We start from the raw sequence: 115,343 nt of genomic DNA, 5'->3' as shown, positions 1-115,343 counted from the left end.
TGCCCGTAGAGGTATACACAATTCTTCCGGTGCCAATGAGGTTGATGCTGGCAGAAGTTGGCACCATGGTAAATGTTCCGGAGATCGTCAATACCACACCGTTGTCAACTTCCAGCGTACCGGTCGACAACACAAGATTGTCAAGTTCCTGGCTGGTGCTTACTTTAAGTTTTCCTCCTATGATATGTACGTCTGCTGTTACCGGCAGTGTATTACCGCCTGTCTTGTTCAATTGTAATGTGCCGTTCTTTACCTGAGTATAACCGGTGTAAGTGCAGGGTCCGGTAAGGGTCAATGTACCTGTGCCGGTTTTTACCAGGCTGCCCGTACCCGCTATATAACCAGTTGAAGTACCCGTTCCATTACCAAAAATGGTATTGACATTCTGGTTTACGGTTAACACAGTCCCTGATAAATTCACAACCTGTGACTGGCCTGAGTTATTTGTCCACGTAGTGCTGAGTGCGGCGACCGTTTGCGCCGTGTTCAACAGGTTAACAGTTGTGTTCCTGCCGTCTAACTGGTACATATGAAGAGGCCCTGTTCCAAGGTTCGACCCTGCATTTACAGTAAGTGTTCCATTTCTTACACGTGTTGTATCCTGGTAAGTATTATAGTTACCTGAAATATTCTGGGTATTAAGAACGATTATACCCGGCCCGGTTTTTTCAAGCCCGCCGGTACCACTTAACCTTCCACTTAAGATAAAGCTGGTAGTTGTATTTGTAGTACCAACCTGGGAACCGATAGAAGCGAGCTTTGAATTGTAAACGGGAGTTAGTACAATGTCAGAAGGAAGTGTGGTGATTCCGGCAGAGCCCGAGAAGTTAAAGAGATCGAGCGCTGCAGGAAAAGCCTGGTTGGCAGGCCCCAGTCCATACAGGTTAATAACGGATGGAGAATACGTAATGTTTACATTACTATTGCTGGTTAACTGAAGGCACAGCTTACTGAAATTATTTACCGTAACACTGCCTCTTGTCAGGCAGGTAGAAGTATTGGTTACCAGCCAGCCGGCATTTGTACCGGCAGCATCACCAAGTATCCAGTTACCTGTCATTGTACTACCACTTGCATTGAGGCAAAGTGCAGCCCCGTCGTAATTTGTATTGCCCCCTCCCAGTATCGTCATGCTGTAACCATTGTCATTGATAGTACCGGTGGCCACAGAAACACCTGTAAAGTAATGACCGTATCCACCGAGATTTATATTGATCATATCGCCGTTACTTGTAGCCCAGTTTCCCGTGCTGTAGCCAACAAATGTTGTATTACCCGTTAGCGTAGCGGACCCAAAAGCAATCATATTCTGACTTAACGCGTTAGCACCCAGCAGCCCCGTAACACTCGTAGAGGTGCCGCGGTTTACGGTAAGTTGCCCGCTTACCGATAACGGTACATAAGTTCCGGCAACTGCACTTGCACTATTCGTAGAAGGAATTACATTCATCCACGAAAAAGAGGGCGTCTGGTATAAACTGATCGTACTGGCACCACTGGCAGTAAAAGAAGGCATTTGTCTCAGCGAGCCGGCGCCGCCGCTGGACGCGGCGATAGTAAATATAGAGTTGTCAATTTCGATAGGGTTGTTTTGCAGGAAATTTGTTGGCTGCGATGTTGCGCCAGTTTTTCTTCCGATCGTCAATTCGCCTGCGTTACCAAAAATATTGCCCCCGAAACCTGTGCCAAATGGCGCGCCCAGTTGCAACTCCCCGTTGCCCAGCTTAGTCAGGCCATTGTTCCCGTAGATGAGGGGGTTTGTATTTGTTGTACCACCAAGGTAACTGGTTCCGGTATTTACAGTTACTTCTGCCGGAGAGGTCAGTGTAATGCCGTTTAAAGAACTACTTGCATCAATACGATAATTGTTTACTGTTGATATCAGGCGCCTTGCATTTACAAGGGCAGTTACATTTACCTGTCCGGCTGTTCCTTCAAACTGACCATAACCGGAATTGATCCATACGCTGTTTTGATACGCCGGTGTGGTTGGTCCGCCGCCGGTATTTTGTCCCCAGTTAACAAGCGTGCCGTTCCAGCTTGCAGGAGATGTTGTACTGCTCCAGTAAACGTCCAGTTTTGCTACAATGGTTTGGCCCGGTGCAGCAGGGGCACCCAGGGGATCTGCACCCGAAACGGTTACAGGGCCCGTACTTGAAAAACTAAAGTTCGCCCTTGGCGTAGTGGTTATGTTTACAGTTCTGCCCGCTGTAGCCGTTCCTGCCACATCAGCCACGAGCAGCAGAAAATTATTGGTTCCTGCAGCTATGGGCGTAAAGCCGCCACTGTACGTTAGTGTATTTGCAGACGATGTACCGGAGATGGTCACAGTGCCAACAAGTGTGGCTCCTGTAAGGCTGTTACCAGTATTCTGATAGAGGTTGAAGATAGAGATGTCGTTGCTACCCTGGAATGTTCCAGCAGTAGTGAAGGTAACACCCGTTGGTAAAATAGGGGCATTTGCCGCGGCCAGCCTCAATGAGGCAATCAGGTTATTCTGGCTACCCGTAAGTATAGAACCTGCTACCGGGTGCACGGTTGTTATTGCCACCTGTGGGTCTATTATTGTGAAGAGATTACCCTGTGTGGCAGGGTTAGTCCCTGTCTTTTGCACACCCCCACCGCCAAAACCTGTAAAACCAAGGTTTGAGAGTGATGTGGAGGTTAATCTTACCTGGTGCGTCAACGCGGAAGCGCCAGTACCAACATCGGTGGTTATTATCAGGTAGCTGGTACCTGCACTCGGTATACTTAAAAAGCCCGAATTGAATGTAATAGTACCTCCGGAAGCGGGCGCCGTTGCAGTACCTACCAGCGTTGCGCCGGTCAACGTTACAGCCGTATTCTGGTATAATTTAAAATTTACCAGGTCTCCCGCCACATAACTGCCTGCTGTAGTAAATGTTGCACTGGTTGGCGTAACAGAAACAGCATTTATCACATCTAGCTGGTAACTCGCAATAATATTGTTTATTGAACCCAATGAAATATTTGCAGCAGGAGGCTGACTTGCAGTAATCGCCACGGAAGGACCGTAAATCGTTTTTGTATTACCTGCTGCAACCGGGTTTGTTGCACCGGTCACAGCAACCGTACCACCTGGTACGCTGGTGAATGAAAAATTTGCCAGGCTGTTAGCTGCAATGTTCACATTGTCGCCGTTGATGCTCGTCAGGGCTATATCTGCCGTAATGATAAAATAAGTGGTACTTCCGGCGGCCAGGGTAAAAAACCCGGTATTAAAGGTTAACGTTTGCGGGTTGCCCGATGCCGTTGCAACACCGATAAGCGTAGGGCTTGCAAAGTTATTTGCATTGTTCATATACAACCTGAATGTGGTTATATCTGTTGTTGGAATATATGTGCCTGCCGTGGTAAACGTAAACGAAGTTGGATTTACATCCGCATTGGCCACGGTAACCTGGTACGATGCAAGCATATTGTTTGCAGTGTTTTGCAAAACTGTTCCCGCGGCGGGGTGTGCGGCGTTAATGGTAACAACAGGGCCAACTATTGTCTGGGTATTGCCTGCCGGCACAGGATTGGTTCCCGTCTTTCCAACACCTGCACCACCTGCAGTTGTAAAAGAAAAATTGTTGAGGTTGGTGGCAGCTATATTTACGGTATTGCCATTGGTGCCTGTCAAAGGCACATCGGCAGTCAATATAAAATAAGTGGTCGTTCCATCAGTGATGCTGCTGAATCCGGTATTAAATGTAAGTGTCTGCGGTCTCGTGCCGCCGGCTATATTGCCAATCAGTGTTGCGCCTGTAAGGCTGTTGGTTGAATTTTGGTAAAGGCTGTAGCCTGAGACATCGGCAGCATTGGCATATGTACCGGCTGTAGTAAAGGTAAATGCTGTAGGTGTAACGTCTCCGTTTGATGCTGTAACCTGGTACGCAGCTATTGGGTTGACGTTGCTGTTTTGGTTAATCGTTCCTGCCGCCGGGTGTACTGCTGCAATAGCGGCCTGCGCACCAATGATGGTATGTGTGTTGGTAACTAATGCCGGACTATTATCACCGGTTCTTAATACTGCACCGGTGAACTGAAAATTTGTTAATGCCGTTGATGTTAGCGACACTGTTTTCCCTGCCTGTGCAGAGAGCGGTACATCTGTCGCTACAAGAAAATAGGCGGTGCTGTTTGCAGCAAGTGCAGAAAATCCTGTATTGAAATTAAGCAGCCCGCCGGTGGCAGGTGCAGCCAATGTGGCAACCAATGTAGCGCCACTGAGGCTATTCGTCGTGTTCTGGTATAGTTTGAAGTTCGTAATATCAGTTGCTGCCGTATATGTGCCTGCGGTGTTAAACCTGAAAGCCGAAGGTGTTAGCGCTGTACTCCCCGTTACTACCTGGTAGGCGCCTATCAGATTATCAGTGGTATTTTGGGTTAAGTTAGATGCCGCCGGGTGCATGCCTGTTGTATTGATCGTAACTGGCGGAGGCGGCGTCCACGTAAATGTAAGGCCGGATGCAGGCATAAGCGTGTTCCTTGTTCTGCAGGTGGCATTATTGGCTGCCCCGGCTGTGGTGGCAGCCCAGTTGGTAGTGGTTGAGCGGTTATTAAAATCAGCATTGGTTGCGCCCCGGAGACCTACCTGCACATCTTCGTTTGTAGCGCTGGTCGCGGTACACGTGCCATATCTTACTTCAGCAACGTTGCTGGTTTCATAAAGCCTTACCTGGAAGTTTAATACATCTCCTGTATAATTGAATCTTCTTGCATTATTCCATTGTACGATGAAAATTCTATTTGGTGCGGTTCCGGATGTGGTGTAACTAATACGCGTATTGGTTGCACTGCTATACAGGTCGAAACCAAAAGCAGCTATTGCTCCCTCATAAGTTGTCGTTGCAGACACAGGCACATATTGTGTCGGGTTGCCACCTGTGCTAACAGGCACAGTACCACCCAGCATTACATAGCCGTTAGACTGAACGTTGCAGGTAGTGTAGTTGATGCCATTGAAATTGAACGTAAAGCCCAGTGGAATATTGAGGTAGTTGTTATCATCCCATCCGCCGGTACCTAAGTTTGTACCGGTAATAGGTGCATATGTACTTGTACTCTGGGTGAATGCATAGCCCGAAACCTGTGCAAACAGGGTTGTATTGGCTATAGTCAAAAGCACGGCAAACAAAGTTGCCCTGAGGGTATACTTGAAGGTCATAAGGGGTACGGTTTTGATTGCCGGGCTGGTTCTCCCGGTATATATACGGATTAAATCTGGCGATGAAATTAACTGATAATTAATATGTACTTACATAACACAGATTAAGAAAAAATGAAAATTGTTGGTACCGGCAAAATATTTTCATGGCATCTTCGTTGCGTCGCAATCCGTTTATCAGCAGTATTTCATGGCATCTGTGGCTCATAACCTGGTTTTCGAAAGCGCATCGTTGGCTGCGCAAAGATTTGCAGACGAAAGGATTGCGACGCAACGATGCTGCCACCTGTACTGCCGCCGGTATCCAAAAATTTCACTTAAGCTAACATAGCCTGCGCTCTTTCTATTACTAAACCCACTACTTTTGAAACATTATGATCGCTTTTGTAAGAGGGAGCTTTGCAAAGAAAAGCCCGGCGCAGGTTATTGTTGATGTAAATGGCGTGGGCTACGAATTACAGATAAGCCTGAATACTTATTCTTCTATCAGCACGAAAGAAGAAGGCCAGTTACTCACCTACCTGCACATTACCGAAAACGGGCAAACATTGTTTGGTTTTTATACGCAGGAAGAGAAGGATCTTTTTCTTCAACTCATCAGCGTTTCCGGCGTTGGTGCCACCACTGCAAGAATGATGCTGAGCGGTTTGCGGCCCGATGAAGTGATTAAAGCAATTGTGCAGGGCAATACCAGACAACTGGAGAGCGTTAAAGGAATCGGGAAAAAAACCGCTGAAAGACTTATCGTTGAGCTGAAGGATAAAATGGGTAAAATATCTTTTGAAAATACCGCCTCTCCCACTCAGTCTTTTGATGCTCCCGGTAAAGATGCAATCAATGCTTTGGTAGGTCTTGGAATAGCTAAACCTGTGGCTGAACAGGCAGTAAAAAAAGTTTCAGATTCTGCTAAAGAAGCACTTTCTTTGGAAGATATTATTAAACAAGCTTTAAAAAATCTTTAGACCTATAAGAGAAACTTCTACCTAACCAAGGCTACTGAAAAATTGACTCGTCATTTCCTGATTTTTTCGCGTATTACTGTAGCTGTTTTACTTGTTGCAACTGGCATTCCTGTGTTTGCACAAAAAACAGACTCGCTGCGTTTTCCATTGAAAGACCGGCGTGGTGACAGATTTACGTGGCGTTATAACAACCCTTTTGACATAAAAGACACCTCATTTGTAAAGCAGGAAATTGAGTATGACCCCACCACAAAACAATACTACATTGTAGAGAAGATAGGCAATACCGTTTACAGGAAATCTACGCTTTCGTTTGATGAGTTTATGAGACTGCAATCCCAGATCTCGGAGAACGATTATTTTTCTGAACGTTCCAAAACACTGTTTGATCTCAACCGTCGTGTGCAAAGACCCAGGCCAAGGGTGTATAACCAGTTATTCGACAGAATTTTTGGTGTGGGCCCGCAGGGTTTGAAGGTGGACATTAAACCGGAAGGTAATGTTGATCTTATTGCGGGCTACCAGGGCCAGAATATAAAAAACCCAACACTGCCGGAAGCGGCCAGGAAAACGGGTGGGTTTGATTTCAACATGAATGCCAATGTAAACATTAATGCGAACATTGGAGATAAGCTTAAACTACCCATTAGTTATAATACGCTTGCCAACTTTGATTTCGAAAACCAGCTTAAGCTCGATTATAAAGGCAAGGATGATGAAATCATCAAATCCGTGGAAGCAGGTAATATTTCATTTCAGTCTAAAGGAAGCCTGATGGCCAGTGTGCAGAGCCTGTTTGGTGTAAAGACCCAATTGCAGTTTGGTAAACTGTTCATTACTACGGCACTGGCCAACCAGCGTTCTCAACGCCAGTCGCTTACACTGCAGGGCGGTGGTCTTAACCAGGTGATCAACAAAAAGCTGGATGATTACGATGAGAACAAGCACTTCCTGATGGCGCAGTATTTCAGGAACAATTACGAAAAGGCAATGAAGAACCTGCCTTATGTAAGCAGCCAGACACAAATTCTGAGACTGGAGGTTTGGGTAACCAACCGTAATGGTGCCACCACCAATACAAGGAACATTGTAGGTTTTATGGACCTTGCAGAAAATGACCCATACAATTCCAATATCAATTCTTTGAGTTCAAACCCGTTGCCATCCAATGGTTCAAACGACCTTTACCAGAAGCTGAGCAGTAATGATGCAAACCGTAACCCGGCTTTCATTAACACTTCATTGCTTGGTTTAGGTTTAACGCCGGTAAATGATTTTGAAAAAACATTTGCCAGGAAGCTTGACCCTTCGGAATACTACTTTAACCCACAGGTTGGTTTTCTTTCCCTCAACCAGCAGTTACAACCAGACGAAGTATTGGCTATTGCTTACCAGTACACATATAACGGGCAGGTGTTTCAGGTAGGTGAATTTTCACAGGATGTAAACGTTGACTCTACTCAGGGCGTACAAAAGGTATTGTTCCTCAAATTATTAAAAGCCACATCGCAACGGCCAACACTGCCACTCTGGAACCTGATGATGAAAAACATTTACTCATTGGATGTAACAGGTTTACAGAGAGATGGCTTTAACATCAACGTGCTATACCAGGAACCAAGCGGTGGTTTAAAAAGATACCTGCCTGTTACCGATGAAGCTTATTCCGGTAAACCTTTGTTGAGCATATTAAACCTTGACAGGTTAAACAATCGTAACGACCCGTTACCGGATGGCCAGTTTGATTATGTGGATAGTTTTACAGTTTTATCACAACAGGGCAAGATAATTTTTCCTGTACTGGAACCTTTTGGCAATTACCTGGATTCAACAGCTTTCAGCGGTCAGCCACAGGATATCAAAAATCAATACCTGTTTCCGCAATTATACGATTCGATTAAAGCAATTGCCCAGACATATGCAAACCTTGACCGCTTTTATGTACAGGGAACCATTAAGGGTAGCTCTACAACAGATATCTATCTTGGCGGTTTTAATATACCACCCGGGTCAGTGTCGGTAACTGCCGGCGGACAAATATTGCAGGAAAATGTAGACTACATCATTGACTACAACCTGGGTACACTCAAAGTTATTAACCAGGCAATTCTTAACTCTGGTGTACCGGTTAATGTGCAGTATGAGAACAATGCCACATTTGGTATACAACAACGAAGTTTTTTTGGTTTGAGGTTGGATTACCTGGTAAATAAAAAGTTGTCTCTCGGTGCAACGATGCAACGCCTTACCGAAAGGCCATTCTTTACCAAAGTAAATTACGGCGAAGATCCTATTCAAAACAGGATGTATGGGGTAGACTTCAATTACAACTCGGAGTTACCCGGCCTTACACGGTTATTAAACAAATTGCCTTTCTACGATTCAAAAACGGTAAGTACCATCAATGCTTACGGTGAAGCAGCGGTATTAAAACCTGGTCACCCGAGCCAGATTGGTAAAGGAGAAAGTGGTTTGATTTACCTGGACGATTTTGAGGGTACCACCAGTAGTATTGATCTGCGTTTCCCTTTTGTAGCCTGGACACTTGCCTCTACACCGCAGGGCACAACTTTCCCCGAGGCCACGCTTACGAACAATCTCGATTATGGAAAGAACAGGGCGAAAATTGCCTGGTACAACATAGAACCAACATTGCAGGACAAAAACAGCCCAAACAATCCTTTACGTGGCAATCTTGCAGGTCTTAGTGACCCCAGGGTAAGGGCAGTTTACACCAATGAATTATTTCCGCAGCGCACAACGAATATTACCGACGTACTAAATGCAACCTTTGATCTTGCTTATTACCCTACAGAGGCAGGCCCTTATAACTTTACGTCTTCAGGAGCAGACATGGATGAAAGAGGAAAATTCAGGTTTCCAAAGCAAAAATGGGGCGGCATCATGCGCAACATAGACCAGACAGATTTTGAAACAAGCAACATTGAATTTATTGAATTCTGGGTGCAGGATCCGTTTATCAAAAGCCCGGTAAGTACAGGAGGCAAACTGATCCTGAATCTTGGCAATATCAGTGAAGATGTTTTAAAAGACGGTCTGCGTTTTTACGAAAATGGTTTGAACACACCAACTCAACCTGCTGCCGTAGACGATAACAACAGTGTTTGGGGTCGCGTGCCTGTAAACCCCATACAGATAACACAGGCTTTTAGCAATGACCCGGCAGACCGCCCTTACCAGGACGTAGGTTTCGATGGCAATGATGATGACTCTGAAAGGCTGAAACAGGCGCCTTATCTTGCCAACCTCGCTTCCACTTTTGGAACAGGATCTGCGGTATACCAGAGTGCACAACAGGACCCATCGCACGATAACTATAAATGGTACCGGGATGCCAGCTATGATGCGTCAGGTACAGGTATTCTGGGCAGGTACAAGAATCACAATAACCCGCAGGGCAACTCCCCTATTGCCACGGGCACTTCACAGTTTTCACCGGCTGTGACACTTTATCCTGATAACGAAGACCTGAACCGGGATAATACCTTGAACGAAACAGAAGAATACTACGAGTACGAGATAGACCTGAAGCCTGGTATGGATGTAAACAATACACCCTACATTACTGATAAAAGAACGGTTACTGCAAAACTTGCAGACGGTACATCAGTAAATGAGAACTGGTTTCTTTTCAGGATACCGATCAAAAACTATTCGGGCAAAGTAGGCCAGATACCGGATTTCAAATCGATCAGGTTTGTGCGTATGTTTATGACAGATTTTGAAGATTCAATTGTTATGCGTTTTGCCAGTCTTGATCTTGTTCGTAACCAATGGAGAACTTTTACGTACGAACTGGACACAACCGGCTCTTACACGCCACTGCCGGCCAACAGTTCTACCAAGATCAATGTGCTGGCCGTTAACGTTGAAGAAAATAGCAGCCGCCAGCCTATACCCTATAAAATTCCGCCGGGTATTGAGCGGGTACAGTTGTTGGGTAACAATGGCGTAAACCTGCTGCAGAATGAACAATCCATGAGCCTTAAACTGACCAATGTAACCAAAGGTGAATCGAGGGCTGTATTCAAAACACTGAATCTTGATCTTAGGCAATATGGCCAGTTATCCATGTTCCTTCACAGCGAATCTGTGATCGGTCAGCGCAATCTTAATACCGGCGACTTTGTTGCAGTAATAAGGCTCGGCCAGGATTTCCTGAATAATTACTACGAAATACGCATTCCTTTAAAAGCAACCGATTTTGGTGCGAGCCTGGCAGACCAGATATGGCCAGTTGAAAACAACCTGGACATCGCTTTAAATGAACTGATACAACTTAAGCAGCGTAGAAATGCAGCACAGCAATCTCTTGGCACTATTTACAGGGAGCAATTGGGTACGCAGACCATTTCTGTTCTTGGTAATCCTAATTTGGCAGAAGTACAGGGAATCCTTGTTGGTGTTGAAAACGCCACCAATGAAACCCTCAGCACCGAGGTATGGGTCAATGAGCTGCGTCTTTCCAAAATTGATGAGAATGGTGGCTGGGCCGCTTTGGGTCGTGCTGATATACAACTGGCAGATCTTGGTACATTATCTGTTTCTGCAAATACGTATACCCAGGGTTTTGGCACCATCGAACAACGTGCCAATGAGCGTGCAAGGGATAACATGGTGCAATATGATGTGGCACTTACGGTTGATGCCGGTAAACTGCTGCCGAGAAATTCGGGCATAACCATTCCTGTATATGCAAGTGTAAATAAAACAATTCTTACACCAGAGTACGATCCATACGATAAAGATGTAAAATACAAATACAAGCTTGCCAATGCAGGTGATAAGAAAGACTCCATCAAAAATGTTGCACTGGATGAAACAACCATCAAAACATTGAACTTTACCAATGTGAGGTTTGGCCAAAACGTACAGAAACAAAGACTATGGAACCTGAAAAATTTTGATTTCAGTTACTCCTACACGCACTTTGAACAAACAAACCCGCTGATACTCCTTAACAGCATCAACAAACACAGGGTTGGCGTAGGATACACTTTTACGGGAACAGCAAAATACAGGGAACCATTTAAAAAATGGATCAAAAACAAAAGCCCATGGCTGGCATTGATCAGGGATTTTAATGTTAACCCCGTTCCCTCACTGCTTAGTTTCCGGACAGATGTAAACCGCCAGTTTGGTAAATACACGCCGCGTATCGTAAACACTTTCGACAGCAAGGTTGAACGTGTAGATACCACATACGATAAGTATTTCACCTTCGACCGCTATTACAACCTTCGCTGGGATTTTACACGAAGCCTCAATTTCGACTTCAGCGCCACCAACTACGCAAGGGTTGATGAACCTTATGGTTTATTGAATACGAAATTCAAAAAAGACTCTGTAAGAACGAATTTCTTTAAAGGTGGAAGAAGCACGGTTTACCAGCAAAGAGCTGTATTCAGCTACAATGCGCCACTGGCCAAACTACCCGCAACCGACTGGATCAATATGCGCTACAGCTACACCACTACCTATAACTGGGCTGCAGCAAGTTTGCTGGCACGCAATCTTGGTAACGTTATTGAAAACAGCCAGCAAAATTCTTTAACAGGTGAATTTGATTTCACGCGTTTATACAGCAAATCCCGCTGGCTCGATAAAATGACCCAGCCAAATGAGCAGCCTGATGACAATGCGGGCAATGGTGATTCAACCATCAACATTAAAACAAGAGAAGAAGTTATCAAAGACCTCAAAGGCAAAGCAAAGAAAACAGCATTACGTAAATGGCGCGCAGATAAAAGGGCAAAACGAAAACTCGACAGAAAGAATAAAGTGGTAAGCGGCCCGTCTGGTGTTGCCAAAACTGCAGTCGGTATAGTTACAATGGTAAAACGTGCATCAGTCAACTACAGTGCAAACTTTAACAGCCGCGTACCGGGTTATACAGACAGCACCAAAATCCTCGGCCAAAACTGGAAATCTATGCAACCCGGTCTTGACTATGTGTTTGGCAGGCAGCCAGACTCGGCATGGCTCAACGATAAAGCAAGAAGGGGTTTAATAACACGGGACAGCACGTTCAACCTTTTGTATGCGCAGGATTATGAGCAGCGTATAAGCCTTACCGCCCAGCTGGAACCATTCAGGGAATTTGTAATAGACATAAACCTCGATAAAACATTTACCAAAAGTTATACAGAATTATTTAAAGACACCAGCGGAAGCGGTGATAAATTCCGTCACCTAAGTCCATTGGCCAGTGGCGGCTTCAGTGTGTCTTACATCAGCTTCCAAACGTTGTTCCAGAAGTATAAACCAACAGAGGTTTCGCAAACGTTCAACAAGTTCCAGGACAACAGGATCGTTATTGCAAACAGGCTTGCCAGGTCTAATCCTTACTACACAGGCGGCACAACTGATGATGGTTTCCCCGAAGGTTACGGCCGGTATGCACAGGATGTATTGATACCAGCATTCCTTGCTGCCTATACCAATAAAGACCCCAATACCGTTGGCCTTATCAAACAGTCTAATCCCAATGTGCAGTCCAACCCGTTCAGCGGCATTAAACCATTGCCTAACTGGCGCGTAACCTATACCGGGCTTACAAAAATTCCTGCTATTGCAAGCGTGTTTAGTAATATTTCTATAACACATGCCTACAACTCAACACTTAGTATGAATTCTTTTACAAGCGCACTGCTGTACAATGATCCTTTCAATGTTGGCGCGCCGCAGTTTAAAGATCCCACGTCAGGTTATTATGTGCCTTTCTACCTGGTACCAAACCTTAGCATACAGGAGCAGTTTGCACCATTAATCGGTTTTGATTTTACAACGGTTAACCAGACAAGTTTCAGGTTCGATTATAAAAAAAGCCGGCAGTTAAGTTTAAGCCTTATTGATTACCAGCTTGCAGAAGTAAGAAGTACCGAATGGACGTTTGGCGGAAGCGTAAGAACCAAAAATGTGAAGCTCCCGATCAAACTGCCTTTCATGAAGCAGACAGACCAGGGCAATGATCTCAACATCAACGTTGATCTTTCCATGCGCGATGATATACAAAGTAACAGCCGCCTCGACCAGGCCAATGCTTATAGTACCGGCGGGCAAAAAGTAATTACCATACAGCCATCTATAGACTACGTGATCAGCAATCGTATCAACATCAAATTCTATTTCGACCAGCAGCGTATATCGCCATATATTTCAACTTCTGCACCAACTGTAAATACACGGGCTGGTTTGCAGATAAGAATTTCACTGGCACCAAACCCGCAACAGTAGCAATGTTGTAATAATTGTGTAGCCGGCTGCAGAATAACTATTAAGCTATTGTTGCGTCGCACTCTTGTACTGCAACAAATAATGCAACAAAAAACCTCAAAGCTGCGCTTTGAGGTTTTTTACACTTTACATGAACAACGATCAATACCTACATTTGTAAACGCCACATGAATTTATACAGCTTAAGATATAACTACAGTAAAACAGGCAAACCTTCGCGCTTGCCCCATAATGTTATTGCAGCACAAGAGTGCGACGCAACAGGCGATGCCATAACATACTATTGCCGGGCTCACAAAAAAATAACCGCCATCATCATTTTGTTATGCATACATATGGCCCTTCAAGCACAGCATAAATTCACGATCAGTTTTCACAACGTGGCAGGTAAACAACCACTGAATGTTGACAGCCTTTACACAAACCATTTTGGAGAAACGCTGCAGGTAAGAAACTTCAAATATTATATCTCCAACATTACCCTGACAGATGCAGACGGAAAAAAAGAAACGTTTAAAGATCAGTACTTCCTCATTAGCGAAAACGATACCGCGTCAGGAAACATTTCACTTATAACAACGCTTTCCGGCATTGCAACAGTTGAATTTCTGCTGGGTGTAGACAGTGTAAAAAACACAAGTGGCGTACAGACAGGTGTTTTAGATCCGGCAAAAGGCATGTACTGGACCTGGAACAGCGGCTATGTAATGGCCAAACTGGAAGGCAGGTCTGCCGCCGCAAAAACGCCTGCACATGCATACAGCTATCATGTTGGCGGCTACAGGCAGGGCGAAGACGTTACAAGAAAAATTATACTTCCTGCAAATGCCGGCGGGTATAACACGCTGACTGTTTATGCAGATATTTTAAAATGGTTTTTTGGTGTACATGATATTAAGTTATCTGACAAAGCCTTTTGTCATGAACCAGGCGCAATGGCCATGCAGCTGGCAGATAATTATGCAAACATGTTTACCACAATATTGCCTGAATGAAATTAAGCGCCACTATATGTGTTATTGTTGCGCTGCTTTTTACCGCAGCAGGTTGGGTAAGTGTTGAGCCTTATAACACACATCCGCTGCAGTTTACAGTTCCGGAGGGGTGGCCGCAGCCGGTGTACGATTTTAAAAGCAATCCGCTTACAGAAGAGGGTTTTCAGCTCGGCAGAAAATTGTTTTATGATGGTCGTTTAAGTAAGGATGGTAATTTTCCATGCGCCAGTTGCCACCAGCAGTTTGCCGCTTTTGCAACGTATGATCACAGTTTAAGCCATGGCCATAACAACCATTTTTCGCAGCGCAATGCAACACCGCTTTTCAACCTAGCCTGGCAAAAAGATTTTATGTGGGATGGCGGTATCAACCACCTGGATCTTCAACCACTTGCCCCGCTGACTGACAGCAATGAAATGGCAGAAGACATTGAAAATGTTTTACAGAAAATAAAAGCAGATACCGCCTACAGGCGCATGTTTAAAGCAGCATTTGGAGATGGAACAATCAATACGCAACGTATGACCAAAGCGCTGAGCCAGTTTGTGTTAATGATGGTAAGCAGCAACAGCAAATACGACCGGGTAATGCGTGGGGAAGACAGCTTTAACCTGTCGCAAAAATTAGGTTACGCCATGTTTAAAAGTAAATGCGCCGGCTGTCATACAGAACCTTTCTTCACCGATTTTAGCTACAGGAACATCGGGCTTCCGGCAGATGAATACCTGAATGATAATGGCAGAATGCGTATAACCCGCAAAGCGGCAGACTCTTTAAAATTCAAAGTACCATCATTGCGCAACGTGCAGGTTACTTTTCCTTACACGCATGATGGCAGGTTTTATTCGCTTATTGAAGTATTTAATTTTTACAGGCATGATATGGTGAAAGGACCAACAACCGATTCATTACTGGTGCATGGCATGCCACTTTCCAATTACGAGATCGGCCAGCTTACCGCTTTTCTTTATACACTCACAGATTCAACGTTGTTAACAGATAAACGCTTTGCTCCTCCTGGTTTTGAAAACAGGATGCCTGCAGCCGTTCCCGACATACATAAATTCTAACCTTTGTACGTAAACAGTGAATTTGCCTGTGCAGTACAGGTTATAACAAGATCATTGATGCAAACGTGTTGCGGTAAGGTTGCGCAATAATAACAGGTATCTGCAATATCGGCTGCATGCAATGGTTTGTAGCCTTCATAAACGGCTTTTGCTTTTGCCTCGTCTCCCTTGAAACGTACTACAGAAAATGCTGTTTCCACAGCCCCGGGATGAATGGCGGTTACTTTTATTTTATGCTGCAACAAATCTATACGCTGGGCTTTGCTGATGGCTTCTACGGCAGACTTTGTAGCACAATACACATTGCCATTCGGGTACACTTCTTTGGCTGCGGTAGAACCAATATTAATGATATGCCCTTGTTTACGTGCTATCATAAATGGCAATACCGCCTTTGAAACATAGAGCAGTCCTTTCACATTGGTATCAATCATGGTTTCCCAGTCGGCCAGGTCTGCCATTTCAAAACTGTCGCGGCCAAGCGCCAGACCGGCATTGTTGACTACTACATCAATGTGCTGCCATTGCTCGGGTAGATTTGTGATTTGCGCAAAGACTGCCTCTTTCTGCTGTACGTCAAAAACCAGTGGCAAAACATTCACTGCATGCTGTTCCCGCAGCGCTGCAGCTATTTCGTTCAACCGGCCTGCACGCCTGCCTGTGATTATACAATGCCAGCCGTTTGCAGCAAATTTTTCTGCTATGGCCTTACCAAAACCTGACGTTGCACCGGTAACAAGTATTATCCTGCTCATACTGTAAAGATAAAACAGCCGTTGATTGCGAGGGGCTATACAACCGTGTTTTGTTAAAGTTGTGTTTTGAGAAAAACAACAGTACAGCGTTATTGTAATATTTTTTGCGCCCGGGCTACATATAGTGCGTAAAAAAATGGCTGGTAATTTGTAACAAAAGAATATCAACATTTCACATGAGCAATCAGAAAACATCGCTTTTATTTTGCATTGTGATGGACATTGTGGGTTATGCCACGTATGCCATTCCTGGTTTGGGTGAGTTTGGTGACATTATTTGGGCGCCGGTTTCCGGGCTGATCTTCTTTAAAACTTTTGGCGGCTGGAAAGGTGCGTTTGGTGGTATTTTCAACTTTGCAGAAGAGTTGTTGCCAGGTACTGATTTTATTCCAAGTTTTACCATTATGTGGTTGTTCCAGTATGCTGCGGGCAGGAAAACAAAGGTTGATATTACCGCTGCACGTTAATCCAGGCTGTGACAGCAGCATGGCAGGTGAAGTAACTAATTAAAGCAGCTGGTGGAAAGCGCACGCTGCAGCTGCCATAAAAAGGGAACGTTGAAACGAGCGTGGCAACAGGCGATGCCATAAAAAACAACAGCCGGTAACAAAATTACCGGCTGTTTTATGTTTATTCATTTTGGTCGTACTCAGAGAAAATCCTGGTTAATGGTATTTGCGCTACCGGCGAAACGATGAGCGGGAATTTTTCGACGGTTACAAAACTCGGGTCAAGTCCAAAACCACGTTCTTCGCTCAGGCTCACTTCTTTCAGCCAGAAGTGAAGTTTCATTACCACGCGCTCAAAGAAAGGCAGCTCATTATCGTTTGACAGGTATTTTTCCATCACAATAAACTGGAAGTCGCCCACCACGTTGTTTTTCTCAAGGCTTTCGTAGCGGCTGGTAATATTAACCTCGTTGTTATTTACCAGTTCTTCCACCACTTTGCGGAACATGAGGTTTATACGCTGCTGTACCCGGAAGCCCAGGCGAAATTCTACACGAATGATGTCATTGGGTATAATGTGGTCAACAATATATTCGCAGGTATATGGGTCATCGAGCGTATCTACATGTACAAACCAATAAATATCTGCACGCTTGGGCTTTTTATTCAATATAGAATAAATGATCTTGTGCTCAATCTCTTTGGGGTTGTTGGCGCTTGTCATGTACACCAGGTGCGTGGCATACTTGGTAACGGTCTTATCGTTACTCAGCTCCTGTATCATAGGCAGGTAATGCTCCAGCCGCACAAATTCCACGTAGCGGTTTTTAATGCGGCGGCTCCTGTACCAAACATACATTACGGCAAAAAGAGCGCCGCCCACAATGAGCGTAACAAAACCACCATGCGGGAACTTCTCAAGATTAGCAATGAGAAATGCAATCTCGATTGTAAGGTAAACCAGCAAATAGAGGTAGATCCACGCAGCATAGGTGCGCTTACCCACCAGGTAATTGGCAAACAAAATGGAAGTACTTATCATACACATCGTGATGGCCAGGCCGTAAGCTGCAGCCATATGTGTGGAATTTTTAAAATAGATGCTTATACCACAGCAGCCCAGGAAGAGCATCAGGTTTATGCCGCCAATAAATAACTGGCCACGTGCTTCGGTGGGGTACTTGATCTTCATTTTAGGCCAGAGGTTCAACCTAATGCTTTCACTTATCAGCGTAAACGAACCGCTGATCAATGCCTGGCTGGCAATAATGGCAGCGGTAGTGGCAATTACAATTCCTATAAGCCTGAACCAGTCGGGCATAATGCTGAATAGTACTTTAAAGGTTTCGCTGTCAATAGCGTTCCCTTCGAAGTGCGCCAGCAGGAATGCGCCCTGGCCAAGGTAGTTTACAATCAGGCACGCTTTTACAAATATCCATGAGTAACGGATGTTGCCGCGGCCACAATGGCCCAGGTCTGAATACAACGCTTCGGCACCCGTGGTACAGAGAAAGACGGACCCCAGGATCCAGAAACCTTTGGGATAAGTAGCCAGCAATTCAATGGCATAATGCGGGCTAAATGCACGAAACACATGCAGGTCGTCCATTAAATGCGCACTGCCCAGCACAGCAAGCATGGCAAACCATACAAACATAATAGGGCCGAATAGCGTGCCGATTGAAGCGGTTCCAAACTGCTGCAGGAAAAACAATACGGCAAGAATAGAGCATACAATTACAACAATTTGGGTTTCCGAGATGTTCCGGAAGAACGGCACGCCTTCAATCTGCCGCAAGCCTTCAATGGCAGAAGTAACAGATATAGGCGGTGTAATCATACCATCGGCCAGCAATGCCGCACCACCAATCATGGCGGGTAGCACCAGCCATTTCTTTTGCCGCCTTACCAGTGCATATAAAGAGAAGATACCACCTTCACCCCTGTTATCGGCCTTCAGCGTAAGAATAACATATTTGACGGTGGTTTGCAGTGTAAGTGTCCATATAATACACGACAAGCTGCCAATAACCAGGTCCTCCGTAATCACTTTTCCTTTGATAATCTCATCAAATACGTAAAGCGGGGAGGTTCCAATATCGCCGTAAATAATTCCAAGTGCTACTAAAATTCCGGCTGCTGTAACTTTGTTTAAATGCTTGCCCACAGAGTATATTTTGTTCAGGAAAAACTTACAGTGTACAGTAAAAAGATTTGATGTTTGTGTACCCGGCAGCGCCACCTCTGGCATCGCCTGTTGCGTCGCACTCTTGTACTGTTGATTTTTCATGGCGGCCGTGCACGACCATGCACAGCCATTACCACCCCATTCAACTGTAAAAGATCTGTAAGTATTGTTCAAATCCTTAGCAAATGTATAGTGATTTTATTTTTAAAAATAAAATGCCATAGCAGTTACAACACTCTTTTTCAAAAACTGTTAATTTACAGTTTCAATTCAAAACAGCCACCGGCTTATACTTACATTTGTTTGTCTAAACTCATTAATCTATGCTCAGAAATCGTGTGTTGATATTTTTGCTTGCCGTTTTTTCAACCTCAGCCATACATGCACAAAGAATATTTTATTCAGAACCCGATAGAAATGATCAGAAGTCATTGAATTTTGACATCGTAGGCAAGATCAATGATCATTATCTTATTTTCAAAAATTACCGGTCGAGCAATTACGTATCTGTGTATGATAATGAAATGAAGCTGGTAGAAAACGTGACACTCGATTTTGTTCCAGACAAAACACTTGGTACAGACCTTATTACTTATAAAGATCATTTTTATCTTTTTTACCAGTTCCAGCGCCGCAATGTTGCTTACATGATGGCCGCAAAGATCGATGGCAATGGTAAAATAGTAGGTGAGCCTTATGAACTGGATACAACGACCGTAAATTCTTATTCAAACAACAGGATTTATAATGTCATCAACAGCGAAGACAAACAAAAGATCATGCTGTTCAAGATCAACAGCAAAAACAACGACAGGTATGCCCTTACATCTGTGCTGCTTGATAACGAACTAAAAAAAATCAACCGTTCACGGGTATATGTAGACATGCCGGATCGCTCAGATTTTTTATCAGAATTTACACTTGGCAACGATGCGTCGATGCTCTTTCTGCGGGCGGCCGGCACATCAGACAATGATAATCTTACACAGCTTACTTTACTCAGCAAACAGGCGGCAGAAGACAGTGTTTACAGCTACCCGCTCGATATAAAAGATATGTATCTCGATGACGTTAAGATAAAAGCCGACAACGTGAACGGCCGTTACCTTATTACCTCATTTTATTCCAAAACAAAACGTGGCAATATTGATGGCCTGTTTTGCGCACTCTGGAATAAGGCCGATCAATCTTTGGTATACAGCAGCAACACTACCTTTTCGGAAGAAATTCGCAACAGTGCAAAATCTGAAGGAAACCCGAAATACGCCTTCAATGACTTTTACATACAAAACATACTGGTGAAAAAAGATGGCGGTTTTGTAATTGCCTCTGAGTCTTTATACAGCAGTTCCAGAGGCTCTAACTATAACCGCTGGGATTACCTGTACGGCTCTCCGTTTATGAGGCCTTATAACTATTATTACAGTTCGCCTTTTTATGGCGGTTATTATTATCCATGGTCGCGCTTTGGCAACAGTGGTTTCCAGGTGAACAGGTATTATGCAGATAATATTGCCATCATTTCTTTCGATTCGTCTGCGAAAATGCAGTGGACAAACGTTATCCATAAATCCCAGTACGATGATTATACCGACAACTTTCTTGGCTACGGCACCTTAAACACCGGCGGAAGGTTTCATTTTCTTTTTAACCAGCTTGAAAAGAGAACACAGCTACTAACAGATCAAAGCCTTTCGCCAGACGGGGAAATCAACCGCAGCCCCACTTTGCGTAACCTTAGCAAGGAATACCAGTTTATGCCAAAGTTTGCAAAACAGGTAAGTGGCTACGAATTAGTTGTTCCTTGCCAATACAGGAACTACATTTGTTTTGCAAAAGTTGAATATTAAGCGCAAAACAAGTGGTATCAATATTTAAAGAAAAATCAGCGTCGGCAGTTTTTAGTCTTACCGTAGTAAGTATTGGCACAAGACTTTTCTTTTTACAACAACCCCCGGTAATAAACAGCTCATCGGATGATGGGCTTATTTATTGGGTATTAAGCAGGCTTACATTTATGCCGGCTGTTGCCATTGCACTGTTGTACCACGCAATTATCATATTACAGGCGTTGCGGCTCAATTATGCGCTTAACGACCTTAGAATGTACCCGCGGCAGGGTTATACCACTGCGCTGGCATATGTGCTGCTTACGGCGCTGGTACCGGTATGGAACAACCTGTCTGCTGCACTGGTCATCAATTCTATGGTTATATGGCTCCTTTTCAGGATCATGAAGCTTTATAACAGTTCATCGCCGCGTTCACTTGTATATAACATTGGCATGATAGCGGGTTGCACCGTGTTGTTGTATTTTCCATCGCTGCCTGTTGTACTGGTTTCTTTTATAGCCCTGGCGGTTTTCCGGCCGTTCAGGTTTAATGAATGGCTTATACTGCTACTGGGTATTCTTACACCATTCTACTTTCTTGGCGGTTACCTGTTTTGGAACGACAGACTGGAGACAGTGCTGCAACAGCTCCATATTTTTGACCTGCAGATCATACGGCCACCAAATCTGGCTATGAACATGCTTACTTTTTCGCTGGCGGGGCTGGGTATTGTAAGCGGTATCTACCTGTGGCAGGCCAACAGTGGCAGAATGGTAATACAGGTTAGAAAAAACTGGATCATCTTATTCTTCATGGTTATATTGTTTATACCAGGTGTGTATTTTATGAAAAATGCATGGCCAAACGCATTACTGCTGTGTGTGCCCGCCGCTGCTGCTTTTATAGCAAACACATGGCAATACCCAAAGAAAGTTTTTGTACCCGCGCTTTTATTCTGGGCATTTGTGGCCATGATCATCGTTAACAACTGGATTGTGACTAATTTTTAGTTCTTTTTAGCGGTTGAGGCTCTACCTTTGCGCTTTATTTTTTTTGTTGCAATCAGCGTACGCTGATACACCCGGAACTGTAGAAGCATGCACAGGCGTACAAGTGAGTGACACAACCAAAGCTTAATAGTAGCACTACCGTTAAGTTCATCTATAAAATTTAACCTCAATATACACGCATGAAATTTGGAATCGTTGTTTTTCCCGGCTCTAACTGCGACCGCGATATGCAGGATGCATTGCAACACGACATGAATAAAGAAGTACTGATGCTCTGGCATAAAGACAAAGACCTGAGCATGTTTTCTACAGATGATTGCATCGTTTTGCCGGGTGGTTTTTCTTACGGCGATTACCTGCGTTGCGGCGCTATTGCACGCTTTAGCCCTATGATGCAAAGCGTGATTGATTTTGCCAACAAAGGCGGCAAAGTACTGGGCGTGTGTAACGGTTTCCAGATTCTTTGCGAAAGTCATTTACTGCCTGGTGTATTACTGCCTAATGCACAGCAGAAGTTTGTTTGCAAAAACAGTTTTATCATCAACGACCAGCAGGGAAAGGCGCTCAAAATTCCGGTGGCGCATGGAGATGGCCGTTATTTTGCCGGCGAGCAGGTACTGAACGAGCTGGAAGCCAATAACCAGGTGCTTTTTAAATATTGCGATGAGAATGGCAAGATTGATCCTTTGTACAATGTAAATGGCGCCATCCGCAACATTGCCGGTATAAAAAACAGCGGGGGCAACGTTTTTGGTATGATGCCACACCCCGAAAGGGCATCCAACGATCAGCTCGGTAACAAAGACGGCCTGGAAGTGTTCCGCTTTTTGGGTTTGAATTAACAATAGCTGGTGCAAGTATTGAACAACGGGTTACGTATATATGTTTTTATTATGAACCCGGCTTTTGCAGCAACGATGGAGCACCGGTTGCGTCGCACTCCTGTACTGCATAACATGTGGCAGCACGCCGGGTACAGGCAGCGCAGTTATTGCACAAACATTACTTTTTAAATCATGAAAAGACTATTACTCTTTATTACTTTATTCAGCATTTCAGCAGTTGGTTTTAGCCAGTTCAAAGACCCGGTAAAATGGACATTTGCTGCCAAAAAAATTGCTGATAAGGTATACGAGGTTACTTATACAGCCGTGGTTGAAAAACCATGGCACATATATTCGCAAACAACGCCAAAAGGTGGCCCTGTACCCACCAAGTTTTCTTATAAAACAAACCCTTTATTAACTATAAAAGGCATACCAAAAGAAACCGGTAACCTGCAAAAAAAGCATGAAGAGGTTTTTGGTGTAGATGTACAGTATTTTGATAATAAAGTAACGTTTACACAAATAGTGAACGTCAAATCTTCTGTAAAGACGAATGTTTCCGGCACCATAGAATACATGGTGTGTAACGACAGTGAATGTCTTCCGCCAAAGAAAGTTTCATTTGATCTTCCGCTTCAATAATAATCCTGTTGCATGAAAAAAGTTTTGCTTTCTGTCGTAGTGTTATTGACAGCCGTTGTTGCGTTTGCCCAAACTGACAGCTTGCTGAAGTGGCAGATTGCTATAAAACATATCAGCGACAGTACATACGAAATTACAGCCATTGCAAAGGCACCTGAAGGCTGGAGCGTATATGCTATTAACCCATCTGTTGCCGGCCTTGAAGAAGCAATCACGGTCACTTATGATTACGAGAATGCTGCTAATACAGCCTCGATTAATGCAGCGGGAAAAACACAATCCATTACAGACCCCACTTTTGACAATAAACCGGTAGACGTGTATAACGAAACCGTAAACATTACACAACGTTTTGCCATTAGCGGCACCATACCTGCTGAAATAAAAGGCAGGATCGTAGCTTACCTGGGAAGGCCCGGTGAATTTCAAACGGCCGAGCAGGGCTTTACGCTGCCACTCGAAGGCGGAAAGCGTGCCGATGCAAACGCAAACCGGATTTTAATTACCAATGCAGATACAGCCAACCCGCTGAGCAATTGTGGCGAAGCAAAGAAAGACGAAAGTGGAAGCTTACTTACCGTTTTTTTCCTGGGCCTTGCAGGCGGGCTTATCGCTTTGCTTACGCCATGTGTGTTCCCGATGATACCTGTTACGGTGTCATTCTTCACCAAGAGATCGGGCAGCAGGAAACAGGCTGTTAAAAACGGGGTATTGTATGGCTTATTTATTTTTTTGATTTATACACTGGCAAGTATTCCTTTTCACATATTGGGTAATGTGCAACCGGAGATATTCAACAACATATCTACCAATGTGTGGCTGAATGTTGTATTCTTCGTGATCTTTATCTTTTTCGCTATTTCCTTTTTTGGCTTTTTTGAAATTACACTGCCAAGCAGTATTGCCGGCAAGGCAGATGCCAAAGGAAGCCTGGGAAGTATTGGCGGTATATTTTTTATGGCGCTAACGCTGGCCATTGTTTCCTTCTCCTGTACGGGCCCTATTCTTGGCTCTTTACTGGTGGGTTCTTTAAGTGGTGGCGCGTGGGAGCTTACCGCCGGTCTTGCAGGGTTTGGTCTGGCATTGGCATTACCCTTTGCATTGTTTGCTATCTTCCCGCATTGGCTGCAATCGTTGCCAAAGTCGGGCGGCTGGCTTGATACGGTAAAGAAAGTGCTGGCTTTTGCAGAACTAGGCCTGGCCCTGAAATTTTTATCAAATGCAGATCTTGTTATGCATTGGGAGCTTTTGAAAAGGGAAGTATTCATCGGGCTTTGGATCATTATCAGTTTATGTTTAACGCTCTATCTTTTTGGCGTAATACGATTGCCGCATGACTATAAGGGCATGAAAATAGGCAAGGGCAGGAAAGTGGCAGGCGTTGTAGCGATGCTGTTTACGTTGTATCTTATACCAGGTGTTACCTCTTCGGAATATGCAAATCTTAAATTGCTGAGTGGTTTTCCGCCACCATTCTCTTACAGCGTTTATGGCAGGGAAAATGTACACAACAAAGGCCTTGAGGCAACAGTGGTAAATGATTACGGAAAGGCGTTGCAGCTATCCAAAGAACAAGATAAACCCATTATGATTGATTTTACAGGCTGGGCCTGTGTCAACTGCCGGAAAATGGAAGAAAATGTTTGGACCGACCCTGCAGTAAAACAGTATATTGAAAAGAACTTTATCCTTGTTTCATTATATGTAGATGACAGGGCGAAACTGCCCGTTGAACAAAGATTTACTTATACAACCAAAACAGGTTTTGCGAAAGAGATAGAAACGATTGGCGATAAATGGGCAACATTTCAGCAGGAAAATTTTGTGCAGGCTTCGCAACCTCTGTATGTATTGCTTAATGGTAAAGAGCAGGTTTTGAACATGCCTGTAGGTTATACACCCGATGCCGAGGAATACCTTGCATGGCTGAAATGTGGTAAAGAGACATTTGATAAAAACAGGTAGGCCCGGAGCTTACCTGGAACAGGCGGGGAAACAGTATGCTGGAACTGCAGTTGAAGAAAGGACAGAATGATGCAGTGAGTGACACAACAGGCGATGAGGAAAGTGATACTGCCCGCTACATAATTTGTTTTTTTGACAATGCCATTGCTGCAAAGCCGTGGTATTTTTTATGTGCAGCTCATCGTTCTGTATAATGTGCATGATCCGGTGCATCCTGCACAAGATCGTACTCATTTTGCAGCGCATACTTACCAAAAATGAACAGGCCGCCGGAAATGATTGGCAACAGTATAAAGACGATGATGATACCGAATACAAGGTCTTCCTGTTTGCCTGAAGTAAGTTTGGGATAACCGAATTCTGTAAATCCGAAGTAAGCGATGGCCGCGGCCATGGCTATCCAAAGAATGCCAAGGTATTTTTTGATGTTGTTCATGAACGTATAAATTTTGCGAGTTATTTGAGTTGATGCAGCCCTAACATTAATCATCTATTCTTTTGTCTTTCGGGTTAATATAGATCAACCCGATTATAAGGCAGACTGCGGCTACACCTATCGGATACCACAAGCCTTCGAGATACCACTGACCATCTCCTGCTGTTTTGGCGCTTGTTGCCAGATAAGTAGCTACAGCGGGCAGCAATCCACCAAATACGCCATTGCCGATATGATAAGGCAGAGACATGGACGTATACCGGATTTTGGTCGGAAACATTTCAACAAGGAAAGCTGCAATAGGGCCATAAACCATTGTAACAAACAACACCTGCACAAATACCAGCCATATAAGAGACCACTTGTCTTTATTTGTTATGGTAAGCGTGACGGCGGAGGAAATTTTCTGTTTTCCGTCTACCATTTCAGCAACACCATTTTTGTAAGGGATTGTTTTTATTTCAGTGTAGATGGTACCATCTGTAAAAGTTTTTTTGGTGGTATATACAGAATCGAAATCTTTATCAGCACGTTGCATCAAAACTCCGGTTGTGGTTGTTGAAGCAACAACTTCCTGCTTGTTTTTAGCGTTGGTTACCTGGAACATTTTTTCGTACAAAGGGCGATAAGAAACGATTGCGACAAGCATACCCGCCATCATAATCCATTTGCGCCCTATCTTATCGCTCAGCCACCCGAACACAAGGAAAAAAGGTGTACCCATTATCAGCGCGATAAACATGAGACTGTCAACCTGCACCTTATCTATGTTCATTGTTTTTTCAAGGAAGCTCATAGCATAAAACTGGCCGGTGTACCAGATTACACCCTGCCCCATAACGGCACCAAATAATGCCAGCAATACAAATTTGAAGTTGTATTTATTACCAAAACTTTCTTTTAGAGGATTAACCGAAGTTTTGCCCGCAGCCTTGGCTTTTGCAAAGATGGGCGACTCTTCCATGTTCTTACGAATAAGGTAAGACACCAATACCATGAGAATGGACACCCAGAATGGAACACGCCAACCCCAGCTATCGAAAGCCTCCTTGCTCAAAGTGCTTCTGGTAACCATGATCACGAGTAAAGAGACAAACAGGCCTATGGTGGCGGTTGTTTGAATCCAGGAGGTCATAAACCCACGTTTGTCAGCAGGTGCATGTTCTGCAACGTACGTTGCTGCGCCGCCATATTCGCCACCCAAAGCAAGTCCCTGTAGCAAACGCAGGAGAAGTATGAGCACGGGCGCCATAAAGCCTATCGTTTCGTAAGATGGTATACAGCCAATGAGAAATGTAGCACCGCCCATGAGCAATAATGTGACCATGAAAGTGTATTTGCGGCCAATAAGATCTCCAAGGCGGCCAAAAAAAAGTGCACCAAAAGGTCTTACTACAAAGCCTGCAGCAAACGTTGCCAGCGTGGAAAGAAATGCAGCTGTAGGATTACCGGAGGGGAAAAATTTCGTGGAAATAATTGTTGCCAGGCTTCCAAAAATGTAAAAGTCGTACCACTCTATCATAGTTCCAACCGATGACGCACCAATGATGGTAACCATCGGGCTTTTCTTATGCTGCATGTTGTTGTGTTTGGTTGATCGTTATATGGCAATGAGGATCGCTTTAAAGATATTGATGTTTGTGTTTAAAACATCATAACCGGTCAATTATCTGCCGTGTTGCTGTTATCATTAAACGATGGTGTTTATATGTAACGATATGCGGGCTATACCACTATTGCAACAACTATTTAAGGTAAAAAAGTGAAGTAAGATGACCAGGCGGAGAATCAGCAGCGCAAAATAAAAGGTGAAGGATTACTGACCCTTCACCTCTACTACGGGAAATATCACCCGCTTGATAATTGCTGCTTTCGCAACAGTTCTTTGATATATGAAAGGTAGAGATTAAACCTGAAAACAAAAAGATTTCTACCTTAAAATTTCAACTGTTTATTTGGCTAAATATGCATTTTATCTTTCTTGGCCAATAGCTCTTCTACCGTTTCCTGGTACATTTCGTCAGGTACGCAGCAATCGACCGGGCATACAGATGCACATTGTGGCTCTTCGTGAAATCCCTGGCACTCCGTGCATTTATTTGGAACAATATAATAAGTATCTACGCTAATGGGCGCGAAGCGCTCATCTGCGTCTACCACGGCACCGTCCATAAGTGTAAAAGATCCTTTTATGGTTGTTCCGTCAGCAATTGCCCATTCTACGCCTCCTTCATAAATGGCATTATTAGGACATTCGGGTTCGCAGGCGCCACAGTTAATACATTCATCTGTTATTTTTATAGCCATGGTATAGTTAATTTTGAAGTTTATAATATAGACCAAAGATAATTAAGCAGTTTAAATAATTCATATGCAGCTTAAACAAAGAATTGATTTAATGGTTCGTCTGGGCGAATATATGGAAAATGAAAGTTCGGAATTTGCGGCGGTAAAAGAAAAAGCTTTCAGGGAAAATGCATGGTTTACGACACCCTTTATCAATATTGCCATCAACAATATTGTAACCAACTACCTGTCTGGAACATTGCTGGAAAAATGGGTTGACCTATACCAAGTTGCCGGCGAAAATACAAACCCTAAGACTGTTGGCATCGTAATGGCAGGTAACATACCGCTGGTTGGTTTTCATGATATGCTGTGTGTATTTATTACCGGCAACAGGGCTCTAATAAAAGCGTCATCCAAAGACAATGTGCTTATCCATCATATCGTGGCTAAGTTATGTGAATGGAACAACGCCGCAGCTGGCCTCCTTGTATTTGCAGAAACACTGAAAAACTGCGATGCCTATATTGCAACAGGCAGTAATAATTCAGGAAGATACTTTGAGTACTATTTTGGTAAATATCCTTCCATTATCAGGAGAAATAAAACATCGGTGGCCATACTGGATGGTACAGAAACAACCGGACAACTGGAAAGCCTGGCCGATGACATGCAGCTATTTTTCGGCCTTGGTTGCCGGAATGTTACCAAACTTTTTGTGCCTGAAAATTATGACTTCATTCCATTGTTGCAGGCCGCGAAGAAATACGAGACCATACTCGATTTTCATAAGTATAAACACAATTATGATTACCAGCTGGCGCTGCAGATCATGAATAACAAGTTCTATATGACAGGCGGCTCACTCATTTTTGTAGAAAATGAGTCAATTTTTGCGCCTGTGAGCCAGGTAAATTATACTCACTATAAGGAAAAAGTCTCGCTGGAAACGTTGACAATACACCCCGACATACAATGCATCGTCGGTAATAATTTTACCCCTTTCGGCAATGCCCAGTCTCCGGCCCTTAATGATTATGCAGATGGTATTGACACAATGCAATTCCTTACCCGTTTATAGGTCTTTGCGGTTTTATTATCGTAGCTTTAAAGTAAATAACGGCTGCCAAAAAATTAGCGTTGCATTTGTCTTTTTGAAAGAATGACAGAACTACGAGAACTTTCGTCAATTTTATGTTAAAAGGAAATGATTAACAACTGACGATTAAACAGCTTTGTTACTTTGTTATCACAACAGGAATAATATTTGACACATAACGATTAAACAAAAAATTTCTAATGACAATGAAACTCAAAAACATTTTACTGGTGGTTGCCGTTAGCGCAACAACAGCTATTTTGAGTGTTTGGGGCTATGCGAAATACATGGAAAATAATAGCTCTTATGGATTACAACAGCAGGATAACGGTAAACTCCCCGTTAACTATGCAGGCTTCTTTGACAAGGACAATGTACCCGCTGGACCGGTTGATTTTACCGCGGCTTCCACCGCTGCTACACCGGCTGTAGTTCATATAAAAACACGTACCAAAGAAAAACAGGTTACCAACAATAACAGGCGCAGAAGTCCTTTTGGAGATCTGTTTGGAGATGATGATCCTTTTTCAGATTTTTTTGGCGGGCCACGTAGTATGGTCATCCCGGAACAACGCGCAAGTGGCAGTGGTGTAGTAGTGAGCGGCGATGGCTACATCGTTACCAATAACCACGTGGTAGAAGGTGCAGATGAAATTACCGTAACTACTACCAACCGTAAAACATACAAAGCCACCGTAGTAGGCACAGATCCCAACAGCGACCTTGCGGTAATAAAAGTGGAAAGTTCCAATCTTCCTTACATGGTATGGGGCAACAGCGACGATGTAAAACTTGGTCAGTGGGTTTTGGCGGTAGGTTACCCTTTAAATCTTGATGTAACCGTAACCGCAGGTATTGTTAGTGCCAAGTCTCGCTCCATTGGTATCAATAAAGGCGACAGACCTATTGAATCTTTTATCCAGACTGATGCCGCGGTAAACCCCGGAAACAGTGGTGGAGCACTCATCAATACCAACGGCGAATTAATTGGCATCAACTCAGCCATAGCTTCTCCAACGGGTTCCTATGCCGGCTATTCCTACGCAATACCGGTAAACATCGTAAAGAAAATTGTTGGAGACCTTATGAAATTCGGAGCTGTACAACGTGCGTATATTGGTATTTCTTATCCACCAGATGATGTGCCGGAAGAAAAGAAAAAAGAATTGGGCATCAAAGATGGTGAAGGCGTATTCGTAAGTGGTGTGGCCGATGATGGTGCAGCAAAACAGGCCGGCATACAAAAAGGCGATTTCATTACAAAAATCAATGGCAGTATTGTAAATAGCGGGCCGGAATTACAGGAACAGGTTGCACGTTACAAACCCGGCGATAAGATTACCGTAAGCTATGTTAGAAACGGGAAAGAAAATACTGCTACAATCACGCTTAAAAATAAGTCTGGCAATTATGAAGCTGTAAAACAGGAATCAGTGTTAGACGACTTCGGAGGAGCAGAACTGGCAACTGTTGATAAAGCCACCGCACAGAAGAATGACATCAGTGGCGGTGTATTGGTAAAGAAACTGGGCACGGGTATTTTGAAAAATACACGTATGCAGGAAGGCTTTGTGATAACAAGCGTTGACGGGCAGGAAGTAAAAACTGTAGAAGATCTGAAAGCACTTCTTGGCAAAGCACAAGGAGGAACTGTCAGACTGGAAGGTATTTATCCTGGTTATGAAGGCACCTATGGCTACCCGCTCAATTTGAGCAGCAGCGACCAGAAGTAAACAATCATACAATTGATGTATAATAAAGAGCCCCGCATTCGCGGGGTTTTTTATTATATGAATACAGCTATTGGTTAGCCGGCTGTATTACTACTATTAAGCATCGTTGTGTCACTCACTGCAACGGCAACAATACTGGTCAGCAAGAGTGCTGTCGTGTTACGTTACAAACAAGCAGGCGCACTTATGACTGCAATTCAATTTTAAGTGATTGGCTTTAGCTTAAAACCTTATAAAAGAAAGATGCTACCTATTAAGAAATTATATAAGCACTGTTACATTAACGATACATTTACAAAGTCGTTTGCGTCACATGCATAATTTCATTACCTTTGCAGCGCAAATCAGGGAAATGATCATCTTCAACTGATATTTGTCACCACATAGCCAACAGCCCTAACGATCTTACTGCTAACCACAGTGCCTGCCACGAAGAATTTTTACGATTAAAATTAGAATTATGAACAGTAATGTGAACAATTCCATTGTGGTAATGGAAGCAGATGAATTAATGACACTGGTTACAGAAGTGAAAGAAACAGTTGCTACAAACATCAGGCAATTCAGTGCAGCAGATCTTTGGAACATCCAGAGAAACATGAAAACTGCACAAAGGGGTTCAAGAAGAAAAGAGATCAACGCATAATACACCCTTATGTAACCCTAACAGCCGGTTATAAGTAACCGCTTAATTCATTCAAAAAGACCTTCCGCAGGAAGGTCTTTTGTTTTTATTGTGCAACTGTTATCTTCGAAATATGAAATGCAGTATAAAACACTTAACACCAGCACTTATCGCTGCCTTTTTTCTTGCCTTCCTGGGTGCATGCAACAGTGGTAACTCCACAGAACATACAAATAAGCGTGATACTGTTCCGGCATTAACAGAAAAAGATATAACCATTCCCGGTAATTTCAGCAGCCAGAAAACCCTGAAATTTAAAAGTAGCCTTGTAGATTCCTTCCTTGTAAAATTTCCGTTGCTAAAGGTTTACAAAAAAGATATTGATACTTTTTACAACAAAAGAAATTTTGCATTTGCGTGGTATGACAATAATGGTCTTATTGAACAGGCCGGGAACCTTTATAACCGTATGCAGAATATTAATGAAGATGGCTTAAATGATAGCATACCATATAAACAGGCGTTCACTGAGCTGATGAAAAATAATGCGCTGGATAGTTTAAGCACTGCAAATGAATACACTGAATTGATGCTTACGGCACAGTATTTTATTTATGCGCGCAATGTATGGAGTGGTCTGGATGAAAAACAGATGAAAGAACTTGACTGGTTTTTACCACGCAAAAAAGTCTCGTACGAACAACTGCTTGATTCCCTTATATCGGGTAAAAAGATATTGGACACCGCGCCGGTATACCGCCAATATGCATTATTGAAACAACAATTGAAAAAGTACAGAGACATAGAAAAAAGCGGTGGCCTGCCGTCCATAAAAGCAGACCAGAAAACATATAAAACGGGCGATTCTTCTGCAACAGTAGCAGCTATAAGAAAGTTGCTTTTTATGACCGGGGATATGGCTGCTGATAATGGAAATGCATTATTCGATTCTACGCTGGAAACCGGTGTAAAAAACTTCCAGCAACGTTACGGCGAAAAACAGGATGGCGTTATTGGACCAGCCGTTTTAAAACAAATGCAAACACCGGCCGGTGCTATCATAGAACAGATTATCGTTAACATGGAGCGTAGCCGCTGGGTGCCTGTAGAATCTCAAACAAACTATATAGTGGTAAACATTCCTGATTACAAATTGTACGTTTACGAAAACGATACAGTAGCATGGAGCATGAATGTAGTGGTAGGGCAGCCCGCACATAAAACTGTTGTTTTCAACGGCAACATAAAATACATTGTGTTTAGTCCATACTGGAATGTACCTTCCGGCATATTGAAGAAGGAAGTGCTGCCTGGTATAAAACGCAATCCATCTTACCTGGCCAAACATAATATGGAGTGGAACAATGGTGCTGTAAGGCAAAGACCGGGGCCGAGCAATTCGCTGGGCCTTGTTAAATTCCTGTTTCCGAACAGCTATGATATTTACCTGCACGACACTCCTTCCAAATCTTTGTTTGGTGAGAATGACCGGGCATTCAGCCATGGATGTATCAGGCTTAGCCAGCCACAAAAAATGGCAGAATACCTTTTAAGACACGATTCTTCCTGGACGCAACAAAAAATTGTGTCTGCCATGAACAGCGGCAAAGAGCAATACGTAACACTGAAAGAAACGGTTCCGGTATTCATCGCATACTTTACCTCCTGGGTTGATAAAGATGGTAAACTTAATATCAGGAAAGATGTTTACGGCAGGGATAAACGTCTTGCAGAAATGCTGCTGGCAAAGAAATAAGCGCAAAATTTTATTGTTGGCAAGCCATTCTCCAGTATATTCATAACCCGCAAAAAATTTGCATTGCTGCTGTAAGATACATGTGCGTTATAAATACATTTTATATTTCCACATTACTTGCTGAAGGTTATTGCAGAAAGTGCATCGTTGCTGCCACATGCTATACCGTACAAGAGTGCGACGCAACGGAAGCTCAGCAGTAACCGTGCAGCCGGGTTCATAAAAATAATATACTGTTATGCCAACAAATATTCGCTGGGGTATACTGGGCGCCGGCAAAATAGCCAGGAAATTTGCCGCTGATCTTCGTTTGGTGAAAGATGCAGAACTTGTAGCAATTGCATCACGGAGCATCGATAATGCACGTGCATTTGCAAAAGATTATCCTGCCAGGCATTTACATGACAGCTACGAAGCTTTGGTAACAAATGATGAAGTAGATATTATTTACGTTGCCACCACGCATAATTTTCATAAAGAACACACCATACTTTGCCTGCAACATGGCAAACCTGTTTTATGCGAAAAACCTTTTGCCATAAATGCTGCCGAAGCTGCAGAAATGATTGCACTGGCAAAAGAAAAACAAGTGTTTTTGATGGAAGCATTGTGGACTAAATTTCTGCCTCACTTTATAAAGGTGAAAGAAATGGTCTCTGCAGGAAAGATCGGCGAGATTAAAAGTGTGTTGGCAAGGTTTGGTTTTAAACCGACAGAACCGATAGCGCCGCGCATTTTTGATCCGGTACTTGCCGGCGGAACACTGCTGGATATTGGTATTTACAATGTATTTATGGCATTAAGTATTTTAGGAAAACCTGATAACATAGATGCTGTAATGAACCCGGCGCTTACAGGTATAGATGAGCAATGCGCTATTACTTTCCGATATAATAGTGGTGCCATGGCACAGTTGTTTTCAAGCTTTGCTTCCAATATTGCCACAGAGTGCGATATACATGGCACCAATGGCAGGTTTAAACTGGCGCATCGTTTTTACGCGCCGGACACAACAATTGAGCACTACCCGGGATGGATAGACAGCAAAGAAATTATACCTGTGGAGAAAGAAGCAGGCTGGGGTTACCAATATGAAATAAGGCATGCCAGCGAATGCATCAGGAAAGGCCTGAAAGAAAGTAACGTTATGACGTTTGCTGACACTATGCAACTGATGGAAACCCTCGACGAAATACGAGCGAAAGCCGGGATTGTTTATGATGCAGATAAAAGTGTATAACGCTAAGCCAGCTCAATTACTGTTATCTCAGGCATAATACCAACCCTTCCCGGGTAACCTATAAAACCATAACCACGATTAACATACAGCATCTGCTGACCTTCTTTATAAAGGCCGGCCCACTGCTTATAAAACCATTGTACCGGGCTCCATTTAAAATAAGGATTTTCGAGGCCAAACTGCATACCGTGTGTGTGACCACTGAGCATCAGGTTAATGTCAGGGTATTTTGTTCTTACTTCTGCATCCCAGTGAGAAGGATCGTGGCTCATTAAAATTTTGAATGGATATTTTTCTGTGCCCGCATAAGCTGCTGCCATTTTACCATATTTGGGAAATCTTCCAAACGCACTCCAGTTTTCTATGCCAAGCAATGCAACGGATGCACCGTCTTTCTCCAGCACCACATGTTCGTTCATGAGCAATCGCCAACCAAGTTCACCATGAATTTGCTTGAGTCTTTCGAGGTTTGCAGCTTTTGCTGCCTCACTTGGCCATGCAACGTAATCTCCGTAATCATGGTTACCCAGTGTACTGTATACACCGAGTGGCGCCGAAAATTTGTTGAATACATCCATGTACTCATCCATTTCGTCTGAACGGTCATTTACCAGGTCTCCTGTAAAAAGTATGAGATCAGGTTTTTGTTCCATAATTTTTTCCACGCCTTTCTTTACTGCTTCTTTATCGGTAAAACTACCGCTGTGTATGTCGCTTACCTGTATAATACGCAAGCCCCTGAATGCTGACGGCAGGTTGGCAAACGTGAGTTTAAGCCTGCGCACATTATAATTGTACTTGTTGGAAAAACCATACAGCAAAGTAGTAAACAGGCCACCGCCTACGGCAATACCAGCCCACGTAAGGAATGCAGACCTGCTGATGCTGTTTTTCTGCTGCACAAAATCAGCGCCGCTTTTAGGAAATATCTTTGCCATCAGCCACACTGCACCGCGCCGCAAATCATCTACCAGGAAGAAAGTACTGGCAAGCACTTTTGCAAAGAACAAACCAACGAGCATAGCAAATACATAGTTTCTCAGAATGACGTTTGTTTGAAAAGCCTGCACATATGGAAACAACAGAATAGTAATAACACCCGCTGCAGAAATAACCCAATAAATGGTATGTATGATCACTCTGGCTTTCTCGCTGCTATTTTGTGTTACTGTTCTTATGGCCATGAAAACATACAGGTCAATCAGCAACATTACAACGATAACGATCCACCAGCCGCTGGTACTGCGCATAATAAAAACTTTTTACCAAGTTAGTAGAAATAAGCAAAGTATTCTTACACAAACAAAAACGAAACCGAAATGTTTTCCTTATACGTTATTGAAGGCAGGGCATATACGTATGAGCCCGGCAACAGTATTTCATGGTATCGCCTGTTGCGTCGCACTCTTGTACAGTTGAAGCTATATTGGGCAAACGCGGAGTGAGGCGTTTAAAAGATAACAAAAGAGATAAATTTAACTTTACCAGGTACTTTACTTACCCAATTCCCTGTACAAATCAATGATCTCATTTACCTGTTTGGTCAGCGAATAATTTTTAATTACAAAATCCCTCGAACGGTCGCTTTCCACAAAATACTGATCAGGGTTTTGCGTATATGCCACAATTTTATCAGCAATTGCATCGGGGTTAAAATCATCGAACTTATACCCGATGCCTGTAAAATCAAGCTGCTTAATACCACCAACATTACTTATTACCGGCACACAACCACAACTCATTGCCTCAAGCAATGCAAGGGGGAGGCCTTCAAAATCACTGGTAAGCAGGAATATGTCTATGCGTTTATACGCTGCATAGGTATCGGTTAGCATACCCGGCAATTCTATAACGCCTTCGACATTGAGCTCTTTGATGCGCTGCCTCAACAGCTCATCACTTGGGCCATCTCCTACCATCAGGAATTTGATAGCCGGATTTTTTTTGTGTACCGCAGCAGCAACTTCTGCCCAGCGGTCTACACGTTTCTGCGGCCTGAACCTTGCTACCAATCCTATAGTCAACGTTTGTGCAGGGCTTAGCTGTTGCCTGTGTGTGCAATGAAATTTATTGGTATCAATACCATTGAGAATAGTAACGGGGTGGTTGGTTTTGAAGAACCAGCCCTTTTGTATTTTACGGATCACCTCTCCTACTTCGTGCGATACATAAATGACACTATCAAAAAAGCCATACGTCCAGCCGCTGAGGTAATAATTGTATTTACTGTAAAAGTTTACCAGGTTATGCTCGCTATAGATATATTTTGTTTTTTTGCCGGTAAAGAGTTTGGCTACAACGCCCATCCAGCCTGCAACAGGCAGGTGCATGTGTACAATATCGTAATTGCCTTTTTTGATGTCTTTAAGAAAACGCAGGTACTCAAAGAAGAACTTCCAGGTGGTAATTTTATAGAAATAAAACTTATTGATATTTGGCATTACATCATCTTTCAACCCCAGTTTTTTATGATCGAGCACAAAAAGGTCTGATGTAATTTGTTCTTTGAACTCAGGCTGGGCAAAGAATTCACGCAACAAAACTTCTGCACCACCATAGCTGAATACGCGTATTACGTGTGCAACTTTTATCTTTGGTACAAGACCACTGTTTACTGAAGGTGATTGAAAAAAGTTATTGATAAAGTTCAATCGCATTGCTGATGAAGGTTGTGTATGTGTTGAATAGAATTGTTGTTGTACAAGAGTGCGACGCAACGACAGCTTAATAGTAGTAATGTAGCATGGCTCATAATATTGCTTTTGCTTACCGCCTGCTATGCATACTCACCCACAATTTCCATAATTTGTTGCTTTGTCTCTTCTGTGAAGGTTGTCTTCTTCGATGTTCTTGAATTGCGGTTGCTTACAACCATTTCCGTCATATAATTATCTACATATTTTGATTGTGGCAACTGCATATGATGCATTACCTGCTGAATGAATGCCCTGGGGTCTTTTACAAAATCTTCGTAGCGTGTTTCCAGTACATTCAACCCAAGTTTGTTGATCTCGTATTGTGTTGTTTCCATCAGTTTACGATATTGAAACGCCGTGATCAGCGGTGCATCACCTTTCAGCTTTTCTGCAGCCGCTTCCTCTTCTTTGGAGTAGGCGCCAATCCACCAGAGTTTGTCAATACCCATGCGCTGCCAGAAACCAACTTCGAGCCATGAACGCACTGTGGCTATCGGCTCTCTTGCAATACTTACCACAATCAAATCCGGAAAAATGCTGGTGAGATATTCTAACCTTGCAGGCCCGGTAAACTTCATGATCAATCTTTTACGGCCCTGGTATTTTACCTGCTTTGCAAGAAATGAACGGATGTGATGTATTTCTTCAGGCGTAGCTTTTTCATTGAGCAAAAAACCTCGTGAAAAATCGATGCGCTGGCCTGTAACGCTCTCCCAGAAAGCATAACGCTCTATCGGGTTAAAGATGAGCAGTTTTAAAAAAGATCCGAATTGCTGCCGTGTATTTTTACTTACACCAACAAATTTCCAGTACTTCACCAGCCGCCACATTTTATTATCCCAAAAACGACGCAGGTAATTGATCCAGGTAGATTTGGTAAGAATTTCTTGGTAGTTGCTGTGCCATGCAAGATCTTCATGCTGAAAAATGATCTCAGATAAAATAGTGGTGCCACTGCGGCCACTGCCGAAGATCAAAATTGGCCGTTCCAGCAGTTCTTCATACTTTATTTGTTTATCATTCATAAGCGTTTTTTTGTGTACCCGGCAGTTGGGTTATTAATGAAGCTTCTCTTGCGTCGCACTCTTCCACTGTAACAATACTACTCAGCAAACGCGAAGATGGAAGCGTATAAAAAAAGGCTGCAAAGCTTTACTCACTCATCAGCCGTTTACGATCTCGAGTATCTTACGTTTTGTGTCTTCGTCTATTGCGGTTTTATCAGATTTTGCAGAACGGTTGTTCCTGTTTTGCACAGAGATTTTACTCATAAATGCGTTTACTCTTTTAGATTCAGGCAAACCGAGGTGTTGCATCATGTTTGCAATGAACCCACTGGCATCTTTTACAAAATCTTCGTAGCGTGCTGTATAAACATCTGCACCCAGCTTGGCCGTTTCCAAAGCCGTTGTTTCCATTAACTTTTTATACTGGAAGGCCACAAACAGTGCAGGGTTTTTAGCTAACTCTTTCGCCTTTACTTTTTCTTCTTCTGTATATGCACCATCCCACCATAGTTGTTCCGTCATTTGATTGCTCCAGTGTATCTCCAGCCAGGAGCGTACTGTAGCCACAGGCTCCCTGGTGATCTGCACAAACTGCGCATCAGGAAAAACACTGAGCAGGTATTCCATACGTGCCGGGCCTGTAAGTTTAAATGCCAGTCTTTTGCGGTGTTGGTATTTCACCATTTTCGCAAAATGCATACGCATGTGCGCACGTTCGGCTTCGGTGGCGCGTTCGTTGAGTAAAAAACCTCGTGAAAAATCAATGCGGGGGCCGGTAATACTCTCCCAGAAATCGTAGCGCTCTATAGGCCTGAACAATACCTGGTTGACAAGTGATTTGTTATTCTGCGTGTTCATGCCCGTAATGTTCCATAAGCCATTATCGAATGCACGGCGCAGGTAATTAATGGCTGCAGACTTTGGCAACAGCTCCTGCCAGTTACTATGCCAGGCCAGGTCTTCGTGATGCAAAATAATGTCTGATATTACGGTAGTACCGGAACGGCCGGTACCAAATATGATAACAGGCTTTTCCAGCAGCTTTTCGTTTTTCGATAGGAAATCACTCATAAGCAGGATTAATATTGATTAAGCTGGGTGTATGGCAATTGCAGGATCTTTTAACGGATCTGGCAGGCCATGTACTAAATATTTTTTTCGTTTACTAAATGCGTCTTCTATCGGTTTCCGGTACACAACATATGTTGCAAAAACCAGCGTTGAATAATACCACAGTGTAGATTCCCATATACGGCTTACAAACAGACCCGCAAAGATGGATATAAAATAAGCGATACCGGGTGCGGCCAATATGATATCATTATACTTTGCTGCGAACATAAAGTTTCTGTAACTGTGCCATAGAATGACACCTACGTAAATCAGGAAAAATATTTCACCCAGCAGCCCATACTCTACCGCAAACTCAAGGAAGGTATTGTGCATAACGTGCGGGTCTACCTCCTTTGCATATTGGAATGTTGCCCATAAAGACGCAGTTTCATCTCCACCAACACCAAATACAGGGTTGCGGGACACAGCCTGGTAACCTGCCTTCCAATAAGCGATACGCTCACCACCATCCTCTTCTTCTGTCTGATAAATAAAACGCTCGATAGTGGGCGAATCTTTAAATATGTAACCGCAGGCACCGGCTACCACAACGGCTGCCGCAACGATTAATACCTTGGCACCCCACCGCAAATTCCACAAGGCAATAAACCCGCCCAGGCAACCGAGAATAACAAAGTTGAGCAACCCGTTTCTTGAGGCGATATTCATGATTACAAACAACAGACAACCCAGGCCTGCAAGGTTTACAAAGCGTTTGAACAAAGTTGACTTAGGTTCGAATATGCCTATATACAACATAACACCTAATGCATTCATGTTTGAGGAAAAGTCTCCGTGGTGCGCATCGCCAAAGTGAAGCGTATCGAACTTTTCTGTTACGGCACCAAACAACAGCATATCAACTAACACCAGTGCTATAAGATACGCCGCCATGTCTTTTACAAGTGTAAGCCCGCGGTAAAGTAATTCTTTATCGCTGTTGATAAGCACTTTCAGGTACATGAAAAAGAAGATGAGCTTGATGATCTTCATAAACATTTTTACGTAGATGAAGATGCCCAGTTTCATGTATAACGCCTGGGAAACATAACGCTTGATCTCGGGATGTGCGCCCCAGGTGATCATGCCTGAAATGACGAATACACCGAAGAAAACGTATAAAAGCGACAGCTTAAATGGTACTTTTATTTTATTGCGGGTAATGATATCGTACAAAAAGAATGGCAGCGCCACAGCAATGGCATAGGTCTCTGCTTTTGATGAAGCATCATCTGAAACGAATGAACCTTCGATACAGGCAATAAAAATAAACACCGGTACAACATATGCCCTGTCCAGGAAAATAAGTGGTGCAGCTACTGCAATAAGATAGATGGGATCATCCATCATCATAGACACCGAGCAAGAAGCAAGTATGGCAAAATTGGCTATCCAATACCACGCATCTTTCAATTTTAAAGTCATTGCCATAAAAGAATTTTTTCGATAATCTTTATGCAGTTTTACTGCTTACGGTTGTTTAAGTTGCACTATCGCTATACGCTTCAATCTTCGCTTTTGCTGCCTGGTGTTTCAACAGTACAAGTGTGCGACGCAACCAAAGCTTCATAGATGTGCTGCAGCCGGGCTCACAAAAATACTGATTGTCTAATTTAACCAGCCGGCATAATTGGTTTGCTGTAACGCCTTTTCGAGTTCTTCGTAATTCTCTATACCTGCGCGCCAGTCTTTTGCGCCTACCTTTTGCAAGGCCGGCGGAATAGCGATCATATCTACCTGCAGGAAACCAAAAGTTTGCTGCAGTATATTGTTCCAGTTTGCAAAATCTTCATAATAAAGTACCAGCCGGTTCATACCTTCTGTTTGCTGAAGCAGCTTTTTATTGGCTTCTTCCAGTGTACGAAGCCATGCCGTAAATTCCGCTACCGGTATTTGTAATTTTTGCTTTTGGGTGGTAGTGCTATCAGAGTGATACACTTTTGTTTCCCTGCCCCGGTAACGCGAAAGTGCTGTTTCGAAAATATTTTTGCGCACCAGCACGATTATTTTTACATCATTGTTTTTTATGTATTGCCAGATAGCCGGATTTGATTTAACCTGCGACTGCATGAGCTTAAACCCCCTGGCGGTTTCTGCGGCTTCTGTTGCAGTATAAAAAGCATCGAGGTGCTTTTTTATTTTGTTCTGCATACCAATATTGTTCAGCGCTTTATTCACTTTCATGAGCATACCGCGGGCTGTTCCTTTACCCAGGTAATTTTTGAAAGGAAAATGCCACTCTGGATGGTGTATTTCGTTGTTGGTATGAAAAATTTCACCGGCTACAAAAACCTGCGGATGTTCATCGAGTGTCTTGGTTAACACCGTTGAACCGCTTCGCTGCGTGGTGAATATGATAAAATTGGTCATGCGATGTATGTTTGTTTAATCGAGAAAATGTGCATAGTTGTTTTGTTGCAGCCATGTTTTCATTTCATCATAATTCTCGATCATATCTTCCAGTTTATCGGGGTTTAGCTTCTTTGATACCGGCGCAATTTTGTTGTCAGGAACATTGATAAAATTCAGCACCTTATTCATTGTTGCGTCCCAGTTATCAAATTCTTCGTAGGTTATTTTTAAGCGGTCCATTGAAGCAGTTACCTGCTCCAGTTGCTTATTGAAAGTGTCGATCTCGGCCATTTTTTTGCCGAGGGTGGTAAGATCAACTTTAAACTTAGGCAGCTTCTCTGTGCCTGCACCACTGTTGTGGTAAACACCTGTATGTCTTGCCCTGAGGTCAGACAAAGTATTCTTTAACAAGTTTTCGCGCAGCAAAAGGATAACTTTTACATTATTGTTCTTTAAATAACCGGTAATGCCCGGCAGGTAAGCCGTTTGAAAATGCATGAGTTTAAACCCTTTTGCCTTCTCTCCTCTTGCAGCGGTAAAAAACCTGTTGAGAAAAGATTGCAGGTTCATCCACATATTAGGGAAATTGAGCAGGTAGATTGCTTTTTTGGGCAAGGGAAGTTTCCAGAATTTAAAACTGCATTCGCCATGGAACTGTGTACCACTCAACAGGAATATTTCTCCTGCACAAAAAATATCAGGGTGTGTATCCAGCGACTTAACCAATAAAGTTGAGCCGGTGCGCGGCGTGGTAAAAACAATAAATTTCGTCATGCAGGAATATTAATCGTTCAATGGTTCTGTAACGGTTGGAATATTGTTTTCGTTTTCTATTTGCTGCTGTTCTCTCATGCGTTTCTTTTTGCCACCGCCACCTTTGCCACCTTTCTTCACCATTTTAACCATCTCTTTTTGCATATCAGCTACATCCTGGCCAAGTAAAGTGGGTTTTTTCAGGAAAACAAACAGCACAAATGCACCCAACACGCAGGTAACAATTATAAATGACAGCACCTGTTCTTTTAAAACGTAATCGAGGCCATAATAAACGGCATATGCAGGCAAAACAAAAACCACAGACAGCCATAACCCGTTTTTAAAAGGATGCAAAATCATTTTCTGCCAGCCTTCAGGAAATACCCTCTTTTTGATCGTGATCAACATTGCCACATAATTAAAGACTGCCGCCAGTGTAACTGCTGTAGATATGCCGGTGAGACCGTTTTTGTCAAACAACCAACCTATATATATACCTACACACAATACAATGGTATATTGAAATTTTCTGCCTGCATTTCTGAAGACCAGCTGCTTTGCTCGCATAAGTGCATCTGCTACTTTTGTGGTAATCCTGAAAGGAAGCGAAATGAACAATATCTGCATTGGCACAATTGCATTTAACCATTTGTGCCCGAGTAAGATTAAGACAATAGGTTTACAGAAGACTACACCAAATACGCTGATGGGTACAAGCAAAGAATTGGAGAAAGACATACCACGCAAAAAGAACACATAGAGCTTATCCATTTCGTCCTGCATCTTGGCCATAAATGGCATCATGATTTTCTGAATCATGTCGCCAATATAACGTACCGGTAAATTGGTATACCTGTAAGAGCGTTCAAAGGCGCCCAGTAATGCAATGCTTACCAGTTTACCAATCTCGAGCATAATACCAAAACCGCTTACAAAATTGTTTAAACGAATCAACGTTAAACCCGCACCATAGCCGGCAAGGTCTTTCCAGTGGCGCAGTGAGGCGCCGAGTTTTAAAGGTATTGGCTCAATGATCCATACCATGATCAGCCTTGCAGCATTGTAAAAGAGAATAGACCACACAAGCGACCAAACACCATAGCCATACATGGCCAGTGCAACACCTAATATGTTAGAAGCAAATAAGCTTAAACTATCACTGTAGAAAACCTGTTTAAAATTGAAGTTCTTCTGCATCAGGTTGTAAGAAGATGAGCCAAGAGATAACAGGATGAAACTAAGACCCAATACCCGCAGAATCGTTACCAGTTCGGGCTTATCGTAAAAGGTGGATATCCACGGAGCGGTAAAATACAGTATAACATAAAGCAAACCAGATACCACGAGGCTGAAATACAACGCAGCATTTTTATGCTGGGGTTCCACCTCTTTTCTTTGCAGCAATGCATCGCCCATACCGGCTTCAGAAAAGAAGCTGGCAAAGTTTACAAAAGCATTGGTAATGGCCATTAAACCAAACTCCACATCGCTTACATAGCGGGCCAGTATTGCATTTGCACCGATTTGAGACACCAGTACAACAACAGTATTCAGCACCTGCCATATACCTGTTTTTACGAGCTTTTGTTTATTCACTCCCATAAGATTGTTCAGTGGTTATTAAGCTTTACAGCTTACAAAACAAAGTTGCCCTTTCGGGCAAGCTTATAATAAATTTATGTACCCGGCAGTTGTACTGCTATTAAGCTTTTGTTGCGTCGCACACTTCAACTGTTGAAGCATTGCTGTGCGCTGGCAGCGTAAAGACTTTCTACCTGCTGCACATGCAGTATCGTTGCTGCCACCTGTTATAGCGTACAAGTGAGTGACACAACCGGTGCTGACAGGTGTTATACTGCCTGTTTCCAAAAAACTAAAATGCATAAACTCCCTGTAAAATGCGCTGCATATCTGTTGCCTGTGGGTCTTCGCCGGTTTTTTCGTCGTTCTTGTTCTGGTTATAGATTTTTATTCCCTGCAAATATGTATCTACCAGCGATGATTTTTTTAGATCTGCAAAAGCTATAATGCTATGGATTGTTGCTGCAGGTTGTGCCACAAAATCTTCATAACGTACGGTCAGGCACTTTACTTTGTGCTCTTCTATTTCTTTTTCTGTTGTTTCCTGTAGTTTGCGGTATTGCATAGCTGCCAGCAGTTCCGGCTTATCAGCATTCTTTTCTGCCCATTCCAGTTCCTGTGGTGTGTAAGCGCCGGTCCACCACAACTGGTGTTTTCCTTTGTCCTGCCAAAACTCTACGTTTAGCCACGAATTAATGGTTGCAATAGGCTCTCTTACAATATTGATAAAAACAGCATCGGGAAAAACAGTTTTAAGATAACCTATTCTAGCCGGGCCTGTTATTTTAAATGCCAGTCTTTTTTTAGACTGGTACCGTACTATTTTATTGAATGCCTTGTGAATTCTTTTCAGGTCGTCTGCTGATGGTTTCTGGTGAAGCAGAAAGCCTCGTGAAAAATCTACATCCGGCCCGGTTAAGTATTCCCAAAACCTGTAGGCTTCTGCAGGTTTAAACAGAATCTTATTAAGTTTAGAAACCTTGTTTAACTGCGGTTTCTGGCCCTGCAGACGCCACAATTTATTTTCAAAAGCCAGGCGAAAAAGGTTAATGCCTGGTTTTGCCGGGAACATTTCCTGGTAATTAGACGGCCAGGCCAAATCTTCGTGCCGGAAGAGTATTTCGGAAATAATGGTTGTACCAGACCGACCTGAACCGATTACAATGACTGGCCTGGATATACTGTTTTTCATAAATGGAATTTTATTTTGAGCATTGATTACTAGACTGGGCAACAACCATTTATTCCTTATAATTTATGCTTCTGTATCAGGAAATATCTTCTTATAGAAAGGCCTCTTGTCTTTGGCATCATCCTGTGTATAATAACCATGATCTTCATCGAACCTGAAACCTAAACCATAACCCTGGTTATAACCCGGAACAGGTTTAACGTCATTCAGAATTACATACATGTTTTTAAGCTTCCTGTTGTGTTTAAGATCTTCAATAACATCTACGTGTTTTTTGTAAGTGTATTTCTGCCTTACCACGTAAAGGGTAATGTCAGCATACACGCCGATAACCTGCGCGTCTGTTACTATAGCAGCCGGTGGTGTGTCTACCACAATGTAGTCGAATTTGTTCCGCATGTCTTCAAACAGCACTTTCATACGGTCATTCAACAATGCTTCTGATGGATTAGACTCTAACGTGCCCGACATCAGAATCCAGAGATTTTCATTGATGCCAGACGGAACAATTGCTTCATTCAGTGAGCCATTTTCTTCCAGGTATTCTGCAATACCATGTTTGGAATCATCGAGGTTTAACACTGTGCCTAACTGAGACTTACGCAATTCAAAATCTGCGAGTAATACTTTTTTACCGGCAAGCGCCAGGGTTACCGCTGTGTTGAGTGTAACAAAAGATTTACCTTCTCCACTCACAGTGGATGTAAGCATTACTACTTTACCACCGGGTTTGCCGTTTGATATCTCTGCCACTTTAGACAAGAGACTTGTACGCAAGGTGCGGAACTGCTCTGCCACAGCCGTACGGGAGTCTTTTGTAACAACAATGGCTTTTCCATTTTTGCTGGCACTTATTTCAGCAATTACCGGTGTAGATGTAGCTGCAGTAATATCATTTGGTGTGGTTACTTTATTGCTGTTTAATTCGCCTATAAGAATGGCAACAGAAGGAATAACCAAAGCAAGAAATATTGCTGCGATTATTACAATGATCTTGTTAGGCCACCACGGGTACACGCCTGCTTTGGGTGCATCTATTATTCTTACCGGTTCTATGTTGTTTGATTTGGTAACAGCCGTCTGCTCTCTTACAGTAAGCAGGTAAACATACAACTGCTGCAAAACTTCCTGCCTGCGCGATGTTTCGAGATATTGACGCTGCTGTATTGGTGCTCTTGACACACGGCCCTGCACTTCTGCATTTCTGCCGGCAAGAGAATTGTATGTATAGTTTAGAGATTCTTTATAAGTAGAAAGAATGTTCTTTAAAATACCACGGGTAACCGATATCTGGTTATCAAGATTAATAATAACCGGGTTATTCACGGTATTGGTCTGTAAAGCTGTTTCTTTCTGTTGTTGCAGGCTGTTGTATTTCTGCACCTGGGAAATGTACGTAGGATCATCAATGTTTGTACTGGTTGGCAGGGGCTCATTGATACGTGTAGGATCGTTCAGGTAGCGGTTGATCATATCCACAGACTGTACTTTCGCATTGTAGTTGGACAATGCAGCACTGGCCTCACTTTTTTCACCGGTTAATACGCGTGTCTCTTCGTTGATGTCTGTAATACCTCCGGAAGTTAAAATATTGGTAGCCCTGCTTTCAACATTGCTTAGCTCTTGTGCAACGCCGGTAATACGCTCGTCAATAAACCTGATGGTACTATCAGCAATGGCATTATTAGCACGCACTTTTGTATCTATGTACGATTTTATAAGGTAGTTAAGAAAATCCTCACCTTTGGCCGGCACTGAATTATCAAATGTAACATCCATCATAGTAGTGTTGGTTGCCGTAAGAAAAACCAACAAATTCTCCATGTAAGTGTAGTTTGTGGCCGGGTAAGTCAGTATTCTTAAACCCAAAGGAAAGGTGGAATCTTTCACTTCCGGAGAAGCGGGATTTTTTCTCACCACGTACGTACAAAATTTCTTTCTTACCGTATCGCCAAATCTAATCCTGAACTGATCAGGTGTATAATCATCCATAAATTTCAGGCTGTCACCAATGATACGTACATCCCATGCCAGCGGGTCTTCCAAACCGCCACGCAGTTCCAGCAGATCTATAAAGAACGGAGATTTATCATATACTTCTGCAAACCTTACACCGGCAAGCGCCCAATATGATACGTTAAGCTGCAGGTCTTTTACTGCTTTTTCTACAAGCGTCCTGGAATATAATTCCTGGATTTCATTGTTTACATCGTTTTGCTGTGAGAACAACGCGAGGTCGCTTAACATAGATGTTTCGGTGATACCACTGTTTATTTTACCTGAGTTAGCACCGTTTACAAGCACCCTTGCACTGATTGTAAATGTAGGGATAGCGTACATTATATATAGTACAGCCAGACCCACACATAAAATGGCAGAAAGTAGAAACCATTTCCAGTTACCGGCAACCTTTGCTACCAGGTATTTAAAGTCAAAACCTTCCTCCCCATTGTTAAAACCCACAATACCAGCATTGGTATTATCATTAGGTTTATTGTTGCTTTGCATAAAGTATATAGTTTATAAATAGTCGCTAAAACCAATTAGTTGTATAGTCTGAAAACAGACTTATGAAAGAAATACAGGTGAATATTATTTAAACAATAGTCTTGCTGATAATATTGTAAGGAAACCCAACGCCGCAGCAATAATGGAGTAGTTGCGGTTTCTGTAGGCATCTGTACTCTGCACTTTAGAAGCAGAGGCTTCTACATATATTACGTCGTTTGGACGAAGGAAGAAATAAGGAGAGCTTACACTTTTTGAACTATCAAGGTTAATCCTGGTAATTTCTTTTTGTCCTTCATAATCCCTGATCAGCATTACGTTGTCCCGTCTGCCATAGATCGTTATATCTCCCGCCAGGCCCACCGCATCAATGATGCTTGGTTTTTCATTGGGAATAAGAAAAGTAGACGGGTTTTTAACTTCGCCGAGCACAGTAACTTTAAAGTTGGCAAAACGAACATTGACTACAGGGTCTTTAAAATAGAAAGCGATCCTGTTACTTACAGTATCTCTGATCTGTTCTGTGGTTAAACCTGCTACGTGCACTGTACCAATGTAAGGCATGCGTACAGAACCATCTTTACCTACCAGGTAGCCTGAAATAACAGCCTGCGCGGCAGAGCCGCCGGATACCGCACCGGAAGTTGCGGGAAGATTTCCCTGGTTTAATATTGTATTAGCCTGAGGATCAAGTGTTTGAATAACAATATTTAATATATCATCCACCCGTACAGTAGGTGGCGTGTACTTTGCCAGTGGAATATATCTCAATGAAGTTGTATCAGGAATGTCTTTTAAAATCGCGATACGTTCGGTTTTACAGGATGTTGCAAAAAATGAGATGAGAAAAAGAAACAAAACAGGGTAGAGCAGAGATTTGGTGTAGAAAGTCAATTTTTTCATTGAGTTACTGGTTATTTAAATTGTGTGCAAATGTACTCTTGTATTTTGTTGTTCCAAAAAGATTATTAAGCCGAAAAGGGTGTTTCTGCGTGCAAAAGAACAAATAGAATATTTTGTAATATTTTAAACACACTTCGAGCACATTGTACAGGGAATAGTTCAGTTAAAAAACGAGCAGAATGCTTAAAAATTGCAAAAGGGCGGGAATTCAATTCGAAAATGGGTAACCGGATATGTTTCAAAACCTGGTATAAGCGCGGTTTTACAGAATATTATATTTTGGTAACCAGTTGTGATGATCTTCTTCCTGCTCTTCCTCATCATACATCAGCTCTATATTGATCTTTATACCGGTAGTGTTTTTCTTTACCGAAAGGTTTTTCTTTTCGCAGGCCTTATAGCTATGCTTTTCAAAACGAATGATATAGGTGCCGGCAGGGAGTGTTGGTATTTTGTATTGACCATTCTGATCTGTGGTAAATTTTTGTTCGTCTCCTGATTCAATGCCACGGGCAATGACCATAACGTCGGTAACTGGCTTTTTTGTAACAGCGTCTACCACCGTGCCCGTAAAAATGCAGTTTGAACAATCTTTTGCACCCGTTGCCAGCGCAATGTTGGTTGAAAACAGCAAAAGAAAACAAATGAGTATGTTTTTCATGATGCAGTAGTTTGGTGAAGTAAAGTTATCATTTTTGCGCAGAGTTTCAAGCCCTTAACAATATTTTATAGCTGCTGTCAACAGGTTTTTGCAGGCTTCGCGACAATCTTCGCACTTGCTGAAAAGAAATATGGCGCTGAAGAGTGCGACGCAACAGGTGCCTGATAGTAGTAATTGTTGCCCGGCCCATCTTAAAAAAACGTGGGATGGCCGCGGGTGATATTACCAGGCGCTTTGAAAACCCTCTTCCAGTGCTTTGTGGTACTTGCGCAGATCGAAAGAATAGAGATAGGGCGCTTTGTGCGCAACACCTTTACGCTGCTCCTTTAGTTTTTTTAAGATCCCATAAGAAAGCATTTTGCGCTGAAAATTTCTGCGGTCAAGTTTCTGGCCTAAAATCGTTTCATAAAGGCTTTGCAGTTCGGGCATGGTAAACTTTGCCGGCAGCAGGTTATAGCCAACGGGTTCGTACCTCAGGTGGGTTCTCAATGTAAGCAGTGCTTTTTGCACAATCTGCGCATGATCCATTGCCAGCGGTGGCAGGTTGTCTATATCGTACCATTCGCATGTTTCGGAAAAATAATCGGGTTTGGCATTGACCTTTTCAAAATCTACCAGCGCATAATAGCCAATCGTGAGAAACCTTTGTAGTAACCAGTTATCGGCAGGCGCCGTTATACCGGCCTTTTCAAAAACAGCTTTGGTAATATTCTCATCGCACCGCTTGGGATCTCCGAATATGTAGAACTGCTGCAGGAAAATATCACTCAGCCCTGTTCGTTCCAGTAAGATGCGTTTGGCCGAAGCGTCAATGTGTTCCTCTTTGTAAATAAAGCCGGCAGGCAGGCCACAACTGGAATAATTGGCAATGGTGAGCAGTAATACTTTTAACTGGCCGGCATGAAAACCAAAAATTACACAGTCTATGGAAATGCAGGGCATGAAGTATTTTCCACCTTTAAGCCTGAACTCGTTAACCGACTTAAATTCAACCATACAGGCAAGCAATTTTTACGGGAGGTAAATAATGTGCTATGCTAAGTAAAAAAAGTTACATATAAAAAATTACTGCAAAGGATTTTGCAGTGCCGCCGAAAATTCTGTCCAGATACCTTTAACAATATCGGCCGCAGGCTCAATAGTATTGACCAATGCACTCACCTGCCCTATCTCCAGCTCACCTTCTGCCATGTCTCCCTCAAACATTCCTCTTTTGGCTCTTGCCCGGCCCAGTAATGTTTGCAGTGCTTCTGCGGTTGCGCCTGCATACTCGGCCTGTTGTACGGCGGTGAAAAACCCGTTCTTCAGCAACCGTACCGGTACCAGCTTTTTCATACTGAGCATTGTATCTCCCTCCTTTGCCGCAAGCACGGCTTCTTTAAAACTTACATGGGCCGATGCTTCTTCACTGCAAACAAAGCGGGTGCCTACCTGCACACCCGCTGCACCCAATACCATTGCCGCCAGCATTTGCCTGCCGGTGGCAATGCCGCCCGCTGCTATAACGGGTATATTTACTACAGCTTTTACAGCAGGTATTAATACCATTGAAGTTGTTTCTTCGCGGCCATTGTGGCCACCTGCTTCAAAGCCTTCTGCCACCACCGCATCGCAACCTGCATCGGCGGCTTTCTTCGCAAAAATGCTACTGCTTACCACGTGCACAACTTTTATATGGTGCTGCTTAAGCAAAGCAGTAAATGTTTTGGGGTTACCTGCAGATGTAAATACAATTTTCACTCCTTCGTTAATAATGGTTTGTATATGCGCATCTATGTCTTTGTACAACAATGGCACATTTACACCAAAAGGCTTATCTGTTGCAGCTTTGCATTGCTGAATATGTTGGCGCAGCACAGCGGGGTACATACTGCCGCTGCCTATTATACCAAGCCCACCGGCATTGCTTACTGCAGCAGCCAGTCGCCAGCCGCTTGTCCAGATCATACCTGCCTGGACTATGGGGTATTGAATACCGAATAATTCAGTTATACTGTTTGAAAACGACATCTGATAAAATTAGCCCGTTTCTGTATGAAATGTTTACACCACGGCAGGAATTTGTACCGTGAACATTACCCGTTATTTTGTTGGGAGATTTTTGTGTACCCGGCAGCAATACTGCTATCGGGCTTTTGTTGCGTCGCACACTTCAGCTGATGAATCTTTATGGAGCAACCGCGAAGATGGCAGCGTAATTACCGCTATTCCTCCATGCGACCTAACCATGAAAGCTCACGGGTAAACATGCTCCGCCTGCTGTTTTTTACAGGCAGTAACATATTAATAAAAAACGCTGGCACCTTAATTGTTCATTTTGTTACGCTAACACATTCTTCACCGAAAAAATAATCAATGAAAGATACTGCTACACTTCAGCAAAAGGCGAATTTATTGCGTAAATGGTCAATGATCTCCACTACAGAAGCAGGTTCTGGTCACCCCACATCCTGCCTGTCTGCTGCAGATATAACTGCGGTATTGTTCGACAGGTATTTCACTTATGACATAGACCAGCCGCTCAATATTTACAACGACCGGTTCATACTCTCCAAAGGTCATGCTGCACCGCTGCTGTATGCACTGTTTGGCATGTGCGGTGCCTACCCGCTGGAAGAACTAAAAACACTGCGCAAATTCAACAGCCGTTTCGAAGGCCATCCCGTACCACGTTTTGAGTTTGCTGATGCAGCAACAGGTTCCTTAGGCCAGGGGTTATCTGTTGGGGCGGGCATTGCGCTTGCATCAAAAAGGGAAAAAATCAACAACCATATTTATGTGCTTTGCGGCGATGGCGAACTTGCAGAAGGACAAGTATGGGAAGCAGCAAACTTTGCCTCTTTTCATAAGCTGGATAATCTCGTGGCCATACTCGACATCAACAGGTTGGCCCAAAGTGGCGAAACAATGTTTGGCCACCATGTAGATGAATACGCCAACAGATTTCGTGCATTTGGTTTTGATGTATTTGTTATTGATGGCCATAACCTGGAAGAAATAGACAACACATTGTCTTTAGCCAACAGGAACAGCAACGGTAAGCCTGTAGCCATTGTAGCCAGTACGTTTAAGGGTAAAGGCATTTCGTTCCTTGAAGACAAAGATGGCTGGCATGGTAAGCCTCTTAAGAAAGAAGACCTCAAAAAAGCATTGAAAGAACTGGGCAATGTCAGTGATCAGTTAAGCTTCGACATTCGTAAACCCGCTAAAAGCAAAATCTCGAAAGCCTCGAGAATTAATATTTCATCACCCATGCATTTTGAAAAAGAGAAGGAATATGCAACACGTGAAGTATTTGGTGAGGTGTTGGCCGGTATTGGCAAAAATGCAGCCCTGATCTACGCGTTGGATGCAGATGTAAAAAACTCAACCTTCACAGAAAATTTTATGGAAGCCAGCCCACAACGCTTTGTCGAATGCTACATCGCCGAACAAAATATGGTATCCGCCGCAGTGGGTCTATCCAGAATTGGCAAAATACCCGTGGTGGCAACCTTTGGTGCGTTTCTTACAAGAGCTGCAGACCAGGTAAGAATGGCGAGGGTTTCTGAAGCCAACATCAAATTCGCAGGCTCGCATGTTGGTGTGTCCATAGGTGAAGATGGTCCCTCTCAAATGGCCCTGGAAGATATTGCATTGTTTGGCGCAGTACCCGGTACAGTCATTTTGCAGCCTGCTGATGCTGTTTCAACGGAAAAACTGGTACCGGCTATGTTGAACCATCGCGGGTTTGTTTACATACGCACACTCAGGCCAAAAACACCTGTACTTTATGGTGCAGAAGAAAAATTTACCATCGGCGGTTCTAAAATACTTAAAAGCTCATCTGATGATGTATTAACGATTGCCGCGTCTGGCATAACAGTTTTTGAAGCACTGGCCGCCGCGGAAAAACTACGAAAGGAAAAAATCAATATCAGGGTTGTCGATTGCTACTGCATCAATCCTGTTGACAAAAAAACATTGCTGCAATGCACCAAAGAAACAAGACAGCCAATCGTTGTTTCGGTTGAAGACCATTTTATGCACGGCGGGCTTGGAGATTTTATTGCTGCTGCTTTAGCCGGCGAACAATGTACCGTGCACAAAATGGCTGTGGCAAAAATTTCTCAGTCAGGTACAAAAGATCAACTTTTAAACGAAGCAGGCATAGATGCATCAGCAATTATTACAATGGTTAAGACATTAATACGCTGATTATGGCCTTCATGTTTTAGGCATATCAATTGCACATATCATAAAAAATGAATTATGGGAGACAAAAAAAATTTATACAGCAAAGAAGCGATAGAAAAATTAAAGGCATTGGCAGAGTCGGCAGATATATGCATGTTTGTAACAAATCTTGATAAACGCCCGATGTCTGCACGACCGATGAGTACACAGGAAGTAGACGATGAAGGAAACCTCTGGTTCCTGAGCAAGGCCTCAAGCGACAAGAACGAAGAGATACGGGATAATGACGAGGTGCAACTTTTCTATTCTAATAAAACAAGCGCCGAATTCTTAAGCGTGTACGGGCGTGCAGTAATTATGCGCGACAGGGAAAAAACAAAAGAAATATGGACACCAATGGCCAAGGCATGGTTTACTGAGGGCATAGACGATCCGGAAGTGTCTATCATCCAGGTTATTCCAGAAGACACCTATTACTGGGATACAAAAAGCAACAAGTTTGTATCACTGGTTAAAATAGCTACTGCTGTTGTTACAGGCAAAACAATGGATGATGGTGTGCAGGGAAAAATAAATGTTCATTAGGAGGGTTATCAGAATCAATATAAAAAAGCCATTGAAAATTTTCAATGGCTTTTAAATTTAATGCGGTATTCAAAGCGAGGTTTATCCTTCGCTGTTGGCATCGTAGTTAACATGCTCTTCCGCAATACCTGTAAGCAACTGATCAGTTTCTTTCTCTTCATTCAATGTCTGCTCCAGTATACCGGCAACTTCATCGTGCCCCATTGTTACTGCAAGCTGGTGTAAACCACCGTAAGTTGCAATTTCGTAGTGTTCTACTTTTTGAGCAGCCAGGATAAGACCTACATCTCTTGTTGCAGTGCCTTTTTCTGTGTCTTCAATAATAGATTCTCCTTCTTTAACAATGCCTTCCATAGCCTCGCATTTTTTTGCAACAGCCTTTTCTCCCAATGATTCAAAAATCTGTTCTAATCTTTCGATCTGTACTTTAGTTTGCTCAAGGTGTGTGGCAAACGCTTCCTGCAGTTCTTTTGATGTTGCCGCTTTCTGCATTTTAGGAAGCGCTTTTGTCAAATGCTTTTCTGCCCAATAAATATCTTTTAGTTCGTCTACAAAAAATTCATGCAGCACAGGGCTCATTTCTTTATTTGTTTTTGCTCCGGCACTACGGGTAGATTTTTTTGTCGTTGTTTTTGAAGATGCTTTTTCCATGGTTATCAATTTTTACTAGATGCTTCATAATTCATGCCACGGCAAAACCTGAACTGCCTACATTCTTTTGTAACGGAGTTTGAGGAACCGTTTACGCATAATTTTATTTTTCTCAATTATTGTTAGACAATTTGGGGAACATATTATTTTTTTTGTGCCTGCCAAACACTACAGTAGTCAATAAAAAAGACCGTTTTTAAACGGTCTTTTTTATTTTGCCAGTTTAGCAACCGGGCTATTTGCATCTAATTATATCCTCTACCTGTTACAATTAGAAAATTAACGCGGCTAAGACGATGATTGTAGCACCATAAACCATAGAAAACATTAAAAGGTTTTTTCTTGATTTCAGCCTTTTCAATTCATGAAGATTCATTTTATTAAATGCTTTTCTGAAAGTCAAATCCTTTGTTGCTTCTTTTAATTGCATGCGTAAAGATTGTTGTATTTCGCTTGTCATAATATTCGGTTTTTATACAACTAAGACGTACAAAATACGTGCAGGTTTAACCAATAATCACCTCCAAAAAACGCTTTAACGATGCTTTTACGATTATCAATTAAACGACATTTTTATGTCATTTGAAGCTTAGCTGATTTTTATTGTACTTTCGTTAACATTGATCCTGGTTAATGCCCATAAGAAAATCCCCGGTTAGGTTCAATGGATGCACCGCTGAAGGATGGTGCTTTACGGGCCAAATCAATCTCTAATATTTGTAGTTAAATAATGCAACCAACAAACTATTTTAAAACGCTGAACACACTATTCACCGCTTTTCTTGCAGGCCAGGTTATTTTTGCAGCAATGGCTGGCTTCCTGGTGTTGTCAGGTTACGGTGCAGGCAATTTTACCGCTTTTGGCAATATCTTTTTTATCGCAGTACCTGCTTTGATCATAGCAGGCAGATTAGGGGGAAACATGCTGTTTAATTCCAAAACCAGGAACGCTCAATCAGTTCCAGATGTACAGACGCGGCTGACTGTTTACAGAACTGCTTTTATTATCCGTTGTGCTTTATTAGAAGGGCCGGTACTCTTTGCCATAATTGCTTTTATGCTCACGCAGGTGATTGAAATGATGGCATTCGTTGCCGGCGGAATATTCCTGTTCTTCCTGCTTAAACCATCAAAGGAAAAAATTGCCGCAACATTGAATATCTCCCCGGAAGATATTTCGTAGTATACAATATTGAGAGGATGAATACTGGTTTTAAAAGGGACCCCAAACATTTATTTCCTGCTACGCATAGCCGTACAGGGGAATGATATTTGAGCTGAAACATTTTATGTGGGAACAAATAACAACCTTATCTGAAATAGATACAGTAGAAACAGGTACCCTGATTGCCAACGGGCATCCTGTATCCGGTAATACGCCAATATATAAAGTGAGTGGTAAAAATGAAAATTACATTACCCTGGTACCTCAAAACAGTACAAGCCCGGACGAGGGGCTTACTATAGCAGCAGACGAACTATTTGATAAAGGCTGGTGGATGATGAAGACACATTAGAGCGTCATTTCCGGGCTAATGCCGCACATGCCTACATCTTGCCGCTTTATACATGTACAGTTGCTTAGTGCGGCGCCCTGTTGCCATGAAAGTGGAACCCTGAAGTGTGCGACGCAACAGAAGCTGAATTTTATTACTGCTGCCGGGTACATACAAATCGCCTTCAACCGAAACGGGCAGTTAACAAACCCGGCGTATATGACAAACACCATCTCCTTCTACACGACCACACCAGTTATGTGAAATATGTTACTTGCATTGTTGCAATTAATCTACACAAATCCTTAAAAGTTACAACCGTATGTATTAAATTATGTATATCTTTTTATATTCAATATCTAACCTGATCGTACTTGTCTTTATCATGCATTCTTTATCTCCGAGCAATTGTATGGCGTATAATTTGTAATATTTATATAATAAACAAGCCATATGAAAGATTCATCTGATAACTCCGGTAAGGTAAGGCATACAAAAGAAGTAATAGACATTAATGCAGTAACACCGGATAATGACAATAAAGAAAATCTTATTACAACAGATATCGCAGAAACGCTTAAAGACGAAGTAACAAAGGAGGCTCCGTTATCGCAGTTTCCGGATGATTCCAATAAAACTGATAACGATGAAGCAGCCCGCGAGAAGCAACGTTAAAGTCATCTGCGACTGTGCAAGAAGGTAACGGTAACAGGTATACCAAACTTAGAGCCTGGCAATTGCCGGGCTCTTTGCTGCGTATCATATTCACCGATCATTTATATGTTTCACTTTAACGATGGCATATAAAAAGCAATTAAGTTTACCCTCTTATTGTACAGGCAACGCACGTTGCAGCGTACTTATCAAAAGCCAAACCGATGAATAAACTGGTACACATTATTGAAGATGATACGACAACATTGATGGTATTGAAACAATACATCAGCAAACATGGTTACCAGGTAAATGCTGATTATAACGGAGATGGTCTTGACCTGGAAGCACCACCACCTATGCTTTACCTGATCGACGTAAACCTGAAAGGAAAAAACGGCATAGATATTTGCAAACAAATAAAAGAACTGCAGCCTGAAACACCGGCTATTATTATTTCTGCCAATAAAGAAGTGGGTGCGTTTATCAGCGTTTGTAACGCTAACGGCTTTTTGCCCAAGCCGCTTGATATTGATGAAGTACTTGCAACAATTGACCGCTTTGCGCACAATTAGTCAGCAAACAACTTATCCTTCATTAACCATAAACGTTACCCTTTGAATGGCACGGTAAAGAATAATATTTCCATTACATGTGCCAGGTTGCCATTTGGGAGATGTTTTCATTAAACGCCTGACTTCTTTAGATGTGCCGTAACCGGGATCTTCCGGTATCTGCAAATCTGTAACATTTCCTTCTGCATCAACAGTAAATGTTATATAAACGATGTACAAACCGGGTGGACTACCTGCATCAACCGGCGCAGCTGCATTAAGATTCTTAACCAGGAAGTTTAACCAGCTTTTGCCGGTTGTATCATGATCCAGTGTGGCGGGGGTTTGTTGCTCACAATAAGTAGAGTCTCCGTTTTTATGGTAAATGTATTGCGGGGTGCCGCGCCTTTCATCGGCATGCTTGCGTAGTGTTACAAGCAGCACACCATTGCGGCCTTCCTCTTTGCCATATAAGGCAATAGCTTCTTTTTTCTGATACAGTTCAACCTTTAGCAGCAATGTATCTGCTATGCCTGAAAGTGCACTGTAATCTGCCAGCTTATTGTTTATACGAATAGTGGCTTCCTCTGCATTAAATTTTTTGCTGATCTGCTTAATGTAAACGGGCAGCGACTGGGCATGTAAGGTGTAAGCAGAAAAAGAAAAGTAAAACAGGCATAAAAACCTGCTGAGTTTTTTAAGAGCGTTGGTCATGTGTAAAGGTTAAAATTACCGGCAAGATAATCTTTCATACTATACAACAACCTTATTTACGGACTTTTAATCCCGCCTTCAAAGCAATATCTGTCCAGCGGTAATACTGGAATGTTTTATCTGTGCTCATCGCCACAAACATTCCACCTTCAAAGCCCGGCAGGCTTACATACGTTACATCACTACCATCACTCTGGTTGGTGCTTACAGCCACCGAGGCCAGCAGTTGGTGGCGGTTGCCTTCACGGGGATAAATATTAAATCGGTTCGCGGATTGGTCAGATACAAGAATATAACCGGTAGTATCGGTAAGCTGATAGATCGAAATACCTTCATTGTCTTCTTTGAATTGCCCGCTGCCAAACATTGCTATTTCATCATTACCTTTTGCAGGATCTGCAAAATATTTCCTGATGCCTGTTTGCTCATCTGAGTAGTACACAAATCCAAGTTCATTATCTACTGCAACAGATTCTATTTCTTTTTTACCAGAGTAAGTTCCAAAGCTTCTTACAAGGTCGCCTGTTACCTTGCCGGTGCCATCATCATGCAAAAGATATTGTTGAAGGTAGCCCTGCAACGGGCCGGATTTCCGACTCACGATGGCATAAATACTTCCGTCTGCAGGCCGTGTATACAATGCTATACCCATAGGGCCGCGTTCCTGTTCATCTTTAAATACTTCTATACCGCCACCATCAACCAGCTTCATACCTGGCAGGCTGAAAACACGTATGCGGTTAGTGCCTCTTTCTGTAGCAACAGCAATATCTGTTTTACTGCCCCCCAGTTGCAAACCGTATGCTACATCTACATTGTTTATACGCTTAAGTCCTTTCACCGTAAGGCTTTCATTAATTTTACCTGCAAGGTCAAAAACATATACACCACCATTGTCGTTACTCTTGTCTGTACCAAGTATAAAACTTTTGCTTACATCCTGTTTGTTGATCCATATAGCAGGATCATCACTATCTTCTATCACGGTATCAGTAACTACTGCAGGCTTCAGTACCTGTTCATTAACGCCTGCCGTTTGCTTTTTTATATTGGTACACGCACAACATAAAAAGTAAACAAACAAGATACATTCAAACGTTCTTTTCATATTCTATACCCGTTATAGTGCAGGATTTTTTTTGTGCTGTAACCGGCATTTGAACCTTGTGGCATCGCCTGTTGCCACGCTCGTTTCAGGGTTCCCTTTTTATGGCGGCTGAAGCGATCCGATCACAGTTTCATGCAAAGCATACAAGCCGCCAACAACAATTATTTTTTGGTGAGATCGAATTTTACACCAAGGTTAAAACGCGGACCATAAAACTCCAGTTGTGCGGTTCTGTCTTTTACACCCTGGTAATACCGCAAAGGCTGGTTGGTTAAATTATTTGCTTCAGCAAATACACGCAATTTGGGTGTAAAAGCATAAGACGCATTTGCATCGAGAAAAAATTGTTTATCGTAGTAGCGGTCAAAGAATGCATCTTCATTATATCCTGCGTCATCACCATCATCTACATACGCAGAAGTAAAGTTTCCTGACAGGCGTACCACTACCTTCTTATTTTCATAAGAAAGCGATGCATTAAACATGTGCGGCGCCGCTCCCGGAAGTTTTACATCGCTGCGTACAAGTTCTCCTCCGTTATAAATACCATCAGCCTTGGAATGGGTGTACGTATAATTTACATATACGCCAAATCCTTTCCAGAAACCACCGAGAAAATCAAGCTGGCGCTGAAAGGCAACTTCTGCGCCCCATATAGTTGCACCATCGCCGTTTCTTCTTTGAGAGAAATCCCAGTTGTCTCCTTCTTCTATCGGGTTATCAACCGTAGGAAAGGCCCGGGCAAAGTCGCTGCGGGTAAAATTGTTATCAATGTAAGTATAAAAAAAGTTGTTGAGCTTTTTATAAAACACCCCGCCTGATACAAGGCCTACAGATTTAAAATAGTTTTCTGCCATCAGGTCGAAGTTCATTGACTTCACCGGCTCCAGTTCCGGGTTACCAACACTTAGCTCAAGATCATTTGGATTAATGTTAAAGTAAGGAACAAGATCATAATACCTCGGGCGGGCAATGCCGTTTGTCCATGCAGCTTTTAAAATAAAGTTATTCGAAACCTGGTAACGAAGGTTTACATCAGGCAGTACATTTACATAGCTGTTCTTTAACGATGACTGTCCCTTCAGGTCTTCCTCATCTTCTACAATATTACCTGTGTAATTGATGGCAGTGTTTTCAACGCGTATACCAATATTCGCAGAAAACTGCTTGGTGAAATATTGTCTTAGCTCTGCATAACCGGCTGTTATCACTTCCTTCGCTGTAAAGTTTTGGGCAAGATATTCGCCCGGCTCATCGCTCTGCTCATAAAGATTGCTGTTGGCAAGATCTACTTTGCCTAAATAGCCGGGTGTTATAAATGAGCCGGCAACATACTTATTACCCGGATAAAAGTTGCTGTTGGTTTTATCTGTTAATGGGAATAGGGAAATGTTGGCATAATTACCTTCATTGTCACCAATCGGCTCGTATGAAAAGAAATTGTTGTTGCGCTGTTTTATTTTATGTCGTAAACGCCCGCCAAACAACAAATTACCTTTTTGATTTTTTACGACAGATAACGGAATACTGAAACCAAGTTTTGCATTGATGTCTTCTTCGTACTGGTCCTGGAATTGCTCTGTCAGTTCGTTTAATCTTGTATAATCACTCAGCGGGGTCGCATCCGTCATCAATGGTCTTGTCTCGTCTGAAATATCCTGCGAAATAGTAATATCTCTCAAACCCATAGATATATACCTTTCATTTGGTCTTTTCTCAGAAGCTTTGGCATATTGCACAGACCAGTCAAGCTTAAGCGTTCCAAGCAAATGATCGCCGGCCAATGAAAGTGAACGCACACGCTGGTCTTCAAGCCTGCGTTCCTGTACACGATCGTTATCGATACCTCCTTTTGTCTGGCGCAATACCTCGCCATTATTGTAACCGGTGATATTTCCATTGTTGTCATAGATAAGATCATCTGCATAATCTTCTTCATCGCCCCTGTAGCGATGGCGCAGGCGGAAACGGTTTTCCCTGTCGTCTCTCCAGTTATACATGCCGGTAAGGTAGATGGTGTTCACCGGGTTTAGTTTCCAGTCGAGCGAAAGAGAAAGGCTTCTGCGGATACGCCACTCGTCGTACACCCTTATATCGTTATCGTCAACAAACACTTTACCATTTGCATCTTTGGCCCATGTGGCTTCTATATTGTCAGATCCATACTTATTGTTATTGTACGAGCCGCTAAGTACTGCACCTAATTTATTACTGAAAAACCTGTTGCCAAGAATGAAACTTCCGGTACCAATGAATGTTTTTCTTACAGGATTATAACCACCAGCCAATGTACCGGATATACGCAGGCCATTGGGCGCTGCACGGGTAACAAGATTTACAGAACCGCCGATGGCATCGGCATCCATATCAGCAGTAAGTGTTTTGTTTACTTCAATTGTCTGTATCATATCGGCTGGTATCAGGTCCATTTGTATGCGCCTGTTATCGCCTTCTGCAGAAGGAATACGCTCGCCGTTTAAAGACACGGAATTGAATTCAGGGCCCATACCTCTTACAACAATATTCCTGGCTTCGCCCTGGTCGTTCTGCATGGTTATACCGGGCACACGTTTTATAGCATCGCCAATATTTGCATCCGGAAAACGCCCTACCTGGTCTGCACTGATAATATTCGTGATGTTACCACTGTTCTTCTGCTGGTTTAACGCTTTCGCCTGTCCTTTAAGCCGGTCGCCAAGTACAACAACGCCTTTCAATTCCTGTACACCCGCTGTTAAGGTAACTTCTACTTCATTGATTCGTTTATCGGCCACCACGGTATTTGTGTAATCACTGTAGCCAATATATTTTATCACCAGCTGGTAAGAACCCTGCGGTATGGCAGTAAAAGTGGCTGCACCCGTTTTATCGGAAATAGCGACATACCTGTTATTATTCAGCGTTACTGTGGCACCGGGAAGATTAAGGTGTTGCTCGTCGGTTATTTTTACAACCAGCGATACGTTTTGCGCATTTACATATCCTGCAGCTAACAGGCATACAATAAAGAAACACAGCGTTTTAGAGATCATCAGCAGTTATTTTGCGCAAAAGTATTGTTGGTGCCTGCGCACAAAATCAAAAGCATGTTAAGTGTTTATTACCCCAGCGTTAAGATAATGTTACCTGGTTTTTTGTAATATCATTTTCATGGGATGAGAAAAGCATTTTTATGCGCTGCTATTGTGGTTGTGGCATGAAGGATTTCGCAGGCAGTGTATCGATGCTGAATAATGTTATAGCAGTACAAGTGAGTGACACAACCAAAGCTCCATAGCAGCAACACAGCCGGCTACATTATCTCCTTATTATCTTTGCAGCATGTATGCTAAAAAAGATGCCGTATTGTTAAAGCAGGCTTTCTGGACAGCCTTTGGACAATATATGCAGCCTGTATTATCTGCAGATGGAGACCATATTAACTGGATCAATTACAAGACCGGTGAAAAAGATATCTATTTCAGGATGCATGCCGATAACAAGCGGGCAACGATTGGCATTGAACTTACTCATAAGGACCCCTCCATGCAGGCACTTTTTTTTGAGCAGTTTACAGCATTAAAAACCCTTTTGCACAATGCACTTGCCGAAGAATGGCAATGGATGTTGCATACGCATGACGAAAATGGAAAGACCATAAGTACGATTGGCACAACACTGAACGACGTAAGTGTATTTAACTAAGCGGACTGGCCCGAATTGATTTCATTTTTTAAACCACGTATGATTTCGCTGGATGAATTCTGGAGCCAGGCGAGGTATATTTTTGAAGCGCTGCGTTAACAGCTACTCTCCCCAGGCTGTAATCACAATCGATCTGTTGCCACCGTGATTCCTGTGTTCGCAGAGATAAATGCCCTGCCATATACCCAATGCCAGTGCACCGTTTATAACAGGTATCATTACAGAAGCGCCAAGCAAAGAAGCTTTCAGATGTGCGGGCATATCATCTGACCCTTCATAATCATGTGCATAATCAGGATCATTTTCCTTCACAGTTTTATTGAAGAACATTTCAAAATCTTTCCGTACGGTGGGGTCTGCATTTTCATTGATGGTAAGAGCAGCTGATGTATGTTGAATAAAAACCTGGCAAAATCCTTTGCGTATTTTTTTTATGTCAGGCAGAGCACGCAATACTTCGTTCGTAATTAAATGAAAGCCTCGTGGCCTTTGCGCAAGTGACAATGTTTGCTGGAAAATTTGCATGCGCAAAGATTAAAAACAAAAACGAATAATCAGTTAGCAGCGGGCAGCATGTTCCTGATAGCACATATTTTCCAGACGTTGTTTTGTTTGGCTACGATGAATGTGCTCCACATGTTTCGCATGGTGTTATTATTGCTTTGTACCTGGTACCTGCAGTCAACAATAGCACTGTGAACTGTTAATGCCTTTACCTGGTGGATTGTAAGCGTTCTTTTCCCTTCATTGGCTGCAGTACTTCTGAGCATGCCCTGTACCGCACTTTGCATACCGCTGCGCCATTCGCCGGTGGAAACAAGCTGATCGACGTCTTCAGATAAGATAGATTTTAGTAATACGGTGTCGTTTGTTGCTCTTGCAGTGGAATACTGGTCAATTAATTTTGCAATCTCCTGCTCCTGCTCTGCGGTCAGCAACTTTGTTTGCGCAGAAAGAGGTACAAAGCAAAGCGCAAACAAGCAAGAGATCAGCATTCGTTTCATGACGTGCATTTTTTTAAAGTTATTGTTTTACCACAGCTACCAGGCTAAACATTTCTGAAAAGATTTCTTTATTCAGGTTGCCTGCATTGATAAAAGCACTTTGGTTGGCACGCATATAAGGATCGTAGTCTATATCATTCTGCTTCTCAAACATAGCATCGTCTTTGAAATAGATAAAGTTGGTGTAGTTAAAGTCGCCGCCGGCTTCCGGGAAGATAAGCCTGCAGAAGTTATAACCTGCTTCAAAATTCTTTTTAATAAGGTCTTTGTGAATCGTAAGCCAGTCGCCGGTTTGCAGGTTCTCGTAAGATATTTCTTTACCAGGTGTTGCTTTGACGTATTTAACAAGCATTAAGCCGGGTGCGGAAGTCATATCTGTTTCTGCAAACATCTCGTAAATGGGCGTGTAAATAATATCGAATGAATCATTTTTACGCATGCTGGTACTATCCAGCCGGCCTTTTGTGAGGCTGTAATAAACACCTTTCGAATCTACATTTTTGTATTCAGACAACCAGTCTGTAAAATTTTTGAAACTGGTTACAATAACATAATCGTACTGGTTTTTATTCCTGGCAGGATTAACCGGCTGCCAGACTGTGCTGCGTATAACAGCTTTAAATTTTTGCTCCTGCACGTCTACCCTGTTACGTATATAATTCATTACAGAAGCCGTATCTGTGATACCAGGTTTCATCTTTACAAACTCCATCAGCAGGTATTCATTTTGAGCGTTGGTTTTGGCTGTGGTTAACACCAGCGCCAGCAGTAATGAACAGGTCAGCAATTTCATATCGAGTGTTTGGCAGCAACAATAGAATTTTATGCCAAACTTATGCATAGCAAATAATTGTGCCTGCTGAATGCATACCGGGAAACTTCATGGTTTTGATACAGGTTTATTGCACAAAAGGTTTGTAAAGCTTGTTGTTTCGTTGCTATTTTTAATGATAGCAAAATAAATAATTATTATACTTTTAATGTATATACCACTCCCCTCATGACTTTTATCAATTCGCTCGATTATTTACCACATATCATGGAAGAGTTACCGATCGCGTTTTCGGTATTGGAGGGCCCGGACTTTATCGTGAAAATTGCCAACAAAAAAAACCTGGAGATATGGCAGCGGTCTGCGGCCGAAACGATCAACAGGCCATTGTTTGATATTTTCCCGGAAGTGAAATCGCAGAATTTTAAAGATATTCTTACCAATGTATACCAGCAGGGTATTACATACAATGCAGAAGATGTTCCCGCACAGTTTATACGCAACGGCACGCTTGACACCGGCTATTTCGACATTATTTACCAGCCACTTAAAAGCGATAATGGTGCAGTATACGCTATCATGGTCATCTCCAAAGAGGTGACCACCAAACATGCCGATGTGTTTAATAAACACCTGCTTGAAAGCAGCCCCGATTGTGTAAAGATCCTGGACCAGGATGGCCGGATAGCATTTATGAATTTTAATGGCCGTTGCGCCATGGAACTGGAAGATTTTGATATTGTAAAAAACAAATACTGGTGGGAACTCTGGGGCGATGAATATCAAAATATTATTCTTGATGCAGTACAGCGTGCAAAGAATGGCGAAGTGGTTCATTTCGAAGCATTTTGCGCCACTTTTAAAGGCACACCAAAATGGTGGAACATCATTGTTTCGCCTATAACAGACAAAGACGCCCATGTTGAAAGCATCATTGCTGTTTCAAGGGATATTACGGAAAAGAAGATTGCAGAGAAAAAAATAGCTGATAATGAAGTACAGTTCAGAACATTGGCTAATTCTATTCCACAACTTGCGTGGATGATGCAGCCAGATGGCTGGATCTACTGGTACAATGAACGATGGTATGATTATACGGGTACCACGCTGGAACAAATGCAGGGCTGGGGCTGGCAGGCAATACATCACCCTGCTATGGTAGAAGGCGTGGTGAAACGCTTTAAAGAAGCCATTGATGGCGGCAATGATTGGGAAGACACCTTTCTCCTGCGTGGAAAAGACGGCAATTACCGGTGGTTTCTCTCAAGAGCCTTTCCATTACGAAATGAAAAAGGCGAAATAATGCAGTGGTTTGGCACCAATACTGATATTACGGAACGCCGGTCGATGGAAGAAGCACTCAAAGAAAATGAACAACGCTTCAGGTTACTGGCAGAAAATATCACTGAGCTGATATGGGTTACAGACAGCAACCACCAGCTAACCTATATCAACGAATCTGCCTACCTGTATTTTGGCCTCGTTCCCCAGTCGTTGCAAAACCTGAACGCAGATTATATACATCCCGAAGATCTTGTAAAAAACAGGAAATACTGGGAAGTTTCTCAGCAGGAAGAAAAAGAGTGGGCGGTTGAACACCGGCTAAAAAACAAATACGGCGAATACCGCTGGCACCACACCAAAGCAACACCACATAAAAACAGTGAAGGAAAAATAATTATGTGGATCGGTACGTGCATAGACATTCATGATCATAAAATGAAAGAGCAGCAGAAAGATGAGTTTATGAGTATTGCCAGCCATGAATTAAAAACACCATTAACAGTTGCAAAAGGTTATATACAAATTCTTTCACATGTTTTAAGCGATTCCGGCACAAGGGCCGTACAAACATATACCATGAAAGCGCTTGATGCTATTGAGCGCATGCAGCAGATGATTGCGGAACTGCTCGACATCAGCAAAATTCAGAATGGCAGCCTTACCTACTTTTACAGCCGTTTTAACTTTAACGCACTGCTGAATGAAACCATTTACGATTTCCTGCAACATACGCGGTCGCACAACATCTCCAAACAGGGCAACCCTGCTGTTATCGTGTATGGCGATGAGAACCGGATGAAACAAGTGATCGTAAACCTGCTTTCAAACGCTGTAAAATATTCGCCCTCTTCTTCAGAAGTACAGGTTTGCCTCACGGTTGAAGACAGTTTTTTACACCTGGCGGTTACAGATTATGGCATTGGCTTAAATGCTGAACACCTTGATAAAATTTTTGAACGTTATTATCGCATAAAAGAACAAAGCCATGTGTTCGACGGGCTGGGCATAGGCTTGTATATCTCCGCGCAAATAGTAGAAAAACATGGCGGAAATATATACGCCGAAAGTGAGCCTGGTAAAGGCAGCACGTTCCATTTAAAACTACCTTTTGAAACTTTGGAAACAGATTGATCCCATTTAAATTACACGTACCTTAATATTAATAAATACTGATTTATGAAAACAATGCGCTTAACCGGTACCAAAAGCGTTGGCTTAGCATTACTTACCGGCGTGTTTTTTTTCTTTACACCTGAGGCAGCACTGCAAGCCCAGGACGTTACAAAGTTTAACTTTAAAACAGGTATTACGTACAGCATCAGCGAGGGGGCTAAAAAGGCAGGTAACAAATTAACCATGTGGTTCTCCGATGGCGATTACGCCGCCATGGAACCTGCAGAAAACAACATGGTGTTGATGATATTCGATACAAAAAATACAAAGATGCTTACCATTATGCAGGCGCAAAAGATGGTTATGACAATGGACTTCGGAAAATTTCAGCAACAATACAAAGACAAAAAAACCGGGGAAGATCAGCCATCTGCACCAAAAGGCCAGGTAACAAAAACCGGTGTAAGTGAAAAAATAATGGGCTACAATTGCGACCAGTACAAGATAACCAGCGCAGAAAGCGAATCGCTTGTTTGGGTTACAACTGAGCTTGACGCGGGTTATATAAACTTTGCTAAAAGTATGATGATGGCTATGAACAGCGGAAAAGGAAAAACCGGGAATAATGCGCTCGGCAACCTGCAGGATATTGCCAATGGTGTTATGTTAAAGATGATCACCAAAGATCTCTCCAATAACAAAGAAGTTATGCTGGAGGCTACCAACGTAAATACAAGTGGCAAAGAGGTGGACATTACAGGATACCAGACTATGAAAATCTCCGGCCAGTAAGTAAGCAATAATTATGTTGCCGGCTGTTGAATAAATATGAAGCACCTGTTGTGTCACTCATTTGTACGTTCAGAACTTTATGGAGCAGGTGCGAAGATTATACAAGAAAACAGCGCAAGCACATCTCCTTTGGAGATGTGTTTGCGCTATAATCACTAAGAGCTTTTTCTTTCCCGGGTTCAACTCAATTATGTCCCGTTATTTATTAATCATTACTTATTGTCTCAGCCACTTATTTGCTTATTCTACTTTCTCGTTGGCCATTCACGATCCGTAGTTCAATATTCGCCATGCTGCCACATGCATTACAGTACAAGTGAGTGACACAACAGGCGATGCCATGAAAAACTGTTGCCCGCTACACCATAAAAAATTATATAGCCTGGTGATTGAAAGGCTGCACAACCATTTCGCTTACTACCGCACTGGACGGTTGCTGACAAAGAAACCAGATGGTTCTTGCTGCTTCTTCGGCCATCACCATTTTATCTCGCTGTACACGCAGGTCTATATTGTCCCAAAACGGTGTATCGACGCCGCCCAGAAAAAGATTGGTTATACGTATCTCTGTGCGCTTTACTTCTTCCCGCACACTTTGCAACATACCTGTTAGCCCGTATTTGGATGCACTGTATGCTGCAGCCCCGAGCATTGGTATTTTACCGAGTATACCGGGTATGTGAATGATGAGGCCTTTCTTTTGCTCCTTCATAGCAGGCAGAAAAGCTTTGATAATAAGAAAAGGCGCATACAGGTTGATGTTGATCGTTTGCATAAATTCTTCCGGCGTTAATACGTCAGAAGATTTAATGATGCCAATACCGGAAGCATTGATAAGTATGTCTACCTGGCTAAATACTTTGAAAAAATGTTCTTTCAGTAAGGTTACTTCTTCTGGCCGGGTTATATCTGCCGCAAATACGTTTGCACCAGGAATGTTTAATTCATTTGCAAGCGCGGTAAGCTTTTGCCGGTCTCTTGCGCATAAAAAAATATTGGCGCCTGCAGACGTCAATATTTTTGCCGTTTTACTGCCAATGCCACCTGTTGCACCCAGTAATAAAATATGCTTTCCTTTTATTGTTTCCATGCAAGTTTATTTTGCACTAACAATAATTGCAGGCTATTGTTTGCAATGAGTTTTTGAGATTATACTATTACAGCCTCCTGCTGCAATATAGCGCGGTGAGCACCGTTCCAAAGCTCAATGCGTTTTTGCAGGGATGCAACTACCGCTGCTTCTGCTTCTTTCCAGTATTGTTCATTATTGCCACAAAGATTTGCGGTCATTTGTAAAGCGAGGTTGCTGTGGTGATCGCCGTCTACTTCTATATGCCGTTCAATATAATACCTGAATATTGCAATGCTGCCGGGCATTTCGTTGTTGATATCCTGTAAGAGCGAAATGAACATATTGGGTATAAGATCTTCCCTGCCAAATGTAAAGACAGCCGACTGCACATGCGTTTTACCGGTATTGATCACCTGGAATGTATAATCTACAAAAGCTGCGGCAGCGGCAGGCGTACCGGCATTGTCAAATGCAGCAGCCAGGTTTCGGGATTGCTGTAATGTTGCAATAAAAGTATTGATACCTGCAGTGGCTGCGCCACATTGTTCCATGGCCTGTAAGTATAGTTCAAAATGACTGGTACGTTCGCCATTCATATCAACATCAGACTCTTCGCCCGTTACAATTTCATTGATGAGGAAACGTGTATCTGCATTACCCCTGGGAAACCATGGAATACTGGTGCAGGTGAGGTTTTGCTGAAGCGATTTAAGCAAAGACATAAAATCCCACACTGCATATACGTGGTATTGCATAAAAATCCTGAGATCATCTGCATTTCTGATTACACTGTACACAGGGTGATGAATGATCTGTTCTCTTAACGGTTCAATTTTTTGTTTTAATAAATCAATTGCCTGGTTCATATTGTGATTCATTTACTGATTGCCAGTATATTCTTTGAGGTAAGGGGCGCATTTTTTCCAGAATGCAAAGAAAGAGGAATACGGCTTTACAACTTCCGGGAACATCCAGTCTCTTTCTTCCCTTTTGCCGGTATAATGGCTATATACGGGGTTTTCTTTCGAAACGATTTGCTCATTGGCGGTTTCACTGTTGGGATAAAGTTTGGCTATAGCAGACATCTCCCCGGTATACACCTGCAACCCGAGAATATTTTTGCCGAGTGCCAGTATAAAATCGATTACCTGTTTGCTTACCGGGTATTTTTCAAAGTGAGATGGCTCGAGTAACAGGATGCGGTTGCCATCTTCATGGCTGTGCCACTGCGGATCCAGGTTATAGTTGTTGTAAATAAATGTTGGCTTGCTGATGTCTATTGCTGGTAAGGCCGTTTGTGGCAACGGGGTATGCAATGTGAGTTCACTGCTTGCTTCGAGCTGTGGCGGTACAGGCATATTAACAAGGGCCGGGTATTCTTTGTCTAGAAAAGTATCTTTCTGCTCACTGTATGTGTACCGGTTTACATTATCCTGGTTACAATAATATTTTTTTGTTGCAAAAGCACCCGCTACCCATTGCCAGCTACACGTGTTGCTGGCAATATCACCATCGAGCAAATGATAGTACAACCATTTGGATGGTACAAGCCAGTGTGCCTTTGCAATATTGCATGTAATTGATGCTACATACATGCGTACATGATTGTGCATATAGCCTTTATCAAATAATAATTGTATGTGCTCATCAATGGCATTGATGGAAGTGGATGCGGCGGCTACAGCATCTACCATGCGATGATGCACTACGTCTGGCTGCGGCCGTTTAATGTCATCCCATATGCCGTCGCCCAGTTGCTGCCAGGTGCGTTGAAAATACTCGCGCCACGCAAGCTCCTGTATAAATTTTTCTATTTGCCAGGGCTTGTGGTCCTTCTTCAGTACATGATTTAACACCTGCCTGCAACTGATTACACCGCGGGATATATATGGTGAAAGATAAGTGACAGATCCATCTACGAAATTCCTGGTTCGCGCATACAAGGCGGGTTTAATGCCATCAAGCTGTTCAAGTATCGCATCGTAAGAAGTAGGAAAAGTATAATGCTGCGTGTAGTTTTTCATAAGGTAAATTATCGCTTGCTGATCTTGTTCAATGAAATTGTTTTCTGGCGTGTACATTTAAAACGGCTGACATCTTCTGCTCTTAATGCCTCGTGCTTGGTGGCGCGTCCATTGGTGCGTTTGCGCCACATCCGGAAACTGGCAGGCTTCATTTTATTGCGCATGAGTGCTATTACCTCTTGCTCTCTTAAACCAAACTGGTTATAAATGGCTTCAAAAGTGGTTCTGTCTTCCCAGGCCATTTCAATAATACGGTCAATAGAAAAATCATCTAACGCTCTCTTGTTGCCCATGATGTTGATTTTTTTGCATCCTGCACCTGTCGCTGCAATATTTAACATCGTCCCAAACTTTTGCCCACTTTTTTCTCCAGCTAAAAGGTCTTTTACAAACCACACAGGTTTTCTGCGGAAGATCGGCTTTCTTTTGTTGCTTCAAATTTTGTGACTGTTATTGATTCACTTCAACAACAATCGGGCATAAAGAATGTTTTACTTAAAAAAAATTTATCATGATCTCTTATAAAGCCGCGGACATACAGCAGTGGGAACGTTTTTACAGGGCAAACTTTATCAACAGCCTTACAGGTTTTAAATCAATAAGCCTTATAGGCACTGCAAATACTTCTGGCAATACCAACCTCGGCCTTTTCAGCAGCATTGTACATATGGGCTCAGATCCTGCTTTGGTAGGTTTTATCAACAGGCCGCTGAAAGCCGCGCCCCATACAATAGACAATATTAAGGCTACCGGTGTGTATACCATCAATCATGTTCACGAGTCATTTTTGGAGCCGGCGCACCAGGCAAGTGCAAAATACCCGGAATCTGTAAGCGAGTTTGACGAGACAGGTTTAACACCTGAATACATAGACCATTTCACCGCGCCATTTGTGAAAGAAAGCGCCATCAAGTATGCATTGACAATGCAGGAAATAATACCCATAACATTAAATGATACCTTCCTCGTAATCGGCAAGATTGATTTTGTACAACTGGAAGCAGGTGTTTTGAGACCTGATGGTTTCCTGGATATTGACAAAGCAGGCTCTTTATGCAGCAATGGAGCAGATGCTTACTACAATACCGCTTTTATTGCCCGTTACAAGTATGCAAAGCCGGGTATACTCCCGGAAAAAATCTGATATATGCAGAAACGAAAATTTCTTTCGGCCAGTTGGGAATACCTGGCCATGTTCAATTATGAAATAGATGCAGCAATATTACAGCAATACATTCCACCATATACAGAACCGGATCTTTTTGATGGCAGGGCAATGATCAGTATTGTTGGTTTTCTTTTTAACAATACACGTGTGCTTGGCGTAAAATGGCCTGGCTTTGTAAACTTTGAAGAAGTAAACCTGCGCTATTATATCAGGCATTTCAATGGCAGTGAATGGGAAAGAGGAGTAGGCTTTGTTTCAGAGATTGTACCGTCAGCTGTTATAGCGAAGCTTGCCAATGGCTTGTTCAATGAGCATTACAGCACCGCCTTGATGTCTCACAGCATACAGTCAGACAAAAATGAACTAAACGTTTCGTACAAATGGAAACGCCATAACGAGGAATGGAATTCAATGGAACTTGTAGCTGAAAATACATTGACCGCTATTGTGCCCGGCTCTGAAGAGGAGTTTATCCTGGAACATTATGTCGGCTATAACGGTCTTAATAAAAAGACCACGGTTGCTTATCGCGTAGAGCATCCCGCATGGCAGGTTTTTAAAGTAAGGGATCACAAGCTGCAGTGCAATGTTGAGCGCCTTTACGGTAAAAGCTTTGTTCCGTTTGTGCAGCATGTGCAGCCGCGTTCTGTTTTCCTTGCAAGAGGCTCAGCAGTAAATGTCCGTATGCCATCAAAGATCACTGCTGCCACTTTTTAATTCCTCCTGCATTCAATAAATTCGCTGTAAAAAATACGAATATGCAGCCTGACGAAAAGATTCTACAGAAATATGCCCAGGTTATGGTGCGTTATGCAATAAATAATGGCGCTGGTATAAACAAGGGCGATACCGTTTACCTCGTGGGGCAGGAATGCAGCAAAAATTTATACATGGCAATTGCCAAAGAAATTTATACTGCCGGCGGCAATATCATAAACGGCTATATGCCCGATAACATAAAAGAGAACAGCCTGTCTCGTTTTTTACTGCAAAATGGTAGCGATGAACAAGTGGCGTTTTTTGCAAAGCCTTACTGGCAGGGGCTTGTAGATGCTATTGACCATATTGTTTTTATTATCGCAGAACCAGACATACACGTATTTGAAGGGTTGCCCTCTGCCCGCATAAGCATGATGAACAGTGCAAGAGCACCTTACATGGCCATGCGTGAAAAGAAAGAACAGGAAGGAAAATTATCGTGGACGCTGTGCCTGTATGGTACGCCTTCTATGGCTGCCGAAGCCGGGCTTTCTACAGAAGCATACTGGGAACAAATTATCGAAGCCTGTTATTTGCGGGAAGATGATCCCGTGGCAAAATGGAAAAAAGTACAACAGGAGATAGAGACCATTAAACACAAGCTCGATGCGCTGCCATTGCAAAAACTGCATGTAAAAGGCCAGGATGTTGACCTGCACATACAGATCGGCAAAAACCGCAAGTGGCTGAGTGGCGGCGGCAAAAACATTCCCAGCTTCGAAATTTTTACTTCGCCGGACTGGCGCGGCACCAACGGGCATATTTATTTTAACCAGCCTTTGTATTACTCCGGTAAACGCATTGCCGGTGTAAAACTGGTCTTTGAAAACGGCCTTGTTACTTTTGCAGATGCCGCCGAAAATGCCGATGCTTTAAAGGAAATGATTGCGCAGGAAAATGCAGATAAAGTTGGTGAGTTTTCACTGACAGACAAACGTCATTCGCGCATCACGAAGTTTATGGCCACCACGTTGTTTGACGAAAACATGGGCGGCGAATTTGGCAACACACATATTGCGCTGGGCAATGCCTACAAAGACACTTATACCGGCGATATGAGTACTGTAACAACAGAACAGTGGGCCGAAATGGGTTACAACAGTTGCCCCAAAGTGCATACAGATATCATCAGCACCAGCAACCGCACAGTCACGGCTACGTTAGAAGACGGAACAGAAAAAATAATTTATGCCGATGGTATGTTTTTGCTGGATTAAAAAAGAAGATGGTGTTACCGGCATTGGTGCTTGTGGCATCGCCTGTTGTGTCACTCACTTCAACGTTCCACTGTTATGGCGACTGCAGCGATCCGGTTTGTATACCCTCGCTGTATGCTTCGCGTATGTTCAGCCATGTATCAACAGTTGAAGAGTGCGACGCAACGGAAGTTTCACCGATGTACTGCTGCCGGGTACAAAAAATTTCCTTGTAACGCTATACCACTGGTGTTACAGAAAGTTAACTCCATTACTTATGGAGCTTCATCCCTTTCTACAGAAATGGTGCACTCGCCAAGCAATGCTGCAAGGCCACCAACAGCCGCAAGCACCGGTGCAATTACCGCACCCACTACGCCAACGGTTAACGGAAAAGACATTAACTCTTTGCCTTCTTTATTGTGAATAGAAATTTTGCGAACGTTACCTTCCTCAATGAGTTCTTTTACTTTATTTACCAGTTGCTCCCCATTGATAGAAAAACTCTCTTTAAATGACTTAGCCATAAAAGCTTTATTGTTTATTGGAATATTGCAGGGTTTCGTGGCGCAATTGCACCGTTGTTTTGGTAAGGCATCATCATGGGGTAACTGCCACGTTCCACACCAATGCTACCGGAAATAGAAAAAGTCCGGGCATCGTTTACATACATTAAACCTACTTCTGCCCTGGAATAAATACCGAGGCTGTTTGCTTTTAAAAATGATGATTGCTGAAAATTCTTATCGCCGGCCTGGGTAAGAAAACGCTGGTTGAAATTGATATATGCAGGCGCAACAGATACACCTGCAAAGGCAAAAAGATTGTTATTTAACTGCCTGTTTATTTGCAGGCCAACAGGTGCAGCAACCACTGTTGCATTGCCACCTTTAAAGAAGCTAAAACTGGTACTGAGACCTGCATATTTGCTAAAGAACCATTTTTTCTGGGCCGTTGTGTCGTTTGCATGAATGCTGCTGATGGCGGAACGCTGCGAATAATCTGCATACGTTAGCGGTAACAGGGTTTGGGCACCTGCACCAAAAGAAAATAATAGAAAAGTGATCAATACTACCAATCGCATAAACCTCAATTTCTATAAAATTACAGGATGTTTTGTTAAAGCACCGCCAGCAAAAAAAGTTTACAAAATATTTGTTGGCACAATGGCAGCAGACATTTGTGCAACATGCATGCTTTTTAATAAAAAAAGCCGCTTTGAAAGCGGCTTGGTAAGGCTACTTGCAATATCGTTATTTTCTTACAAACAGGTCATCCACCATTTCATCATTCAAGATTGCAACTTCCACACCTTGTGCCTGCTGGTACACAGCGCTGATAAAAATAGCCTGTGCCGCACTGATAATAGCAATAATCAATATACCTGCAAATACGGCCAATGCAATGCCGGTAAAAGTATTGACAACCGAACCAACAAAAAACAATGGTACCGCTATAAGCAGCAATGCCAGGAACTGTACCAGGCCAAGGCTAAAATTTCCAGCAAGGCTTTCTCCCCATTTCGCTTTTATAATGCCGGCAGAACGACCAATCGCTTCTATTGGTCCTGTATTTTCATAAGCCAATACAGGCACTACGAAGAAAGTAGTAACGTTCCATATTAAACCAATAATACCGGTTATGATTTTACCGACAATACCGGTTTCTTCCTGTATAATTTTTAAAATAGTACCTACTGTTGCTGCAATAACTGACCAGCCGAGAATTGTACCAATCCTGCTAAAGCTGTAATTGATACCATCTTTCATGTCAACTTCTTCGCCATTGAATACCATGCGTACACAACGCATGAGCGCCACATTGAAAAAGACCACTATAAAATAGTTAAGCAGGTAAAAGCCAAATATACCGGCATATGCCAACAATTTCCGGGCGCCTTCTGCATCCATCAAATCCCTGATCCAGGTTTTTGCGAAAAATGCAGCAAATGCAAACGATGCAGTAAGGATGATCATTGATGCGCCGGAAAGCAGCGGGAAGAAAAGCAATTGTTTATTGGTTTTTAAAACCTGGAAACTTTTCATGGAGATTTTCCATCCATTTGATAAGCGGGAGAACAAACTCATAAGGGTTAATTTTTTTGGTTGAAATTTTTTTTAAAAATAACTATTGCCACACATACTGTCAAATAATTTACAGCCGCCGCTTCTTTAAAATTTCACCAATACTGAAACATACGCACGTTGTATATTTATCGTTCCAAAACATTATTACAGCAACACGTAATTAAAGCAAGGCAATGAAGATTTTAACCATAGACATCGGCGGTTCGAATATTAAGATCACTTTGTTGAACGAAGAAGGCGAATCGCTTTCTGAGTATAAAAAGCTACCAACTCCGCAACCATCTACACCGGAGAATGTAATTGCAACCATTAAAACACTCGCTGGCGGCATTGATGGTTTTGACAGGATTTCTGCGGGTTTCCCCGGCTATGTAAAAAAAGGTGTTATTAAAACAGCGCCCAATCTAGGCACTGAATACTGGAAAGACCATGACCTGCAGAAAGCTTTATCAGAAACATTTAAATGCCCTGCAAAAGTGGTAAATGATGCAGACCTGCAAGGCCTGGGGCTTGTTAGCGGCACCGGCCTGGAAATGGTAATAACACTGGGTACCGGCTTCGGTACTGCATTGCTTGATGATGGTCACCTGTTGCCTCACCTGGAACTGGCACACCATCCCATAAAGACCAATAAGGTGTACGACGACTATATTGGCGAAAAGGCATACGAGAAGAAAGGTAAAGCGCACTGGAACGAACGCATCAGGAAAGTGCTTGGCATTTTAAAAACGGTATTCAATTATGACCGGTTGTATATAAGTGGTGGTAACGCCAGAAACATCGATTTTAAGCTTGACGATAACATAATTATTGTAAGTAATAAGGATGGTATAAAAGGCGGTGCACGCCTTTGGAAAACAACGTAAAAATCTATAACCCATAATACCATAACCGCGGCATACAGGGGTCGTCATTCAACGGCGGTAAAGCTACACCACAAGGTGCCTGTATAAATGTGCGTACACCGCAGTTGCTGAGTTGCCCACCGCAGTACAAGAGTGCGACGCAACGAAAGCTTTATAACAGTAATGCAGCCTGGCTCATCATATCATTGCCGTACAAACAGTGTTCGCATACGAACAGTTTACATGCGCTAAAAAAATAATATCATTTCTGTTTCAACATCTTGCAATATTGGCATGTGCATTGAAAATTTTGGTTGGCACAATCATATTCTTTTAAATGATGCACAATTATGTTTAGAAATTACCTGCAGATAGCTTTAAGAACACTTGTAAAAAACAAGACTTATTCTTTTATAAACATTGCCGGCCTTGCAGTTAGCCTTGCAGCAAGTATTATGCTCATGCTTTGGGTATGGGATGAACTGAGTTACGATACTTTCAATACAAAGCTTAACCAGATTTATAAGCCGTCTCCAACCTTTGACAAAGACCACAAACAAATATGGAGCACCACCCCGGCGCCGCTTGCTACGTTTGCCAAAAGAGAAATACCAGGGGTTGAAGATGTGTGCCGTATATCAGACAATGGCGACATGCTGCTGGAATACAATGGCAAAAAGTTTACCGAACAAAAAACCTGTTATGCAGATCCTTCTTTGTTTTCCATTTTTGATTTTGCGATGATAAGTGGCAACCGGAAAATACCGTTTACGGATAACCGCTCCATGATTATTACAAAAGCAGCCGCAGAGCGATTTTTTGGAAAAGAAACTGCCACAGGCAAAGTAGTAAAGGTGAATAACAAAGATAATTTTACCGTAACAGGCGTTCTGGACGATATGCCTTCCAACTCCAGCATACGATACGACATTATAATGCCTTTCGACATTTTGAAAGAAGGCTACTCTGAAAACAGCTACTGGAAAAGCCTCGACGGCGACTGGGGAAATTATAACTACGACACTTACTTTTTGCTGAAGCAGGGCACCAATGCCGCGGCCTTTGGCAAACAACTGGCAGACCTGCACCGTAAGAACCAGGATGAAGAATTTGTAAAAGATCTCTTTTATGTAATGCAGCCCATGGCGCAAATGCATTTATACACCGCAGGTGGTGAAGATAATGGTGCGCAGGTGGTGAAAATATTTTTTATCGTTGCCATCGTAATACTGCTGATAGCGTGTATCAATTACGTAAATCTTGTTACAGCACGGTCTACAAGAAGAACCAAAGAAGTAAGTGTAAGAAAAGTTATTGGTGCCGGTCGAATGCATTTATTCTGGCAGTTTATAACAGAATCGCTCGTGGTATTCATCATTGCCATGACGCTCGCTGTATTTTTGGTATATGCTGTAATGCCTTTTTACAACGGGTTGTCGGGCAAAAACCTCACGTTTGATTTTCTCGACACACGTGTGCTGGCACTTACTGTTGTTACCATGTTTGTAACAGTCTTGTTTGCGGGTGTTTATCCTGCCTTAATGTTATCATCTTTTAGCCCGGCAATGGCATTGAAAGGTTTAATACCCGGCCTTGGCCGCAATGGTACATTTAGAAAAACCCTTGTAGTTATACAATTTACCTGCTCTGTAGTACTGATCATTTCTACGCTCATCATTGGTCAGCAACTGGAATATATACGCCAGAAAAGCCTGGGTTATGAAAAAGAAAACATCATGTCTTTCAACGGCAGAAATTTTACCGCGCATTACGAAGCAATTAAAGCCGAGCTGGAAAAATCTCCGGGTATAGCGGCAGTTACTGCAAGCTCCAACGATATACTCAACATTCAGAGTGCCACAGGCGATGCTGTGTGGGATGGCAAAACGGCCGACCAGCAAAACTTTATGATCAACCAGATGGATGTTGACCGAGACTTTATGAAAGTGATGAACATGCAACTGGTGGCGGGTACCGGTTTTACCGGCACACCGGCAGACAGCAGCCATTATATACTAAACGAAGAAGCCATTAAACAAATGCGCATCAAAGACCCGATTGGCAAGCGTTTCAATTTTCATGGCCGCGATGGCATAATAGTGGGCGTGGCAAAAGACTTCCATTTTAAAAACATGCGCACCGCTATTGAGCCCTGCATATTCTCTTATAAAAATTTCTGGAACTGGTGGCGCTTTTACATTAAAACAAACAGCAACCAGGCGCCACAGGCCATTGCTGCTATACAACAGGTTTGGAAAAAATACAACGCAGATTACGACTTCGAATACCGGTTTCTCGATGAAAGCTTTGATGAAATGTACAAAAAAGATTCCCGCATTGCCGGGTTATTCAATGTGTTTGCAGCCATCGCCATCATCATCAGTTGCCTGGGTTTGTTTGGGCTCGTTACTTACACAGCAGAAACAAAAGTGAAAGAAATTGGTATACGCAAAACGCTTGGTGCAAGTGTAAGCAACATCATCATACTGCTTTCAAAAGATTTCATGGTACTCGTAACCGTTTCGTTGCTTATCTCCTTCCCTGTTGCATGGTATATGATGAACAAATGGCTCACCAATTACCAATACCGCACAAGCGTGGAGTGGTGGGTATTTGCAGTTGCGGGCATCAGTGCATTGGCAATTGCCTTTATAACCGTGGGCAGTAAGGCCATGCGTGCGGCACAAAATAACCCGGTAAAAAGCCTGCGGTCTGAATAGTTGTGTACCCGGCATTGGTACCTTGTGGCATCGCCTGTTGCGTCGCACACTTCAACTCTGGAAAAAATACCGGGCAACGCCGGGTGTAATAACGCAGGATATTGCAACAACTTTATTGACAAAAGTGAATTGTAAGCCCGGCAAATATATATAACTGTTTTAGTAATATTAATGGCAGCGCGTAGAGCGCTGCCGTTCTTTTTTTACGTACTCAATAATCCGGCACAATTATGCGTTACATGTGTTATAGTTTTTTAAACCAATATCCATCATGCAACAGATCGACGTTTATCAGAACCCCTTTTCTATTCAGCAGTTTAACTGCTCCTGGGCGGCCATTAAAGAACAGGTAACAGAAATACTCTTTCACATGCCGGAAAAATATAAACTGGCTTATGAAGATGAAACAGAACAAAAACTGATACTGTTCACAAGCCTTGACTTCAACATATTTGGTAAAGAAAGAATGAATGTAATCTACCTGTCTAAAATAGACAGCCACCAGCAGCAATGCATGATTGCTTTTGAAGTTAAAAACTACAACGGAGATATTACCACCAAAGAAGATTTTGAGCGCGGCCGGTTTTTTATGGATATACTGGCAGAAGATATGATGCAGCTTTTCAATTAGGCGCTTTTTGTGTTGCTGATAACGTTTCAGAACTTCGCAAACTGAAACGCAGCAGCCGCCATAAAAACGGAACGCACAAGTGAGTGACACAACAGGCGATGCCATAAAAACCATTGCCGGTTAACACCATTACCACGTTAGTATTTGCGTGCTGATGATAAAGTGCTATGGGTAAAAAGTTTACCAGCCAATACCGTAATCTTCACCGTGGTTGCTGGAGCCGCCCCAGAAACTGCCGTGCTTCCAGTCAAAATAAATAGCGTTGATTGGACCGCTCGTTCTATCGTCGAAGTATAATTTATAACCCATTTTGCGCAGTGCTCTTTGCACATAGTCGGGCGTATTGCTGTTAACGAGCATGCTGCCCGCCCTTGGCTGCCTGTCTGCCACCTGCTCGCCGCCGAGTGAAAGCCACAACTGATCTGAGTTGATGTTTGCAGCTTCTACAGCTTCCTGAATGGTCATACCAAATTCCACTACATTCAAAAAGCATTGCAGCAGGTTTTGATCCTGTGTGTCGCCACCCTGCACTGCAAAAGCCATAAAAGGTTTGCCATCTTTCAGCGCAAGGGACGGCGTGAGTGTAACCCTTGGCCTTTTGCCTGGTGCAATTACATTGAAGGGATCGAGCGTACTATCGAGCACAAAGCTTTGCAAACGCTGGCTCATGCCAATGCCTGTATTGCCTGCAATGCAGGCGGGCAGCCATCCGCCACTCGGTGTAATAGAAACAACCCAACCTTCTTTATCTGCGGCTTCCACAGAAGTGGTACCACGCCACATGCGGTCTGTATATGCCGGGTCAACAGTATTGGCTGCGAATGTGCCGTTGAATATGTTGTTGAAAGTAGCGTCATGCTTTGGCGTGGCGCCGGGGGTTGCACGTTCGGGCGGAGCGATATTGAAACCTCTTTCTTTCAAAATGCCAAGATAAGGGTTCGTTTTACCTTCAAACGGGTAAGGATCACCGGGGCCTATATCGGGCCGGCTCATTTGATCGTTAACCAGTGCAGCCCTTTGTTTGGCATATGCTTTACTCAGTAAGCCTTTCATTGGTTCCTCCGGTGGAAAATAAGGATCGCCGTAATAGAAATCCCTGTCTGCAAAAGCAAGGCTCATACTTTGGTACAACGTGTTCATATAACGCGCAGAATTGTAACCCATGCTTTTAAGATCGAAGTTTTCGAGAATGTTGAGTGCCTGCAGCATAGACGGGCCCTGTGTCCACTGTTGCAGCTTATACACTTCAATACCTTTATAGTTTACGTGCAAAGGTTCTTCTTCAACAGGTTTCCATTTTGCAAGATCATCCATCGTTATTAAGCCGCCCTGCTCCTGTGCACCACGCACAAATTCTTTAGCAATGTCTCCTTTGTAAAACCTGTCGTATGCAGCATAAATGGCTTCTTTCCTCGATTTGTTTTTCCTGAGAGCCTCCTGTTCCGCATCAACCATTTTTTGCAGCGTGGCCAGCAGGTCTTTTTGCACAAAGATCTCGCCTGCTTCGGGTGCTTCTCTCTCTGCACCTTCGTGTGGCAGAAATACTGATTTGCTGTAAGGCCACTGTTTGATCATCTTTTTGCCGCGCTCTATAGCATTGGCCGTCTGCGCCTCTATTGCATAGCCTTCTGCAAGTTGCATAGCCGGCGCAAGCACTTCTTTCAAACTCAATGTTCCGTATTCGGCAAGCATATAACAAATGCCGCCCGGTGTACCTGGTGTAATAGCCGAAAGCGGGCCATACTCGGGAGGAAACTGCATGCCTTTGCTTTTAAAAAAAGCCGTTGTGGCGCCTGTTGGTGCAACACCCAGTGCATTGATGGCAATAACTTTTTTTGTTGTGGGGTTATAGATGAGTGCCTGTGTTTCTCCGCCCCAGCTGAGTACATCCCACATGGTGCAGGTAGCAGCCAGCATGGCGCATGCGGCATCTACAGCATTACCGCCTTTATTAAAGATCATGGCGCCGGCTTCTGCTGCCAGTGGTTTACCTGTAATAGCCATCCAGTGTTTACCGTGCAGCGGCGGTTTTTGGGTTTGCTGTGCATTTGCACCCAGCATTATACTACATGTAATAAGAAAGATTAACAGGTGTTTCATGCGCTACCGTTTGAGCTTTAAAGATAGCGCAGTTACGTAGAAAGAAAGCCGGACGAGCGGGAATATACGCGGTTATTTACAAAGGCATAAAAGGTAAAACAGTATAAGCAAACAACGTAAATAACGCTGCGCTTTTTCGCCTTTTAAAGATGCTGGCTTTTGAAATAGCGCCTGCAGTTAATGCAATATGGAGTGCTAGAAATTGGCGATAATCTGCCTTATGGTTCTGAAAATTTCGATTGATAGAACAATGACACCACAACCGCCGAGCATTATACCCGCAATTTTAATGAAAGGAACCAGGCCTGATATGTAGAATTTGGAAGGATCGCTGCGCATGTAGTACAATGTAACCATATGCCCTTCGGGATATTTTTCTGTTCTAGATTTCTGGCTTTGCACAGTTACAACCGCATCGTCTTTTGTTCTGAACTGTAATACCGGGAAATAAGATCGAACCCTGTCTGAATCTTTGGCAATTTTATAATCCACCACTGAAGCGAGTGCTTTTTCACCCTGTGTTCTTATTTTTCTGCGGCGTGCAAGTTTTCTGACGGTAGTAAAAACAAAGAAGTAGAACAATAAACAGATAAGAAAAATATAAATAAGCAACTTGAAAATGAGAAACGCGATCATAAATAAGCAGTGGTTTAATTCACTAAAAAATAAAAGTACGGCATTTTTGCTAAGCCGCCACGAATACGGGTTTTGATTAATTGATAATTAATGCTTTTGTTCTGTGTGGTGCCGTGCCTAAAAAAGACGTTAGCGTATCTTATGACAGCATCAATACTTCGCTACAGTCTTCGCGTTTGGCGAATAATGGTTCAACAGTACAAGTGTGCGACGCAACAAACGATCATTAGCGTTGCTGCAGCCGGCTACATAAAATTCTTATGCAAATTTCTTTGATACGGGCTACTTTTGCTGCCGCTAAAAATTATACTTTAAAAAAAAATCGGGGCGGGGGAATTTCTCATGAAAATTATGAAGTTTGGCGGCACCAGTGTTGGAAAGCCGGAACGTATGCACCAGGTAGCACAACTGATAACCAGGGACGATGAACCAAAGATCGTTGTGCTGAGCGCTTTAAGCGGTACAACGAATGCGCTGGTATCTATCAGTGATAGTCTTGCACACAGCGACAGGGATGCAGCCAAACGAAAGATTGATGAGCTGGAAGCGCATTACAGGAACTTTGTACAAACACTTGTACAAACAGCAGATGCACAAGCCAGGGCAAATGCCATCGTTACGGAGCATTTTGAATTCCTCAATATTATTCTGAAGATCTCTTTCAGTGATGCTTTGAATAAAGACATTCTTGCGCAGGGTGAACTGATGAGCACAAAGCTTTTCTGTGTTTACCTGGAAGAAAACAACATTGATCACCTGTTGCTGCCGGCACTGGAATTTATGAGCATAGATGCCAATGAAGAACCACAGGTGGGCAGCATTAAAGTAAAGCTGAGCCAGTTGGTGCAGCAGAACAGCCACAAAAAACTGTTTATAACGCAGGGTTATATTTGTCGCAATGCAAGGGGTGAGGTGGACAATTTAAAACGTGGCGGCAGCGACTATACAGCTTCTCTTATTGCTGCAGCAATTAATGCCAGTGTTTGCGAGATATGGACAGACATTGATGGCATGCACAACAATGATCCGCGTATTGTAGATAAGACATTGCCTGTAGAAACTTTAAGTTTTGATGAGGCTGCAGAGCTTGCATACTTTGGTGCAAAAATTTTACACCCTGCCTGCATATGGCCGGCACAGCATTACAATGTGCCCGTAAAACTGTTAAACACCATGCAGCCGGAAGCCAAAGGCACCACCATACAGGAAGATGCCAACAAGGCCGGTGCAAAAGCTGTAGCTGCAAAAGATGGCATCATTGCCATCAAGATCAAGAGCAGCCGCATGCTGCTGGCGTATGGCTTTTTGCGTAAAATATTTGAAGTGTTTGAAAAATACCGCACTTCGATTGATATGATCACCACCTCTGAGGTAGCCGTAAGTGTAACAATCGACAGCGACGCCAACCTTGACGCCATTGTAAAAGAACTGGAACCATTTGGCACGGTAGAAGTAGATAAAGACCAGACAATCGTTTCTGTTGTTGGTAATGATATTGCACAAACGCCGGATGTGATGACCAAAGTGTTTGAGGCCATCAGCACAATACCGCTGCGCATGGTAAGCTACGGTGGCAGTAACAACAACGTTTCATTACTGGTGCCTGCACAGTATAAAAAGCAAACGTTGCAACTGATCAATAAAGGTGTGTTCGGGTTGTAGTTACGCAACTGCTTTATAGAAACAGCGCCGGCAAATGCCGGCGCTGTTTTGTTTACGTGGCGTTCTTATTATTTGCACAATGCATTCAGCATGCCTTTAAAAATAAACCCATGAAATGGCAACACGCTATACCAGTACAACCGGCCTTTTAAACCCAGTGGTCTGAAGGTTGCCGTTTGCACCAGCTCTCCATCTTTGTTAATACAGAATTCCAGCCAGGCCTCACCGGGCAATTTCATTTCTGCATACAGCAACAGCCGCTTGTCTGCCTTGCTGGCGATCATTACACGCCAGAAATCGAGTGAATCTCCGGGGTATATCTGCGTGGGGCTGCGCCTGCCCCTGCGCAAGCCCACACCGCCAAAAAGCTTATCCAGGAACCCGCGAAACTCCCATAACCATTCGCCGTAGTACCAGCCTGTATTGCCGCCAATGCGCCAAAGTTTTTCCAGCGTGCGGTTTATATCTGCCACTTTCTGTTTGCGCTTATCGCTCAGCGTACCCTCTTTGGGCACTGTTAAATGTGTGGTGAGCCCCTTGTATAACAGCTCGCTGCTTTGCGCATCTTTCCAGCTTGACAAAACCTGGTCATTCTCGATCTTCATAAATGCCAGTTCAATCGCTTTTTTATAAGGTGTGGGCGTAATACCAATCGTTTGCGCCAACGTATTCGGCTTGCCGATCACTTCAACCTTCATACTATCTACCAGGTTTTTTGCCAGCGTATAACTGGTAGATGTAACGAAATATAACCAGTAAGATGACAGCTTTGGCGTAAGTACCGGCAGTACAAAAATTTTGCGTTTCAGTTTACGTGCTTCTGCAAACTGCAGCAACATTTCTTTATACGTCATCGTTTCGCCACTGCTGATATCGAAGCCTTTATTGTATGCTTCTTCAAGACCGATAACGCCTTTGAGGTATGCAACAACATCGCGTATGGCAATGGGTTGCGTTTTGGTATTTAGCCAGCGTGGCGTAATCATGACAGGCAATTTCTCTACCAGGTCGCGTATGATCTCGAAAGAAGCACTGCCCGAACCTACAATGATGCCTGCCCTTAAAATGGTATGCGCATAATCTCCCGATGCAAGGATTTTCTCTACCTCCAGTCTTGATGCAAGATGTTTAGAAAGACTTTTTTCATTTACAATGCCCGTAAGGTAAATTACCTGCCGCACCTGTATAGTATTCATACGTGCTTTAAAATGCTGCGCCGATTGTGCTTCCTGGTTAGAAAAATCTGTGCTGCCAGACATGGAATGCACAAGGTAGTAAGCCACCTCTATGTCTGCAGGAATATGCTGAAGTGTTTCCTCCTTCAGCAGATCAACTTCCACAACAGCTACATTCGGATTATTGAAACGATGCAGATCGAACCGCGCCTTATCACGCACACAGCAATACACAAAATGACCATCAGCCAAAAGTTCGGGCAACAACCGCTGCGCTATATAACCCGTAGCACCTGTGAGGAGTATTTTCAAAACTATGCTTTACCAACTTAAACAAGCCGAAACAGTAAAGGTTTAGCCCGAAGTTGAATGGCGGAATATTTAAAAAATGTATATCCGTAAAAGCAGGCAATAATAATTTGGTGGCGGGCTGCAGTACTTCGTGGCATCACCTGTTGTGTCACTCACTTGTACTGTACATTTCATAGCAGCAACGATGCGGTTTGAGCAGGTTGATAATTGTAACAACTTTCGCCGGAGTTAATATTGTTAGATGAGTTATGTTATGCTGATTCAGGTTTAATACTACATAGCTCAGATTCCCTCTATCTGGAGTGCCCCACTGGATAAATTGTATTTTGCTTATAGTTATTTGATTTTAAATCTTTTCCAAAAGATTTGTTCTTACAAATTTGTATGCTTCACTTATATTGTATTGAATATCACTTCTAAGCAATCCATTCATATCGCCTGTGAAATCTGCATCTTCAATTTTCTTTTCCATATTTTCTAGAAACTCTTTCTGTGTTACACCATTATGTTCTTCTTTCATATAAAAGTTCCATGCTTCAATAACAGCACGTGGATCAACCTTGCCTTGAATCAATGCAAACCACATATCAAATAAATCTCTCCCTTTTCGGCGCTGATAAAGCGCACGCATTTTAGTACCCAATAATTCCGGTAACTGGTATGACGGTATCAAAACTTCACCTGTAAACCATTCAGACTGCATAGTATGTTTTACATCCTGAATGCCAAAAATTGTATGGTGTTCCCGACAATTCACTTCCACTTTTAATCTCAACGGAATTCCACCCTCTGAATCAAAGCGGTATACCAATGTAATGTTATGCTGTTTCTGCTTACGTATTGGCTTATCGCCCAAAAAGGATAAAGTCTCTCGTAACTTATCCATAATTGACCCAAATGGCTCTGCTGTGATTTGCACTAAATCTATATCTTCAGAATACCTTGCGGCAGGCGAGAGATACAATTTATGTAATGCCGTTCCCCCTCTGAATGCCAATCGCTCTTTTAAATATTCATTACTGTATATTGCCATCAAGGCACGCTCAATTACCAGATCCTGTTCAACCTGGAAATCTTCCTGCCAGGGAGCCTTTTTACGCCACGCGGTTATGTATGCCTGAGGAATCATAAATCGGTTTCTATTTCTATATTTTGAACAACTTTCCAATCATTACCGGTAATCATCTCAGGCTTTTCTTTTTGCGGTCTTAATAATACAGGGAAATAGTTCACTGTTTTTAAATAGCCTTTTATAGGCTCGCTTAAATCCGGCATACTTAAAATCTCGTCAAGCAGAAAGCCCAAACGTTGAACCGCTGTTATAGGAGAATACCGTTTCGCAAGGTCAAGCATTTTATCGGGATCAATGCTTTCACAAAGCTCTTCCAGCACAGTCGCTACTCTGCTGAAACCACCCGCCTGATCAAAATAATATACTAAGTCCAGCGCAGTTAATTCCGGCGATGATACGTTTATATATCCTGTATCAACCTTTTTTTGAACTATATCACCTTTGTCCCATTCCTTCTTTATATAAAAGTTCATTTTCAGGTTGTCGTTATGAATACTACGCAAACCTGGCTTCATTGTGATCACTGAAAAAGATTGTGGTTGCTGGTGTGCAGCTCCATAATAAGTAGCTGCATTTAACAACCCTACGTAATAATCTCTCTCCAAAAACTTCATCAAATCTGCGACAAAAAGCGATGGTGGAAGTGTTCCTTTACTGCTGTATTCGGGAGTAACAATTACATAAAACCCGTTCCTTATTAAAGCAATTTCATTCTTCTTTTTTAGTCGCTGCAACGCTTTCTTTATCGCTTCATCCGATTGCTCAAAACGGCCTCGTACTTCTCGTAATGAAAATGCATATTTTCCATTGGAACGTAATTCTTTGATAAAGTCCTCTAAATATCTGTATTGTCCAATCATTTAAGTCCTTGTTTGATAAAAGGGTTACTTTTCATCCCGTTTTGCAAATATAAACTTACATAAAGTTTTGATTTGAACCAAATTTCTAAACCACATTCAAATTTTGCCGGATATGATTGTTTCCAATACATCGCAACGGTATATCATATATATAAACGAACTGTACCCAACAAAAAAAGATAATTGGTTCAAATGTTCCCCGAAAAATCGACTTTTTGACGGGCTTTGATATTTAACCACAAGAGTCAACGAAGCGTGCAGAATTATGTTGATGGTTGGTAAGACTTTTCAGGGCAAAAAAAATGGGACAACTCAGTCATTTTCTGTTTGTCCCAAGATGTGACCTCGTCAGGATTCAAACCTGAAACCTTTTGATCCGTAGTCAAATGCTCTATTCAGTTGAGCTACGAGGCCTTTTCCCTTATTTGGGGTTGCAAATATAGGCGGGAAATGTTACAAAAGGAAAAAATTGGGTAATTACTTCAAAAATGATTGGAGACGCGGGATAAACCGCAACGCTGCAGCCGCCATAAAAACAGGAAGCACAAGTGAGTGACACAACAGGCGATGCCACAACGTACCTGCAGCCGGCATCATAAAAATATTCTTTGTTTGCTGCAGCCGGTAACATTTGTAAGATCATTAATAACATTATTACTGATATTCGTGTTTTAAGAATATATCTAAGTACTTGGCAAAATGGTAAATAAAAAATTGCAGGTTTGGCTGCCGTTGCTTTTCTCAATTGTTATGATGGTGGGTATGTGGATCGGCTACAAACTGCGGGAAGATACAGGCGGTGTTTCCGGCTTTCTGAAAAATACAAAAAGCAGTTCTATACAGGAAATATTAAACCTTATTCAAAATAAATACGTGGATACGGTTGCGGTGGACAGCCTGAAAGAAGATGCCATCAACAAAATGCTGGCTCACCTTGACCCACATTCGCTATACATACCGCCGGTAGAACTACAGGATGTTACCGAAGACCTGCAGGGCAATTTCCAGGGTATCGGAGTGGAGTTCCAGATTTTTAGCGACACGGTGAATATTGTGAGCGTAATAGCAGATGGCCCCTCTTTCAAAGCCGGTGCGCAGGTGGGCGATAAGATCATCAAAGTAAACGATACGGCCAATGTTGCCGGTGTAAAAATTAAGCCGGCAGAAATAAGAAAAATGCTGCGTGGTGCAGGCGGGTCAAAGGTGTCGCTTACAGTACTGAGGGATAACAAACCGGTAAAACTTATGATCACCAGGGGCACCATACCGGTACCTTCTGTTGATGTTGCATACATCATGCAACCGGGCCTGGGTTTTATACACATCAACAAGTTTTCTGAAACCACCTACGAAGAATTTATGGCTGCGCTGGAAGGCCTGCAGAAACAGGGATTGAAAGAGCTTATACTCGACCTGCGTGGTAACGGCGGCGGCATATTGCAGGAAGCTGTAGATATTGCCGATGAGTTTCTTGACAATGATAAGATGATCGTATATACAAAAGGCACGCACGTACCGGAGATGGAGTACCACTGCAAACGTGATGGCCTTTTTGAAACCGGTAAACTTACGGTATTGGTAGATGAAACGTCTGCAAGTGCCAGCGAAGTATTATCCGGCGCCCTGCAGGATTGGGACCGCGCCACGATCATTGGCCGGCGCACATTTGGTAAGGGCCTCGTACAACAACAATTTAACCTGAGTGATGGTGGTGCCCTGCGCCTTACCGTGGCAAGATATTTTACACCACTGGGCCGCAACATTCAAAAACCTTATGAAAGCAACAACAGGGAGGTCTACGAAGAAGAGTTGCTTACACGCTTTCACAACGGAGAAGTGGTGCATGGCGATACCTCTACACCTGCCGGGCCCGCATTTAAAACAAAAAGTGGCCGCACGGTATATGGCGGCGGTGGTATAACGCCAGATATCTTTGTTGCTTTTGATACAGCATCTCAGCCCGAGCCGGTTGTACAACTTTACATAAGAAACACACTCAATAATTTTGTATACACGTATTACATACAGCATAAAGACGCACTCGCTGCTTACAAAACCCCGCTCGACCTGGCAAAGAGTTTCACTGCCGGTGAGCGTGAATGGCAACAACTGACTGATTTTGCAAAACGCGACAGTATTGATCTTACAAAGGTTGACAGCAAAGCAAAGAAGGAATTGTTGGATAAATTTCCTGCGCAACTTGCCCGTCAAATCTGGCGCAGTGAGGGCTTTTACGAAGTAAGTAATGTAAATGACCCGATGATTAAAAAGGCACTCGAAGTAAAATAAGTTTGCCAAAACATAAACGGCGGCGCTGCGCGCCGCCGTTTATGTTTAAAATATTTAGCGGTTTAATATCCCCATCCCTTCATAATAGCATAATCTTCTTTCACACAATCTATAGGCGCCATACCCTGGTAAGATTCCTGCTCTACCACAAAATGTATGGTACCACCCGATTTTTTACCCAGGTCAATCACTTCCTTTACAGGTATAATACCTTTACCCAAAATGGTGCTCTCATATTCACCACCCATTTCTCCACCTTTGGCAGCTTTTATCTCATCCTTTACATGCATCAGTTCAAACCTGCCGGGGTATTGTTTTACAATATCCAGTGCCACACCGCCTGCATGGTACATGTTTCCGATATCCAGTTGCTGCGCCACCAGAGAAGGGTCTGTGTTTTGCAGGATAATGTCAAATACTTTTTCGCCATTCAGCTTTTCACTAAACTCAAAGTCATGGTTGTGGTAGCCGAACTTCATACCAGATTTCCTGCACAGTTCACCACTTTTATTAAACACTTCCATATAGCGTTTAAGACCATCATAGTCTTTACGGTAGCTTTCATCCAGCCATGGGCTTATCACGTACTCCTGCCCTGCTGTTGCGGCATCTTCTACAGTATACTTCCATGCAGCAGTAAAATCTTTTTTAGATTCATCCCAATGGTTGCGGCCCATTACGGTATGGCCGCTCTTCATTTGCATGCCAAGATCTGCCAATACTTTTTTAAAGTCGGCGGCCGTGTATTTACTATAAAATTTACGGTTGTTATAGCCGGCATGTTCCACATATTTGTAACCGGCATCACTCACTTTTTTCAATGTGCCCAACGTGTCTTTGTACATGTCTTCCCTTACAGAATACAACTGCACGCCAAGGATGGTTGCTGTTGCAGGTGCTGCAAATATTTTATTAGACAACAAAGCTGCGCCGGCCGCAGCCATTGTACCTTTTTTTAAAAAGTCTCTTCTTGATGTACGCATAAAAAGTATTTAGGTATTAGTTTACAATCGTTGGGCTAAATGTAATGAATAAGCATTGTAATTGTATTGGTGAAAAGAAATTTATGTACCCGGCAGCAGTGCGTTGTGGCATCGCCTGTTGCGTCGCACTCTTGTACTGCAGATCATTTTGCGACAGCTTTTTAATGGGTCATAAACTATAATTAGTGTGCACCGCCAGTTATGACAAGTCTAGGTAATTAATCTGTTTCTCAAAAGCTGATACACCTGTTAATCATTGTTTTAAATATGTCGCATTGCAAAAGTTTTGGGGGTGAGTTCTGCTAATCCACTGCTCCCCTGTTTTAACCGGTCAACAAAAAACTATTCCCATTACCACAACACCTGTTATAACTTTCAGGCGCTATTCGTATAAACACACCCTGGCCACATTTTATTTATCTCATTAAAATAGTCAACATGAAGAAAATGTTTGCATGCCTGCTACCGGCAGCATGTTGTAGTATGTCTTTACTGGCGCAAACCGATGCCGGCCTTTTTCGCTTTCCCGATGTATCAAAAACACAGATCGTATTCACTTATGCAAACGACGTCTGGGTAGTACCAAAAGAAGGTGGCACTGCTATTAAACTCAGTTCTCCCGCCGGTGTGGAAAGCTATCCGAAGTTTTCACCGGATGGTAAACGTATAGCATTTACCGGCAACTACGACGGGAACAAAGATGTGTACGTGATGCCCGTTACCGGTGGTGTACCGGTTCGCATTACCGCACACAGTTATGGAGACCGTCTTGTAGACTGGACACCAGATGGTACAAGCATATTTTTTGCGTCAATCAGGGAAAGCGGCAAATACCGCTTCAACCAGTTTTATACTGCACCGGCAAACGGCGGTGCAGAACAAAAGCTTCCGATGGCTTATGCAGAGTTTGGTTCGTATTCTCCTGATGGCAAACAAATGGCACTCAACTTTCGCTCGCAGGTTGGCCGCAACTGGAAACGCTATCGCGGTGGCTGGAATGCTGATATCCATATTTTCAATTTTACCACGCTGGCCTCCGAAAACATCTCCGCCAACAGCGACGCGGCAGATGAATTTCCGATGTGGCATGACAATTCAATTTATTTTCTTTCAGACCGCGGCACAGAAGAAAGAATGAATCTCTGGCGTTATGATATTCCTGCAAAGAAATTTGAGCAGCTTACAAAATATACCGATTATGACGCGCATTACCCATCTATGGGGTCAGACGAAATAGTGTTTGAACAAGGTGGCAAACTTTACCTGTATTCTTTTGCCTCGAAGCAGGTGAAAGAAGTAAAAGTGGATGTTATAACAGACAGAACTGCTTTGAAACCTAAAGCAGAAAGTGCACAACGATATATTCAGCACGTAAACGTAAGCCCCGATGGCAACCGCGTAATCGTAGAAGCACGAGGTGATATTTTTTCCGTACCCGCAAAAGATGGCTTTGTAAAAAATCTTACTTCAAGTCCGGGCGTTGCAGAGCGTTATCCCGCTTACAGCCCTGACGGTAAAAACATTGCTTACTGGAGTGACCAGTCAGGCGAATACGAACTATGGATGATGCAGCCTGGTAAAGAAAATGCTGCCGCAAAACTTACTTCATTGGACGCTGGTTACCGGTATCAGCTTTACTGGAGTCCCGACAGTAAAAAGCTTGCCTTTATCGATAAAGGCAACAAGATTAAGATTTACGATATTACCGCGGCTCAAATCTACGATGTTGATAAAGCCTTACGCTGGTCTCACGGCAACCTGGAAGGCTTTTGCTGTAGCTGGAGCCCGGACAGCAGGTGGCTGACCTATGCCCGGGACATTGAAAATTGGCACAACGCTGTTTTTGTCTACGATACGAAATCAAAAAAAGCACAACAGGTTACAAGCGGTTACTACAACTCCAATAACCCTGTGTTTGATGAAGAGGGTAAATACATTTACCTGCTCACCAACCAGTCTTTCAATCCCTACTACAGCGATTTTGACAACTCATTTATTTACGCCAACTCCACACAGCTCGCTGCTATCCCTTTGAAGAAAGATGCCGTTTCTATTTTTGCGCCTAAAAACGACACGGTATCAATCAAAGAAGATGAAACAAAAGATGAAAAACAGGCAGACAAAAAAGATACAAAAAAGAAAAAAGATGCAAAAGATACAGCTTCAGATAAAAAATCGGTCGACAAAGATGCTGTCGCAATTGACTTTGACGGAATAGAACAGCGTATGTTGATTCTCTCTCCAGTGGCCGGTAATCTTGGCAATCTCAATGCAATAAAAGGAAAGATCATTTACATGCGTTACCCTAATACAGGCAGCAATGATGGGTCTCCCGCTATTAAGTTTTACGACCTCGATAAACGTGAAGAAAAAACTATTCTCGATGGCGCTGACTACTATATCATGGCGGCAAACAAAGAAAAACTGCTGGCCGCAAAAGGCTCATCATTTGCCGTTATCGCGGCTGACGAAGGCCAGAAATTCGATAAACCTGTTCGAACTGCTGAAATGATGAGTATTGTTGAACCTATGGCAGAGTGGAAACAATTGTTTACTGATGCCTGGCGCATGGAGAGAGATTTTTTCTACGATCCAAATATGCATGGCGTAAACTGGAATCTTGTAAAAGAACGCTACCTGAAAATGGTTGAGCATGCTATGACCCGCGAAGAAGTAGATTTCATAATCGGCGAAATGATTGGCGAATTAAATGCTTCACATACCTATCATGGCGGCGGCGATATAGAAAAAGAAAAGTCTCAAAGCTGCGGTTACCTGGGTATTAACTGGCAGGCAGAAGGCAATTTCTATAGAATCAAAAAAATACTTAAAGCCGCACCGTGGGATGCAGAAGTTCATTCATCCCTGGACGTAACATGGCTTGGTATCAGGGAAGGCGATTACATACTGGCTGTAAACGGTGTGGCACTTACAACTGCCGGCGAACCATACGCAGCGTTTCTCGGGCTTTCCAACAAACCAGTGGAATTAACGTATAACAATATTCCATCATTTAACAATGCAAAAACAGTTGTGGTACAAACGATGGATGACGAGTACCGCTTACGCAATCTTGCATGGATAGAAGCAATGCGTAAACGTGTTGAAGAAGCTACCAATGGCGAAGTGGGTTATGTATATGTTCCAAGCACAGGAGTAGATGGCCAGACAGAATTGCTGCGCCAGCTCAATGCGCAAACGGAGAAAAAAGCCCTCATTATTGATGAACGGTTCAATGATGGTGGCCAGATACCAGACCGTTTTATAGAAATGCTGAATCGCACACCACTTGCATATTGGGCCATACGCGACGGCGAGTCATGGCAATGGCCACCATTCGCAAACTACGGCCCCAAAGTAATGCTGATGAATGGCTGGAGTGGCAGCGGTGGAGATGCCTTTCCCGATTATTTCCGTAAAAAAGGTCTTGGCCCGCTCATTGGTACCAGAACATGGGGCGGCCTCATTGGTTTGAGCGGGTCCCCCGACCTGATAGATGGTGGAAGTGTAACGGTTCCGACTTTCCGCATGTACAATGTTGATGGCACCTGGTTTAAAGAAGGGCATGGTGTAGAGCCAGACATCGAAGTACCGGAAGATCTCACCGCTATGGCCAAAGACACAGATCCTCAGTTAGAACGCGCAATCAGCGAAATTAAAAACCTCCTGAAGACAAAAGGGTACATGCCACCAAAATTACCGTCTTACGAAAAACGATAAATAAAAAACGCCACTTTACAAGTGGCGTTTTTTATTTTAAATGAATTTATGAGCCCGGCTGTCAAAACAATATGAAACTTTCGTTGCGTCGCACTCTTCAGCGCCATCAATACTATGCAGCAAAAGCGGAGATCACAGTATTATGTTTCATTGCCTGAATGCACAAAACTTAGTTACCGTTATGGTGCTGCAGAAACACATAAGGATTTACCGAATAATAGCCGTCATTTGCTATCGGTTCATCACAAAGGTCTATTTCCATAAAGGCTTTATGATGCGCAATGTTCCAAAGTAAAAGGTATTTACCATTTTCGTTTTTTTCCACAATGCCAGGGAGCAGGTCAGGCAACATTCCATTCCAGCAAGCTTCTTCTATTTTTTCTTTTTGCGAAAGCGCTTTGTTACTGCCTGACTCCGTTCTTTCAAAACATTGTTGTTCAAAAAAAGCAGTACCTGTTGCCAGCAAAATTTCCTGTTGAGTAGAGATCCTTTCCATAGTACAGCATTTAATTGTTACTATTTAGACGTTTATTAGTCGCATTTTACACAGTTTTTGTAATGAAATTTGCGTTAAAATAAACGAAAAAGATCCCTGCCCGGATTTAAGCGGATGATACTAATCTTTCACCACGTCCTTTATACCTGCACACATATCTTTTATGATAATATAGTTGGCCTTGGTATTTTCCCTTTTGTCCAATGCTACTTCTAATTCTCCCGGTACAGATTTCAGGTAAAACGTAGCCCCGTTATTGAGTGTCAGATCTGCATCAATTTCACTGTTTACAAATGACATATCGGAATAGCTACCCAATATTTGATCCATGTATTCATGCACAGCCTTTGTTTTATTCCTGTTGAAATAAGCAACTAATTTATACGTATGTTCATTTTCACTTATACTCACACTTATGTTACGGTTGTCGCCATACCGGGTACATGATAGCGTAAACAACAACAAAAGCATACATGCGCCTGTCAGCAGAAATGACTTTCTCATATATAATTATTTGAAATAGTAAATAATGCGGTTAAGGTGCAGAAGCCTGTGGTTAAAGCGGGAATATAAAAGTGCAGCTTTTATTTTATTATTCCGTTCCTGATTGTACAAAAGGCAAAGCTTGTAGCTAAACGGTTATTACACATAATTTACGGATAAAAAAAGCAGCCCATCTGGGCTGCTTTTGTAATACTTTTCCAGACTGCTATTCAACCAGTAGCTTGCCTGTAATCATTTCATCTTTATTTGTTACACGTACGTAATAAATTCCTTTTGACAAAGAAGTATTAAACGAATGCTGCAAGCCTTTCACTTTACTGGCAATTATTACCTGTTGCCAGCTATTGAGTATTTCCACCGTAGAGTTTTCATAGCCTTTTAACAGTGATATAGTGAATCGCCCACCTGTTACGGGATTCGGATATACAGAAAACACAGCGTTCTTACCATCTGCATTTATACCGGGTGCAACTGAAGCTGCCGCGGTTGTAAAGCTCGAACTGGCAGAGTTATTCAGGCCGCTGGCACAGGCAACCCATACTTCGAAGATATAGTTCTTATTAGCAGAAAGACCTGATACCCTAAATGTAGTTCCATAAATATAGTTGCCAACAAGAGAAAAGGTCGCCCCGTTATCCGAACTTAAATAGACATAATAATATGTGGCTCCGGCAACTTTTGCCCAAAGCAAGGTAGCTCCACCCGTGGTGATGTTGGTCGTTCTCAAATTTGAAGGCGGTCTGCATGTATTACCGGTTGGTTGACAGGTTGATGTGATGCAAGAGCTCACTACACTTCTTATTAAGTCACCCGGCTGTGTCCCAAAACCTTTTGTCAACTTTACTCCAACAGAAGTCAAATGACAGTAACTCATTATTGTTCCACCGGTCGAAGGAAGTTTGTTTGTACATCCTTCGCTGTAACCTGCAGAAGGTCCACAACCATCAATAGCAGTATTATTGCCATTCCACGCGCATGCATGTGTGTGCGGACTTCCTAAATTATGACCAACTTCATGGGTAGTTACGTTCACAGGCCATGAATATGTTGTAATTGGTAATACTGTTGACAATAAAATACTTCCACAAAAAGAATGTCTGTAATAATCTCCTGTAAAGCAGAGTGTGTTCAGCCATGCAACCCCGCCACCGCCTGTTGAACTTAAGAGCATAGCAAGATTTTCCGTAAAACCTGTACGTAATGAAGAGAAGGTATTCAGGTCATCTGCATAAGGATCCGCACTAGTCCAAATATAAACGGTATTTAATTTCATACCGATTCGCTCATCTGAAAATATTGTTGCATAAGTATTAAATAATGCTGTTGTAAAAAAGCTCACCCCAGACGTAGTTCCAAAATACTGATAAAGATTATAAGCACATTCCCAATAATTGGTAACACATGTCTGCATGTTTGCCGCAGGTGCCACGTTCTTACCCGGGGTTTTTATCAGCTCCGATTTTGGCGGATTTAAGAGTTGACAATTTTGTTGACCATTGCTTTTTACCAGCAGATCTTCTGTGGCATAAACAGCATGCGCATCATTTTCATTTTTACCGAGCAATTTTGTTATCTCGATATTAGACCGGTTTTCCATAGAAATCAATCCCTCTACTTTTTTGTCAAAAAGACTGATGCTCACAATCGATTTGCTATCACGTACAACACCCCTGTAATGGGCACCCTTTTCTACCAATTCCCCTGCAGGATTTTTATCTGTTATAACCCTGAATGTATTGGTCAATATATCTGATTTAATCAGGTCTACAGTCAGTTTTTCATTCTTAAATGGAATGATTAACGTAAGCACGTCGGGGTAACTGTTTTTAATACCGGTAAAGCCGGCAGCATTATCTACATTAAATGCTGATTGTGCCTTCAAAAATGGCTTGAGTGTTTGATTTTCCCGCCTGCTGGTCATGTTATCCGCAAAATCAATTACATCAACAGAACTGCTTCTTTTAAACTCATTGTGTACAGCACGCTGCAGTTGCGTTTCATTACTTGAAACATGCTTCAGGTAGCTGGCTACAGCTTTACTTTTATAAATTTTTTGTGCATGAACCTGGTTGGCTGCACACAGGCACACGGCCGTGCAGAGGATAATGGTAAAAATCTTTTTCATTGATTGTAGTTTGAGAGGTGAATAACAAGTATACTAAATATAATATATATAACAAAGCATATTATTAATTCAAACAATAATATATTCACCCGCTTCACTCAATTAATCCTGTTTTCCATACCAGTTCTTTGCATAGATATCAGTAAGCAGGAAGTTTTGAAAATACCCTGACAATGTATCCGATCCTGCAGGCGTAGCATGCAAACCATCTTCGGTATCAGAAGCCTCCCATGTAAAGCCATCTTTGCGGGGTTGAGAGGTACCATAAGCCCATTGGTACCAACCCCATGTAACCATTGGTACTTCTGCCGAAGCCCCTTTGTACCGTGTGCCCGGTACACCATTCATCTGATCTTCGATCAGCCATTTACATGCCCAGCCATTGTAATAAGGATTGGGCTCTACATTATGTATCAGCTTTTTCTTTTTGGTCAGAAACGTGGTTGTTCTTCCTAACACATATACAAGCTTCACGTTTGGGAATTTTGTTTTAAACATCTTCAGTGTTTGTACATACTCCTGCTTTGCTCTTAGTGGCCTGTCAGGAAAACCGCTCAGTTGTATGGAATCATCTGTTTCAAGGTAGATTACCTGCACCTGGCTTACCGTTAATTTCCTTCTTCCTAGCTTATTCATAATAATAGGCCATATGGTATCAGACGCATTCATCAAACTATTGAGCGATGCAGAACCTTCACCATTGGTACAGTTCACCATTTTAAGTTTTCCATTGGTAAGTGGGTTCCCGGTCGTTTTATCCGTAAGTGCAGACATCATTTTGCCGCAGGTGCTTCCACCAATAGCAATAAAACCAACTACACCGTTCGATGCGGGCTCGCCATCAGCATTGAGTGGTTTAATATCTTTTGAAAAAGTCATCAGGTCGGCCGCATAAGTACCAAAAGGCGCATTTACACCACCAGGGTATAATCCTCCAACCTTACCCATAAATGTACCCGCTCCAAGGTCGTTGATCGGAATTTTGACAGTGTCTGTGAATGTTGCCAGGGCTTGCACAGAAAACGCGCCTAATGATGTTTGTTTTACAACTTCCCGTTTACAGGCAAAGCATAAAATAAATAACACAACAGTTGTTAATGGTCTACAAGTTTTCATAGCAGAAAGAGTTTAGTTAATGAAAAAACACTTGATGAATCAGGCAACAAATTACAACGCGGATCATTAAAATGCAAGCAATAAAAAAAGTATACACCTTTCCCGGTATATACTTTTCAACGGCTGTAAGCCTTTACAGTCAACTATTTCAGCTTACCCACCTGCTCATTGTAATACTTTATTTCCTGCATTACAGATGCAACGTTGCCATGTGGTTCTACAGAATCCCGCTCTATGTAAATGTTACCACTAAAATTTTGTTTTTTCAACTCTGCAAATATTTCAGGAAACTTTACCACACCTGTACCAGCAACTACATCTTTCAATGCAGGGTTATCATATGCAGCAATATCTTTAAAATGTACACCTATTATATGGCCACTTAATTTTTTTATTGCATCCAGTGGATCAATGCCGCTTTTTGGCCAGTGGCCAAGGTCTGCGCATACATAAAAGTTTGGATGGTCTTTTATTGCCATCAGCGTTGTGTCAGGATTCCAGTAATCGCTTACCCCTTTCCAATGTTCATGTATAGCAACCTTTACACCATAAACACCGGCAAGACTATCAATGCTGTTCCACATCTTTACAGGTGGTTCTGTTGTCACGAATTTTACACCAAACTGTTTGGCTATGTCGAACTGCTTCACCCAGGATTGTATGGTAGAATCTCCTACAATGTACATCGATTCTACTGTTAGTCCTTTTTGCGCAATCAACGCTTTTAGTTTGTCAATGCCGTCAGGCGACAATTGCATGATCATCGAATCTTTCAACGCTGCACCCGCTGCGTGAAAAGTATTAGGCTCAATGTATTTTAAACCCACGCTGTCTACCCTGTCCAAAGCCGCCGGAAAGTTTACATCATGAAACGTCCATAATGCAATACCAAATTTCCAGTCTTTGGCAGGGTCTGCAGTTACCGCCGTTGCTGCTGAATCTGCTGTATTTTCTTTTTGTTCGCCGTTGTTGCAGGCACTGCATATTCCGGCAAGCCATAAGAGTGAGACAATTGTTTTTTTCATGAAAGCATATTTAAGTTAAGTGTATGAAGTTCTGTAATTATAACATACAATCTAAGCTATGTACGTTACTATTTTTTATGAGCCCGGCTGCATTACTACTATTAAGCTTTCGTTGCGTCGCACTCCTGTACATCCTGTTCCTTATGCAGCAAGAGAGCAACGGCGCTCAGCAAAAAGTAAAACGCTTCTGCACAATGAGCATAAGTATATGAAATGAAAATTTTAAAGCCCATCGCTATTAGTTGCGGAGCCATGTACCGGGAACTGCAGATGCCACCTGCATTGCAGATGAACGTAATGCGACGCAACAGCAGCTTCATGCATATTCTTTGCCGGTACCAAATCTATTTTATAAATCCATGCATCTTCATCCAGTCTGTAAGCATGTCCATCCATGAATCTACCGGGAGGTTTTGCATGCGTGTTCCAAAACCATGTTTACCTTTTTCGTACATGTGCAATTCGGCCGGCTGGCCTGCATTGTGCCACTTCTCATAAATGTGTACACTGTGTAAGGCAAAGCCAAGATCGTCATCACTTGCGCACGCAATAAAAATGGGCGTTGTAACTGCGGGTACGGCTGTGCCAGCAATAGCATTCTCATATGCGTAAATGGGTGCTATAAAATTTGGCCTGGCTTCAGCAGCAGCACTGTAAACTACAGACATGGTTAATGTGGCTCCGGCAGAAAAACCCATGAAACCAATCTTTGCCGTATCTATGCTGTACTCTTTGGCATGTGTGCGCACGTAGCTTACAGCAGTTATACCATCCTGCAATGCCAGTGGTATAACCAAGGCATTTAATGAATCGAGCTTCTTAAAATTTTTTGTGGCCATCAGGTTACCAATGCTGTTTTCAGGATGTGCAGGGTCTGTATGTACCACCCTGTATTTTAGCACAAAGGCCGTAACACCTTTTGCATTGAGGCGCTTTGCAACCTCCACTCCTTCGTGATCGTAAGCCAATGCATGAAATGCGCCACCCGGCGCAATAATAACAGCTGTACCATTTGGTTTTTCCGGTTTAAAAACGGTAAGCGAAGGCTTTGTTACATCCATCACAATTGTGCCAACGTCTGTTTTTATCTGCTGCTCCTGCCAGTTCCAATTTTCTGAGCCGGGTGCTGCACCATTGTAAAGCGGAATAATTGTTTGCGCATGCAGTGCAGATGAAAAAGCGATTAGAAAATATATCAGCAATCGTTTCATATGAAGGTGGTTTGAAAGTAATATAATCAATCTGTGTTGTTGCCTGATAACCTGCGTTGAATTATTTTATGAACTATAGCAAATCCTTCTTTTAAAGTATGCTGTTTGAATGCTTACGTGTAACTAACCTAAGACACATTTATAAAACCCGGATAGCAAGAAAACAAATACGCCTTTGGTGCTACCTATTGGCCCTGGAATATTTGCGGGTATTTCCTTATGAAATACACAGGCGTACAACTCCATGCATGGCAGTAACTGTTTATGGGGAAGAAATTATACGGCGACAAAAAATCATCTTTCGGATCATAGACTTCCCAGAATGTATCTGCGCCTTTGTTGATCATACCGCCCCAGTAATCCACCAGTAATGTCTTTGCTTCCTTATTCATACCACATGTTATCATAGCCTCGATAACGTAATGATACAGGTATGGCGCACCGGGATAAACAACATTATCCATAACAGCAAGTTTAGAAAGTGCTTTTGCGCCTTCTGCTTTTGAAGCAACGCCACTCAGCACCATCCAGGCCTGGGAAGCATATGATACCTGTTTATCTTTACCGCTTATAAAAACACCCGTAGCGGCATCGTACAAATTTTTGTGCGCGGCACTGGACAGTTTGTTTATAAGTGCGGGCAAGTCGGACACTTCATTTTGCTTACCAATCATTTTTGCTAGCTCATACGTATTTTTATAAGCCCATATAACTACTCCCTGTAAGGCGGCCTGTTTATCAAGACCGCTGCGCCAGTCGAAAAAAAGCCACCACTCTTTATTGGCTCTTTCATAATCAAGCATGCCATCGGGCTGTATGTATTTTTTGGGTATATCTAACTGCCGCCTGATCAAAGGCCAAAGATCTGTGGCGGTTTGCTTATCGCCTGTTGCCTGTACGTATTCTTTTACGGCAACATTGTAGATGAGTGCGTAATCAAACAAAGGATTTACCTGCGGATGCGGTGTGGGTCTTTCAAAAATATTAGAAGCCGCTACCCCATCTTTATAACTAAGCCCGGCTATGAGGTATAAACAATGCTTGGTAAGATCGTAGTTCCTGAATGAATACATATTGGCAAGCGACTCGAGGTAAAGATCTCCGATCCATAATCTCCTGTCGCGTTTTGGGCCATCTTCATACACGGTTTGCATACATTCTTTCAATGTTGTTAACCCTGCCTTATCTATAGCGGCAATCATTTTGCCTGCTGATGCTGTAAGTGTATCTGGCATTGCTTTTACCGATGTGGTGGCTGTGAAAGATATATTGCTGATCCGAAAGTCAGGATAAACATTACTGTTTACCAACTCCATTTTTACATACCGGAAAGCTACCCGCCTTGGAATAGTAATTGTTGCTGGTATATCTGAAACTGTAACAATCTCATCCTGCAGCCAGCCACGGCTTAGCGCACCGGGATACGGATCAAATGGTGTGGTAAGTTCAGCAGGTACTTCACCAAATGTAAACCTGATGCGTACAGGAGCATCGGGAACACTGCCAGCTTCAGCAAGCGAAAAAGTAAAATAACCGGTAAGGTGTTCACCAAAATCTGCTATTACGCCTGACTGACTTTTAAAAGATCTTTTGTAAAGCGAATCTACCGGCAAATGGTTCACGGCTTTCCAGTGTTGAAATGCCGTGGTGTCTTTTTGCATGTTGACCAGCGTTACAGGCTGCTTCACTGTTTCTATTAACGGGGGCTGTGTTTGTTGCGCTTTTTGCAGCCAGCCCTCACGCAGGTGCCCGTATACATCCTGTGCATAGAGGTAGTTGTTACAAATACTCAAAATCAATACAAGCACAAACATATTTATAAACTGCTTCATAATAATAGTCGGTTTACGAAAGAGCGTGATTTATAGAGAGTACGTTGTTACACCCGGAACTGCCGCATTAAATTATGTCGTACAAGTGTGCGACGCAACCAAAGCCATATGCCTGTTCTGCAGCCGGGCTCCATACAGCCTTTTTTTTCGTCGCTGAATTTACGGGGAATGTCGCAGTATTTGTGTGATGATGATATATTATACAAAAAAGTGTTATTTTCATACTTCATTGCGTACCAAACACGCAATAAAGGTATTTTATTTTATTGCCATAAAACACTGCATATGAAAAAATCATTCTTCTGTACGCTCGGTACGGGCACATTGTTGTTGCTTATAAGCAGTTTCAGCAGCATTGCCCAAAGCAGTACCGGCAGTACTTTCAAAACAGTATCGAATAGTAATGGACCAACACTCGGTTATTCACCGGAATCGGGTATTACGATACTTACGGTTGAGGGCAGACATTTTAAAGACCTGAATAAAAATGGCAAACTCGATGTGTACGAAGACTGGCGTTTACCTGTTGATACAAGAGCAAAGGATCTTGCTGCCAGGATGAGTGTGGAGCAGATTGCTGGTTTAATGTTGTACAGTGCACATCAATCCATACCGGCAGCACCGAAAGGTTTTGGTGCAGGAACTTATAACGGCAAACCAATTGATTCCAGTGGTATGCAGGCTTATGCAATCAGCGATCAACAGAAGAAATTTTTACAGGAAGATAACCTGCGCCATATACTCGTAACACGTGTGCAGAGCCCCGGTGTTGCCGCACAATGGAACAACAATGTGCAGGCTTTTGTTGAGGGTCTTGGCCTGGGCATACCTGCCAACAACAGTTCTGACCCCCGCAATGGCGTGGTGGCGAATGCAGAATATAATCTTGGTGCAGGTGGCACTATTTCTATGTGGCCCGAATCTATTGGTCTTGCCGCAACTTTCGACCCGGCAATCGTTTTGAAATTTGGGCAGGTTGCGGGGCAGGAATATCGTGCGCTTGGTATTGCCACTGCATTATCGCCGCAGGTAGATCTTGCCACAGAACCACGCTGGAACCGCTTTAGCGGCACATTTGGCGAAAACCCAAAGCTTGCTGCTGACATGGCAAAAGCATACGTAGACGGCTTTCAGACATCTTCCGGTGCTGCAGAAATTAAAGATGGCTGGGGCTTTCACAGCGTGAATGCAATGGTGAAACACTGGCCCGGCGGTGGCCCTGAAGAAGGCGGACGTGACGGCCATTTTGCTTATGGCAAATTTGCGGTATACCCGGGCAAAAACTTTAATACCCAGCTTGCACCTTTTATTGATGGGGCTTTTAAACTGGATGGTAAAACACGGAAAGCCGCAGCCGTTATGCCATACTATACCATTTCTTATAACCAGGATACAAAATATGGAGAGAACGTTGGCAATGGCTACAGCAAATTTATTGTTACTGACCTGTTGAGAAATAAATATGGTTATGATGGGGTGGTTTGTACAGACTGGCTGGTTACAGGTGATGAAGGTAAAACACCGGATGTCTTCTGGGGTAAATCATGGGGCGCAGAAAAACTGACCATTGCAGAAAGACATTACAAAGTACTCATGGCCGGGCTCGACCAGTTTGGTGGTAACAACGATGCCAGGCCGGTAATGGAGGCATACAACATGGGTGTAAAAGAACATGGTGAAGCATGGATGCGCAAACGTTTTGAACAATCTGCCGTAAGGTTGCTCCGCAATATACTCCAGGTGGGGTTATTTGAAAATCCCTACCTGGATGTTGCAGCCTCTGTAAAAACAACAGGTAATGCAGCGTTTATGCAGGCTGGCTATGATGCGCAGCTGAAATCGATCGTATTGCTGAAAAACAAAAACAATGTACTGCCGCTTGCAAAAACAAAGACCATATATATACCAAAACGAACCGTACCTGCAGCGAGAGATTGGTTTGGTAATATGACGCCTGAGCGGGAAGAATACCCTGTAAACATAGATATTGTAAAAAAATATTTCAATGTAACAGACGATCCGGCGAAAGCTGATATTGCCCTGGTATTGGTAAAAGGCCCCAATGGTGGTGTTGGCTATGAAAAAGCTGACCGCGATAATGGCGGCAATGGCTATGTACCCATAAGCCTTCAATATGGCCCCTATACGGCTGCTGAGGCCAGGAGCCAGAGTATTGCAGCCGGCGATCCTGTTATTGACCCAACCATAACCAACCGCACTTATAAAGGCAAAACAACCACCGCATCGAATACCAAAGACCTGCAGCTTATACTCGATACAAAAACCGCTATGAATGGCAGGCCGGTAATTGTAAGCATGGCACTGTCCAACCCTGCCGTGGTGGCCGAGTTTGAATCGAAAATAGAAGGCCTGCTGGTAACTTTTGGTGTGCAGGACCAGGCTTTGATGGATATACTATCCGGCGCAACTGAACCATCGGGTTTGTTGCCTTTACAAATGCCTGCAAATATGCTGACAGTAGAAACACAGCAGGAAGACGTACCACAGGATATGCAACCACACAAGGATAGCGAAGGTAACGTTTACGACTTTGCTTTTGGCTTAAACTGGAAGGGAGTAATTAAAGATGTAAGGACAGGTAAATACGGTAAAAAATAGTTCATACTGCTACATGACCGGGAAACGGGAAGGCTGCTCCGGCAGCCTTTTTTTGTTGTTGTACCCGGCTATAGAATATGTATGAAGCTTCCGTTGCGTCGCACTCTTGTACTGTATAATATTTTTCAGCACATCCGGGTTCGTCTGCGCAATAGTCTATAGCAGGTTTAATTTCAAAGGGGAATAAATCAACCATATTACTGTACCTCAAACTTTATTCAAAGCAGTCAAATCATTCGGCAGGCTTCATAGCAGTGGCAATAAGCTCAACATCTGTAAGCTCTAATGATTTAACCATATCTTTCACCGTCTCTTTATATTTCTTAAAATGCGGCGTTTGTATGTGTGTTTGATAAGCTGTGGGATCTGCGTAAACCTCCAGGATGGTAATACTGGTCTCATCTTTTTTATCAGCTACTGCATAATACGTAAGTACACCAGGTTCTTTTGCTATAGCAGCCTGCATCTGCTCTTTAAGTGCAGCATAATACTGATGCACCTGAAGCGAATCAATTTTAATCTTTGCAATTCGAACCATATTTTGCTGTTGTGCATTTGTACAGAATGTACATAAAAACAAAAATAGCACTACAAAAACTGCTGTTGTGCGTAGGTTGTGCATGGTGATGTGTCTGCCTTTCATAATCTATAAACTAAGTTGTTATGGAATGGTTGCTAATACTTTTTCATAAGCACGCCTTGGGTTTCCCCTAAACCATACTTCCCCGCAATATTGATAGCCCATTTTTTCGAAAGTGGCCAGCATGGCGGCATTATCAAAATTTGTGTCTGCTTTTAAACTGCGGATACCTTTGCTGCGTGCATAAGCTTCTATGTATGTAAGCAGTTTTTTTGCAATGCCCTGGCCAAGAAATTCTTGCGCCACCGCCACACGGTGAAACACCACAAAATCATCATTGGTTAACCATGCTCCTTCAATACCGGCATATGCCGGTTCATCGTTTATTAGTATGGCAGTATAGCCGGCAATCTCATCACCTATCTTCAAAATATAACCAACACCGCTCTTTATATCCCGCTGCAGTACTTCAGGGTTGGGGTACCCATCCTGCCATTGCTGGCTGCCATCTGCTTTTCTGCGGGCAATAGCACCTTGTAGTATTGACCAAATATGTGGTATGTCTGCAACTGTTGCCTGCACAAAATAGCTATTCATTGTACAAATATTAGTTATGACTGTGTGACTCAAATATAAACTGTTTGCAATTTTACAGGCTTGTCTTTTACGGCAGCATTGATGGCTTTAACAAGCACACACAGCGCCACTGCTCAAGATGTGCGAATATCAAAACGCTGCAGTCGCCATAAAATCGGAACCCTGAAGTGAGTGACACAACAGGCGATGCCATGAAAAACCATTGCCGGCAACAATAAAAATGACAGCAGCAATGCTGCAACGTTATACGAAACATAGCAGTTATAAACGGGGCACAATACACCTTTTCGTGTATTGCATACAGTGATCATTATATTGACTTTTACACAAAAGTGATTTATGGATGAAAAGCAACCGCTTACAACCCGTGAAAGAGAAATTTTACAACTGATCTCTAACGGGCATACTGATAAAAGTATAGCTACCGAACTTTCTTTGAGCGATAAAACAGTAAATACTTACCGAAAGCAAATGCTTAAGAAACTGCATGTAAAGAATACTGCTATGCTGGTGAGGTATGCGCTGGAAAACAACCTGGTTGTATAAATACACCTTTTTGTGTATTGACAGGCAGTGGTAATGTGCATTACTTTGTACGATAGAGAAAAACTGTGTAATCTAATTAACGACCATGCTTACATTGCCGGGAAATAATTACAGCTTTAATGACGGTAACAAAGAGAACACAGTTAGGTTCAACCCTAAACCTTTTTACGGTTTTGTTTATGGAAAAGGAATTCAATTTAAAAAATGCCTGCACAGGCTTTCTCCGTTCCTTATTATAGCACTTATACTGCCTTTTATTTGCGTCGGTTTTTATATCTGGCGCATTCAGTTTTTTTCTTCGCTTCTGCTACAAGCATTGTTTTTTATTTTAATTGAAAGCTACCTGCTCTTTGTTGATTTTATTTTATGGAATTATTTTGAAGGCAAACGAAAATTGCGCATCTGGCTGATTGAATTTTTGATGGAATCTTTGGCAGTTGCTGTATTCCTGTAGTAACGGTAATGCCTTTTACTACTGCGATGCGATATGCTTTGCAGCAATCCATCCTGTTGTCCAGGCATTCTGAAAGTTAAAACCACCGGTAATTCCGTCTACATCCATTACTTCGCCTGCGAAATAAAGGCTGGGAATCTTTTTACTCTGCATGCTGCTAACATCGATTTCAGAAAGCTTTATTCCGCCGCAGGTTACAAACTCTTCTTTGAATGTTGTTTTGCCGTGCACATTAAATTCCTGTGCTGTGAGGGTTTTAATTAATTTATGCTGAGCTGTTGCAGGAAGATCGGCCCACCGCGCATCTGCATGTACTGCGCATAAATCAAGAAAATATTGCCATAATCTTGCGGGCAGGGCAAATGGGTTTTTGTTACTGATTTTTACAGATGCATATTGCCGGCGCAACTGCTGCCATTCGTCTCTAAGACTGTTCTCATTGTAACCTGGCAGCCAGTTTACGAATATTGTGAATGAATAATTTTTTGCTTCAAGTTCTCTTGCGCCCCATGCCGAAAGCTTTAATACTGCAGGACCGCTCAACCCCCAGTGTGTAATAAGCAACGGACCTGTTTCGGCCAGTTTGGAAGATTGTATTTTGATGGTTGCAGCCGCTACGCTTACGCCCATAAGAGCAGTGATTTCGTTTGCAGGAATATTAAACGTAAACAGCGATGGTACAGGTTTTTCAATCGTATGACCAAGATGTTCGAGCCACTGAAATTGTAGCGCTTTAGGATAGCCGCCCGTAGCTATACATATAAAGGTTGCATCTATTGAACGGTTATTTGCATGAATAGTAAATCCATTCTCATTCTTTTCTATGCTGCTAACCTGTGTGTTGAACAGGATCTCTATATTAAATTTGTTGGCTTCCCGAATAAGACAATCAATAACTGTCTGCGAATTGTCCGTTACAGGAAACATTCTGCCATCGGCTTCGGTTTTCAGTTGCACACCTCGTTCATTAAACCAGGTGATGGTATCATTGGTGTTATACCAATGGAAGGCTTTCTTTAAGAACTGTTGTCCGCGTGGATATTTTCTGACGAGTGTATCTATATCAAAACAGGCATGGGTAACATTGCATCTTCCGCCACCGCTGACTTTTACTTTAGATAAAACTTTACTGCTTTTTTCTACGATTACCACTTTCAGGTTTCTATTCATCCGGGCTGCATTCACCGCGCAAAAAAAGCCGGCAGCCCCGCCGCCTATCACAACCAATACTTTTTGCATGCTTTGTGTATGTTCCATAAAAACAAGCCCCGTTATACAACGAGGCTTTTTGCGGTATAATAACTGGTATTAAGATTGAGATTCTTTTGTTCTGCCGCCTCTATTATTGCGTAATCTGATAGTATAAGGGCTTTATCTTTTTTTACACATACATCATGTTCAAAATGCACTGATGGTTTACCATCTCTTGTACGTACTGTCCAGCCATCATCTTCTGTATAAACTTCTTTACTGGCAAGGTTAATCATTGGCTCAATAGCCAACACCATGTTTTCTTTTAGTTTCGAAAGCGTACCACGTTTTCCATAGTTGGGTACCTGCGGGTCTTCATGAAGGCTTCTGCCCAGGCCATGCCCTACAAGTTCTCTCACAACACCATAGCCGTTCTTTCGCTCTGTGTGCTCCTGTATAGCGTATGCAATATCACCAATCCTGTTGCCCGCAGTAGCTTTTTCAATGCCCTTGTACAGCGATTCCTTTGTTACCCGCACCAGTTTTGAAACCTCTTCGGGTACATCTCCCAAAATAAAAGTATATGCGTGATCGCCATGCCAGCCATTGAGTATTACACCCATGTCTACAGAAACAATATCACCTTCTTTCAGCGCATTATTATTGGGGAATCCATGCACTACCACATCATTTACAGATGCACAAACATTATAAGGGTATCCGCGGTAATTGAGAAATGATGGAATTGCCTTATGATCCCTTACAAATGTGCCGCAAAGTTTATCAATATCCAATGTGGTCATACCGGGTTTCAAAACTTTGGCAACTTCAGCAAGTGTTTTGCTTACAAGCATTGCGCTTGCCTTCATCATTGCTATCTCCGCTTCTGTCTTTATAATAATCATACCGTTTATTCTCCTTGACATTATTTTATGTTTCCAGCATTTGTTCGTTGTGGCATCACCTGTTGCCACGCTCGGTTTATCGTTCCACTTTTATGGCAACTGCAGCGTTCTGTTTCACCGGCAAACTGGCGGGTTGGTCGTTTGTTTATAACTAATAATTGCTTTGTTTGCAACCCTTACCTGCAGGCTAAACACATTGGTTTGAGCGGGCAGCAAATCCGCAGCCAACAGCTCAATACAGGTTTGCAGTACAAGAGTGCGACGCAAGGAACGATCCATTTATATTCTACCGCCTGGCTCCACGTATCATTTAAACAATACAACCTGCCAGTTAACTGGCAGGTTGAAAAATTATTTTTGTTACAGATAAAACGTAATTAGTAACCGCTTGCAGGTGATACCGTTTGCCTTCCCTGTATGCGGCCACCCTTCATTAAACCATCGTACTGGCGCATAAGAAGGTGTGTTTCAATTTGTTGTAAGGTGTCCAGTATTACACCTACCATAATCAACAATGAAGTACCACCGAAGAATGTGCTAAACTGCTGCGTTACACCAAGCAACTGCGCAAAACCAGGCAATATACCTACCAGCGCAAGAAACACAGCACCTGGTAAAGTTATTTTATCCATAATTGCGCCTATATAATCTGCTGTTGGCTGACCAGGCTTTACACCAGGTATAAAACCATTGTTGCGCTTCAGGTCTTCACTCATTTGCTTTGGATTGAAGATCAAAGCGGTGTATAGAAAAGTAAATGCAATTACCATTACGGCATAAATGAGCATGTACCAACCGTTGCTGTGATCGCTGAATATTTTTACAATACCTTGTGCAGAGTCCAGATTGGTGAAAGAAAATAATGTCGGCAGGAACATGATTGCCTGCGCAAAGATGATAGGCATTACACCTGCACTATTTACTTTTAAAGGTAAAAATTGCCTGGCACCACCAAACTGCCTGTTTCCAACAATTTGTTTTGCGTAATTAACCGGCACTTTTCTTACACCCTGTATCAAAATGATCAGGCCCATGATAATGGCAACCAGTACTACAATTTCCAGGGTAAAAGCCAACAAACCTTTTGCACCTTCTTCATATTTTGATGAGAACTCCTGGCCAAACGCCTGGGGTAGACGAGCAAGAATACCAACCATTATGATGATGGAAGTTCCATTTCCTAACCCTTTATCCTGGATTTTCTCACCAAGCCACATTACGAATAATGTACCTGCGGTGAGCAATATAACTGTTGAAGTAAAGAAATAAGGTTTAAATGACTCGATCATAGCAGCAGCATAATCTGGTGTTTTCAGGTATGCGATGTATGCGCTTGATTGAAGAATAGTAACAACTACTGTGAGGTAGCGTGTCCACTGGTTGATCTTTTTACGACCGCTTTCTCCTTCCTTCTGAATTTTCTGCATCTGTGGAACAAGGATTGTCATCAGTTGCATAAAAATGGAAGCTGAAATGTAAGGCATTACACCCAATGCAAAGATTGATGCATGGGAAAAAGCACCACCGGCAAAAGTATCGAAGAGGCCAAGGAGACCGCTGTTTGTACCTGCTGAATCTGAAAGTTTATTGGGATCTATACCTGGCAAAACAATGTGGGCACCAAACCTGTAAACCAATATAAGTGTAAGGGTTACAATAATCTTACTGCGCAGTTCGTCGATGCTCCAGATATTCTTAAAAGTCTGAATAAGTTTTTTCACTGAAAAAGAATTGAATAGATGAATTCCTCTGTAAACCAAAAGACGCACCTTTAGTGCGTCGGGCAAATATCGTTAAATTTCTTTACAAAATTTCAATGCTGCCACCCGCTGATTCAATTGCCGCTTTTGCCTTTTCGCTTACTGCATTTACTTTAAATGTAAGTTTTGCTTTCAATTCTCCGTTGCCTAATATTTTTACTTTATCTGTACGGTTAATCAAACCATTGATATAAAGTGTTTCATTGCTGAATTCGTTGAAACCATACTTTTCGTTTAACTGCTCAATCTGGCCGAGGTTAAACACTTTAAATTCAATACGGTTATTATTCTTGAAACCACGTTTTGGTATACGGCGCTGAATCGGCATCTGTCCACCTTCATGTGCATTTTTACGTTGATAACCTGCACGGCTTTGTCCACCCTTGTTACCTTTTGTAGACGTGCCACCTTTACCACTTGCTTCACCGCGACCAAGACGTTTTTCTTTGTGTGTAGAACCTTCTGCAGGTTTTAAATTGTGTAGTTTCATTTTTATTGATTTTTTACTCAACGGGGAATCGCCCCTCGCTTTATTTAAATTGATTATCCTAATTCTTCAACCTTTACAAGGTGATGTACTTTCTCAACCATCCCAAGAATCTGGGGTGAAGCTTCAACCTCTTTGGTTGCATTTAGTTTTTTCAAACCCAATGCTTTTAAAGTTAGTTTTTGACGCTCTGGTCTGTCAATTGCACTTTTAACCTGTGTTATTTTGATCTTTGCCATTGTCAATCAGTTTATAGTCCGGGAAAAACCCAAACAAATATTATCCGTTAAATACTTTGCTCAGTTTAAGGTTACGGTTTTTAGCAACCTGTACAGGTTCGCGTAAGAGTGTAAGTGCTTTGATAGTTGCTTTTACCACATTGTGTGGGTTTGCAGAACCCAGGCTTTTAGCCAAAACGTCTGTGATTCCTGCACTTTCCAACACTGCACGCATGCTGCCACCAGCGATTACACCGGTACCATGAGCGGCTGGTTTAATCAACACTTTCGCAGCACCATCTTTTGCAAACTGATCATGAGGAATTGTGCCATGCATTACAGGAACCTTTACAAGATTCTTTTTTGCATCTTCAATACCTTTTGTGATAGCTTCCTGTACTTCTTTAGCTTTACCCAGCCCCTGGCCTACAACACCATTCTCATTACCTACAACCACTATTGCAGAGAAACTGAAAGTACGGCCACCCTTTGTAGTTTTAACTACACGGTTAATGGCAACAACTTTGTCTTTAAGTTCTACATCGCCACCGGCTTTTACTTTATTTACGTTTACTTTAGCCATTTTAATTATTTCAGATTACAGATTTTAGAATTGAAGACCACCCTCTCTGGCACCGTCTGCTATAGCCTTTACACGACCATGGTATAAATAACCGCCACGATCAAAAACGATTGAGGTAAGACCAAGCTCAACAGCTTTACGCGCAATTGCTGCACCTACCATTTTGCTTTGTTCGCTTTTGGTTACTTTTTGTGCGGCAATGTCTTTATCTTTCGAAGAAGCGGCAGCAAGTGTTTTTCCGCTAACGTCGTCAATTAACTGCACATAAATATCAGAGTTGCTGCGAAATACAGAAAGACGTGGTTTTTGTGAAGTACCAGCAATTTTTCTGCGGATTCCGTAACGGATCTTTTGTCTTCTTAAAACTTTAGCATCCATTTTTTTTGTATTTGATACTTCCTGATACTGCCAGGAAGAATTTGAAAATTTTAATTTAAAAACTGGAACATATTTGGCAAATCCGTTTGATAAGCTGTTGTCAGTTTATTCGCTTTGTTGTAATATAGAATCAGTTTTTTCTTTATCTGTTGTGCCGTATCACCGCATCGTTCTGTTGAATCATTGATCCGAAAGCTGAAGTGTGCGACGCAACGGAAGCCTTATAGTAATTCCGGAGCCGGGCTCTGGAAAATTATTTATTATTATTTACCAGCAGCTTTACCAGCTTTACGGCGAATAACTTCATTGCTGTATTTAACACCTTTTCCTTTGTAAGGCTCTGGTTTACGTAAGCTGCGAAGTTTAGCAGCTACCTGGCCCAACAGTTGTTTATCTGTGCCTTCTAACGAAATTTTTGGATTCTGACCTTTTACTGTTTCCGTAGTAACCTTTAACTCTTTAGGAATCTCAAAAATAATGTTGTGAGAATAACCCAGGGAGAGATCAAGCGTATTGCCCTGGTTAGCAGCTTTATAACCCACACCCACCAGCTCAAGGTCTTTTTTGAAACCTTCTGTTACACCCTTTACAAGGTTATTAAGCAATGAGCGGTATAAACCATGCATTGCACGATGACGGATTTGATCGGTTGGGCGCGAAAGCACGATCTGGCCATCTTTTACCTCTACTTTAATGTCTCTGTCTATTGCCTCTTTCAATTCACCTTTTGCACCTTTTACAGTTACTACATTATCTGCACCAACTGATACCGTTACACCTGCAGGAATAGCTATCGGCTGTTTACCTATACGTGACATAGTCGATTTTTTATTTAAGTTAAATACGATGGTCTGTGTTCAGCCACGACTAGGAGGCTTAATTGTCAAACCGTTTATTACTAGCTAATGTAGCAAAGCACTTCACCACCTACATTTTGCGCCTTTGCCTGTTTATCAGTCATAACACCCTTAGAAGTGCTGATGATGGCAATACCCAAACCGTTGATCACTCTTTTGAACTCAGCAGGTTTAGAATATTGTCTGAGACCCGGGCGGCTAACTCTTTCCAGTGAACGGATTGCAGGTAGTTTTGTATTAGGATCGTATTTTAAAGCGATCTTGATAACACCCTGTTTGCTGTCATCCTCAAACTTATATTTGAGAATGTAGCCTTGTTCGTACAGGATTTCTGTCATACGCTTTTTAAGATTAGAAGCAGGAATCTCTACTAATCTGTGCCCTGCCATCTGAGCGTTACGAATCCTGGTAAGGAAATCTGCTATTGCATCAGTTACCATAACTATTTGAAATTATTCAGTTCTAAATTTTTTTACTTCACTTCACCGGTAGTTCATTTAACCTGTTTCCGGTAACTGGCTTCTACCAGCTCGCTTTTTTTACACCTGGAATTTTACCATTAAGTGCCATATCACGAAAGATAACCCTGCTCATTCCGAAGTACCTCATGTAACCTCTTGGACGGCCTGTTAGCTGGCAACGGTTTTTTAAACGTACAGGGGACGCGTTTTTTGGAAGAAGATCCAAAGCCTGGTAATCACCTGCAGCTTTTAACGCGGCACGCTTTTCAGCGTACTTTGCAACCATTGCTTCACGTTTTCTTTGTCTGGCTTTTATTGATTCTTTTGCCATATTGTATTGAAGTTTCAAGTTCCAGGTTTCAAGCACCAAGCGATCCCTGAAATCTGTATGTTGTTATTAGTCTTTTTTAGCATTTTTGAAAGGCATACCC

At 42.7% G+C, this 115,343-nt stretch carries 100 protein-coding genes and 1 tRNA gene (2 of these 101 cut by a window edge); 38 read left to right on the top strand and 63 right to left on the bottom strand.

Annotated features, from left to right (window positions below):
- On the bottom strand, positions 1–5,173 hold the 5' portion of the coding sequence (locus I5907_RS11585; RefSeq protein ID WP_196990870.1) for an autotransporter-associated beta strand repeat-containing protein. 1,967 nt of this gene lie to the left of the window's left edge; only the first 5,173 of its 7,140 coding nucleotides appear in the window; its start codon is at positions 5,171–5,173; its stop codon lies beyond the left edge, outside the window.
- A 146-nt stretch (positions 5,174–5,319) separates the two neighbouring features.
- Between I5907_RS11585 and I5907_RS11580 the strand changes: the two genes are divergently transcribed.
- From I5907_RS11580 to I5907_RS11560, 5 genes are all read left to right on the top strand, one after another.
- Positions 5,320–5,499 carry a hypothetical protein gene (locus tag I5907_RS11580; protein WP_196990869.1) on the top strand — a complete coding sequence of 60 codons (180 nt, stop codon included), beginning with the start codon at positions 5,320–5,322 and terminating at the stop codon, positions 5,497–5,499.
- Between the two features lie 48 nt (positions 5,500–5,547).
- Complete coding sequence (ruvA, locus tag I5907_RS11575) at positions 5,548–6,135, top strand: Holliday junction branch migration protein RuvA (protein ID WP_196990868.1); 588 nt, start codon at positions 5,548–5,550, stop codon at positions 6,133–6,135.
- Between the two features lie 111 nt (positions 6,136–6,246).
- On the top strand, positions 6,247–13,392 hold the full coding sequence (sov, locus tag I5907_RS11570; protein WP_346266779.1) for a T9SS outer membrane translocon Sov/SprA: 7,146 nt from the start codon (positions 6,247–6,249) through the stop codon (positions 13,390–13,392).
- Between the two features lie 335 nt (positions 13,393–13,727).
- Positions 13,728–14,387 carry an MbnP family protein gene (locus I5907_RS11565; protein WP_196990866.1) on the top strand — a complete coding sequence of 220 codons (660 nt, stop codon included), beginning with the start codon at positions 13,728–13,730 and terminating at the stop codon, positions 14,385–14,387.
- The gene (locus I5907_RS11560) at positions 14,384–15,457 is read left to right on the top strand and encodes a cytochrome-c peroxidase (protein WP_196990865.1); all 1,074 of its coding nucleotides are present in this window, start codon (positions 14,384–14,386) and stop codon (positions 15,455–15,457) included. The genes I5907_RS11565 and I5907_RS11560 overlap by 4 nt, the downstream gene beginning before the upstream one ends.
- On the opposite strand, the gene I5907_RS11555 is transcribed toward I5907_RS11560, so the two are convergent.
- Positions 15,454–16,212 carry an SDR family NAD(P)-dependent oxidoreductase gene (locus tag I5907_RS11555; RefSeq protein ID WP_196990864.1) on the bottom strand — a complete coding sequence of 253 codons (759 nt, stop codon included), beginning with the start codon at positions 16,210–16,212 and terminating at the stop codon, positions 15,454–15,456. The genes I5907_RS11560 and I5907_RS11555 overlap by 4 nt on opposite strands.
- 176 nt (positions 16,213–16,388) lie before the next feature.
- Here I5907_RS11555 and I5907_RS11550 point away from each other — a divergent pair, with 176 nt between their 5' ends.
- Positions 16,389–16,679, top strand: coding sequence for a hypothetical protein (locus I5907_RS11550; RefSeq protein ID WP_196990863.1), 291 nt, complete (start codon positions 16,389–16,391; stop codon positions 16,677–16,679).
- A 163-nt stretch (positions 16,680–16,842) separates the two neighbouring features.
- Here the strand turns inward: I5907_RS11550 and I5907_RS11545 are convergent, their stop codons facing one another.
- Positions 16,843–18,828, bottom strand: coding sequence for a KUP/HAK/KT family potassium transporter (locus tag I5907_RS11545; protein ID WP_346266778.1), 1,986 nt, complete (start codon positions 18,826–18,828; stop codon positions 16,843–16,845).
- Between the two features lie 344 nt (positions 18,829–19,172).
- Between I5907_RS11545 and I5907_RS11540 the strand changes: the two genes are divergently transcribed.
- From I5907_RS11540 to I5907_RS11520, 5 genes are all read left to right on the top strand, one after another.
- On the top strand, positions 19,173–20,699 hold the full coding sequence (locus I5907_RS11540) for a hypothetical protein (RefSeq protein ID WP_196990862.1): 1,527 nt from the start codon (positions 19,173–19,175) through the stop codon (positions 20,697–20,699).
- A gap of 11 nt (positions 20,700–20,710) precedes the next feature.
- Positions 20,711–21,691: a hypothetical protein gene (locus I5907_RS11535; RefSeq protein ID WP_196990861.1), complete on the top strand. Its 981-nt coding sequence runs from the start codon at positions 20,711–20,713 to the stop codon at positions 21,689–21,691.
- Positions 21,692–21,870: 179 nt separating this feature from the next.
- The gene (gene purQ, locus I5907_RS11530; protein WP_196990860.1) at positions 21,871–22,533 is read left to right on the top strand and encodes a phosphoribosylformylglycinamidine synthase subunit PurQ; all 663 of its coding nucleotides are present in this window, start codon (positions 21,871–21,873) and stop codon (positions 22,531–22,533) included.
- Positions 22,534–22,707: 174 nt separating this feature from the next.
- Positions 22,708–23,160, top strand: a complete 453-nt coding sequence (locus I5907_RS11525) for a protein-disulfide reductase DsbD domain-containing protein (RefSeq protein ID WP_196990859.1) — start codon at positions 22,708–22,710, stop codon at positions 23,158–23,160.
- Between the two features lie 12 nt (positions 23,161–23,172).
- Positions 23,173–25,125 carry a protein-disulfide reductase DsbD family protein gene (locus I5907_RS11520; protein WP_196990858.1) on the top strand — a complete coding sequence of 651 codons (1,953 nt, stop codon included), beginning with the start codon at positions 23,173–23,175 and terminating at the stop codon, positions 25,123–25,125.
- Between the two features lie 178 nt (positions 25,126–25,303).
- Here the strand turns inward: I5907_RS11520 and I5907_RS11515 are convergent, their stop codons facing one another.
- The 3 genes from I5907_RS11515 to I5907_RS11505 all read right to left on the bottom strand — a co-directional run bounded on the left by I5907_RS11515 (position 25,304) and on the right by I5907_RS11505 (position 27,868).
- A complete protein-coding gene (locus I5907_RS11515) occupies positions 25,304–25,561 on the bottom strand; it encodes a DUF6814 family protein (RefSeq protein ID WP_196990857.1) in 258 nt (85 codons plus the stop codon).
- Between the two features lie 46 nt (positions 25,562–25,607).
- Positions 25,608–27,140 carry an MFS transporter gene (locus I5907_RS11510; protein WP_231402030.1) on the bottom strand — a complete coding sequence of 511 codons (1,533 nt, stop codon included), beginning with the start codon at positions 27,138–27,140 and terminating at the stop codon, positions 25,608–25,610.
- A gap of 380 nt (positions 27,141–27,520) precedes the next feature.
- Positions 27,521–27,868: a 4Fe-4S dicluster domain-containing protein gene (locus I5907_RS11505; protein WP_196990856.1), complete on the bottom strand. Its 348-nt coding sequence runs from the start codon at positions 27,866–27,868 to the stop codon at positions 27,521–27,523.
- A 64-nt stretch (positions 27,869–27,932) separates the two neighbouring features.
- On the opposite strand from I5907_RS11505, the gene I5907_RS11500 reads away from it, so the two are divergent.
- The 5 genes from I5907_RS11500 (at position 27,933) to I5907_RS11480 (ending at position 34,300) form a co-directional block, all read left to right on the top strand.
- On the top strand, positions 27,933–28,928 hold the full coding sequence (locus tag I5907_RS11500; protein ID WP_196990855.1) for an acyl-CoA reductase: 996 nt from the start codon (positions 27,933–27,935) through the stop codon (positions 28,926–28,928).
- 218 nt (positions 28,929–29,146) lie between these two features.
- The gene (locus I5907_RS11495) at positions 29,147–30,679 is read left to right on the top strand and encodes a S1C family serine protease (protein WP_231402029.1); all 1,533 of its coding nucleotides are present in this window, start codon (positions 29,147–29,149) and stop codon (positions 30,677–30,679) included.
- A 460-nt stretch (positions 30,680–31,139) separates the two neighbouring features.
- Positions 31,140–31,325 carry a hypothetical protein gene (locus I5907_RS11490; protein ID WP_196990854.1) on the top strand — a complete coding sequence of 62 codons (186 nt, stop codon included), beginning with the start codon at positions 31,140–31,142 and terminating at the stop codon, positions 31,323–31,325.
- A 112-nt stretch (positions 31,326–31,437) separates the two neighbouring features.
- Positions 31,438–33,060, top strand: coding sequence for a L,D-transpeptidase family protein (locus I5907_RS11485; protein ID WP_196990853.1), 1,623 nt, complete (start codon positions 31,438–31,440; stop codon positions 33,058–33,060).
- A 238-nt stretch (positions 33,061–33,298) separates the two neighbouring features.
- Positions 33,299–34,300 (top strand): Gfo/Idh/MocA family protein, encoded by a 1,002-nt coding sequence (locus I5907_RS11480; protein WP_196990852.1) that lies wholly within the window; start codon positions 33,299–33,301, stop codon positions 34,298–34,300.
- A 2-nt stretch (positions 34,301–34,302) separates the two neighbouring features.
- On the opposite strand, the gene I5907_RS11475 is transcribed toward I5907_RS11480, so the two are convergent.
- From I5907_RS11475 to I5907_RS11410, 14 genes are all read right to left on the bottom strand, one after another.
- Positions 34,303–35,550, bottom strand: a complete 1,248-nt coding sequence (locus tag I5907_RS11475; protein WP_196990851.1) for a metallophosphoesterase — start codon at positions 35,548–35,550, stop codon at positions 34,303–34,305.
- Between the two features lie 243 nt (positions 35,551–35,793).
- Positions 35,794–36,957: a glycosyltransferase gene (locus tag I5907_RS11470; protein ID WP_196990850.1), complete on the bottom strand. Its 1,164-nt coding sequence runs from the start codon at positions 36,955–36,957 to the stop codon at positions 35,794–35,796.
- Positions 36,958–37,076: 119 nt separating this feature from the next.
- Positions 37,077–38,021, bottom strand: coding sequence for a sulfotransferase domain-containing protein (locus tag I5907_RS11465; protein ID WP_196990849.1), 945 nt, complete (start codon positions 38,019–38,021; stop codon positions 37,077–37,079).
- Positions 38,022–38,159: 138 nt separating this feature from the next.
- Entirely contained in the window at positions 38,160–39,074 is a 915-nt protein-coding gene (locus tag I5907_RS11460; protein WP_196990848.1) for a sulfotransferase, read from the bottom strand.
- Between the two features lie 18 nt (positions 39,075–39,092).
- The gene (locus I5907_RS11455) at positions 39,093–40,547 is read right to left on the bottom strand and encodes an O-antigen ligase family protein (protein WP_196990847.1); all 1,455 of its coding nucleotides are present in this window, start codon (positions 40,545–40,547) and stop codon (positions 39,093–39,095) included.
- Positions 40,548–40,724: 177 nt separating this feature from the next.
- Positions 40,725–41,486: a sulfotransferase gene (locus tag I5907_RS11450; RefSeq protein WP_196990846.1), complete on the bottom strand. Its 762-nt coding sequence runs from the start codon at positions 41,484–41,486 to the stop codon at positions 40,725–40,727.
- A gap of 15 nt (positions 41,487–41,501) precedes the next feature.
- Positions 41,502–42,242: a hypothetical protein gene (locus tag I5907_RS11445; RefSeq protein WP_196990845.1), complete on the bottom strand. Its 741-nt coding sequence runs from the start codon at positions 42,240–42,242 to the stop codon at positions 41,502–41,504.
- A gap of 9 nt (positions 42,243–42,251) precedes the next feature.
- Positions 42,252–43,820 carry an oligosaccharide flippase family protein gene (locus I5907_RS11440; RefSeq protein WP_196990844.1) on the bottom strand — a complete coding sequence of 523 codons (1,569 nt, stop codon included), beginning with the start codon at positions 43,818–43,820 and terminating at the stop codon, positions 42,252–42,254.
- A gap of 277 nt (positions 43,821–44,097) precedes the next feature.
- Positions 44,098–44,997 (bottom strand): sulfotransferase family protein, encoded by a 900-nt coding sequence (locus I5907_RS11435; protein ID WP_196990843.1) that lies wholly within the window; start codon positions 44,995–44,997, stop codon positions 44,098–44,100.
- Between the two features lie 63 nt (positions 44,998–45,060).
- A complete protein-coding gene (locus I5907_RS11430; protein WP_196990842.1) occupies positions 45,061–47,505 on the bottom strand; it encodes a GumC family protein in 2,445 nt (814 codons plus the stop codon).
- An 84-nt stretch (positions 47,506–47,589) separates the two neighbouring features.
- Positions 47,590–48,408: a polysaccharide biosynthesis/export family protein gene (locus I5907_RS11425; protein WP_196990841.1), complete on the bottom strand. Its 819-nt coding sequence runs from the start codon at positions 48,406–48,408 to the stop codon at positions 47,590–47,592.
- 262 nt (positions 48,409–48,670) lie between these two features.
- Positions 48,671–49,069, bottom strand: a complete 399-nt coding sequence (locus tag I5907_RS11420) for a carboxypeptidase-like regulatory domain-containing protein (protein WP_196990840.1) — start codon at positions 49,067–49,069, stop codon at positions 48,671–48,673.
- A gap of 222 nt (positions 49,070–49,291) precedes the next feature.
- Entirely contained in the window at positions 49,292–50,065 is a 774-nt protein-coding gene (locus tag I5907_RS11415; protein WP_196990839.1) for an NUDIX hydrolase, read from the bottom strand.
- Between the two features lie 69 nt (positions 50,066–50,134).
- Complete coding sequence (locus I5907_RS11410; RefSeq protein ID WP_196990838.1) at positions 50,135–51,079, bottom strand: NAD(P)H-dependent flavin oxidoreductase; 945 nt, start codon at positions 51,077–51,079, stop codon at positions 50,135–50,137.
- A gap of 345 nt (positions 51,080–51,424) precedes the next feature.
- Between I5907_RS11410 and I5907_RS11405 the strand changes: the two genes are divergently transcribed.
- Positions 51,425–53,266 carry a transketolase gene (locus tag I5907_RS11405; protein WP_196990837.1) on the top strand — a complete coding sequence of 614 codons (1,842 nt, stop codon included), beginning with the start codon at positions 51,425–51,427 and terminating at the stop codon, positions 53,264–53,266.
- A 54-nt stretch (positions 53,267–53,320) separates the two neighbouring features.
- On the top strand, positions 53,321–53,830 hold the full coding sequence (locus I5907_RS11400) for a pyridoxamine 5'-phosphate oxidase family protein (protein ID WP_196990836.1): 510 nt from the start codon (positions 53,321–53,323) through the stop codon (positions 53,828–53,830).
- Between the two features lie 81 nt (positions 53,831–53,911).
- Here the strand turns inward: I5907_RS11400 and I5907_RS11395 are convergent, their stop codons facing one another.
- Both I5907_RS11395 and I5907_RS11390 read right to left on the bottom strand, forming a co-directional pair.
- Positions 53,912–54,481, bottom strand: coding sequence for a YciE/YciF ferroxidase family protein (locus I5907_RS11395; protein ID WP_196990835.1), 570 nt, complete (start codon positions 54,479–54,481; stop codon positions 53,912–53,914).
- Between the two features lie 271 nt (positions 54,482–54,752).
- A complete protein-coding gene (locus tag I5907_RS11390) occupies positions 54,753–54,941 on the bottom strand; it encodes a hypothetical protein (protein ID WP_196990834.1) in 189 nt (62 codons plus the stop codon).
- Between the two features lie 270 nt (positions 54,942–55,211).
- Between I5907_RS11390 and I5907_RS11385 the strand changes: the two genes are divergently transcribed.
- The 4 genes from I5907_RS11385 to I5907_RS11370 all read left to right on the top strand — a co-directional run bounded on the left by I5907_RS11385 (position 55,212) and on the right by I5907_RS11370 (position 57,206).
- Positions 55,212–55,664: a hypothetical protein gene (locus I5907_RS11385; RefSeq protein WP_196990833.1), complete on the top strand. Its 453-nt coding sequence runs from the start codon at positions 55,212–55,214 to the stop codon at positions 55,662–55,664.
- Between the two features lie 106 nt (positions 55,665–55,770).
- Entirely contained in the window at positions 55,771–55,998 is a 228-nt protein-coding gene (locus I5907_RS11380; RefSeq protein WP_196990832.1) for a hypothetical protein, read from the top strand.
- A 432-nt stretch (positions 55,999–56,430) separates the two neighbouring features.
- A complete protein-coding gene (locus tag I5907_RS11375) occupies positions 56,431–56,652 on the top strand; it encodes a hypothetical protein (RefSeq protein ID WP_196990831.1) in 222 nt (73 codons plus the stop codon).
- Between the two features lie 203 nt (positions 56,653–56,855).
- Positions 56,856–57,206 (top strand): response regulator transcription factor, encoded by a 351-nt coding sequence (locus I5907_RS11370; protein WP_196990830.1) that lies wholly within the window; start codon positions 56,856–56,858, stop codon positions 57,204–57,206.
- A gap of 12 nt (positions 57,207–57,218) precedes the next feature.
- Here the strand turns inward: I5907_RS11370 and I5907_RS11365 are convergent, their stop codons facing one another.
- From I5907_RS11365 to I5907_RS11355, 3 genes are all read right to left on the bottom strand, one after another.
- A complete protein-coding gene (locus I5907_RS11365) occupies positions 57,219–57,899 on the bottom strand; it encodes an energy transducer TonB (protein ID WP_196990829.1) in 681 nt (226 codons plus the stop codon).
- A 52-nt stretch (positions 57,900–57,951) separates the two neighbouring features.
- Complete coding sequence (locus I5907_RS11360; RefSeq protein WP_196990828.1) at positions 57,952–59,007, bottom strand: phytase; 1,056 nt, start codon at positions 59,005–59,007, stop codon at positions 57,952–57,954.
- Positions 59,008–59,168: 161 nt separating this feature from the next.
- The gene (locus I5907_RS11355; RefSeq protein WP_196990827.1) at positions 59,169–62,039 is read right to left on the bottom strand and encodes a TonB-dependent receptor; all 2,871 of its coding nucleotides are present in this window, start codon (positions 62,037–62,039) and stop codon (positions 59,169–59,171) included.
- A gap of 289 nt (positions 62,040–62,328) precedes the next feature.
- Between I5907_RS11355 and I5907_RS11350 the strand changes: the two genes are divergently transcribed.
- Positions 62,329–62,691, top strand: a complete 363-nt coding sequence (locus I5907_RS11350; RefSeq protein ID WP_196990826.1) for a DUF4268 domain-containing protein — start codon at positions 62,329–62,331, stop codon at positions 62,689–62,691.
- A 102-nt stretch (positions 62,692–62,793) separates the two neighbouring features.
- Here I5907_RS11350 and I5907_RS11345 read toward each other — a convergent pair whose 3' ends face one another.
- Genes I5907_RS11345 through I5907_RS11335 form a run of 3 tightly spaced genes read right to left on the bottom strand, consistent with a single transcriptional unit; the run spans position 62,794 to position 64,488 of the window.
- A complete protein-coding gene (locus I5907_RS11345) occupies positions 62,794–63,216 on the bottom strand; it encodes a secondary thiamine-phosphate synthase enzyme YjbQ (protein ID WP_196990825.1) in 423 nt (140 codons plus the stop codon).
- 29 nt (positions 63,217–63,245) lie between these two features.
- Positions 63,246–63,695, bottom strand: a complete 450-nt coding sequence (locus I5907_RS11340) for a DUF4440 domain-containing protein (RefSeq protein ID WP_196990824.1) — start codon at positions 63,693–63,695, stop codon at positions 63,246–63,248.
- A gap of 19 nt (positions 63,696–63,714) precedes the next feature.
- Positions 63,715–64,488 (bottom strand): hypothetical protein, encoded by a 774-nt coding sequence (locus I5907_RS11335; RefSeq protein ID WP_196990823.1) that lies wholly within the window; start codon positions 64,486–64,488, stop codon positions 63,715–63,717.
- Between the two features lie 207 nt (positions 64,489–64,695).
- On the opposite strand from I5907_RS11335, the gene I5907_RS11330 reads away from it, so the two are divergent.
- The gene (locus tag I5907_RS11330) at positions 64,696–66,882 is read left to right on the top strand and encodes a PAS domain S-box protein (protein ID WP_196990822.1); all 2,187 of its coding nucleotides are present in this window, start codon (positions 64,696–64,698) and stop codon (positions 66,880–66,882) included.
- 45 nt (positions 66,883–66,927) lie between these two features.
- On the top strand, positions 66,928–67,656 hold the full coding sequence (locus tag I5907_RS11325) for a DUF4412 domain-containing protein (protein ID WP_196990821.1): 729 nt from the start codon (positions 66,928–66,930) through the stop codon (positions 67,654–67,656).
- Positions 67,657–68,029: 373 nt separating this feature from the next.
- On the opposite strand, the gene I5907_RS11320 is transcribed toward I5907_RS11325, so the two are convergent.
- From I5907_RS11320 to I5907_RS21910, 5 genes are read right to left on the bottom strand one after another with little or no spacing between them, the layout of a single operon-like run.
- On the bottom strand, positions 68,030–68,746 hold the full coding sequence (locus I5907_RS11320) for an SDR family oxidoreductase (RefSeq protein WP_196990820.1): 717 nt from the start codon (positions 68,744–68,746) through the stop codon (positions 68,030–68,032).
- Between the two features lie 59 nt (positions 68,747–68,805).
- Entirely contained in the window at positions 68,806–69,594 is a 789-nt protein-coding gene (locus tag I5907_RS11315) for a DUF3050 domain-containing protein (protein WP_196990819.1), read from the bottom strand.
- Between the two features lie 12 nt (positions 69,595–69,606).
- A complete protein-coding gene (locus I5907_RS11310) occupies positions 69,607–70,752 on the bottom strand; it encodes an FAD-binding domain-containing protein (protein WP_196990818.1) in 1,146 nt (381 codons plus the stop codon).
- Between the two features lie 8 nt (positions 70,753–70,760).
- On the bottom strand, positions 70,761–71,045 hold the full coding sequence (locus I5907_RS11305; RefSeq protein WP_196990817.1) for a TIGR03643 family protein: 285 nt from the start codon (positions 71,043–71,045) through the stop codon (positions 70,761–70,763).
- Positions 71,020–71,190, bottom strand: a complete 171-nt coding sequence (locus tag I5907_RS21910) for a DUF2256 domain-containing protein (protein WP_196990816.1) — start codon at positions 71,188–71,190, stop codon at positions 71,020–71,022. The genes I5907_RS11305 and I5907_RS21910 overlap by 26 nt, the downstream gene beginning before the upstream one ends.
- A 73-nt stretch (positions 71,191–71,263) precedes the next feature.
- On the opposite strand from I5907_RS21910, the gene I5907_RS11295 reads away from it, so the two are divergent.
- From I5907_RS11295 to I5907_RS11285, 3 genes are read left to right on the top strand one after another with little or no spacing between them, the layout of a single operon-like run.
- A complete protein-coding gene (locus tag I5907_RS11295; protein WP_196990815.1) occupies positions 71,264–71,896 on the top strand; it encodes a flavin reductase family protein in 633 nt (210 codons plus the stop codon).
- Between the two features lie 3 nt (positions 71,897–71,899).
- The gene (locus I5907_RS11290) at positions 71,900–72,637 is read left to right on the top strand and encodes a YqjF family protein (RefSeq protein WP_196990814.1); all 738 of its coding nucleotides are present in this window, start codon (positions 71,900–71,902) and stop codon (positions 72,635–72,637) included.
- A 41-nt stretch (positions 72,638–72,678) separates the two neighbouring features.
- The gene (locus I5907_RS11285; RefSeq protein WP_196990813.1) at positions 72,679–73,896 is read left to right on the top strand and encodes an aminopeptidase; all 1,218 of its coding nucleotides are present in this window, start codon (positions 72,679–72,681) and stop codon (positions 73,894–73,896) included.
- 254 nt (positions 73,897–74,150) lie between these two features.
- Here the strand turns inward: I5907_RS11285 and I5907_RS11280 are convergent, their stop codons facing one another.
- The 3 genes from I5907_RS11280 to I5907_RS11270 all read right to left on the bottom strand — a co-directional run bounded on the left by I5907_RS11280 (position 74,151) and on the right by I5907_RS11270 (position 75,962).
- Positions 74,151–74,402, bottom strand: coding sequence for a DUF4342 domain-containing protein (locus I5907_RS11280; protein ID WP_196990812.1), 252 nt, complete (start codon positions 74,400–74,402; stop codon positions 74,151–74,153).
- A 14-nt stretch (positions 74,403–74,416) separates the two neighbouring features.
- Positions 74,417–74,959, bottom strand: coding sequence for a hypothetical protein (locus I5907_RS11275; RefSeq protein WP_196990811.1), 543 nt, complete (start codon positions 74,957–74,959; stop codon positions 74,417–74,419).
- A gap of 169 nt (positions 74,960–75,128) precedes the next feature.
- On the bottom strand, positions 75,129–75,962 hold the full coding sequence (locus tag I5907_RS11270; protein WP_196990810.1) for a DUF6159 family protein: 834 nt from the start codon (positions 75,960–75,962) through the stop codon (positions 75,129–75,131).
- Positions 75,963–76,135: 173 nt separating this feature from the next.
- Between I5907_RS11270 and I5907_RS11265 the strand changes: the two genes are divergently transcribed.
- The 3 genes from I5907_RS11265 to I5907_RS11255 all read left to right on the top strand — a co-directional run bounded on the left by I5907_RS11265 (position 76,136) and on the right by I5907_RS11255 (position 80,158).
- Positions 76,136–76,828: an ROK family protein gene (locus I5907_RS11265; RefSeq protein WP_196990809.1), complete on the top strand. Its 693-nt coding sequence runs from the start codon at positions 76,136–76,138 to the stop codon at positions 76,826–76,828.
- Between the two features lie 329 nt (positions 76,829–77,157).
- The gene (locus I5907_RS11260) at positions 77,158–79,527 is read left to right on the top strand and encodes an ABC transporter permease (RefSeq protein WP_196990808.1); all 2,370 of its coding nucleotides are present in this window, start codon (positions 77,158–77,160) and stop codon (positions 79,525–79,527) included.
- Positions 79,528–79,798: 271 nt separating this feature from the next.
- Positions 79,799–80,158, top strand: coding sequence for a hypothetical protein (locus tag I5907_RS11255; protein WP_196990807.1), 360 nt, complete (start codon positions 79,799–79,801; stop codon positions 80,156–80,158).
- Positions 80,159–80,338: 180 nt separating this feature from the next.
- Here the strand turns inward: I5907_RS11255 and I5907_RS11250 are convergent, their stop codons facing one another.
- Together I5907_RS11250 and I5907_RS11245 are read right to left on the bottom strand one after the other, a co-directional pair.
- Entirely contained in the window at positions 80,339–82,258 is a 1,920-nt protein-coding gene (locus tag I5907_RS11250; protein ID WP_196990806.1) for a gamma-glutamyltransferase family protein, read from the bottom strand.
- A gap of 195 nt (positions 82,259–82,453) precedes the next feature.
- Entirely contained in the window at positions 82,454–82,894 is a 441-nt protein-coding gene (locus I5907_RS11245; RefSeq protein ID WP_196990805.1) for a DUF3592 domain-containing protein, read from the bottom strand.
- 351 nt (positions 82,895–83,245) lie between these two features.
- Here I5907_RS11245 and I5907_RS11240 point away from each other — a divergent pair, with 351 nt between their 5' ends.
- Positions 83,246–84,556, top strand: coding sequence for an aspartate kinase (locus I5907_RS11240; protein ID WP_231402027.1), 1,311 nt, complete (start codon positions 83,246–83,248; stop codon positions 84,554–84,556).
- Between the two features lie 68 nt (positions 84,557–84,624).
- On the opposite strand, the gene I5907_RS11235 is transcribed toward I5907_RS11240, so the two are convergent.
- The 4 genes from I5907_RS11235 to I5907_RS11220 all read right to left on the bottom strand — a co-directional run bounded on the left by I5907_RS11235 (position 84,625) and on the right by I5907_RS11220 (position 88,389).
- Positions 84,625–86,043, bottom strand: coding sequence for an SDR family oxidoreductase (locus tag I5907_RS11235; RefSeq protein WP_196990803.1), 1,419 nt, complete (start codon positions 86,041–86,043; stop codon positions 84,625–84,627).
- Positions 86,044–86,389: 346 nt separating this feature from the next.
- The gene (locus I5907_RS11230; protein ID WP_196990802.1) at positions 86,390–87,172 is read right to left on the bottom strand and encodes a nucleotidyl transferase AbiEii/AbiGii toxin family protein; all 783 of its coding nucleotides are present in this window, start codon (positions 87,170–87,172) and stop codon (positions 86,390–86,392) included.
- Positions 87,169–87,975: a type IV toxin-antitoxin system AbiEi family antitoxin domain-containing protein gene (locus I5907_RS11225; RefSeq protein WP_196990801.1), complete on the bottom strand. Its 807-nt coding sequence runs from the start codon at positions 87,973–87,975 to the stop codon at positions 87,169–87,171. The genes I5907_RS11230 and I5907_RS11225 overlap by 4 nt, the downstream gene beginning before the upstream one ends.
- 340 nt (positions 87,976–88,315) lie before the next feature.
- A tRNA-Arg gene (locus I5907_RS11220) sits at positions 88,316–88,389 on the bottom strand.
- A 285-nt stretch (positions 88,390–88,674) separates the two neighbouring features.
- On the opposite strand from I5907_RS11220, the gene I5907_RS11215 reads away from it, so the two are divergent.
- Complete coding sequence (locus I5907_RS11215; protein ID WP_196990800.1) at positions 88,675–90,264, top strand: S41 family peptidase; 1,590 nt, start codon at positions 88,675–88,677, stop codon at positions 90,262–90,264.
- Between the two features lie 62 nt (positions 90,265–90,326).
- Here I5907_RS11215 and I5907_RS11210 read toward each other — a convergent pair whose 3' ends face one another.
- On the bottom strand, positions 90,327–91,247 hold the full coding sequence (locus I5907_RS11210) for a TIM barrel protein (RefSeq protein WP_196990799.1): 921 nt from the start codon (positions 91,245–91,247) through the stop codon (positions 90,327–90,329).
- Positions 91,248–91,685: 438 nt separating this feature from the next.
- On the opposite strand from I5907_RS11210, the gene I5907_RS11205 reads away from it, so the two are divergent.
- A complete protein-coding gene (locus I5907_RS11205; RefSeq protein WP_196990798.1) occupies positions 91,686–94,967 on the top strand; it encodes a S41 family peptidase in 3,282 nt (1,093 codons plus the stop codon).
- Between the two features lie 169 nt (positions 94,968–95,136).
- Here the strand turns inward: I5907_RS11205 and I5907_RS11200 are convergent, their stop codons facing one another.
- The 7 genes from I5907_RS11200 to I5907_RS11170 form a co-directional block, all read right to left on the bottom strand.
- The gene (locus tag I5907_RS11200; RefSeq protein ID WP_196990797.1) at positions 95,137–95,463 is read right to left on the bottom strand and encodes a hypothetical protein; all 327 of its coding nucleotides are present in this window, start codon (positions 95,461–95,463) and stop codon (positions 95,137–95,139) included.
- Between the two features lie 120 nt (positions 95,464–95,583).
- On the bottom strand, positions 95,584–95,967 hold the full coding sequence (locus I5907_RS11195; RefSeq protein ID WP_196990796.1) for a hypothetical protein: 384 nt from the start codon (positions 95,965–95,967) through the stop codon (positions 95,584–95,586).
- 205 nt (positions 95,968–96,172) lie between these two features.
- Complete coding sequence (locus tag I5907_RS11190; protein WP_196990795.1) at positions 96,173–98,092, bottom strand: zinc-dependent metalloprotease; 1,920 nt, start codon at positions 98,090–98,092, stop codon at positions 96,173–96,175.
- Positions 98,093–98,194: 102 nt separating this feature from the next.
- The gene (locus I5907_RS11185) at positions 98,195–99,208 is read right to left on the bottom strand and encodes a hypothetical protein (RefSeq protein WP_196990794.1); all 1,014 of its coding nucleotides are present in this window, start codon (positions 99,206–99,208) and stop codon (positions 98,195–98,197) included.
- Between the two features lie 143 nt (positions 99,209–99,351).
- Entirely contained in the window at positions 99,352–100,233 is an 882-nt protein-coding gene (locus tag I5907_RS11180) for a TIM barrel protein (RefSeq protein WP_196990793.1), read from the bottom strand.
- A gap of 344 nt (positions 100,234–100,577) precedes the next feature.
- A complete protein-coding gene (locus I5907_RS11175; RefSeq protein ID WP_196990792.1) occupies positions 100,578–101,444 on the bottom strand; it encodes an alpha/beta hydrolase in 867 nt (288 codons plus the stop codon).
- 185 nt (positions 101,445–101,629) lie between these two features.
- Positions 101,630–103,276: an alpha-L-rhamnosidase-related protein gene (locus I5907_RS11170; RefSeq protein WP_196990791.1), complete on the bottom strand. Its 1,647-nt coding sequence runs from the start codon at positions 103,274–103,276 to the stop codon at positions 101,630–101,632.
- 285 nt (positions 103,277–103,561) lie between these two features.
- On the opposite strand from I5907_RS11170, the gene I5907_RS11165 reads away from it, so the two are divergent.
- The gene (locus I5907_RS11165) at positions 103,562–105,895 is read left to right on the top strand and encodes a glycoside hydrolase family 3 protein (protein ID WP_196990790.1); all 2,334 of its coding nucleotides are present in this window, start codon (positions 103,562–103,564) and stop codon (positions 105,893–105,895) included.
- Positions 105,896–106,127: 232 nt separating this feature from the next.
- On the opposite strand, the gene I5907_RS11160 is transcribed toward I5907_RS11165, so the two are convergent.
- Together I5907_RS11160 and I5907_RS11155 are read right to left on the bottom strand one after the other, a co-directional pair.
- Positions 106,128–106,433, bottom strand: a complete 306-nt coding sequence (locus I5907_RS11160; protein WP_196990789.1) for a putative quinol monooxygenase — start codon at positions 106,431–106,433, stop codon at positions 106,128–106,130.
- Between the two features lie 123 nt (positions 106,434–106,556).
- The gene (locus tag I5907_RS11155) at positions 106,557–107,072 is read right to left on the bottom strand and encodes a GNAT family N-acetyltransferase (RefSeq protein ID WP_196990788.1); all 516 of its coding nucleotides are present in this window, start codon (positions 107,070–107,072) and stop codon (positions 106,557–106,559) included.
- 339 nt (positions 107,073–107,411) lie between these two features.
- Here I5907_RS11155 and I5907_RS11150 point away from each other — a divergent pair, with 339 nt between their 5' ends.
- The gene (locus tag I5907_RS11150; protein ID WP_196990787.1) at positions 107,412–107,618 is read left to right on the top strand and encodes a response regulator transcription factor; all 207 of its coding nucleotides are present in this window, start codon (positions 107,412–107,414) and stop codon (positions 107,616–107,618) included.
- A gap of 85 nt (positions 107,619–107,703) precedes the next feature.
- A complete protein-coding gene (locus tag I5907_RS11145; protein ID WP_196990786.1) occupies positions 107,704–108,072 on the top strand; it encodes a hypothetical protein in 369 nt (122 codons plus the stop codon).
- 18 nt (positions 108,073–108,090) lie between these two features.
- Here the strand turns inward: I5907_RS11145 and I5907_RS11140 are convergent, their stop codons facing one another.
- Both I5907_RS11140 and map read right to left on the bottom strand, forming a co-directional pair.
- On the bottom strand, positions 108,091–109,311 hold the full coding sequence (locus I5907_RS11140) for a BaiN/RdsA family NAD(P)/FAD-dependent oxidoreductase (protein WP_196990785.1): 1,221 nt from the start codon (positions 109,309–109,311) through the stop codon (positions 108,091–108,093).
- A gap of 32 nt (positions 109,312–109,343) precedes the next feature.
- Complete coding sequence (gene map, locus I5907_RS11135; protein ID WP_231402026.1) at positions 109,344–110,189, bottom strand: type I methionyl aminopeptidase; 846 nt, start codon at positions 110,187–110,189, stop codon at positions 109,344–109,346.
- A gap of 6 nt (positions 110,190–110,195) precedes the next feature.
- Here map and I5907_RS11130 point away from each other — a divergent pair, with 6 nt between their 5' ends.
- Positions 110,196–110,549 (top strand): hypothetical protein, encoded by a 354-nt coding sequence (locus I5907_RS11130; RefSeq protein WP_196990784.1) that lies wholly within the window; start codon positions 110,196–110,198, stop codon positions 110,547–110,549.
- Here the strand turns inward: I5907_RS11130 and secY are convergent.
- The 9 genes from secY to rplE form a co-directional block, all read right to left on the bottom strand.
- Positions 110,546–111,889 carry a preprotein translocase subunit SecY gene (secY, locus tag I5907_RS11125; RefSeq protein ID WP_196990783.1) on the bottom strand — a complete coding sequence of 448 codons (1,344 nt, stop codon included), beginning with the start codon at positions 111,887–111,889 and terminating at the stop codon, positions 110,546–110,548. The genes I5907_RS11130 and secY overlap by 4 nt on opposite strands.
- An 82-nt stretch (positions 111,890–111,971) precedes the next feature.
- On the bottom strand, positions 111,972–112,418 hold the full coding sequence (gene rplO / locus I5907_RS11120) for a 50S ribosomal protein L15 (RefSeq protein ID WP_196990782.1): 447 nt from the start codon (positions 112,416–112,418) through the stop codon (positions 111,972–111,974).
- Between the two features lie 53 nt (positions 112,419–112,471).
- The gene (rpmD, locus tag I5907_RS11115; protein WP_196990781.1) at positions 112,472–112,654 is read right to left on the bottom strand and encodes a 50S ribosomal protein L30; all 183 of its coding nucleotides are present in this window, start codon (positions 112,652–112,654) and stop codon (positions 112,472–112,474) included.
- A 40-nt stretch (positions 112,655–112,694) separates the two neighbouring features.
- A complete protein-coding gene (rpsE, locus tag I5907_RS11110; RefSeq protein WP_196990780.1) occupies positions 112,695–113,216 on the bottom strand; it encodes a 30S ribosomal protein S5 in 522 nt (173 codons plus the stop codon).
- A 24-nt stretch (positions 113,217–113,240) separates the two neighbouring features.
- On the bottom strand, positions 113,241–113,594 hold the full coding sequence (gene rplR, locus I5907_RS11105; RefSeq protein ID WP_196990779.1) for a 50S ribosomal protein L18: 354 nt from the start codon (positions 113,592–113,594) through the stop codon (positions 113,241–113,243).
- 263 nt (positions 113,595–113,857) lie between these two features.
- Positions 113,858–114,412 carry a 50S ribosomal protein L6 gene (gene rplF / locus I5907_RS11100; RefSeq protein ID WP_196990778.1) on the bottom strand — a complete coding sequence of 185 codons (555 nt, stop codon included), beginning with the start codon at positions 114,410–114,412 and terminating at the stop codon, positions 113,858–113,860.
- 80 nt (positions 114,413–114,492) lie between these two features.
- Positions 114,493–114,891: a 30S ribosomal protein S8 gene (gene rpsH, locus I5907_RS11095; protein WP_196990777.1), complete on the bottom strand. Its 399-nt coding sequence runs from the start codon at positions 114,889–114,891 to the stop codon at positions 114,493–114,495.
- Positions 114,892–114,973: 82 nt separating this feature from the next.
- Positions 114,974–115,243: a 30S ribosomal protein S14 gene (rpsN, locus tag I5907_RS11090; RefSeq protein WP_196990776.1), complete on the bottom strand. Its 270-nt coding sequence runs from the start codon at positions 115,241–115,243 to the stop codon at positions 114,974–114,976.
- A gap of 66 nt (positions 115,244–115,309) precedes the next feature.
- Positions 115,310–115,343, bottom strand: partial view of a 50S ribosomal protein L5 gene (gene rplE, locus I5907_RS11085; protein WP_196990775.1) — the final stretch only. 536 nt of this gene lie beyond the right edge of the window; 34 of the gene's 570 nt are visible here — the last part of the coding sequence; the start codon falls outside the window, past its right edge; it ends in the stop codon at positions 115,310–115,312.

This window comes from Panacibacter microcysteis (assembly GCF_015831355.1).
Classification (GTDB): Bacteria; Bacteroidota; Bacteroidia; order Chitinophagales; family Chitinophagaceae; genus Panacibacter; species Panacibacter microcysteis.
This window is presented reverse-complemented; position numbering and strand designations above follow the sequence as displayed.

Coding starts and splice junctions, on each gene's coding strand:
- I5907_RS11580 (WP_196990869.1), top strand. CDS start 5,320: ATGGCATCTTCGTTGCGTCGCAATCCGTTTATCAGCAGTATTTCATGG.
- ruvA (WP_196990868.1), top strand. CDS start 5,548: ATGATCGCTTTTGTAAGAGGGAGCTTTGCAAAGAAAAGCCCGGCGCAG.
- I5907_RS11565 (WP_196990866.1), top strand. CDS start 13,728: ATGGCCCTTCAAGCACAGCATAAATTCACGATCAGTTTTCACAACGTG.
- I5907_RS11560 (WP_196990865.1), top strand. CDS start 14,384: ATGAAATTAAGCGCCACTATATGTGTTATTGTTGCGCTGCTTTTTACC.
- I5907_RS11555 (WP_196990864.1), bottom strand. CDS start 16,212: ATGAGCAGGATAATACTTGTTACCGGTGCAACGTCAGGTTTTGGTAAG.
- I5907_RS11550 (WP_196990863.1), top strand. CDS start 16,389: ATGAGCAATCAGAAAACATCGCTTTTATTTTGCATTGTGATGGACATT.
- I5907_RS11540 (WP_196990862.1), top strand. CDS start 19,173: ATGCTCAGAAATCGTGTGTTGATATTTTTGCTTGCCGTTTTTTCAACC.
- purQ (WP_196990860.1), top strand. CDS start 21,871: ATGAAATTTGGAATCGTTGTTTTTCCCGGCTCTAACTGCGACCGCGAT.
- I5907_RS11525 (WP_196990859.1), top strand. CDS start 22,708: ATGAAAAGACTATTACTCTTTATTACTTTATTCAGCATTTCAGCAGTT.
- I5907_RS11520 (WP_196990858.1), top strand. CDS start 23,173: ATGAAAAAAGTTTTGCTTTCTGTCGTAGTGTTATTGACAGCCGTTGTT.
- I5907_RS11515 (WP_196990857.1), bottom strand. CDS start 25,561: ATGAACAACATCAAAAAATACCTTGGCATTCTTTGGATAGCCATGGCC.
- I5907_RS11510 (WP_231402030.1), bottom strand. CDS start 27,140: ATGCAGCATAAGAAAAGCCCGATGGTTACCATCATTGGTGCGTCATCG.
- I5907_RS11505 (WP_196990856.1), bottom strand. CDS start 27,868: ATGGCTATAAAAATAACAGATGAATGTATTAACTGTGGCGCCTGCGAA.
- I5907_RS11500 (WP_196990855.1), top strand. CDS start 27,933: ATGCAGCTTAAACAAAGAATTGATTTAATGGTTCGTCTGGGCGAATAT.
- I5907_RS11495 (WP_231402029.1), top strand. CDS start 29,147: ATGACAATGAAACTCAAAAACATTTTACTGGTGGTTGCCGTTAGCGCA.
- I5907_RS11490 (WP_196990854.1), top strand. CDS start 31,140: ATGAACAGTAATGTGAACAATTCCATTGTGGTAATGGAAGCAGATGAA.
- I5907_RS11485 (WP_196990853.1), top strand. CDS start 31,438: ATGAAATGCAGTATAAAACACTTAACACCAGCACTTATCGCTGCCTTT.
- I5907_RS11480 (WP_196990852.1), top strand. CDS start 33,299: ATGCCAACAAATATTCGCTGGGGTATACTGGGCGCCGGCAAAATAGCC.
- I5907_RS11475 (WP_196990851.1), bottom strand. CDS start 35,550: ATGCGCAGTACCAGCGGCTGGTGGATCGTTATCGTTGTAATGTTGCTG.
- I5907_RS11470 (WP_196990850.1), bottom strand. CDS start 36,957: ATGCGATTGAACTTTATCAATAACTTTTTTCAATCACCTTCAGTAAAC.
- I5907_RS11465 (WP_196990849.1), bottom strand. CDS start 38,021: ATGAATGATAAACAAATAAAGTATGAAGAACTGCTGGAACGGCCAATT.
- I5907_RS11460 (WP_196990848.1), bottom strand. CDS start 39,074: ATGAGTGATTTCCTATCGAAAAACGAAAAGCTGCTGGAAAAGCCTGTT.
- I5907_RS11455 (WP_196990847.1), bottom strand. CDS start 40,547: ATGGCAATGACTTTAAAATTGAAAGATGCGTGGTATTGGATAGCCAAT.
- I5907_RS11450 (WP_196990846.1), bottom strand. CDS start 41,486: ATGACCAATTTTATCATATTCACCACGCAGCGAAGCGGTTCAACGGTG.
- I5907_RS11445 (WP_196990845.1), bottom strand. CDS start 42,242: ATGACGAAATTTATTGTTTTTACCACGCCGCGCACCGGCTCAACTTTA.
- I5907_RS11435 (WP_196990843.1), bottom strand. CDS start 44,997: ATGAAAAACAGTATATCCAGGCCAGTCATTGTAATCGGTTCAGGTCGG.
- I5907_RS11430 (WP_196990842.1), bottom strand. CDS start 47,505: ATGCAAAGCAACAATAAACCTAATGATAATACCAATGCTGGTATTGTG.
- I5907_RS11425 (WP_196990841.1), bottom strand. CDS start 48,408: ATGAAAAAATTGACTTTCTACACCAAATCTCTGCTCTACCCTGTTTTG.
- I5907_RS11420 (WP_196990840.1), bottom strand. CDS start 49,069: ATGAAAAACATACTCATTTGTTTTCTTTTGCTGTTTTCAACCAACATT.
- I5907_RS11415 (WP_196990839.1), bottom strand. CDS start 50,065: ATGGTTGAATTTAAGTCGGTTAACGAGTTCAGGCTTAAAGGTGGAAAA.
- I5907_RS11410 (WP_196990838.1), bottom strand. CDS start 51,079: ATGTCGTTTTCAAACAGTATAACTGAATTATTCGGTATTCAATACCCC.
- I5907_RS11405 (WP_196990837.1), top strand. CDS start 51,425: ATGAAAGATACTGCTACACTTCAGCAAAAGGCGAATTTATTGCGTAAA.
- I5907_RS11400 (WP_196990836.1), top strand. CDS start 53,321: ATGGGAGACAAAAAAAATTTATACAGCAAAGAAGCGATAGAAAAATTA.
- I5907_RS11395 (WP_196990835.1), bottom strand. CDS start 54,481: ATGGAAAAAGCATCTTCAAAAACAACGACAAAAAAATCTACCCGTAGT.
- I5907_RS11390 (WP_196990834.1), bottom strand. CDS start 54,941: ATGACAAGCGAAATACAACAATCTTTACGCATGCAATTAAAAGAAGCA.
- I5907_RS11385 (WP_196990833.1), top strand. CDS start 55,212: ATGCAACCAACAAACTATTTTAAAACGCTGAACACACTATTCACCGCT.
- I5907_RS11380 (WP_196990832.1), top strand. CDS start 55,771: ATGTGGGAACAAATAACAACCTTATCTGAAATAGATACAGTAGAAACA.
- I5907_RS11375 (WP_196990831.1), top strand. CDS start 56,431: ATGAAAGATTCATCTGATAACTCCGGTAAGGTAAGGCATACAAAAGAA.
- I5907_RS11370 (WP_196990830.1), top strand. CDS start 56,856: ATGAATAAACTGGTACACATTATTGAAGATGATACGACAACATTGATG.
- I5907_RS11365 (WP_196990829.1), bottom strand. CDS start 57,899: ATGACCAACGCTCTTAAAAAACTCAGCAGGTTTTTATGCCTGTTTTAC.
- I5907_RS11360 (WP_196990828.1), bottom strand. CDS start 59,007: ATGAAAAGAACGTTTGAATGTATCTTGTTTGTTTACTTTTTATGTTGT.
- I5907_RS11355 (WP_196990827.1), bottom strand. CDS start 62,039: ATGATCTCTAAAACGCTGTGTTTCTTTATTGTATGCCTGTTAGCTGCA.
- I5907_RS11350 (WP_196990826.1), top strand. CDS start 62,329: ATGTATGCTAAAAAAGATGCCGTATTGTTAAAGCAGGCTTTCTGGACA.
- I5907_RS11345 (WP_196990825.1), bottom strand. CDS start 63,216: ATGCAAATTTTCCAGCAAACATTGTCACTTGCGCAAAGGCCACGAGGC.
- I5907_RS11340 (WP_196990824.1), bottom strand. CDS start 63,695: ATGAAACGAATGCTGATCTCTTGCTTGTTTGCGCTTTGCTTTGTACCT.
- I5907_RS11335 (WP_196990823.1), bottom strand. CDS start 64,488: ATGAAATTGCTGACCTGTTCATTACTGCTGGCGCTGGTGTTAACCACA.
- I5907_RS11330 (WP_196990822.1), top strand. CDS start 64,696: ATGACTTTTATCAATTCGCTCGATTATTTACCACATATCATGGAAGAG.
- I5907_RS11325 (WP_196990821.1), top strand. CDS start 66,928: ATGAAAACAATGCGCTTAACCGGTACCAAAAGCGTTGGCTTAGCATTA.
- I5907_RS11320 (WP_196990820.1), bottom strand. CDS start 68,746: ATGGAAACAATAAAAGGAAAGCATATTTTATTACTGGGTGCAACAGGT.
- I5907_RS11315 (WP_196990819.1), bottom strand. CDS start 69,594: ATGAACCAGGCAATTGATTTATTAAAACAAAAAATTGAACCGTTAAGA.
- I5907_RS11310 (WP_196990818.1), bottom strand. CDS start 70,752: ATGAAAAACTACACGCAGCATTATACTTTTCCTACTTCTTACGATGCG.
- I5907_RS11305 (WP_196990817.1), bottom strand. CDS start 71,045: ATGGGCAACAAGAGAGCGTTAGATGATTTTTCTATTGACCGTATTATT.
- I5907_RS11295 (WP_196990815.1), top strand. CDS start 71,264: ATGATCTCTTATAAAGCCGCGGACATACAGCAGTGGGAACGTTTTTAC.
- I5907_RS11290 (WP_196990814.1), top strand. CDS start 71,900: ATGCAGAAACGAAAATTTCTTTCGGCCAGTTGGGAATACCTGGCCATG.
- I5907_RS11285 (WP_196990813.1), top strand. CDS start 72,679: ATGCAGCCTGACGAAAAGATTCTACAGAAATATGCCCAGGTTATGGTG.
- I5907_RS11280 (WP_196990812.1), bottom strand. CDS start 74,402: ATGGCTAAGTCATTTAAAGAGAGTTTTTCTATCAATGGGGAGCAACTG.
- I5907_RS11275 (WP_196990811.1), bottom strand. CDS start 74,959: ATGCGATTGGTAGTATTGATCACTTTTCTATTATTTTCTTTTGGTGCA.
- I5907_RS11270 (WP_196990810.1), bottom strand. CDS start 75,962: ATGAGTTTGTTCTCCCGCTTATCAAATGGATGGAAAATCTCCATGAAA.
- I5907_RS11265 (WP_196990809.1), top strand. CDS start 76,136: ATGAAGATTTTAACCATAGACATCGGCGGTTCGAATATTAAGATCACT.
- I5907_RS11260 (WP_196990808.1), top strand. CDS start 77,158: ATGTTTAGAAATTACCTGCAGATAGCTTTAAGAACACTTGTAAAAAAC.
- I5907_RS11255 (WP_196990807.1), top strand. CDS start 79,799: ATGCAACAGATCGACGTTTATCAGAACCCCTTTTCTATTCAGCAGTTT.
- I5907_RS11250 (WP_196990806.1), bottom strand. CDS start 82,258: ATGAAACACCTGTTAATCTTTCTTATTACATGTAGTATAATGCTGGGT.
- I5907_RS11245 (WP_196990805.1), bottom strand. CDS start 82,894: ATGATCGCGTTTCTCATTTTCAAGTTGCTTATTTATATTTTTCTTATC.
- I5907_RS11240 (WP_231402027.1), top strand. CDS start 83,246: ATGAAGTTTGGCGGCACCAGTGTTGGAAAGCCGGAACGTATGCACCAG.
- I5907_RS11230 (WP_196990802.1), bottom strand. CDS start 87,172: ATGATTCCTCAGGCATACATAACCGCGTGGCGTAAAAAGGCTCCCTGG.
- I5907_RS11225 (WP_196990801.1), bottom strand. CDS start 87,975: ATGATTGGACAATACAGATATTTAGAGGACTTTATCAAAGAATTACGT.
- I5907_RS11215 (WP_196990800.1), top strand. CDS start 88,675: ATGGTAAATAAAAAATTGCAGGTTTGGCTGCCGTTGCTTTTCTCAATT.
- I5907_RS11210 (WP_196990799.1), bottom strand. CDS start 91,247: ATGCGTACATCAAGAAGAGACTTTTTAAAAAAAGGTACAATGGCTGCG.
- I5907_RS11205 (WP_196990798.1), top strand. CDS start 91,686: ATGAAGAAAATGTTTGCATGCCTGCTACCGGCAGCATGTTGTAGTATG.
- I5907_RS11200 (WP_196990797.1), bottom strand. CDS start 95,463: ATGGAAAGGATCTCTACTCAACAGGAAATTTTGCTGGCAACAGGTACT.
- I5907_RS11195 (WP_196990796.1), bottom strand. CDS start 95,967: ATGAGAAAGTCATTTCTGCTGACAGGCGCATGTATGCTTTTGTTGTTG.
- I5907_RS11190 (WP_196990795.1), bottom strand. CDS start 98,092: ATGAAAAAGATTTTTACCATTATCCTCTGCACGGCCGTGTGCCTGTGT.
- I5907_RS11185 (WP_196990794.1), bottom strand. CDS start 99,208: ATGAAAACTTGTAGACCATTAACAACTGTTGTGTTATTTATTTTATGC.
- I5907_RS11180 (WP_196990793.1), bottom strand. CDS start 100,233: ATGAAAAAAACAATTGTCTCACTCTTATGGCTTGCCGGAATATGCAGT.
- I5907_RS11175 (WP_196990792.1), bottom strand. CDS start 101,444: ATGAAACGATTGCTGATATATTTTCTAATCGCTTTTTCATCTGCACTG.
- I5907_RS11170 (WP_196990791.1), bottom strand. CDS start 103,276: ATGAAGCAGTTTATAAATATGTTTGTGCTTGTATTGATTTTGAGTATT.
- I5907_RS11165 (WP_196990790.1), top strand. CDS start 103,562: ATGAAAAAATCATTCTTCTGTACGCTCGGTACGGGCACATTGTTGTTG.
- I5907_RS11160 (WP_196990789.1), bottom strand. CDS start 106,433: ATGGTTCGAATTGCAAAGATTAAAATTGATTCGCTTCAGGTGCATCAG.
- I5907_RS11155 (WP_196990788.1), bottom strand. CDS start 107,072: ATGAATAGCTATTTTGTGCAGGCAACAGTTGCAGACATACCACATATT.
- I5907_RS11150 (WP_196990787.1), top strand. CDS start 107,412: ATGGATGAAAAGCAACCGCTTACAACCCGTGAAAGAGAAATTTTACAA.
- I5907_RS11145 (WP_196990786.1), top strand. CDS start 107,704: ATGCTTACATTGCCGGGAAATAATTACAGCTTTAATGACGGTAACAAA.
- I5907_RS11140 (WP_196990785.1), bottom strand. CDS start 109,311: ATGCAAAAAGTATTGGTTGTGATAGGCGGCGGGGCTGCCGGCTTTTTT.
- map (WP_231402026.1), bottom strand. CDS start 110,189: ATGTCAAGGAGAATAAACGGTATGATTATTATAAAGACAGAAGCGGAG.
- I5907_RS11130 (WP_196990784.1), top strand. CDS start 110,196: ATGTTTCCAGCATTTGTTCGTTGTGGCATCACCTGTTGCCACGCTCGG.
- rplO (WP_196990782.1), bottom strand. CDS start 112,418: ATGAAACTACACAATTTAAAACCTGCAGAAGGTTCTACACACAAAGAA.
- rpmD (WP_196990781.1), bottom strand. CDS start 112,654: ATGGCAAAGATCAAAATAACACAGGTTAAAAGTGCAATTGACAGACCA.
- rpsE (WP_196990780.1), bottom strand. CDS start 113,216: ATGGCTAAAGTAAACGTAAATAAAGTAAAAGCCGGTGGCGATGTAGAA.
- rplR (WP_196990779.1), bottom strand. CDS start 113,594: ATGGATGCTAAAGTTTTAAGAAGACAAAAGATCCGTTACGGAATCCGC.
- rplF (WP_196990778.1), bottom strand. CDS start 114,412: ATGTCACGTATAGGTAAACAGCCGATAGCTATTCCTGCAGGTGTAACG.
- rpsH (WP_196990777.1), bottom strand. CDS start 114,891: ATGGTAACTGATGCAATAGCAGATTTCCTTACCAGGATTCGTAACGCT.
- rpsN (WP_196990776.1), bottom strand. CDS start 115,243: ATGGCAAAAGAATCAATAAAAGCCAGACAAAGAAAACGTGAAGCAATG.